Genomic DNA, 86,235 nt, shown 5'->3' with positions numbered 1-86,235 from the left:
GAACAAGCAAGTCACAACATTCAACGGCGGCAGCGCCATCGCAACACTCCACGGGGTTCAAGGGGTGGGTGTTGCATCCACCCCTTGAACCCAGGGCTCCTCCAAGCCGCCATTTGACTACCCTCGATCGCCAAAGAGTTTGGAGCGCAACCACAGCCAGTCCTCACGCTGGAAGTTGTGTGCCTGACTACGCGGGCTGCGGGAGAGAAAGTCGGGTACGGCACACGGCGCGCCCAGCGCTGCTTGGTAAACCAGTGGGCGGCACAGCCTCCTCGGACAGGCCGGCGCAGGGTGTCATTCAACCGCTCGGAATCGGCGCAACCGGGTCCTCGGAGTCGGTCCCGTCGGTCGAACTCTCCGGCCGCCGCACCAGCGACGAAAGCGTCCCACTCACGCCTGGCGAGCACCAGCGCCGGTCCGCCCGAGTTTCGGAATCACATACGCCGACCATGCCCACGCCGAAATGCGTCGCCTCCGGGCATGCGTCCGCGTTGGGGCTTTTGGTGCTTGGGCGAACGGCTGGCCGAGGGCGACGCGCAGCCAACGCGCTGAAAGACCGTCTACGCGCGGGTGCTGCGGGACCGGCGATGACGGCGCCGGCATGCTCACCAAAGCCCTGCTGCTCGTGCTCCTGACCGGTGCCGAGGCGACCGCACGGGACCGAGCTTTCTTCGCAGATCTGATGGACCTACCGAACCTGATCGAAACCGAATGCGGCAGCAGATCAGCTGCCACTGCCGCCGGTGAATGCGCCTGCTTTCGCGGTTCTTGCGGCGGACACCGCCGTGCGCACTCTTGTTCGCGAGTTGCAGCGCGGTCTGCGAGTTACTCGCGCCGCTGTTTCACGCTACGCGTCAGATCACCCATTCGAAGGCTTCGGCCTTCGAGCGAGCTCCCTCGACCGTACGGGAGCGGTTGGGTTCACCGAGGTCTGTCAGGAGATCTTCGGAGAGTTCGACCAGGGCGGCCAGAGTGGTGGGGGTGAACCAGGCGGGGCGGGTGGCGAAGAGGATGTCTTCGGTGGAGGTGTTGCCGCTGGCGCCGGGAGCGAAGGGGCAGCCGCCGAGGCCGCCGAGGGAGCCGTCGACCATGGTGGCGCCTGCGGCGAGCGCCGCGAGGGTATTGGCGACGCCCATGCCCCAGGTGTCGTGGCCGTGGAAGACGATGCGGCGGTGCGGGGTTCGGTCGCGGACCCCGGAGATGAGGGCGGTTACCCGAGCCGGGTCGGCTTGTCCGAGGGTGTCGGCGATGACGATGTCGGTGGACCCTTCGGTGCGCGGGTCGTTGGCGATGGCGAGGACCCGTTCGGGATCTACCGGGCCGTCGAAGGGGCAGGTGAAGCTGGTGGCCAGGCACAGTTGGATCTCGCCGCCCGCTTCGTGGGCGAGGCGAACCGCGTCGGGCATGGCCGCCACACTGTCCTCGGTACTGCGACCGATATTGGCCTTGTTGTGCGCATCCGACGCGGAGAAGCAGTATTGGAAGTTGCGCACGCCGGCGGCCGCCGCCTTTTCGACGTGCCGGGGTGTCGCCACCCAGACCCAGCAGCGGCGCAGCTCTTCGGGAGTCAGCACGGCGATGAGGTCCATGGTGTTGGCCATCGGTGGCACCAGATCCGGGCGGGCCATGGAGCCGATTTCCAGCGCGGGCACACCGAGTGCGAGCAGGCGCCGCACGATGTCGACCTTGCGCTCCACCGGCAGCATCTTGCCGGTGAGCTGAAGTCCGTCGCGCAACGTCACATCGCGCAACACCGACTCGGTCGGCACCGTCATTTCTTCTCGCGCACTTCCTGCGGCACGCACATCACACCACCGCACGGCTTCCCGTTCCCCACCGCCGGGTTGGGATGCACGGTGGGTCGGCGAGGTGTCGGGGCGCTCGGCTCATATGCCGAACGCCCTGGTGGCCGCCTTCGGCCGTACACCCGACGCGTCATGAGGCCTCCAGTACAAGCACTGCGCGATTGTCCCTCACGACACCTGCCGGTGTCGCGCGGGAGGTCCCGCGCCCGGCCGGCACCATCGACGTTGCGTGAGCATTTCTCATGAACACCGCACGTTCGCGCACGGCTCGCGGTCGGCCTATTCGGCGGGAGCGGGGGTGCGATGAGGGGTCCGCGTCGACGAGCGGGCGAGCAAGCCACCGGCCGACACCCGCTGAAAGCGATCGATCAGGCTCGGCGATCCTTGTCGCGTACACGCACCATCGGACGCGGCATCCGTATCCGGCGGCCGGTAGGCCGCATCCGCTCGGCGAGCACGCTTCCCTCGCGCATCCGGGACCCGGGGCGGTCATGATGCCTCCAGTGCATCAATATCGGCGTCGCTCATACCGAGCAGTTCCGAGAGCACCTCGCGGGTGTGCGCGCCGAGATCGGGGCCGACATTGCGGATGGGCAGCGACTGCTCACCGATCACCGGGACGATGCCGGTGAAACCGACCGTTTTCGGCTGCGACGCGCCGACATCTACCGGGAAGGACTGGATCATGTTGCGCGCTTTGTACTGCTCGTCGGCGACGATATCGGCGGCGGTGTAGATCGGGCCGCACGGAATGGCGGCCGCCTCGAGCAGCCTCAGCGCCTCTTCACGGGTATGCGTGACCGTCCACTCGGCGATAGCGGCGTCCAGCCGCTCACGGTTGCGCCAGCGACCCGCGTTGTCCTGCAGGTCGGGATCGGCGGCCAGGTCCGGGCGGCCGATCACGGCCATATAGCGCTGGAAGATGGCGTCGCCGTTGCCGCCGATGATGATGCTGACGCCGTCGCGGCACGGGTAGGCGTTGCTCGGTGCGATGCCTTCCATCCGGCCGCCGACGCGTTCCCGGTTGATGCCGTAGGCAAGATAGTCCGGCACCAGCGATTCCATCACCGACAGGATCGCCTCGTTGAGAGCGACATCGATGATGCGTTCCCCGAGTGGAATCGACTCGGCCTGCTGCGTGCGCTGGAACAGCGCCATCACCGTGCCGAACGCCGCGTAGATTCCCGCGATGGAATCACCGATGGAGACGCCGGTACGCACCGGCGGTCGATCGGGGTCGCCGACCAGTTCACGCAGGCCACCGACGGCCTCGGCGACGGCGGCGAAGCCCGGCCGCGACGCCATCGGCCCGGTCTGCCCGTATGCGGAGATGCGAGTGATCACCAGGTCGGGATTGACCTCGTTCAACACCTCGGGCCCGAGACCCCATTTCTCGAGCATGCCCGGCCGAAAGTTCTCCAGCAGCACATCGCACCGGCGGATCAGATCGAGCACGATGCCACGCCCCGCCTCGGTGCGTAGATCAAGGGTGATCGACTTTTTGTTGCGATTGACGGTGCGATACAGCATCGAGGTGTCGCCGCCATAGAGTCGCCAGTTCCGCAACTCGTCCCCGACCTTCGGCCGCTCCACCTTGATGACCTCGGCACCGAAGTCACCGAGGATGCGCCCCGCAGTCGGCGCGGCGATGTAATTGCCGAGTTCGAGGACGCGCACCCCGTCCAACGGCCCAGTACTCATGGCCACCAGTGTGGCCTATGCCCATCTCCACGACCCGCCCACCCGCCGCAGGAGGGCGTAATAGACGCACCGAACGTCGAGCGGCCCGCTCGACGATGTACCTCTCGACGATCGACGCGGGCTCTGCACCGGGCGAGCGGATGGGCGTGGCCCTGATCGCGCCTGTCAGGAGGCCAGGCGGACCGGCTCGTCGATCGTCGAGTAGTGCTCGGCGTTGCCCGCCAGGATGGTGCTCGTGGTGCAGTCGACGCCGACGGGGATATCACCGGCGAGGGTGATGCGGGTCAGCTTGCGGGCCTGGTCATCGTAGTCATCGATGGCGTAGTGCTGGGTGGCGCGGTTGTCCCAGATGGCGACGTCACCTGGGGCCCAGTTCCAGCGGGTGGTGTTTTCCAGTCGGGTCACCCGGTCCTGGAACAGGCGGAAGAGGGCCTGCGACTCGGCGCTGGACAGGCCGACGAAATGCTTCACGAAGTGGCCGACCAGCAAGGCGCGCTCGCCGGTCTCGGGGTGCACCCGCACCACCGGGTGCTCGGTCTCGTAGTAGCTCGACTGGAACTCCGCACGGTAGGCCTCGGTGTTGGGGGTCGACTTGTCGAGGTTGCGCGCGGCGTAGTCGTAGACGTTGGTGTGCACGGCGCGCAGATTCTCGGCGAGCCGCTTGAGCGGCTCGGGCAGCGAGTTGTATGCGGCGACGGTCGAGGCCCAGGTGGTCGAACCGCCGTAGGGGGGCAGGTGCACCGCGCGCAGGATCGAGGCCTTCGGGATCCGGTCGACGAAGGTGACGTCGGTGTGCCAGCTGTTGGCGCGGCCGTGCTCGGAGTCGATGTCCAGGCTCCTGACACCGTGCGAGGTGACCGTCGGGTGCGGCGTGGTCGGGCTGCCGAGCAGCTGCGCGAACGCGTACTGCCCATCCTCGTCCAGATGTTCCTGACCGCGGAAGAAGATCACCTTGTGCTCGAGCAGTGCACGCCGGATCACCTCGACCGTCGCCGAGTCCAGGTCGCCGCCGAGCCGGACATTGTCGACCTGAGCGCCGATGTGGGCACCGAGCTTGGTCACCGACGTGGTAGCGGGAGTGGCGTAGTCGACCGTCATGAGATCACCTTCGCTGTTCGAGACTGATTGATGTGCCGTCGAGCACATCACTCGAACTGCCGCGCCAACCAGGGTTTCCGTCGCTGTGATCACAAACGCCGTGCGCACGCAATAGGCTCCTCGGCTCATAGCGGGGCTCGCGGTCAATCGCCCACGTCGCCGGTCGGCCGTGGCGGCTCATAGCGACCGATGGGATCTTTCAGCAACTCTTCTTCTACCGCATTACGAGCCGTGATCGTCATTCCCGAGCTGACAGCACCATCTGTCCACATCGCAGTTCTGTATCCGACGAGCGTCTTGAATGTGTAGACCTTCGTATCTATTCCCGCCGCCCAGAGGGATTTCGTCAACCCTTCCGCCGCAGAGTCTCCGAAACAGATGACAGACACGGTCGAACCTCCGCTGCCCCCATTCACCGCCGCGAGATAATGCTCATTACTTGCGAGAATTCGACCAAAATTCGCGCCGTCGACTAATACGGTTTTGCCATGAGCCTCTACCGCAACATGCCCAAATTCGTCGCCGTGCGCAAAAACATATGTCGGTACCCGGCCATCACCCTCATCCCAGGGGGCAGCTCGTAGGTTGTCGAAACCCCAGCGCTGCCTTCCCGTAACGGGATCCACAGTCAAGGCGGGCTCCTCGGCCGAATAGCCACGGTCGCTGAACCTTGGCTCGGCGCGCGCCCAATGGACATGCTCGACAGGATTGTCGTCCAGCGATGGGAAGACCACCCCGATGGGGTTTCCGTGAGCATCCGATAGCGGGACGCTGCGGACATCACCGATCGTGAACGAGTGACGGTCGTTGGTGTCGAGAACGTTGCCTTCGTAGATCTCCCGACCCATACGCTGGTCACCGCTGGTGACGTGCACCACAAGCTTGCGGACCGATTCGCCAGAATGACGGTCAGCCGCAGTTCTCGCAGCAAGAGGCAGGTCGATCCTTAATTTGTCCGCAATGCCCCTCAACACTCGGCCCGGCCCAATCATACCGGCCACAGTGCTAGCGGATTTTCGGCGACGAGAACCATCCGATGAGGATCGCTGTTGGTACGCTAGATTTCAATATCTGATTACGGATAACAATAAGTAATCGATAATCTTCAGTTATGACAATCGATGGCAGACATTGGAGGTTCGGTGGAGGATTCGACTTTCGCGATGATCAGGCAGAGCAACTGGTATGTACTGGCCGATCCCACATGGGACACAAGTTCGATGACCTCGCCACCTTCCGAGATGATCGTAGGCGGCTGGATGCTGAACGACGACGGCTCCATCGGTCCGTTTCAGCCGAACCCACACTTCCGGCCCAGCGCTGAGACCGTTCCGACGGATCCCGTCGACGCCATCTTGCGACGCATCGCCGCAGGCGAAAATCAGCTCGGCGACGAGCTGGTCGCGACGATCCGCGACACTGTGGTCGAGATCGGCTGCGACGCACAGGGACGGCCCCTGACCGGCAAGAGCCCCGACGGAGTCGACTGCGCCGTCATCGCTACCGCTGAACTACAGAAGGGCCGAATCGACGTCGACCGCTGGGTACCTCTCCACGGGGCCGAATTGGTCGATGCCGTTCCGCCCGGAGTCGACATCCTGCTCAATCCCGCGGGTAGGGCTCCGTTCCGACTCGCAGCGAGCGCAGTCGCGAGCCCGCAATAGGCACCCGCGCGACCTCAGCCGACCTGTCCACGCATGTAGGCGAGATCGTCGGCGACGCCTTCGGCAGGCGTTTCGAGGATTACCGGGGCGTCGGCGGTGCGGCACACCTCGGCGAGTAGCTGCGGGTCGATGGTGCCGTCGGCGAAATTGGCGTGCCGGTCGGCGCCGGAGTCGAATTCATCGCGCGAAGAGTTCAAGTGCACCAGGTCGATTCGACCGGTGATCGCCTTGATCCGCTCGACGACGCCGACGAGCTCTTCGCCGCCCGCCCAAGCATGGCAGGTGTCGAGGCAGAAGCCCGCGCCGTAGTCGCCGACCGCGTCCCACAGCCGGGCGATCGAATCGAAATGCCTGGCCATGGCATGGTTTCCGCCTGCGGTGTTCTCGATCAGAATGGGCACCGCAAAGCCACCCTTGTCTTGTTGGCGTTCGAACAGCTTGCGCCAGTTATCGATTCCGGTGTCGATCTCGACGTCGGACCGGACGTGGCCGCCGTGCACGACCAGGCCGAAGGCACCGAGATCCGCCGCGGCCTTCGCCTGCTGCGCCACCGCGTTGCGCGAGGGCATCCGCAGCCGGTTGTTCAGACTCGCGACATTGATTTGATACGACGAGTGCACGACCACATCAATCGGACTCGCGCGGATCTCCTCGGTTCGCGGATGCGGGGTCGGCTTGTCCCAGCTCTGCGGATCGACAACGAACAGCTGGATGACATCGGCGCCGAGTTTCTCACCGAAACCGATCGGATCGCTGTCGAGCCGGACGTGTGCTCCAATGCGCATGGGGTCACTGTATCGACTGGCACCGACAAGCCGGGAGCGACCGACACCTGGGCCGAATCGATGGCCGAATGCCCGCGCAACGAGTCTGTTGCATCGAGGTGGCACACAGAGATACATCGGTAGGATCCAGGTGCTCGACCCGATGAGGGGGGTGAATCCACTGTGTTGCGCAAAGGCGACGTCTTCGCGGGCTATGCCATCCAGCGCGTGCTCGGCCAAGGCGGCATGGGCATCGTCTACCTGGCCAAGCATCCGCGGCTGCCGCGGCTGACCGCGTTGAAGCTGCTGAACCCGGAGCTCTACAGCGACACCGAAATCCGCGGCCGCTTCGAGCGCGAGGCCGACCTGGTCGCCCGGCTCGATCATCCCAATATCGTGACCGTCTACGACCGCGGCGCGGAAGACGAACAGCTGTGGATCTCCATGCAATTCGTTCCCGGTGCGGACGCGTCCTGCGCGGATGTGAACGTTCTCGCGCCGGGTCGAGCAGTACAGATCGTGAACGACACTGCCATGGCCTTGGATTTCGCGCACGCGAACGGCGTGCTGCACCGTGACGTGAAACCGGCCAATATCCTGCTGGCCAAGGCTCCGATCGGACAGCCCGAACGGGTGCTGCTCACCGATTTCGGCATCGCGGGCGTGCGCGACAGTGATACCACGCTGAGCTCGGCGGGCTCGATCACCGCGACCCTCGCCTACGCCGCACCCGAACAGTTGCTCGGGCTGCCACTGGATGATCGGGCCGATCAATACGCGCTCGCCTGCACCCTGTTCTGGATGCTGACCGGCGTCGGCCCGTATTCCGGTGGCAATCCGGCCGCGGTCATCAACGGCCATCTCTACCGACCGGTGCCGTCCGTGTGCCATACCAGGCCGGGCATTCCACCCGCGCTGGACGGGGTACTCGCGCGGGCGCTGGCCAAACGATCGGCAGACCGGTTCGGCAGCTGCTCGGAGTTCGCGGCAGCGGCCCGATGGGCACTCTCGTCCAGCGGACCGCAACACCCGCACCATCCGAACGGATCGGCGCACACCGCACACCCCGTACCTGGCCGGTCGCACGTCGGGACGACGCCGCCACATCATGGGCCGACCAACCAGCTGCCACCACCCCCCGCACCACAGCACGGCCCGCCATCACACCAGGCCGCACCGTATGGCCTACCGCCGCACCACGCCGCACCACACCACGTACCGCAACCGTCTGCATGGCCATCCACAGCACCACCGCAGGCCGCACCGACGCACACCGCATCTGCTGCCACGCAACAGCAATCCATGCCGCCACACCCCACGCCGCCGTATCCGGCGCACCCGCAGGTTCTACCGCCACACGCCGCGACTCCTACCGCGCAGCAATTCACACCGCCGCACAACACAACGGCATACGCCGCGCACCCACAGTCCGAGCCACCGCGCCCCGCGTCTCCTGCCGCGCGCCGGCCTGGGCGGATGCCACCCGAAACCCGGGCTCCACAAGATAATTCGGTGCCGGACAACCATTCGGCACCGCAGGGGACCGAGAATGCGCCGCAGGCCGCGGTGCGGACGACATCCCCGACACCTTCCACCTCACCCAGCACCGAGGTATCGCCGGAGCAACAGGGGCAGGCCGGGACCACCATGCCAGGCGGACCCGCCGGCACACCGCCGAGTTCGGCGGCACCGCGCATGCCGCTGCCACCGCGACGGACGCCGCGTCCGGGAACCATTGCCCTACCCGATATTCGAGCCCGACCAGCCAGGTCGACACCGCCCGATTCGGCGCGGCGCGGCGGGCGGCTCCCGCCCGAACCACCCCCTCCACCATAGCTTCTCGCTATAGAATGGGCGGGCTCGAGCTGCCCGAATACTGCTAAGGTTTCGATGTTTTTCGCGCACGGGTCGGGCCGATCGCGCGTTCTTATGCTGTACGTCCGCGCATCGGTGGGTCCCGGCGCGTGGCGGGAAGTGGAGCAGACATGCTGGCCAGCGGTGACGTTTTCGCCGGCTATGTCATCGATCGGCAACTGGGTCGCGGTGGCATGGGTTCGGTCTACCTGGCGAAGCATCCGCGGCTACCGCGGATGACGGCGCTGAAACTGTTGAACAGGGAGATGTTCTTCGACAAGGAGGTGCGGGCGCGGTTCGAACGGGAGGCGGATCTGGTCGCCCAGCTCGATCACCCCAATATCGTCACGGTGTACGACCGCGGTCTCGACGACGAGCAGCTGTGGATCTCGATGCAGTACATCGACGGCATCGATGCCGCGTCCGTGGATCCCAAGACACTGCCGCCGGAGCGGGCAGTGCAGATCATCAAAGAGACCGCGGACGCGCTCGACTACGCCCACGGCATGGGCGTGCTGCACCGGGACGTGAAGCCCGCCAACATCCTGCTGGCCCGCTCGGGCGCGGGACGTGGCGAACGGGTGTACCTGACCGACTTCGGCATCGCCCGGCTGCGCGACGACACCGGCCACCTCACCCAGACCGGCACCTTCACCGCGACGCTTGCCTATGCCTCACCCGAGCAGCTGACCGGCGCCACCCTGGATCACCGATCGGATCAGTATTCGCTGGCCTGCTCACTGTTCTGGCTGTTCACCGGCACCGGCCCATTCGCTGCTACCAACCCGGCCGCGGTGATCCAGGGACATCTGCAGGCCGCGCCGCCCGCGCTCAGCAGCGCCCGCCCCGGACTGCCCTACGCGCTGGACAGTGTCCTGGCCAGGGCCATGGCCAAGCGACCGGAGGACAGGTACGCCTCCTGTTCGGAGTTCGCGGCCGCCGCACGCCATGCCCTGACCAATCCGAGCGTGCCGTCGATGCCTGTCGTCGGCGGGCCACGCCCGGTCACCGGGCCCGCCGTTCCCCTGACCGGCGGACCTCGCCCGCAGACCGCGCCGCCGATTCCCGTGACAGCAACACCGTTTCCGGTCGCCAACGGGCCGGGGCCGCGCACGAGCGGGGCACACCCGCTGACCGGACCACCCGTCGCCACCCCGCACACGCAGGTGCCGCCGCCCATGCAGACCGGCCACGCCCAGCAGCCGAACCCGTACCAGCAGCCGACCAACCAGCAGCCCGCCTTTGGTTTCCACACACCGCCCGGACCGTCGAATAGTGGTGGCGTGCGACCGTTCCCACACGGTCAACCGCCGCGACAGAAGTCCAACACCGGACTCATCATCGGAATCAGCCTCGGCGTGGTGGTGCTGATCGTGGTGATTCTCGGCATTATCGGCGCCGTCACCGACGATTCGTCCTCGACCGCCAGCACCAGCACACCCACGTCGCCCTCGTCGAGAAACAACGGCACGGTGACGCCGAGTATCGAAGCGATCAGCACCGAATTCGGGCGCATGGTCCCCGCGTCCAAGTCTGGCGATACCGGCTACAACGGCGCTCACTGCATCGCGGCCGATTCGACCTCGCCGTCGCCGCCGACCACCGGCTCACCGGATTTCGGCAAGTGGCTCTACGAGTGGGATTGCTACGGCGGCGGTGAGACCACCGACCCCGACCCCTTCTACACGATCTTCGTCTACGAATCCGCCGCTGATGTGCAGGCTATGGTCAACGCCCTGCCGACGAATACCAAGTCGACCGATACCAACGGCGGCATGTCGTACACGAACTACAAGTACACGAACGACGGACCCAAGATCATCACCGTCTTCACCGGCGACAAGGATCGCGCCCAGTTCGCCATGTACACCGACGGTCTCGCGGGCAGCATCGACAAAGCCATGCGCTGGTGGCGCACGACACCACTGAACTGACGCGAAACCCTCGGATACTGCGGTGCTCGGGCTCGGCTCGCGGCGAAAGGCGAAATCGCTTCGCGCCGAAGCCGTGCAGCGCGGTCAGATCCGTCGCGGCCAGGTCGTCGTCGAGCCGGGCAGCACGGCGGTGCACACCCGGTTCACCGCCCGCGTGTACCTGCTCGGCACGGCCGAGGGTGGTCGGCGCACACACCGATCGCCTCCGGCTATAGGCCGCGGTTCTCCGGACGGACCGGCGATGTCGGCGGCGACGTGACCCTGCCTTAGGACATCGGGATGGCGATCCCCGGCGACACCGTCGAACTGACCGTGCGGCTGGGCCACCCGGGCCGAGTCGAGCCGGGACGCGGATTCGTCATCCGCGAGGGCGGGCGCACCGGCGGTGCGGGCCCGTGCTCAGCACCGACCAGCGGTGGCGATGCGGGGAGCCGCGATGTTCCAACGACTCCCCACATGACGGCCGATTTCTACTGTGTCGCATCGTCATCCGGGAGGTGCGATTCCGGATCCAGGGTCGGCACCCTAGTGGCTCGCATCGATAGGAACGTATCGAGCAGCGCGAGGCGGTCGACGGTCAGGCCGGTTGTCATGGACGACAGTTCGTCCAACAGGATCTCCGCTCCGGACGCCACCTCGATCCCGGGCGATCCCGGGTCGACCCGACGCCAGGGCAGGGCGATCGACCACGCGGGATCGCCGCAGGCCCACGCCCACAGGACGGAACGGACCACCGTGTGCATCGTGGTGTAGACCCGGAAATGCTCCGCCTCGGATCCCGCTCGGTGTTCGAGTTCGTACACCCACTCGTAGCGGCGCGCCCCGATGTAGTTGTCGTCGTCACGCGCTACGACCAGAAAGGGGTCGTCCGGATCGGTGCCCGCGACCACGAGGTCTTCCAGCAGCGCGGCGGTGAGGTACGGCAGCGTCCGCCCGTCACCGACGGTGACCATGACCTCGACGTGCCCGCGTGGGTCGTAGAGATGCCCGGTCTGCACGTCGAGGACCGCCAGGTCGCGATCCTTGGTCAGCTCGAGCACGGTATGCAGATGCCGGTTGCGGCCGGGCCCGGTGGCGCGCAGGACCGCTCCGCGGGAGTCCGCAATGGTGACGACCAGATCATCGGCATTGCTGCGGCCGTTGGCCTCGGCCACGAACTCATGCACGTCGGGCGAGACGGCACCGCTGTAGGGATGAGCCCACATCTGCCGGTAGCGCTCGAGTGCGTCGAGGGCGGTATCGACATCGGCGGCCGGGGCTACCCCGAAATCGCAACTCACCCAGTCGAGTTAACCCCATAACAATAGGGTTCCCCAGGATTGGGGACTAGTGCGCAGTCGCTATCAGGTGAATGCGTAGTGCACGAATTCACCGGCAGGCTCGAAACCGATGGCCCGATAGATCTTGTTCGAGGTGGGGTTGTCGATATCGGCGAACAGGCAGACGTCGATGCCCTCGGCGCGCAGCGTGTGCGCCACATGAGCGGTGAGAATGCCACCGTACCCGTGGCCACGGTCGGCGGGCGGCGTGTAGACGGGACCGATGCGGGACCAGCCGAACACGGGCGTCTGATGGGCCGCCAACGAGACCGGCCTGCCCTCGTTCTCCCACAGCCACCACCGCCCCGCCGCGATCCGTTTACCCACGAGCGTGGCGGTCCACCCCTGTGGGCTCATACCCGACTCGACCTGCATGGCCTGCGACCAATCGTGGCACAGTTCGATGTCGGATTCGACCGCGCGGCGCGGGGAACCGGCGGCCTCGGGGAACCGGAGTGTGCGGAGTCGATACAGGCGGGTGGTGTAAGCGTGCCGATACCCGACGTCGTGCATCGCACTCCAGCGGTCACCGAACCGAGTGGCGGTCTCGAAAGATCCCTCGACTCCGCCTGCGTCGGGCGCGATCTCGGCAAGCGCCTCTGCGACGACGTCCACGCAGCTGTCGGCGAGCTCACCGAGGTAGAGGTCGCGACCCGCGCTGCGCATCGCCACGCCGAGCACTGTGCCGTCCTCGGCGTGCGCCGAGAGGAAACGCGACGGCTCGTTCGAGCCGTCCAGGCCACTGGCGGCGTTCGCGGTACCGGTGGTGATCACTGTGTGCCGCAAGGGGGCACGGCGCAGGAACTTCTCCGTCCGTGATCGGAACTCCGCGGGGTCCGTGGTGATCTCGATCTTCATCGGATCAGGCTAGAGCTCCGAACGTGATGTGCGCTCGTAATTTTCGCGACCACACCGTACAGGTACCGAAGTCTCCACGTTTCAACCGGTTTCGCCCACCCGTGCGCCTTCGGCACGGAGCTTGAGCAGGACCAGGCCCGCCGTGCACGCCAGAATCAGTCCAGCAACCGTGATTTCGACATGTAAGCCGGCAATGCCGAGGGCAGCCCCGACAATTCCGCCGACGAAAATCAGCCAGCCCGATATCCGCAAAAGAATCGTGGACAGGGTGCGCACCGGCTGGTTCGACACCATATGCTGCGCCGTTGCCGGGGCCGCTGGTTCAGCGGCTGCGGACGAGGCATGCAGCGGAGTTGTCGAGTAAGCTCCCATCATCTACTCCTCGATGACGCCGATCAGAGTGTTGCTGTTGCGCAAATTGCACCGCGCGTCTCTCATCTGGATACAGGCGCCTCACGCGTAACTTTGATCACACGCTAGGCCACGGAACGTGGTTCATCCGCGACACGTGCCCGCGACACGCTAAGTAGATCAATTCGATATCTGAACCACAGATGTTTACGATGCGCCCGTCCCGCGCATCGCCAGCGAATTTCTCACCTGTGGCCGGACCGCCCGGCCTCGATTAAGGTGAGCCCGACTCGATATGCACGAGGAGTGTCACCGATGGAGAGCAGCAGGGCCAAGATCGCCGGTCCGGCGGTCGCCGCGGGCGCGGTTTCCCTCGGACTCGTCCTGATCGGCGCCTGCGGTGTCGGTAAACACGACACCTATGTCGCACCACCGCCGATCAAGTCCGCCGCCGACGCCGCACCGATAATGCGGGAAGGCTCCAGCGTGACGGTGCCGAAGGTCTTCATACCGCCCTCGCCCACCTGGAAGGTTGCCCCGAACGCACCGCGTAGGGATGTGGCCTTCACCGTGCCGCCGACGGCGGCACCGGGGGAATCGACCACCCGGCCGCCGCTGACAACGACATTGCACGCCGGCACGAGTCCACTGCCGCCACCACCATCGGTTGTCCCGACCGAGGCCCCCGAACCGGTCACCGCGCCGCCGCCCACGGTCGCACCGACTACGCCGCCGGCCGAACCTACGCCGCCGCTTGCCACAACGCCGGCCGCCGAACCCTACAGCGACGAGTAATCCGATACCCCGCGGCGGTGCGTGAGCTCACCGACCACGCACCGCCATCCGGGTTCTAGAGTTCGGCCAGGTCGTAGTCGCCGACCCCCGCGGTCAGCACCCGCAGGTGCTCGAAGCCGCCGCCCAGCGTGCGCTCGATGGCGGTGAGCCGGGCCACGTAGTGGCCGACAGGGTATTCTGCGGTGACTCCGATGCCACCGTGCATCTGGATCGCTTCCTGACCGACGTGCCGCGCGGCCCGACCGACCTGCAACCGGGCCCGCGACGCGACCACCGCGTCATCGCCGCCGTCGGCCAGCGATGCCGTCGCGTAGAGACTCATGCTGCGCGCGAGCTCGAGCGAGACGTACATGTTCGCCGCCCGCTGGGTCAGGGTCTGGAACTTCGACAGCGTGACACCGAACTGCTTACGGGTACGCAGATATTCGGCGCTCAGCCGCAGTGCCTCTTCCATCGCGCCGACGGACTCCGCACACAGCCCGGCCTGGGCGTGCACGATGGTCGACTCGATCGCCGACGCGGCGTCGAGGTTGTCACCGAGCAATTCTGCGGGCGCCTTGTCGAACTCGATCTGTGCGCCACGCTGGCCGTCCACTGTCCGGTAGGACTTGCGGACCACTCCGGTGGCGTCGAGACCGACCAGGAAAAGACCGACACCGCCACCGGGCAGCACCGCACTCACCACGAGCTCATCGGCGCAGTCGCCGTGCGGCACCGGGTTTTTGATGCCGGTCAGCACGTAGGAATCGCCCTGCGCCGTCGCAGTCGTGCTCAGTTCGATGGACGGCCAGCGCACCCCGGGCTCGGCATGCGCGAAGGCGAGCAGCTTGTTGCCTTCGACCACCTCGGGCAGGATCCGCTGACGTTGCTCGGCACTACCGACCCTGGCGATCAGGCCGCCGGGCACCAGCACCGCGTCCAGGATCGGTTCCGGTGCGAGCCTGCGACCGACCTCCTCCAGCACGAGGTTGGTCTCCACCGGTCCGGCGCCGACGCCGCCATCCTCCTCGGTGAAGCTCAGGCCGAGCACGCCGAGTTCGGCAAGCTGACGCCACACATCGCGGCTCCAGCCGAGCTCGGTGTCGGTGACCTTCAGCCGGGATTCGGGATCATAGTTGCGGGCCAGCAGATCGCGGACGGTGTCACGCAGCATGACCTGTTCATCGGTGAGTTCGAAATCCATGGTGTCGCCTCACAATCCGAGGATCGTGGAGGCGATGATGGTGCGCTGCACCTCGCTCGAACCTCCGTAGATGGTTGTCTTGCGGTAGTTCAGGTAGCCGGGGCCGGTGCGCTGCGCCCAGCCGGGCGAGGCGATGTCGTCGGCGTCTACCGGCACCGCGTCCTGGCCCGCGATATCGAGCAGCAATTCGGTGGCGGCCTGTTGCAGCTCGGAGCCGCGCAGCTTCAGCACCGACGAGGCCGGATTCGGCTTGCCCTCGACGGAGTTGGAGACCACGCGCAGCTGGGTGATCTCCAGCGCGAGCAGTTCGTTCTCCAGCTCGGCGATCCGCGCCGCGAAGACCGGGTCCTCCAGCAGCGTGCCCGAGCCCGACTTGGTCTGGCGTGCATAGTCTTTCGCCACACCAATCTTGACCTTGGTGCGGCCGACGCCGGTAATGCCGGTGCGCTCGTTGCCGAGCAGGAACTTGGCGTAGGTCCAGCCCATGTTCTCCTCGCCGACCAGCTGATCGGCGGGCACCCGGACGTTCTCGAAGAAGACCTCGTTCACCTCGTAGCCGCCGTCGATGAGTTTGATCGGGCGGATGGTGACGCCGGGGCTCTTCACGTCGAACAGCAGGAAGGAAATGCCCGCCTGCTTCTTCGGCGCGTTCGGATCGGTGCGCACCAGGCAGAAGATCCAGTCCGCGTACTGCGCGAGCGTGGTCCAGATCTTCTGGCCGTTGACGATGTAGGAATCGCCGTCGCGCACCGCGGTAGTGCGCAGCGAGGCCAGGTCCGAGCCCGCGTCGGGCTCGGAGAAGCCCTGGCACCACCAGATGTCCAGTGCCGCGGTCGCAGGCAGGAAGCGCTGCTTGACCTCCTGCGATCCGAACTGCGCGATCACCGGGCCGACCATCTGAGCGTTGAACGTCAGCGGCTCCGGCACCGAGGCCAGCTGCATCTCGTCCTGCCAGATGTGGCGCTGCATCGGCGTCCAGTCCTTGCCGCCCCACTCCACCGGCCAGTTCGGCACGGCCAGACCATGGTCGTTGAGGATTTTGTGCGCGGTGACGATGTCATCGCGGGACAGTTCGCGGCCGTATTTCACGCGCTCACGGATGTCTTCGGGAATCTCGGTCCGGTAGAACTTTCGCAGCTCATCGCGAAAGGCCACCTCGTCGGGGGACAGACTGATTTTCATACACATCTCCCGGTGTGTCTCGTACGTCCGAGTCAAACCTACCCCCCGGTAATCTCTCATTGCCGACTGGGTCACAGCGGGAGGACACGCACCCGCCCGACCTCCGTGACCGGTTAGCTCGCCGACGAAAACACCGAGCTGGTACGTTGCTGGGCGTGGGTAGGGGAACCCCGGGGATCGGTATCTAGGAGTAACGAGTGAACGGCAGACCCATCGCACGCGCGGCCGCGGCAATGACCTCCCTCGGCATCGGTGCGGTGCTGGCGCTCACCGGGACCGCGGCGGCCGGGCCGGTCGCGCCCTCGCCGGTCGACGTCGGCCTCGGCCGGCTCGCCGACACCGCGGGAACCGACACGGTCGCGCAGGCGGGCGTCGCCGCTCTGCAGCAGTACACCGAGCTCGTCGATGTAGCCGAACTGGTTCACGTCGCGGGCACATTCATTCCTTTCGCGTATGCGGCGCCGACCTTCGGCTGTGGCAGCAACGGGCCCATCACCACCATCATCGCCGCGGCCACCGCCAACGGGCCCACCCAGAACGAGGGCGCAAACCCCAGCCCGGGCACCCTCCGGTTCAGCGCAACGCCCGCGCACTCGGGTTCGCCACTGGCCTCTGGACTGACGGTCGCCTGGATCAACATCAATACCGGCGCCAGCGGTCTCGACGTGCTCGACGACAGGACCGAATACGGCCTGCCGAGCCTGTCGAAGAATGTGGCGAGTGGATCGGGCACTGTCCTGGCCTCGATGTGGGGCATCATCGACTACCCGTTCGCACACTGCGTGATGACCCCGACGGTCGGGATCTTCACCGTCCCCAATGCTCCCGCGCCCGCTCCGGCCGCGCCCGCCGTTCCCGACCGCACGCCGCCGAACCCAGGCGCCGCGCAACCCGCCCCCGCCGACTCCCAGGTCCCCGGCATCGCGCCGCCCGCACCGGCTTGATCGAGCCGGGCGACACGGTCGATCAGCGCATCGCCCGACTCCGATCTTGTTGCCCGCGTAGCAATTCGGGTGCGGTCGTGGTGACCGCACCCGATTCCATTGCCTTCAGCGCAGCGTCGCGAAGAAGGTCCTGATGTCGGCGGCATGCATGTCCGGAAGTTCCATCGGGACGAAATGGTTGCCGGTGTTGCCTTCCGGCCAGTGCGTGATGATGTTGTCGCGCTCGGCAAGTCGCCGCATGAGTGCCGAGCCGCCGCCGTAGACACCGGTGGGGACCAACTGCTGACCGGTGGGCCAGGTGAATGCGCCTTTGCCGTCGAGACCGTTGTACATCGGCCAGGACGACGTGCCCGCGGTGTTGGTGAACCAGTACAGGCTGATATTGGTCAGTAGGTGGTCGCGGTCCATCACGTCTTCGGCCCGGTCGGCCAGCGGCGTGAATTCGTCGAACTTCTGCATGAGCCAAGCCAGCAGGCCGACCGGTGAATCGGTCCAGGCGTGCGCGAAAGTCTGTGGAGCCGCCCGCAAGAGGACGTGGTGGTCGATACCGCCGGACATCCACTGCTGCATCTGATCCCATTCGGCCCGTTCATCGAGGGACATGGTCGGCACGTCGGCCTCGGTCGGCAGCCCGATGCCGCCGTCGACGTGTACCCCGACCACCCGAGCGGGCGCGTCGATCGCCATTTCCGGCGCGACGTAGGCGCCGAGGTCACCGCCCTGCGTGCCGTAGCGCGGGTAACCGAGGCGGTCCATGAGCGTCACCCACATCTCGGCGACCCGGCGCACCGTCATTCCAGTCTCGTGTGGCGCTTCGGAGAAGGCGAAACCAGGGACAGAGGGGATAACGACGTGGAACGCTTGCGCAGGATCGAGGTCGTGTGCGCGCGGATCGGTCAGCAGCCCAATGGTCTTGGTGAACTCCACGAACGAGTTCGGCCAGCCGTGGGTGAGGATGAGCGGGAGCGCCTCCGGTTCGGGTGAGCGCACGTGCAGGAAATGCACGTCGAGGCCGTCGATTTCGGTGACGAACTGAGGGAACTCGTTCAGCGCCGCTTCCTGTGCCCGCCAGTCGAATCCGGTGCGCCAGTATTCGGCGAGTTCCTTCAGGTAGTCGACAGGGATTCCGCGCTCTCGGCCCACGCCGGGCAGCTGGGCCGACCAGCGGGTGTGGGCAAGCCGTTCGATCAAATCGTCGACATCCGCCTGCGGGATGTCGATGCGGAAGGGGCGGATGGCGGTGCGGTCGATGTCCATCAGGCTGACTCCTTGCGGGTCGGTCGGTCGGTTCGTGATGAACGGTAGGGACCATCTAGGACAATCTGTGTCCTAGCTCTGTGGAATCCTGAAAATCGTGAACGACACCCCTGCTCGCCTACTGCGGCTGCTCTCGCTGCTCCAGACACCTCGCGAATGGCCGGGCAGCGAATTGGCCGACCGCCTCGGCGTCACCGATCGCACCGTGCGCCGCGATATCGAACGGTTGCGCGAACTCGGCTATCCGGTCGAAGCGACGATGGGCGCGCTCGGCGGCTACCGGCTGGTCGCAGGCACCGCGATGCCGCCACTACTGGTGGACGACGACGAGGCGGTCGCCATCGCGGTTGGACTGCGAGCCGCCGCCGGATACGCCGTCGCGGGCATCGAGGAGGCGTCGGTGCGCGCGCTGGCCAAGGTGGAGCAGGTGCTCCCCGCGACATTGCGCAGGCGAGTTCGGGTTCTCGGCGCCGCGATGACGCTGCCGAACGACGCAGGCCCGTCGGTCGACCCCGATGTGCTGACGACACTGGCCTCGGCCGTAGCCAACAGGGAGCGCGTGCGCTTCACCTACCGCAGCGGCTCGACCGCCGAAACCCGCCGCCACGTGGAACCGGCCGGGCTCGTCGCCGCCCGCCGCCGCTGGTACCTCGTCGCTCACGACATCGAACGTGATGACTGGCGCGTCTTCCGCCTCGATCGGATCGAACGCCCACAGGCCACCGGCGCGCGCTACACCCCGCGCGAACTCCCCGCGGCCGATCCCGCCGCATATGTGGCCGGGCGCCGAACCGATTGGGGCACGCCCACTTACCGCGTCAGCGTGACAATCCACGCGTCGGCCGAAAAGGTCACAGGCCGACTGGGCGATGCCCCGGGCGACGTGGTCGTCATCAATCACGACCGCTGCCGGCTCGCGGCCACCCGCGACGACTCCCCGGAGTGGTTGGCACACCGCCTGATCGGACTCGGCGTCGACTTCCAGGTACACGAGCCACCGGTATTGGTCGCATACCTGCGCACTATCCGCGCTCGCATCACCACGGCCATCACCGCGTGATCGTGGACCCGGCTACACGGTGGTTGCCATCCGACACCGGCTGCTGGTCTCGCCACCGATGGTCGGCCTCGTCGCTTCGTGGCCATGCGACGATCCGACTTGCGTCAATGGTGCGATCGGACAAGCCGATCACCCGACAGTGATGGTGCACCCGCGGCCACCTACAGTGCCGGCACGAATCTACGTCGACCGGACGGCGCGAACGAGTGCACGGTGGTCGAGCTGTCCAATATTCGGCCGCAGCACTGATGCCACTGCGGCGGAACCGCATTCGGCGCGCGAGGTCATGACGACGACACCGGCACCGGCGCGGACTCCTGAACTCGCGTCGGACGCAGCGCCAACGCGACGACGCCCGCGGCGAGACCGGCGAAGATGCCGAGCAGGAATGCTCGGTGCGAGGCGTTCAGTGCGGCTTGCAAGGTGGTCGGCGAGCCGATGATGGCGATCAGAATAGCGGTGCCGAGCACTGCGCCGAACTGACGGAAGGCGGCACCGACCGCGCTGGCGGAGCCGTAGCGGTCGGCCGGCACATTGGCTACCGCGGCGGCGCCGAGGGCCGGGAACGCCAGCCCGATGCCGATGCCGACCAGCGACTGGCCGGGGAGCCAGGTGCCGAGGAAGTCGGGCTCGGCGCCGCTACTACGGAGGACGAGTAGGCCGATGGCATAGACAACGGTGCCGGGGACGATCACCGCTCGGTGGCCGAAACGGTCGGCGATGCGGCCCGCGGGGATGGCGACGACGGTGGTCAGCAATGGGCCGGCCAGCACGGCCGAGCCCGCCTTCAGAATGCTGTATTGCCATACGCCGGTGAGGAAAAGGATGTTGCCGAGGATCATCGAGAAGAAGGCGACCGCGAACAGCAAGGTACCGACGTTCCCGACCGCAAAGCTCGGGATCCGCATCAACGCCGGATCGACCACCGGTTGCGGGTGAACCAGGCACCGGCGCACCAGCCAGCCGATCAGCACGGCCGCGGAGACGAAACAGGCCACCGTATCGAGGCTGCCCCAACCCCAGCTGTCACCCTGAATGATCGCCAGCGCGAGCAGACCGAGTCCGGCCGCGGACAGCGCCGCGCCGAGCAGGTCGGGCAGGCCGGTCACGTTCTCGTCCTTGCTTTCACGCAGCCCCGACCAACCCGCGGCGAGAATCAGCAGCCCGAACGGAATGTTGATCAGGAAGATCCAGCGCCAGTCCGCGATCTCGATGAGCAGACCACCCAGCGGCGGTCCGGCCCCGGCCGCGAGCGCCGCCGCCGCACCCCAGATCCCGACGGCCGCGGCCCGTCGCTCCGCAGGGAACTCGGGCAACAGCAGCGCCAACGAGACCGGCGCGATGACGGCCGCGGCCGCGCCCTGCAGCGAGCGGGCGCCGACGAGCAGTTGCCAGTTCGGCGCCAATGCGCAGGCGATCGAGGTGACCACGAAAAGGCCGATACCCCAGAGCAGCACGCGCTTGTGACCGAGCCGGTCGGCGAGTCCACCCGCGGGAACGAGCAACGCGGCCATCGCGATGAAGTACGCATCCAGCACCCAGCTCAACTGGGCCCGGCCGGCCTCGGGGAAGGACGCCGCTATGTCGGGGAAGCTCACGTTGACGATCGAGGTGTCGAGGAAGGCGAGAAACGCGCTCCCGCAGATGGCCGCTAGCGCCAGCGCGCGTCTTTGGAACATGCGTAGAAGCTAAGCGGCGTCGTTGCATTTTGCAACGGCTAGGCTGGAGGTGATGAAACACGACGATCTGCTGGCGAGTAATTGCGCGATCGAACGCTCCGGAGCCGTCCTCGGTGAGCGCTGGGTGATTGCGATCCTGCGCGCAGCCTATCTCCACGCCCGCACCTTCGAGGACTATCAGCGTAAAACCGGCATCGCACGCAACATCCTGACCGAACGGCTCAATCGCCTGGTCGCCTTCGGCATCATGGAACGCCGCCAGTACGCCTCCGGCCCGCATCGTGCCCTGCACGAATACCGCCTCACCACGGCCGGAATGGATCTCTATCCGGTCGTCGCCGCCATCCTCGCCTGGGGCGAGAAGCATACGGGCCTGATCAACGGCGCCCCCACCGAACTGGTGCACCACACCTGTGGCGCGGTCACGCACGCCAAAGTGGTGTGCGATTGCTGCGGTGACGAGCTGCACCCACACGACATCGAGCTTCGTCCCGGCCCCGGCGCGAGGGCTCCCGCGCCACCATGGACACCGATCGGCTGACCTTGCCGCGGGTGTTTTCGGTCTAGCGCGAGAGTCGGATGCGCAGGATCGCGCCGCCCTCGGTGCCGGCAAGCAGTTCGTCGGGGTGACCGGGCGCCGCCGCGACCGAGGTCATGGGCTGGTCGGTGAGCACCGTGCAGGCGGCGTTCGTGTCCGGGTCGATACGGACCAGCTGGCCGGAGATGGTGGTGACGTACAGAATGCCGTCCCGGTCGACCAGGTCGTCGCCGAAGTCGGGAATGCCGGGCAGCGTCGAGGACAGATCGGCGACGACCGATCGATCGGACGGATCGTCGATGGACATGCGCAGCACGCGACCGAGTGGATTGCCGTTCGAGGTCAGATAGAGCGAGCGATCACGAACGACGATGCCGTTGACAGTGGCCGCGGCCGCCCGCGCGGTCCACTCGGTGTCGAGGACGCCATCCCTGCGGATGCGGATCACACCGGAGGTCGCGGCCACGTAGAGATTGCCCGCCTGATCGAAGGCAGCACCGTTGGGCATGGTGAAACCGGAAGCGAACGTCTCGGGCTTCGGCTCGGCAGCGGTGGGATCGAAGCGGACGACGCCGCCCGGTCGCAACACGCTGGTGGGTGAATCGCCGTACACGACGTAGAGCAGTCCGTCGGGTCCCGGACGCACCGCACCCGGATATTCGACGGGAACTCGCGCGGTCAGCGCGCCCGAGCTGTCGTAACGCTGGACTTCATTGCGGTAGAGGCGCGATACCCACAGATTGCCCTGTGCGTCGTAGCCCACGTTCTCCGACCAGTCGAGGATCGGAACACCGGCGGGCACGGCGGTTGTGGCCTGCGCGGGAGCGCACGCGGCAATCGGCTCGGCGGCGGCCGTGGACGGGGTGAGCACCCCACCACAGGCGACGGCGACCAGTGCGGCGATCGGCCACCAACGATGAATCCTACGCACCCCGGGCACCTCGGCTCTCGATACGAACACTGATCGCCCAGCAGTCTAGACACCGTGCGAATTCGGCCATGAAGTCGACTGATTCGCACAAGATTTGGCACTATTTGTGGATGCCCTTTTTCGTCGGCGCTCGTGGCCGTATGCACTATCGACAGTGGCCGGTCGAAAACGACGGCGACAGAGCGGGTGTGATCGTATTACTGCCCGGTATCGGGCAGCACAGCGGGCACTATCACCGCTTCGCGCGCACGGCGCGCGCCGCCGGGATAGAAGCATGGGCGCTGGACACCTCGGGCTACGGGCTGAGCGAAGGCGACCCGAACAACCCGGGAACCCTGGCCGAACTGGTCGCGGACGCGACCATGCTGATCGAGCTGGTGCGGGCCGAGCTACCCGGCACGCCACTGATCCTGATGGGCCACTCACTCGGGGCCGTCACGGCGCTCGGCGCACTGGGCGCGGCGGTGCCCGATCCAGCATCGGCTGCCGATGATCTGAACGCGGTGGAGGCGGACTACCCGCGCACTCCGAGTCTGACGCCGAGCGCACTGGCCGGGCTGGTGTTGTCCGGGGTGCCCAAGCGCGCACTCGGCGGCGGCGCACCGGGTGCGCCGGGATCGCCATTGCCCGGTTCGCTTCCGGTATTGGCGGTGCACGGTGTCGAGGATCGACGCGCACCGATCGATGCGATGAGGGTCTGGACTCGACGCCACGAATCGGTAGATTTACGCGAGTACGCCGACGCCGGGCACGATTTGCTGCACGAGCCGGTGCACGCGCGGGTCGCTGCCGACATCACGGAGTGGGCGCAGGGTGTCGTCGTGGGGTTGGCACGACACCGATGAGCTGAACGCAGCACGATGAGGAAGGGGGACGGTGAGATGCAGTCGAAAGCGACAGCCCTCGACACCGCTGTCGAGGAGGGTGAACTGTGGATCGACGGGCTATTGGTCGCCGAGGGCGCGCCGGAACGGTGCGCCCTGCGCTACGAACAGCTCGCCGATCAGGTCGAAGCGCAGATCCGGGTGCTCACCGCAGCGACCTCACTACCCGGATTCGGCGGATTCGGCTCCGGTGACGCACTGCGCCGCGGCTTCGAAACCAAGGCCGACGGCGCGGTGACCAGGTTGCAGCGCTATGCCGACGCCGCAAGGGAACTCGCGCGCACCTTCCGCGCGGCCGGTGCGGCGTACACGCAAGCCGACGACGAGCTCGCGGTCGCGGTCGACCGGACCGAAGTGGCGGGGATCGCCCATGCGTAAGTTGCCGCGCACCGCCGAGCGCGGAGCCCACCGCACCGATCCCGACTACGCACCGAGCGTCGAGATCTTCGACAACCTGACGCATCAGGACATCCACGCAGGCGTCCAGCTGCTCGACCCCGCGGCGCTGTCCGCGGGCAAGCAGGCGTGGCAGGGTTCCGCGACCGGACTCGCCGAGGCAGTCGAGCAGGCGCACAACGAAATTCGCGCCACCATCGCCGACGGCTGGCGCGGGGGTGCCGCACAGCAGGCCGCCGATGCCGTGCACCAGTTCGAGCAGTCCGGACAGCAGCTCGCCGATGTGATGTCGACGGTGGCGCAGCGGCTCGGCCAAGCGGGCGACGCCGCCGAGGCCCTGCGGGCCGCGGTCGTCGAACCCTCCAGTGCCACACCAGATCTCGCGGCCGCACTGCTCGATCCGACGCAGGCCACCAGCAATACCGCCACCCAGAAGGCCACCGAGCACTCACGCCAAGATGTGGTGCAGGCGATGGACAGCATCTACGCGAACGCCTTCATCCCCAGTGGATCCGGAATACCGGCCTTCCCTGATGACGCGACAGGCGCCGCATCCGAGGAACCCGGCAACGCATCGACTCCGCAGCAGAGGGTGCCCGCGTCCGCTGCCGACCGCCTCATGGGAACGCTTGCCGGACAGCAGAGCTCAACGGCCGCTCCCCTTGCTGTGACTCCGGAGTCGAGGACGGCCGAAGAGACCGCACCGGCGGCAACCGCCGAGACGACCCCCGCCGCGGTTTCCCCGGCAGCCGGTTCGCTCGGCAGCGCCGCCGCCGCTGCCACCGGCGGCGTCGACACGACACCTGCCGCGCGGGGGGTCGTCGCCGCAGCAGCGAAGCAACCAGCGGCGATCACCCCGGACCGAGCTCCTCGAACGGCTTCCGGCATACCGGTTGTCGCCGCCGCGACCATGGCAGCACCGACCGTGCCCGGTTCCGGTGGCAACGCCACGGCCGCCGACGAGGAACGCAAGCGTGAGGAGCGCCGCAAGGACTCCAACAGCGATGCGGTCACCGGGATAGGCGCGGGCGCGATGGGCGGCATGATGGGCGGCGCGCTCGCGGCCGCCGAAACGCCCAGGCAATCCGCGGGCTCGCCGCAGCGGGCCGCGCAATCGGACTACGAGGACGACGATGATCTGCATTTCGTCGACGACGATCTCACCTTCCTCGAACCCGCCGACGAGGCAGGCGAATTGATCGGTGCGATGGATCCGACGACGCCGCCGGTGCTCGGCGAGTGGAGCGAGTACGAGTGAGCTGGACGCTCACGCCCGACCAGTTCGCGCTGGCTTGGTCGCGCACCGACGGCGATCGGATTCCCTATCCCCTCGCTATCCGGCTCTCGGCCCGCGACACCACTGAGCGGGCGGCGCAACTACCCGCACTGAATCGGTGGTGCGACCGCACGCTCGACGCCGACCTGGAGGCGGCGTTGCGACTGCTGGCCCGGCCGACGGTCCGCGTCGAAGTATTCGGGCAGCGCGACGATACGAGTTCCGAAGCCGCCGCGATCCGGCCCGTTCGGGTGCTCGGCGTGTCCACCGGTGAGATCGCTGTGGTCGCCGCGCAGCGCCCCGCCGCGACACCGGACCGCGGCGGTGACATCCGGCTGTTCGTCGGCGCCGCGAAAAACCTGTCCGCCAGGGTGGTTTCGATGTTGCCGGAGAACACCCCCGGCATGATTTCCCGGATGACCGCGCCACAGAACCGGGTCAAAGAGGACAGCCGCGACCTGGTGACCGTACCGGTCGCCGGGCCATCGACGCCGTCGCGCATGCGGCGGCTGCTCAACCGGCCGCGCGAGGGCATCGGCCAGATCGTGGTCTCGCTGCGCCGCGCCGACGACGAACTGCGCCCGTTCGGCGTGCTGTGCTGGATCGATGTGGTCGGTGACGGCCGATACGTCGTACGCACAGGCACAGATGTGGACATCGTGCCGGTGACCGCGGAAGTGTTCACCGCCCAATTGAGCCCGATGGTCACCGCGGCCGAACGCCGGATCGCCTACGCCGAACGCTGGTGAGCTTCGTTACGGTGGGCACGTGCCCCTCTACGAATTCGAAGGCAAACGACCTCAGGTCGATCCGACCGCATTCATCGCGCCCAACGCGACGCTGATCGGTGACGTACGGGTCGAGGCAGGTGCCTCCATCTGGTACGGCGCGGTGCTGCGCGCGGATCTGGCCCCGATCATCATCCGGGAACGCGCCAACGTCCAGGACAACGCGGTACTGCACGTACCACCGGACGTGCCGATGGAGATCGGCCCCGGCGCGACGATCGCGCACAGCGTGGTATTCCACGGTGCGTCGGTCGGTGCGGAAGCCATCGTCGGCAACAGCAGCACCGTCCTCGACATGGCCGAGATCGGTGCGGGAACGATGATCGCCGCACACTCCTTGGTGCCCGCGCACGCGAAGATCCCCGAGGGTGTCCTTGCCGCAGGCGCACCCGCCCAGGTCAAGAAGCCGATCACGGGCACCCCCGCTGAGGGCTGGGTCAAGCTCAACCCCGGCTTCTACGCAGACCTGGCCCAGCGTCATCGCAAGAGCATCACCGAGGTCTGACCGACGCACGGTCAGGACAGCAGGGCCGTGACTTCCTCGTCTTCGAGCTGGTGGAAGTCACGGTAGGCAGCGCCGACCCCGCCGAGCGTGCGCGGCACCAGCGGGCAGATCACCTCGTCGGCCTCCGCCTCGATGCGATGCAGCGCCTCCACCGAGGACACCGGCACGGCGACCACGATTCGCGCGGGCTGTTCTTGCCGCACGATGCGGCAGGCAACCACGACGGTGGCTCCGGTCGCCATACCGTCGTCCACGATCACCACCGTGCGCCCGCCCATCGCGATCGGCTCGGCGTCACCGCGCAGCACCAGGCGGCGACGTTCGAGTTCGGCGCGCTCGAAGTCCTCGATCTCGGCGAGCTGCCGCGGTGTGATCCCCGCGTGGTCCAAAACATCCGGGTTGAGCACCCGAACCCCGCCCGCACCGATCGCGCCCATCGCCAATTCCGGCTGCCACGGCACACCGAGCTTGCGGACCAGCAGAATATCGAGATCGCCGCCTATCACCTCTCGCACCGCGGCGGCCACCGGAACGCCGCCCCTCGGCAGCCCGAGCACCAGCGGGTCCGACGCACGCAGGTGCGCCAACTCAGCACCCAGCGCACGACCGGCCGACGCCCGATCGGTGTAGATCATCCAATAGAACGCTACTCCGGTACCCGCTCGGCGATGGTGAATCGACGCAATGCCAGGCTCGGGTTCGTGGTGCGCACTGTGGCCAGGTAGTCGAGGTCGATGCCGGCGCTCAGCACACCCGGCTCATCACCGAGTTCGGCAAGCACGCTGCCGGTCGGATCGATGATCATCGACGCGCCCGCGCCACGCGGCGCGCACTGATCGGCGGCCAGGACGTACACGGTGTTCTCGATCGCGCGGGCGCGCAGCAGCGTCGTCCATTGATCCACCTTCGACGGGCCGGGAATCCACTGTGCGGGCAGCACCAACACTTGGGCGCCCGCCGCCGCGACGCGACGGCTGCCCTCGGGGAACCGGAGATCGAAACAGGTCTGCATGCCGAACATCACATCGTCGACGACGAATGTGGCGGGCGTCTCGATCTCCCCCGGTTCGACGATGTCGGATTCGAGGTGTCCGAACGCGTCGTAGAGGTGCACCTTCCGATACCTCGCGACGAGACTCGCATCGGGCGCCAAGGCCACCAGGGTATTGCGGATCCGGTCCGCGCCTGCCGCCACTTGCTCCACCGTTCCGGCCACCAGATGCACACCGAATTCGCGGGCGATCGAGCCGAGGCCGGTGACGAACGGCCCGGTCAACGGTTCGGCGACGGCCACAACGCGCTCGTCGAGGCGAGACACGGCAAACATCGAGTATTCGGGTGCGATCACCACTCTTGCGCCGCGTTCCCGAGCCACGCGGACGTGCTCACGCAGCGCGGTGAGGTTCGCCGCGGGATCGGTTCCCGGCGCGAACTGAACGACCGCGACATCCAGCGCGGACGTCGCCAGGCTCTGATGCACGGACGCACTATCGGGTTGCATAGATCTCACGGTATTGGGCCGGTGGCCGGGACGACTACCGGGAGGCAGTAAACTCCTGGTCAATGAGTACCAATCAGGTCGACAGCGTTCCTGGCGACAACGACAGGGACAACGACGGCCCGACTTTCGCCGATCTCGGCATCGATGAGCGCGTTCTCGCGGCCATCGCCGATGTCGGTTACGAGTCGCCGTCGCCGATTCAGGCTGCGACGATTCCGCCACTGCTGTCCGGGGCCGATGTGGTCGGCCTCGCCCAAACCGGCACCGGTAAGACCGCGGCGTTCGCGATCCCGATCCTGATGGGTCTCGAAACCTCCGGCAAACTTCCACAAGCCCTTGTGCTGGCCCCGACCCGCGAGCTCGCGATCCAGGTCGCCGAGGCCTTCGGCCGCTATGCCACTCACATTCCCGGGCTGCACGTGCTGCCGATCTACGGCGGCCAGGCCTACGGCGTCCAGCTCTCGGGCCTGCGTCGCGGCGCACACGTGGTCGTCGGTACGCCCGGCCGGGTGATCGACCACCTGGAGAAGGGCACGCTCGACCTGTCGCAGCTGAAGTACCTGGTGCTCGACGAGGCCGACGAAATGCTGAAGATGGGCTTCCAGGAGGACGTCGAGCGCATCCTCGGGGAAACTCCGTCGACCAAGCAGGTCGCGCTGTTCTCCGCGACAATGCCCGCGGCGATCCGCAAGATCTCCAAGCAGTACCTGAACGATCCGGTCGAAATTACGGTGAAGTCGAAGACTTCGACCGCGACCAACATCACCCAACGCTGGGTGCAGGTCTCCCACCAGCGCAAGCTGGACGCGTTGACCAGGGTCCTCGAGGTCGAGACGTTCGAGGCGATGATCATCTTCGTGCGGACCAAGCAGGCCACCGAGGAGCTTGCCGAAAAGCTGCGCGCCCGTGGCTTCTCCGCGGCCGCTATCAACGGTGATATCGCACAGAACCAGCGCGAGCGCACCATCGGACAGCTGAAGTCCGGTGCGCTGGACATCCTGGTCGCCACCGACGTCGCCGCGCGTGGTCTGGATGTGGACCGCATCTCGCATGTCGTGAACTACGACATTCCGCACGACACCGAGTCCTACGTGCACCGCATCGGCCGCACCGGGCGCGCCGGGCGCAGCGGTGAGGCACTGCTTTTCGTCGCGCCGCGGGAACGGCACCTGCTCAAGTCGATCGAGCGTGCCACCCGGCATCCGCTGACCGAGATGCAGCTGCCGAGTGTGGATGACGTGAACGCCCAGCGCGTCGCCAAGTTCGGTGACGACATCACCGAGAGCCTGGCCTCGTCGAACCTACAGCTGTTCCGCAGGCTCATCGAGGATTACGAACGCGAGCACGACATTCCGCTCGTCGACATCGCGGCGGCGCTGGCCGTGCTCTCCCGCGACGGCGACAACTTCCTGATGCAGCCGGAACCGCCGGAGCCCGAACGCGTGCGCCGCGAACCGCGTGAACGCGCACCGCGTCGCTTCGACGACGAAGGACCGCGCGGTAGCGGGCCGTCGCATCAGCGGGCAACCGGCGCCGAATTGGTGACCTACCGAATCAGTGTCGGCAAGCGGCATCGCGTCGTGCCCGGTGCGATCGTCGGCGCGATCGCCAACGAGGGCGGACTGCGGCGCAGCGACTTCGGGCACATCAGCATCCGGCCTGACCACAGCCTGGTCGAATTGCCTGCGAACCTCCCTGCGGAAACGCTGGAAGCCTTGCGCCGCACCAGGATCAGCGGTCAGCTCATCCAGCTGACGCCGGACTACGGTCCGCCCGGACAGCGGCCGTTCAACCGCGCGCCGCGCCGCGAAGGCGCGAGCAGCAAGCGCCCGGAGCGGCGTCAGCCACGCTCCTGAACCGGGGAGGGTTCATCGAGGTCAGGCGCGCTAGCTACAGTGTTGCCGTCCAGCGTGTATTGCAGCGCTAGTCGGTAGCGGGAGTCCCGCGAAGACCCGGGGGCGGTGTCCCGCAAAGACACAGGAGGGCCGCGATTGTTCGTGTTCGGTGATCGTGTCGTTTGCTCCGCCGTCGATCTCGTGCGCGCGGCGCAGTGTGAGTTCGCGCTGTTACGCGCCCTCGATGCCGAACTGGGCAATCTCGTGCCCGTCGCGGACACCGCACCGGAACCGGTTGCGCGGCTGCGCGGCGGGTTCGACGATGCGAGGGCACACAGGCTCGCGGACTTCCGAGACCGGTTCGGTAGCTCGATGGTCGAAGTCGAATGCGGGGCGCGCGGGCCCGAAGGTGGGGGGCGCGAACTCGACGGATCGTCGGCTCGCATCGACGCATTGCGGGAAGCGCACGCCGGGACGGTCGCCGCGCTGCGGGCCGGCGTGCATGTGATCCACGGCGCGACCTTTTTCGACGGTCGGTTCGCCTGCTCCTGCGATTTCCTGGTGCGGGCGGGTCATCGGGTCCGCTACACCGTGCACGGTACCGCCGCGAGCCCGCCGGATCATGTGGGTGCCACGCTCGAACTAGCCGCGTGCGCCGAAGCTTTGGACGGCTCCGGCGCACTGACGGCACCACTGGTCCGGCTGTACATCGGCGAACACAGCACGACCCACACACTCGCCGACTTGGTGCCGGTGTACCTCGCGCGCCGCCGCCGGGTCGAACGCATCCTGGACGACAAGCTCAGCGAACTGCTTCCTGTCCAGTGGGGCGATCCCCGTTACCTGGCCTGTGGGCACTGCCCGACCTGCACCACGGCGCTCGCGGCCGCGCGCGATCTACTCCTGGTCGCCGGGATGCCGCGCACCGCGCGTGCGCGATTGCGCGAAGCGGGTGTCAGCACCATCGATCGGCTCGCCGTCACCGAAACCACCGTGGCGGGCCTACCACCACGAACCTTCGGCGGGCTGCGCAAACAAGCCGAAATCCAGCTGCGCCGCGAGGATTCCGGGAAGCCGACGCATCACCTCGTCGACGTGATCGCACTCGGCGCCCTGCCGCCTCCCTCGCCCGGGGACCTCTCGCTGACCATCGACGAAGGGCCTGGCGGGCAGCCGATCGGCGTCGAGGTGGGCGGACCGGGCACCGTCCATCTGGCCTTCCGGATGACAGCCGCCGACGATGTCGCCGAACAGCGTCGTGTGCTGGAGGAGGTGCTCGGCTATTTGGCGCAGCGCAAGCGGATGTACCCGGACATGCACGTCTACCACTACTCCTCCGGGGTCAGGTCCGCGCTGCTGCGCTGGACCGGCGCGCACGGCAGCGGCGAGGAGATCGTCGACGACCTGCTGCGCGCGGGCATTGTGGTGGATCTGTATCCGATCGTGCGCAACGCGTTGCTCATCGGCGAACGGTCCTACCGACTGAGCAGGCTCCGGCGGCTGCTTCCGGGCGAGGCGCATTCCTCGATCACCGAACGCGATTGTCTGACCGTGCTGCGCCTGCGGGACTGGCTGGTGGACCGGGCCGCCGAACAGCGGATCGACCCACAGGCGGTGACGCTCGAGCGCGCGAGTTCGTGGTGCCTGGTGACCGAACCCGACGAGGCGGATCTCGCGCCACCCTCGCGCCCCTCCTCGATCGAGGCGGCGCTCGCGGAATTCGCTGTGACACATCAGCAGCCCCACCATCCGGCCGCGCTGCTGGCCGCGGCGCTCGGCTATCACCGGCGCGAACGCCAACCGCTGTGGTGGGCACACGCCGATCGGCTCAGCCATCCGGTCGACGAATGGGCCGACGCCCCAGGTGTTCTCGTCGCGGACTGGGGCACGGTGGACACCAAATGGCATCGCAGCCCGCACCGCGCGACCATGCGCCGATACCTCACGCTGACCGGACGCATCGGCATCGGCTGGGGTGCGGCGTCGGGTTCGAGCGCTGCGGGTAGCGGTGCGGCGGGCGCTTCCGGGCCGGGACCACACACCGCGGGCGCGGTGGCGGCGCACACCGTGCTGGCACCGGGAACCATGGTGTACACCTTCTACGATCGCCCTGTCGCCGCCGGCATGGTCACCGCGGTCGGGCGGCGGGCTACCGCTGTCGCCACCGTCCTCGGCTGTTCGGTGGACGCGGACTTCGACGACACCGTGCGGCTGGAGGAACTGCTGTCGGAGGGGTGCGAGCCCTACGACGAGCTACCGACAGCCATCGCGCCGGGACTACCCGTCTGGGACGAAACCGTAGAGACCGCCGTCGAATTCGTCGCCCAACAGCTGTTGATGGCACTGCCCGAGATCCCGTCCGGCGCGATATTCGACATCCTGGCCCGCCGCCCGCCCCGCTCGCAGCGCGCAGGCGGCCTGCCCGATGTGCACGGTGACCACGCCGCGGCGATCACCACCGCCGTGCGCGACCTCGACAACTCCTATCTCGCGGTGCAGGGCCCGTCGGGCACCGGCAAGATCTCCACCGTCGCCCGCGCGATCGAACGCCTCGTCACCCGGCACAGGTGGCGGATCGGTATTGTCGCGCCCACGCATTCGACCGTCGAGAACATGCTCGACCTGATCGTCGAGATCGGGGTGCTGCCCGAACTCGTCGCGAAGAAGGACGTGCGGTCGGTGGCGCCGGAGTGGGCGGTGATCGAGGGCGCCCGGTACCCGCGATTCCTGGACAACGCCGTCAACGGGTGCGTACTCGGCGGCAGCCCGGCGGATTTCGCCGACGACGCGCTGGTGTCCCACGAGCGTCTCGACCTGCTCGTGATCGCCGACGCGGGCAGCTTTCCGCTGGCCGACACCGTCGCGGTCGCCGTCAGCGCGCGCAACCTGTTGCTGCTCGGCGACCCGGCGCCGTCGACAACGCGCAGTGCCCACCCGGAGCCGGTCGGTGAGTCGGTGCTCGGCTGGCTCACCGAGGGACGCAACACCCTGCCCGCCGAACGCGGCTACTTCTTGGACCGGACCTGGCGGATGCATCCGCGGGTCTGTGAACCGATTTCCCGCCTGTACTACGACAGCAGGCTGCGCTCCAACGAAACCGTCACGCTCGCACGACAGCTCGACGACGTGGCGCCCGGCGTCGACACCGTGCTCGTCGAACACACCGGCAACTCCATCGAGTCGGTGGCCGAGGCGCGCGAGGTGGTCCGCCGGGTGCGCGCCCTACTCGGGCTGCCGTGGACGACCGGCGCGATGACCAGGCGGCTGCATCCGCACGACATCTTCGTCGTCGCGCCCTACAGCGCCCAGGTCGGTTTGATCCGGACGCTGCTCGCGCGCGCCAAGATCGAGGATGTTCTGGTCGGCACGGCCGACCGCTTCCGGGGCAGGGAGGCCGCCGTCGTCCTGCTCTCGATGACCACCTCGAGCCCAGCGGACGCGCCATACGGCATGGGGTATCTGTTGTCACGCAGCCTGATCCAGGCCGCACTCTGCCGTGCCATGTGGAAGGCGACCATCATCCGCTCGCCACTGCTCACCGAGTACCTGCCCGCTGCCGCGGATGATCTGTCGGACCTGGCGAGCTTCCTGCACCTGAGCTGAATCGCGGCACGCGAGGTCATGGCACACGGCCATCGATGTACACGCTGCGCAATGCGGGTCTTGTCGTAATCCCGTGGCCGTCCGCACAGTTCGCACCGATCCGGTCGTCTCCAATACCTATTCGGAGTATGGGTATTAGCGAATCGAATTCATCGGATGAAACCAATTCCATAAACGCCGGCCAGTACTCAAGACGAATTTACAGCCAGACCGGTTGGTATTCAATGTGCAATTCGGAGGCTCGGAATTGCCGAAAGTCGGCAATCCTGTTGGCCATCCCGAAGAGCAACGGACGGCGACCTCAGCCGAAGCAGTTACCCTCACCGCGGTAAGTGGGCACCGCTGTCCTGGTGCCGTCGCTGTCGACCAGATGGATGCGCTCGAAGCGCTCGCACAGCTCGCCCGCCTTGGCGTGGCGGAACCAGACCCGGTCACCGATCCGCAGTTCAGCAGCGCCGGACAGCGGCGTCTGCACCTCGCCCGCGCCCTCGGTGCCGATCAGCCGCAACCCACTGGGCCACACCGGCTTCGGCACCCGCGACGCACCCGTCGGACCGGAGGCGATGTAGCCACCCGCGAAGACGGTGGCAATGGACGGCGTCGGCTTGCGCAGCACCGATGTGGCGAAGTACAGCGCGGGGCGTGGGGTGAACGAGCGGTAGTGGTCGAACAACGTCGGCACGTACAGACCTGAGCCCGCCGTCACCTCGGTGACCTCGGGGTCGGCAATGCTGACCTCGATCGATCCGGAACCGCCGCTGTTGACGATCTCCAGCGTGCCGACCACCGAACGGACCGCGTCGAGAACCCGCTTGCGGCGCTTGGTTATTTCGGCCGCAGAGGCCTTCTTCACCAGCCGTACCGCGATGTTGGAGTCGGGCAGCCCAGCGATCTGCGCTTCGTAGGTCATCACGCCGACCACCTCGAAGCCGCGCCCTATCGCGACCCGGGCGAGCTCCGCCGCCCGATCGGGGGTGCGAATGGGCGAGCGGCGAACGCCCAGGTGCAGCGGCCCGATCCGCAACGAGGCGTCCACATCGAGACAGATCCGTGGGCGAACACGCTCGCTGCCGACCGCCGCACGGATCAACTCCAGTTGCGCGACATCATCGATCATCAGAGTGATGGATTGTCGGAGGGTGTCGTCGGCGGCGAGTTCGGCAAGCGCGGCGCGGTCGACGACCGGATAGCCGAGCAGCACGTCACGGGCGCCGCGGCGAACCAACCAGATGGCTTCGGCCAGTGAGTACGACATGATGCCCGCGAACCCGCCATCGGCGGTCAACCCGTGCCCGAGCACCTGCTCGAGCACGGCCCGGCACCGCACCGACTTGCTGGCCACGCGCACCGGCACGCCACGCGCGCGGCGCACCAGGTCGGCGGCGTTGGCCCGCAGTGCGGTCAGGTCGAGGGCGGCCAGCGGCGGGTCGAGCTCGGCCGTGGCGGTATCCAGCGCGACAATCGGCGACGTCGGGGTCACCGGTACAACTCAACCACCAAACTGGTCACACGTCCAGTAATGGCCGATGGCCAGTCGCGGCCCCGCCGAGCGACCGACACGCGGTCGCCGACAGTCCTCACACTTCGGCGGCCCGGGTGGCCAAGCTGCTGACCAGGTCGTCGAGCACCACCAGCGTGGTCTCGTCATTGCAGTCAGCGAGCCAACGCAGCACGGTTCCCTGCAGTACCGACACCGCGTAGGCGGCGATGGCCTCCACCGGCTCCAACCACTGGGCGCCGGATTTCGCGGCACACAGGTCGAGGAAGACCGCGACCTCGGTGTCCATCTCGCGATACACCGCCGACGCGGTCGGATCAGGAATGCATTCGGTCTGCAACTCCCAGCGCTGCCGCAGCGTCTGCACGGTTACTTCATAGGCGCGGATCTGCCTGGTCGGGGTGGCCTTGACTACCGGCCAATACGCGCTCACTCCGGCATGCAGCAGGACCCGCAACGCCCGCACTCCGGTGATATCGAGCGAAGCGGCCGCCTTCTCGACAGCCTCGCAGATGGTCGGTCGCAACCGGCCCTCCGCTATTTCTCCACGAACGCTCAACGACGACTCCCTCGGCGAAAGAACTCGCGCACCAACGTCGGCGCGACTCGCTGAACATGGCGGGCCGCTCCCGAGAATCCCTCCACTAGGGAATTCCCTGGCTGCCCGGTCCAACATCCAGCAATAGTAAGGGCTTATCGGGGTTTAAGAATAGGTTCGGCGGGCATTACCAGACTGGAAGAATGTTTTGTTACCCAAACGGAATAGGTCCGCGACCGCCCGGTGTCCGCCGGAATCGCCTCCCGGGGCGCGACTCTCGACCACTACCGTCTCTGGACACACGATGTTCCACAGTACGGACAGCTCCACAGCGACCCACCGGCATGTGACGGAACACACAAATAATTCCTCACAAATCGACCACCAGGCCGTTCGGTGTTCGATCCGGGAACGACACCCTCGCCTCACCCGACGGGGCGATAGCCTGGATCGGTGACTCTCTCGCCCCCCGCCGACCAGTTCTTTCTCGCCGGCACCTTCAACTTCCGCGACGTCGGCGGCCTGCGCACCCGCGACGGCGCGAAGGTTCGTCCCGGCGTGCTGCTGCGCTCGGCCCAACTCAGCGGGCTGGACGCACCCGGCCACGCCATCCTGCGCGAACTCGGCGTCACCGAGGTGCACGACCTGCGCGGCGTCCGCGAGATCGACCACATCGGGCACGACAACCTGCCCGAAGGCGTACGGCTGAACATCACACCCTTCGATTCACGGATGGGCGAAGCACCGCCGCACGACGCACAGACCCATTCCGCGTTCGCGCACATGCTCGAGGTGTATCGGATGTTTCCCGCACTGCCCGAGGCGCACGTCGCGATCGTCGCCATCGCGGAATCGATTGTGCGCGGCGACGGCGCGGTCCTGGTGCACTGCGCCGCGGGCAAGGACCGCACCGGCTGGGCAATCGCCACGCTGCTGCGAGCGGTCGCGGTCACCGAGGAAGACGTGCTCGCCGACTTCCTGCTCAGCAATGCGGCGGTGCCGTCGCTGCGCGCCATGATGGCGACGAAACTGGCTGCGGGCGAGGAGCTTTCCGATGACCTGCTCGGCGTCCGCGCGGAATACCTCACGGTCGCACTGGAGTCGGTGCGCGATCGGCACGGCGAGTTCGAGGTGTACCTCGACGCCATCGGCTTCACCCACGAGCTGCGCACCGGGCTGCGCGAGCGACTGCTGGAATGAGCGCTGACTAAGCCGACAGCCCGCTGCGGACCAGGCCGTCGGCATCGATGGTCACCTGATCACCGGTGTGGAACCAGCTTCCGGTGAAGCGATCCGCGGTCGACTTCGGGTCGTTCCAGTAACGGCGGCTGACGTTCGGTCCGCGACAGAGCAATTCGCCGTGACCGACCTGAGCCTGCGGGCCCCACAGCGCCAATTCCGTACCGCCGAAGGGGAATCCGAGCACCGCGTCGGCGCCGGACGGTGCCTCGGTGTCGTCGTCGACGGCCAGACCGATGCCGCTGGTTTCGGTCGCGCCCCACACCGACCAGCGCCGTGCCGCGGGGAACATATCCCGCAGTGCGGCCGCCAAACTCGCGGGTTCCACAGCGGCGGCGGCCCGCTCGGCACGGTGTCCGGCATTGCTGACACGGGTGATGCCCTCGGTATCGAGGCCATCGGTGCGCAGCCTGGCCAGTTCCGGTAGTAGCCGGGTGAAGATGCGCGGTGTCGCCGACACCATGTCGATCCGTTCGGCCACCAGGGTTTCGGCGAGCCTGCGGGTATCCGGCGCGAGCACGACCGTGCCGCCGACCGCGAAGGTCGGCAGCAGTTGATCCACGCATCCGCTGGCATGGGCGAGCGGCAGCAGCAGCAGGTTGCGTAGGCCGTCGGTCGGCAGATCCAGCGCCGCGACCACCGAACGGATTGCCGACAACAAGTTTTCGTTGGTCAGCTCGACGCCCATCGGCGCGGCGGTGCCGCTGGTGTAGCAGAGCAACGCCAGATCGCCCAGTCCCGCACCGTCATCGATGAACGCGGCCCCATCGGGCAGCGGCGCGTCCGATCCGGCCGCACTGCCCGCGCCGAGCACGAAATCGGTACTGCTGTCCGCGATCACCCGCTCGGCCACCTCGGCGGGCAGGCCGTCGTGCACCAGCACCGGCACCGCGCCGCTGAGCAGCGCGCCGAGAAACGCCTGCACCCACCGAGCGCCCGCGGGCATGTGGACGGCGACCCGGTCGCCGTAGCCGATGCCGTGCTCCTGCAGGCCACCCGCGATCCGGGAGGCGGAATGCCACAACTCACGGTAGGTGAGCCGGGGACCACCGATTTCCACGACGGCCTCCCGGCTCGCGAAGGCGTGCACCTGCAGATCGAGCAGTTCGGTGAGCGCGGGCGTCAGATTCCCGTAGCGCAGCACTCCGTCGGCACCGCGAGCCAGCGGGTTGTCGCAAGCTTGGGAACGGGTCAGTGGGTACTCGACCAGGAGCTGTGACATGGGTCCTCCGCACGCCTGGATCCGGCAGGCATAGGCGAACTATATGACGCCGGTCACATATTTTCTGCGATTAGGCGGTGAACATGCCCCGCTTTTCGATATTCGTCATCCTCACGCGCCGGTGTAGGTCGCCTTGCCCGGTCCGGCCTCGAGGAAGCTGCGCACCGCGCCGCGCAGGTCAGCGGTGCCGAACAGGGCTCCGGAAACCTCCGGAGTCACCGAATCGGCATGCGCCACACCGCCGGAGCGCCAGGCCTCGATGATCTGTTTGGTCGCGGCGTGTGCCTTCGTCGGTCCCTGCGCCAGGCGGTGCACCAGTTCGCGGGCCGCGGTGTCGACGTCGTCGTGCACAGCGTTCACCACGCCCCATTCGGCCATGGTCACCGCGTCGTAGAGATCACCGGTCATCACGAACTCGCGGGCCCGGCCGGATCCGGCGCGCTCGGCAAGCCGCTGCGGGCCACCCATCGAGGGCGTCAGGCCGACCACCGTCTCGACGAGTCCGAACTTGGCCTTCGGCGCGGCCAGGATCAGATCACAGGCAAGCGCCATCTCGAAGGCCGCGGTCAGGGTGAGCCCGTGCGCGGCGAAAACCACTGGGCACGGCAGCGCCTCCAGCGGATGGATGATCTGGGCGAACAGGCTGCGCCACAGTTCGGCGCCCTGTTCGGTGGACAGACCGTCGAAGACGTGGACATCGACGCCGCCGGACACCAGCTTGCCTTCGGCGCGCAGCAGCAGCGCCCGCGGCGGGCGGGCCGACAACTCGGCGAGATCGGCGACCAGGGCATCGAGCATGGCCTGGTCGAAGAGGTTCAGCGGCGGATTGGCCAGCGTGAGGATGGCCACTTCCGCGCCGCCGTCGGTGGTGTCGCGTTCCAGACGGGTTGCCTTCGTTTCACTCATTCGGCCAGCCTAGAGCCGCAGTCGGACGCAGTCGGTCGATCGCCCGCGCCGGGCCGAGCGAACGCAAGGCAGCCGCCTGGCGACACCGCCCGGACGCCCATCCACCCACAGCCCGCGGCAGGCCGAGTGAAGACGAGGCAGCCGCTCGGAAGGGCACGGTCGTGTCACCCGCGTCTGCGAGACTGTCCGAGTGACCAAGTCGGTATCCGAAAACGGTTCCTACGTAGAGCCTGGCGAGTTCAAACGGGACACCAACTACATCCAGACCCGCATCACCGCGGACGGCCGCGATGGCTTCCCGGTCGAAGCAGGCCGCTATCGACTGGTTGCGGCGCGGGCCTGTCCGTGGGCCAATCGCACGCTGATCGTGCGTAGGCTGCTCGGGCTGGAGGGCGCGCTCTCGCTCGGACTGTGCGGACCAACACACAACAAACTGAGCTGGACCTTCGATCTCGATCCCGGCGGGGTCGATCCGGTGCTGGGTATTCCGCGGCTGCGCGACGCATATCTGGCCCGCTTCCCCGACTATCCGCGCGGCATCACCGTGCCCGCGATCGTCGATGTGCCGACCGGAGAGGTGGTGACCAACGACTACGCACAGCTGACCCTCGACTTCTCCACCGAGTGGACCGAATTCCACCGCCCCGGTGCCCCCGCGCTCTATCCGGAATCGCTGCGCGCCGAGATCGACGAGGTGAATCTCGCGGTCTTCCGCGATGTCAACAATGGGGTGTACCGCTGCGGGTTCGCCGGCAGCCAAGACGCGTACGACACGGCCTACGATCGACTCTTCGCCCGCCTCGACTGGCTCTCGGAGCGGCTGGCCGGACAGCGATACCTGGTGGGCGACACCATCACCGAGGCCGACGTGCGGTTGTTCACCACGCTGGTCCGGTTCGATCCGGTGTATCACGGCCACTTCAAATGCAACCGGAGCAAGTTGAGTGAGATGCCGGTCCTCTGGGCATACACACGCGACCTCTACCAGACGCCGGGGTTCGGTGACACCGTCGACTTCGGACAGATCAAGACGCACTACTACGTGGTGCACACCGACATCAACCCGACCATGATCGTCCCGAAGGGTCCCGACCTGACCGACTGGCTGACCCCGCACGGCCGGGAAGCGCTGGGCGGCAGACCTTTCGGCGACGGCACCCCACCGCCGCCTCCGGTGCTCGCCGAACGGGTGCCCGCGCTGAACCAACCGGCATGATCGAACACCCGGCCTGCCGGATCCTGATCGGAACCGATCCGGCCGGGTAGTTCGTTGTCATGACGAGCTGAGGGCAATCGGTGCCATACAGTTCACCCAACACAGGTGGAAGAGGAGGATGACGCCGTGTTCAAAGGCGCGTTCGAGAAGACGGTCGTCGAGCTGCTCGATTCCGGGTCGCGTCTGCAGGCGCCCGCCGTCGCCAAGTACGTGGACCGACTCCGGCGCTCCCACCCGGCCGAGAGCCCCGCGCAGATCATCGAGCGGCTGGAGAAGCAGTACCTGCTCGCTGTGACCGGCAGCGGCGGCGCGGTCGGCGCGACGGCCGCGGTGCCCGGTGTCGGCACCGTCGCGGCCATCGCCGCCGTCAGCGCCGAAACGACCTTCTTCATGGAAGCCTCCGCGGTGTTCACCCTTGCGGTGGCGGCCGTGCACGGCGTCTCCCCCAGCGACAAAGAACAGCGCAGGGCGCTGGTGCTCGCGGTCGTGCTCGGTGACAGCGGGATGGAGATCGTCGAGAAGACGGTCGGCCACTCCGCGAAGAATTGGGGCACCGTCTTCGCCAACCGCATCCCAGGGCTGTCGAGCATGAACGACTCGCTGCTCAAGCGGTTCATCATCCGCTTCATCACCAAGCGTGCGGCGCTGATGGCGGGCAAGATCGTCCCAGCGGGTATCGGCGCGGTGATCGGCGGCGTCGGCAACCGGGCCCTCGGCAAGACCACGATCAACAACGCGCGCAAGGCCTTCGGGCCCGCACCGAAGGTGTGGTCTGCCGATCGGCACCTCATCGTCGAAGCCGATCAGCTCACCGCCATCGACCCGGCGAAGCCGCAACCCCCGGCCACCCCGCGATGAGTGCGAGCAGAGGACCCGCGTTCGCCGTCCGCGGCATCGGCAAGCGGTACAACCTGGTGGCGGCCGTCGAGAACGTGAGCTTCACCGTCACCGCCGGCACCGCGGCCGCACTGGTCGGGCCCGCAGGTGCGGGCAAGACGACGATCCTACGGATCCTGCTCGGCCTGCTCGAACCGACCACAGGCTCGATCGCGATCGGCGGACAAGGTTTACCGGGCACCGCGCGAGCGGTCGGCGGCATGCTCGAACCGCGCGGACTGCATCCCGCCCGCACAGCGCGCGACCACCTGCTGGTGTACGCCGCGGCGGTCGGCGTCGCGGACGACCGGGTGGACGAGGTGATCGAACTCGTCGGCCTCGACGCCACAGCGAACACCAGAGCGGGTGCGTTGACCGCAGGACAGCAGACCAGGGTGGCCTTGGCGACCGCGCTGCTCGGCGATCCACCGCTGCTTGTTCTCGACGAGCCCGCCGTCGGCCTCGATAGCGCGGAACGCGTATGGCTACAAGAGTTTCTGCGCAGGCATACCCGGCGCGGCGGCACAGTGCTGTTGTCCAGTGAGAGTCTCGCCGCGGTAATCCCGATGGTGGACAACATCATTGTGCTGAGTGCCGGCTCGGTGGTGTACGAGGGCAGTCCGACCAAACTGCGCCGGGGCCACCCCGATCGTCTCGTTGTCGCATCGTCGACGCCGATCGCGCTGGCGACAACGCTTGCCGCACAGGGCTTCACCGACGCGGTGATCCGCCCCGACGGCCGGCTGGCCGTGGCCGACGCCACCGACAGACAGATCCACGAGGCGGCCGAGGTCGCCGGCGTACGCCTCGACAGCATCACCCCCGACCCGATCCATCCCGATCGGGTGCTGGCCGCGCTGACCAAAGTTCGTCCACAGCCGACTCCGTATCCCGGAGTCGCCGCCCCTCTTCCGACACCGACGCCCTACGGGATTCCACGATGATCGACATCCTGCCCGCAGACCTCGTCCCTGCGGTCAACTCCGAGGTCCGCAAGGTCATCACGCTGCGTGCGAGCCAGATCCTCGGCATCGGCGTGGCCGCGGTCGCGCTCGTCGCGAGTGCGGTCACCGCCATCCTCGCCGGGCCCGCCGACCCGAAGGGCGATCCCGCAACCGGCGCCGCGACAATCGGCCTGTACCTCGGCCTCGTGGCGGCAATCCTGGTATCCGGCGCATTCGGTGCGTCGGGCGCGGGTGCCGAATACCGGTACGCCACCATGTCGGTGACCCAATTGTTCACCGCGGACCGCGATCGGCTCGTCACCGCGAAACTCGTCGTCACCGCGGGATTCGCGCTGGCGATCACGTTCCTCGTCGAACTGATCGCCATGGCCTGCCTGATCGGGTTCGGGCATGGCAAGTTCGACTTCGGCCTGCGGCTGTTCACCGTGCTCGGCGGCGGCCTGCTCGCCGCGGCATGCTGGTCACTGATCGGCGCAGGCCTCGGACTACTGTTACGTACCCCGACCCGCGCGGTCGCCGCGCTGCTCGGTTGGCTCGTCGTCGTGGAACCGCTGAGCTGGCTCGTCGCCGAAGGCCTCGGTATCGCGGGCTTCGCCACCATGCTCCCCGGCGCCGCCACCGTCAGCACTGTGGTCGTGGGTTCCTTCCCCGACAGCGACTTCCTCGCCCCTGCTCCCGCGGCCGTCGTTGTCCTGCTGCTGTGGACCATCGGCGTCGCGGGCGCGGGCTGGTGGTCGGTGCGCCAACGCGAGTTGTGATCGGCGATCCGATAGCTGCCACTGGGAACAACGGTGTGCCGGTTCGCGTCGTTAACGTCGACTCGGGTGTCGACCGAGACGATCGAGATGGGTGAGCACCTGATGTGAGTGAGCAGCTGATGGGCGTGGGTCCGCGCGGTTGGATGCGCAGGCTGTGGGCCGAGAGCCGGTCGCACGGCGGGCTGCTCGCGGGGATCGCAGCCGCATTGGCGGTCGGTGCGGTAGTGGAGATCACGGCGCCGCTGCTCACCAAGCGGGCGCTGGATGCGGCGGGTGTCGGCGATACCGACGTCATCGGCGTGGTCGCAGGGCTACTGGCGGTGCTCGCGGTGGGACGGTTCGTGGCCGCGTTCGGGCGCAGAATGCTGGCGGGACGGCTGTCGTTGGATGTGCAGCACAGCCTGCGGCTGCAACTGCTCGGGTCGTTGCAGAGACTGGACGGGACCGGGCAGGACGCGATGCGCACCGGCCAGGTGGTGTCCCGATCTATCACCGATCTGCAATTGGTGCAGGGCCTCTTGGCCATGGCGCCGCTGTCGGGGCTTGCACTGCTGGAGTTCCTGCTCGCAGCCGCGGTGATGGTGTGGCTGTCGCCGCCGCTCGCGGCCGCCGCGCTGCTGGTTGTTCCGGTGATCGCGCTGGTCGTCTATCGGATGCGGCCCCGGCTGTACGCCGCGACCTGGTCCGCGCAGCAGCGCGCCGCCGAGGTCGCCCAGCACGTCGAGGAGACGGTCACCGGCGTTCGCGTGGTGAAGGGGTTCGGGCAGGAAGCCCGCATGGTCGAGGTGCTCGAGCGGCACGGCAGGACCCTGTATGCCGAGCGCATGCGCGCGGCGAAGATCAACGCGCGGTTCGCACCGACCGTATCGGCGGTCCCGCAGGCAGGTCTGGTCGCTGTGGTCGCCTTCGGCGGGTGGCTCGCACAGCACGACGCCATCGGCATCGGCACCTTCTTCGCCTTCGCCGCGTATGTGGCCACCATGACCACAACCACCCGCACCATGACCTCGGTGGTGATCATGGCCCAGCTGACCCGTGCGGCGGCCGAACGGGTCTACCAGGTGATCGACACCGCGCCGACTATCGCCGACCCCACCCACCCGGTCGCGCTGCCCGAAGGCCCGCTCGGCATCGAAATAGACTCCCTTACCTTCGGATTCGACAGCGACCGCCCGGTGCTGCGCGACCTCGACCTGATCGTGCACCCCGGCGAGACGGTGGCGATCATCGGTCCCGCCGGTTCCGGCAAGACCACACTGTCGCTGTTGTTGCCGCGCTTCTATACACCCAACGCCGGCGCCATCCGCCTGTTCGGCACCGAAACCGACACCACCGCTGCCCCATCATTGGCGTCGATTCCGGAACTCGATCACGCCGTCGAGACACGCAGCACCGAGCCGCGAATCGACCCATCGCACCGGCCGTCGGGTGTGTCGGCGACCAGCCGACCCACGGCAGACCACGCACATCCGAGTGCCATCGATATCGCGGACGTCCGAGCCGCCGACCTGCGCAGTGCGATCGGTGTGGTCTTCGACGACCCGTTCCTGTTCTCCGACAGCATCGCCGCCAATATCGCCCTCGGTAATCCGGACGCCACCGACGCCGAGATCCGCCGCGCCGCCGAGCTGGCCGCGGCCGACGACTTCATCACCGCATTGCCCGACGGCTATGACACTGTGGTCGGCGAGCGCGGGTTGACGCTGTCCGGTGGTCAGCGCCAGCGGATCGCGCTGGCACGCGCGCTGCTGGCACGGCCGCGGATCCTGGTGCTCGACGACGCCACCTCCGCGGTCGACGCCGTGACCGAGGCTGCGATCTTCGACACACTGCCGGATCAGGGCGGGCGCACGACGGTGATCCTGGCGCACCGCGAATCCACCCTGGCCCACGCCGACCGGGTGATCCGCCTGCCCGCTCCCACAGTGACGCATCACCTCGAGCATCTGGATGTCGCTGCCGTGCCGATCCGCAGCGGGCATCGGTCCGCTGGGATCGGCGGACCCGCGTCGGGTGCGGCGGCCGATCTCAGCGAAACACCCGAGTTGCGCCGCGATATCGAACGGCTGCCACCGGCCACCGAAGCACCCGGCCTGGACGAGCGGCGGCTGCGGGAGCCCGATCCCGGTTTCCGGCTGGCTCGGCTGCTGCGGCCGGTCCGCTGGCTGGTACTCCTCGTGATCGGTTTGCTGACGCTGGATGCACTGATCGGCGTCGCCTTCCCTCCGATCGTCCGCTATGCGATCGATTCCGGCGTCGGCCATGCGGATTCCGGCGCCCTGCTCACCGCGGCGGCACTCGGTGCGCTGCTGGTGTTTGCGGGCTCGGCGGTCGCCGCGGCAGCGACCGTGCTCACCGCACGCACCGGCGAACGGGTGCTCTACGGCCTGCGCGTGCGCAGCTACGCCCACCTGCAACGGCTCGGCCTCGACTTCTACGAACGAGAACTGTCCGGCCGCATCATGACCCGGATGACCACCGATATCGACGCTTTGTCGACCTTCCTACAGACCGGTCTGGCGACCACGCTGATCGGCGGTCTGACCCTGGTAGGCATCGCGGTCGCACTGCTGATCATCGATGCGTCACTGGCCGCGGCGGTGCTGGTCGCCTTGCCGCCGCTCGCGGTCGCGACCTGGCTGTTCCGTCGTGTCTCCTCGACCGCATACACAGTGTCACGCGAAGACGTTTCGGCGGTGAACGCCGATTTCCAGGAGAACGTCAGCGGTCTGCGCGCGGTGCAGGCCAGTCGCCACGAACCGTTCGCGGCGCACCGGTTCGCGGAATACTCTGCGCGCTACCGCAACAGCCGGATGCGGGCGCAGCGCGCGATTTCGATGTACTTCGCGTTCGTCACCGCGTGGGCCGATCTGGCGCTGGCGGTGGTGGTGTTCGTCGGCGCCCATGCGGTTGCGGGCAACACCACCAGTCCAGGGACGCTGATCGCTTTCGTGCTGTATCTGGAGCTGTTGTTCGGGCCGATTCTGCAGCTCTCGCAGGTATTCGACGGGTATCAGCAGGCCAAGGTGGGCCTGCGGCGGATCGGGGAGCTGTTGCGCACACCGTCCTCGATCGCCGCGGATCCTGCGCAGGCGGTCGCGATCGCGGACGGTCTGCGTGGCGAGGTCGCCGTCGACAACGTTCATTTCCGTTACCCGGGCACCGACGCACCCGCCCTCGACGGCGTATCGCTCCATATCCCGGCGGGCTCGACCCTCGCGCTGGTCGGCCCGACAGGCGCGGGAAAATCCACCATCGTCAAGCTGCTCGCTCGCCTCTACGATCTGCCCCACGACCACGACGTGAACTATGATTCCGAACACTGTGTCCGGAATCTCGACGACGACACCGCCGGCGACCCGACTGGAAGTCCGGTAACCGGCGCGATCCGCGTCGACGGTATCGACATTCGCCGCTACCGCCTCACCGATTACCGGTCCCGCCTCGGCATCGTCCCGCAGGAGGCGCACCTCTTCACCGGCGATGTGGCGAGCAACATCGCGTTCGGAAAGCCGTCCGCGACCGAGGCCGAGATCGCGACGGCCGCCGCGGCGGTCGGCGCCACGGACATGATCGCCGCGCTCCCGCTCGGCATGCGCCACCCGGTCGGCGAGCGCGGACGCGGACTCTCGGCGGGGCAACGCCAACTCGTCGCACTCGCCAGAGCCGAGCTGGTCGGCCCGAACCTGCTGCTGCTGGATGAGGCCACCGCGACACTCGACCCGGACACCGAGGCAGCGGTGATGTTTGCCAGCAGTTCGCTGACCCGCGGACGCACCACCGTCGTCGTCGCGCACCGACTCGGCACGGCAGCGCGCGCCGATCGGATCGCCGTCGTCGATCACGGAAAGATCGCGGAAGTCGGCACACACGAGGCCCTGGTGGCCGCTGCGGGCCCGTATTCCCGGCTATGGGCTGCGGCTCGGGAAACGGGGGGAATATTCTCGGTCACAGACGAGTCGTCACGTATGGGATCGGGACTGTCGGGTGGTCAGTAGATCCGCCGGTTTGCTGCTGGGCCTATCCTCAGATAGGGCGCATCGGCGCGCATCCGCTGATCCCCGTGCCGGGCACGTCACAAACGTCGCAGCGCGAAGAACGAAATGAGGCGAACACCTGCTGTGAGCAGCTCAACTTCCCAGTTCGGACAGAACCAGTGGCTAGTCGATGAGATGTATCAGAAGTACAAACAGGATCCATCTTCGGTAGACGAGAGTTGGCACGAGTTCCTCGCTGATTACACCCCCGAAGCCACTGGAGATTCCGGTAACAGCCAGACCGCGGCTCCCGCCGCACCCGCGCAAGCCGCGCCGTCCACGCAGACGGCTATGACTTCCGCCACACCCGCGCCCGCCGCAGCTGCACCTGCCCCGGCCGCTCCGGCACCTGCCGCGCCCGCCCCGGCACCGGCGAAGCCCGCAGCAGCAGCACCACCGGCGGCCAAGGCCACCGCGCGCACCCCGCAGACGACTCCGGCGCCCACCTCGAACGCGGCGCCCACCTCCGGCGGCCCCAAGCCCGCCGCGGCCGCCGACGAATCGAAGGTGCTGCGCGGCGCGGCCGCCGCGGTCGTCAAGAACATGTCCGCCTCGCTGAGCATCCCCACGGCGACGAGCGTGCGTGCCATTCCGGCCAAGCTGATGATCGACAACCGTCTGGTCATCAACAACCACTTGGCTCGCACGCGCGGCGGCAAGATCTCGTTCACCCACCTGCTCGGGTACGCGATCGTGCAGGGCGTCAAGGCTTTCCCGAATCTGAACCGGCATTTCGCCGAGATCGACGGCAAGCCGAACGCGATCACCCCCGCGCACACCAACCTGGGTCTCGCCATCGACCTGCCCGGCAAGGACGGCAGCCGCACCCTCGTCGTGGCCGCCATCAAGGGCTGCGAGGACATGACCTTCGGTCAATTCCACACCGCCTACGAGGACATCGTCCGTCGGGCCCGTGACGGCAAGCTGACCACCGAGGACTTCACCGGTGTCACCATCTCGCTGACCAACCCCGGCACCATCGGCACCGTGCACTCGGTGCCACGACTGATGCCGGGCCAGGGTGCGATCATCGGCGCGGGCGCCATGGAGTACCCGGCCGAGTTCCAGGGCATGAGCGAAGAGCGCATCGCCGATATCGGCATCGGCAAGCTGATGACGCTCACCTCCACCTACGACCACCGCATCATCCAGGGCGCGGAGTCCGGTGATTTCCTGCGCACCATCCACCAGCTGCTGATCAGCGACGAGTTCTACGACGAGATCTTCCACGGCCTCGGCGTGCCCTACGAGCCGGTGCGCTGGCGCAAGGACGTCCGTGAGCGCGGCGTCGACAAGAGCTCGCGGGTGCTGGAAATGATTGCGGCCTACCGCAACCGCGGCCACCTGATGGCGGACACCGATCCGCTGCGTCTGGTCAAGGACAAGTTCCGCAGCCACCCCGACCTCGACGTCACCCAGCACGGACTGACCCTGTGGGACCTCGACCGCACCTTCAATGTGGGCGGCTTCCACGGCCAGGAACAAATGAAGCTGCGCGAGGTGCTCTCGGTGCTGCGCGACGCCTACTGTCGCCACGTCGGTGTGGAGTACACCCACATCCTCGACACCGAGCAGCTGCAGTGGATTCAGGAGCGGGTCGAGCAGAAGCACGCGAAGCCGACTGTCGCGCAGCAGAAGTACGTCCTGAACCGACTGAATGCGGCGGAGGCCTTCGAGACCTTCCTGCAGACCAAGTACGTCGGCCAGAAGCGCTTCTCGCTGGAAGGCGCCGAGGCCGTCATCCCGATGATGGACGCGGTCATCGACCAGTGCGCCGAGCACTCGCTCGACGAGGTCATCATCGGCATGCCGCACCGCGGTCGCCTCAACGTGCTCGCCAACATCGTCGGCAAGCCGTACTCGAAGATCTTCACCGAGTTCGAGGGCAACATGAACCCGGCGGGGGCGCACGGCTCCGGCGACGTGAAGTACCACCTCGGCGCGCACGGTACCTACCTGCAAATGTTCGGCGACAACGAGATCGAGGTCTCGCTGACCGCCAACCCGTCGCACCTGGAAGCGGTCGACCCGGTGCTCGAGGGTCTGGTCCGCGCCAAGCAGGACATCCTCGACAAGGGCGACGGCCCGGAGGGCTACTCCGTTGTCCCGCTGATGCTGCACGGTGATGCCGCATTCGCCGGTCAGGGCGTGGTCGCCGAGACGCTGAACCTGTCGGGTCTGCGTGGCTACCGTGTCGGCGGCACCATCCACATCGTGGTGAACAACCAGATCGGTTTCACCACGGCGCCGGAGAACAGCCGCTCGACCGAATACTCCACGGACATCGCGAAGTTCATCGGCGCGCCGATCTTCCACGTGAACGGCGACGACCCGGAAGCCTGCGACTGGGTGGCACGTCTCGCGGTGGACTTCAAGCAGAAGTTCCGCAAGGACGTCGTGATCGACATGATCTGCTACCGGCGTCGCGGCCACAACGAGGGCGACGACCCGTCGATGACCCAGCCGTACATGTACGACGTCATCGACACCAAGCGCTCGGTCCGCAAGGCCTACACCGAGAGCCTGATCGGCCGTGGCGACATCTCCCTCAAAGAGGCCGAGGACGCCCTGCGCGACTACCAGGGTCAGCTGGAGCGAGTCTTCAACGAAGTCCGCGAGCTGGAGAAGTACGTCCCGGAGCCGAGCGAATCGGTCGAGGACGACCAGCAGGTGCCGACCACCGTCGTGACGGCCGTGGACAAGACGGTGCTGCAGCGCATCGGCGACGCCTTCCTCAATGTGCCGGACGGCTTCAACGTGCACCCGCGCGTCAAGCCGGTGCTGGAGAAGCGGCGCGAGATGGCCTACGAAGGCAAGGTCGACTGGGCCTTCGCCGAGCTGATGGCCTTCGGCACCCTGATCGACGAAGGCCGCGCTGTGCGGTTGACCGGTCAGGACTCGCGTCGTGGCACGTTCACCCAGCGGCACTCGGTGATCATCGACCGCAAGACGGCCGAGGAGTACACCCCGCTGCACAACATCGGCAGCACCAACCCCGGTTGGTTCGCGGTACACGATTCGGCGCTGAGCGAGTACGCGGCGGTCGGCTTCGAGTACGGCTACTCGCTGGGCAACCCCAACGCACTGGTGTTGTGGGAGGCGCAGTTCGGTGACTTCGTCAACGGCGCGCAGTCCATCATCGACGAGTTCATCTCCTCCGGTGAGGCCAAGTGGGGTCAGCTGTCGGACGTCGTGCTGCTGCTGCCGCACGGCCACGAGGGCCAGGGTCCCGACCACACCTCCGGTCGGATCGAGCGCTTCTTGCAGCTGTGCGCCGAGGGCTCGATGACGGTCGCCGTGCCGTCCACCCCGGCGAACTACTTCCACCTGCTGCGTCGCCACGCGCTCGACGGCATCCGTCGCCCGCTGATCGTCTTCACCCCGAAGTCGATGCTGCGCAACAAGGCTGTGGTCTCGGACCTGAAGGACTTCACCGAGTCGAAGTTCCACTCGGTGTTCAACGAGCCCACCTACGAGCAGGGCATCGGTGACGGCAACAAGGTCAAGCGGGTCCTGATGACCAGCGGCAAGCTCTACTATGAGCTGGTCGCGGCGAAGACCAAGGGCAACCGCGAGGACATCGCCATCGTGCGGATCGAGCAGCTCTACCCGCTGCCCAAGTTCCGCCTCAACGAGGCACTCGCGACCTACCCCAACGCGACCGACATCGCGTGGGTCCAGGAGGAACCGGCCAACCAGGGCGCGTGGCCATTCTTCGGCCTCAACCTCCCCGAGCTCCTCCCCGAGCGCTTCACCAAGCTCCGCCGCATCTCGCGCCGCGCCATGTCGGCCCCGTCCTCGGGTTCGAGCAAGGTGCACGCGGTGGAACAGCAGGAGATCATCGACGAGGCCTTCGAGCCGACCAGCTAGTTCGCCGGTACGTCCATGACCTCACGCCGGGTCGAATCCGCCTCTCTCGCAGAGCGATTCGACCCGGCGTTGTTGTTCGACAGTGGCCTCCAGCCTCCCCGTTGAGCCGAGCAGGAGTGCTGAGGTGAGCACGAGATTCGACGAGCCGGTGCGGTACAGGCCAACGACCTTCGCCATCAACGACGGCAAAGGTGAGGGGCCGGTAGTCGGGGGCGCTAGTTGCCGGTGGTGATGCCGGTGGCGAACTTGACTACGACCTTCTCGTCGGTGATTTCCTGCACGGTGACATTGACCCCGTCGGCGGGCTGGGTTTGCCCGGCTGGGATTGTGACCTCCTGACCGGCCACCTTCAGGGTGATCAGATTGCCGTTCACGGCGACGAGTTCGGCATCGACACCGAGGACGGTGGCCTTGGCGTGCACGCCGCGGGTAAAGGTGACGATGCAGCCGCTGACATTGCAGTCGGACTTGGTGCCCGGCCCTTCGACGGTGCAGGCAGCCGCGCCGAACGAGGCGAGCAGCGCGAAAACGCAGAGGGCGATCAGCCGTCGGAGAAACATGTCGCCGAGTGTAGGGGTGCTGAGCAGTCGATGCCTGCTGCCCGCGACATCACCGTGGTTGGGGTGGACGGCCTGCGGCGTCGGGTTCCGGTGTATGGCTGGTGGAGATGTCGGGGCGCGCTGCCTCGGTGACACCGGGCGCCCGATCTTGCACAACGAAACTGGCGCGAGTGTGGATGGGCGCGCCGGGGCGGCGAATATACGGCACGACGCGGAAGTCGTTGCGCCACAATTCTTGATCGAGTTCGACGCGGACATAGCCGCGTTGTGCGTTGAAGAATTTCATGTCGGGATTGGCGGCGAGCAGGTTGCGGCCGGTGGCGTTGATGTCGGCACCGTCGCCACCGCTTGTGATCGATGTTCCGGTGAATTCCGATGCGACGACGGGTGATTCGGGATCGGCATAGTCGCGGCGCAGATCGGCGGCGTAGTTGTGGTGCCGGTCGCCGGTGATCACGACGAGGTTGCGCACGCCACGGTCGGCGGCGGCGCCGAGCACGGTGTTGCGGTCGGCGACGTACCCGTCCCAGGCATCGGCGCCGAGGTCGGTGGCGGGGCCGGGATCGTAGTCCGAACGGCTCATCGCCACCTGATTGCCGATGATCTGCCAACGGGCCGCGGAGTCGGAGAACCCGTTGAGCAGCCAATCACGTTGCTGTGCACCGAGTATCGTGCGATCGATGGCCAGCCGGTCGGCGCAGTCGGCGACATTGTTGCCATCGCATGCCTGCCTGCTGCGGTATTGCCGAGTGTCGAGCATGGTGATCTCGGCGAGGTCGCCGAAACCATAGCGCCGATGCAAACGCATGTTCGGCCCGGCAGGCAGCTGTTCGATCCGCAGCGGCTGGTGCTCGTACATCGCTTGGAAGGCGGCGGCGCGGCGGCGGCGGAACAGCGCAGGAATGCGATAGATGTCGAGCCCCAGCCCCGGCGCGTCGGCGGCCCAGTTGTTGTCGACCTCGTGGTCGTCCATGGTGACCAGCCAGGGGAACGCGGCGTGCGCGGCACGCAGCGGCAGCTCAGCTTTGGCCTGTGCGTAGCGCAGCCGGTAGCCGGCCAGATCGACCGCTTCGGCACGGAACTGCGGCTCGACTGTCATACCCTCGCGGCCACGGTTCCAGCCGCGTTCGTAGATGTAGTCACCGAGATGCACGACCAGATCGAGGTCTTCGGCGCTCATGTGCTCGTAAGCGGTATAGAAGCCGGAAGTCCATGATTGACAGGAGGCGAAGGCGAAACGCATGCGTGCGGTGGGTCGGCCCGGCGGCGGTGCGGTGTGGGTCCGGCCGATCGGCGAGATCGCCGATCCCGCGCGAAAGCGGTAGAAGTACCAGCGGTCCGGGGCCAATCCACGAACCTCGGGATGCACGGTGTGGGCGAGCGCACGTGTCGCCACCGCGCTACCCCGGGCCACTACCCGTTGAAAGCGCTCGTCATGAGCGACTTCGTATTCCACAGTCACCGGAGCGAGTGGCATTCCGCCGAGCCCGTCCGGGGCGAACGGGTCGGGAGCCAGCCGGGTCCACAGCACCACCCCATCGGAGGTGGGATCTCCCGATGCCACTCCCAGACTGAACGGGTCCCCCGGCCACCGCGGCGTCCGAAACTGCCCGCTACCGGCCGCCGACGCGCCGACCAGCACCGCAACCGATCCGGCGGTGCCGAATCTCAACAGCTCCCGGCGAGACAGACCCATACGTCAGGGTATATCCGTCACCCACGAAGCGCGGCGGCAAGCGCGGGACTGAGCGAAAGCGCAAGGGCCGCAAGGGATTCGACCAATAGATCTACCAGCTGGTCGCGGGAGATGGGTTCGTCGCGAAGCCAACTGAGGGTGGTTTCCTCGACGAAGGCGATCCAGCCGCGCAGAGCCAGGAGCAGGCGGGGGCGGTCGGCATCATCGACCGGGACCGGAGCCTCGATGAGGATGATGCCGACGATGGCATTGCGTGTTTCCTCGACCAGGGTGACCAACAGTGGACTGGCGCTGGCGGGACCGCGCAGCAGCGCGAGGTAGGACGTGCGGTTGTCGCTGACGTAGGCGATGTAGCGATCGATCGAGTCGCGCAGCATATCGAAAGTACCGAGTGAGCGGTCGGGAGCGACGCGTTCCAGCAGTTCGGCGTTTGCGTGGTGCACGATCGCCAGCTGGAAATCCTGCTTGGTCGGGAAGTAGTGGAACAGCAGGCCGCGGGAGATGCCTGCCCGTTCGGCGATCTCGGTGATGGAGATGTCTTCGATAGCCCGTTCGCCAAGCATCTTGGCACCCAAGGTAATCAACTGCGTGCGGCGCTCGTCCGGGCTGAGCCGGGTGCGCTTCACGGTCTCTCCGGCGCCTTTGGTACTCACGCGACCATCCTACTGAACGATAGTCAATACCGTTGACTCATGCTCAATAAGACCGTACTGTCGCCTATATGAGTCGCAAGGTTACAGACAAAGCTGTCGCCAACCGCCCCGCCCGTCACGTCAAGACGATCATCATCGGCAGCGGGTTCGCCGGCCTCGGCCTGGCCATTCGCTTGAGCCAGCAGGGCAGCACCGATTACCTGGTACTGGAACGCGGCAGCGATGTCGGTGGCACCTGGCGCGACAACACCTACCCGGGCGCCGCCTGCGACGTGCCTTCACACCTGTACTCGTACTCTTTCGCGCTCAACCCGAACTGGTCGCGCTCGTTCTCCAAGCAGGGTGAGATCCAGCAGTACATCCAGGGCGTCGCCCAGAAATACAACGTGCTCGACAAGCACCTCTTCGACTGCGATGTGACCTCCGCGCGCTGGAACACCGACACCAACCGGTGGGAGGTCGAGTCCGCGAAGGGCAGCTTCACCGCAGACACCGTGGTCTCGGCGGTCGGCGCGCTGTGCGAGCCCGCGCTGCCGGATATCAAAGGCATCAACAACTTCAAGGGCGAGATCTTCCACTCCGCCCGCTGGAACCACGACGCGGAACTGACCGGCAAGCGTGTCGCGATCATCGGCACCGGCGCCTCGTCCATCCAGATCGTGCCGTCCATCGCGCCCCATGTCGCCCACCTCGATGTCTACCAGCGCACCGCACCGTGGCTGCTGCCCCGCATGGACCGGCCCTACACGCTGCCCGAACGCCTGGCCTTCACACACATCCCCGGCTTCCAGCGCCTCTCCCGCGCCGCCATCTACGCCGCCCGCGAGACCCAGGTCGTCGGCCTGGCCAAGATTCCCGCGTTGATGGAGGCGTTCGAGCTGATCGCGCGGGCCAAACTGAGGCTCGAGATCCGCGATCGCGAGTTGCGCGCCAAGGTGACACCGAACTTCCGGATCGGCTGCAAGCGCATGCTGATCTCCAACGAGTACTACCCCGCGCTCGGCCGCGACAACGTGGACGTGATCACCGACGGCATCGCCGAGGTCCGCGAGAATTCGATCGTCACCAAGGACGGCACCGAGCGCGAGATCGACGCCCTCATCGTGGCGACCGGCTTCCACGTCACCGATTCCCCTGCCTACAACACCATCGCGGGCAAGGACGGGCGCACGCTTTCGGAAGTGTTCGACGAGATCGGCCAGCAGGGCTACAAGGGTTCCTCGATCGCCAACTTCCCGAATATGTTCTTCCTGCTCGGGCCGAACGTCGGCCTCGGCCACACCTCGATGGTGTTCATGATCGAATCTCAGATCAACTACATCGCCGACGCGCTGGCCACGGTGGACCGACTCGGCCTGCGCACCGTCGAGGTGCGCCGCGACGCGCAGGACGCATACAACGCGGAACTGAAGAGCAAGTTGGAAGGCAGCGTGTGGAATACCGGCGGCTGCTCGAGCTGGTATCTGGACAAGCACGGCAACAACACCACGCTGTGGCCCGACTTCACTTTCGAATTCCGCAGGCTGACAAGAACATTCGATGTCGCCGCATACGAAACGACAAGCAATGATTCCCGAAACGATCTGAAAGTGGTGGCTTCACAGTGAATACAGCATCGCGCAGCGATTCGATGAGGGGTGGCGACCGGGAGAAGGGTGGGCGCAATGACGCTTACTTCAAGGGCAAGGTCTGTGTAATCACCGGTGCGGGCTCCGGCATCGGCCGCGCGCTCGCGGAGAACCTCGCCACGCGCGGTGCCAAGCTCGCGCTGTCCGATATCGACACCGAGGGCCTCGCCGAAACGGTCCGCCGCTGCCAAGCGCTCGGCGCCGAAGTGAAGTCGGACCGGATCAATGTGGCCGAGCGCGAGGCCGTGCTGCTCTACGCCGACGCCGTCAAAGCGCACTTCGGCACGGTCAATCAGGTCTACAACAACGCGGGCATCGCCTACCACGGCGAGGTGATCCGTTCGGAGTTCAAGGACATCGAACGCATCATGGACGTCGACTTCTGGGGTGTCGTCAACGGCACCAAGGCGTTCCTGCCGATGCTGATCGAGTCCGGCGCCGGCCATGTCGTCAATGTGTCCAGCCTGTTCGGCCTGATCGCGGTGCCAGGCCAGAGTGCGTACAACGCAGCCAAATTCGCAGTGCGTGGGTTCACCGAGTCGCTGCGCCAGGAGATGCTGGTCGGCAGGCACCCGGTCCAGGTGACCTGCGTGCATCCCGGCGGCATCAAGACCGCGGTGGCCCGCAACGCCACCTACGCTGAGGGCATCGACGGCAAGAATGCCGCATCGATGTTCGACAAGAAGCTGGCGATGCACACCCCTGAGATGGCCGCGCAGACCATCACCGAGGGCGTGCGCAAGGGGCACGGCCGGGTGCTGATCGGCTGGGAGGCGAAGGCCCTCGACCTGTTCGTCCGTGTCACCGCTTCCGGTTACCAGCGCATCGCCGCCGTGGTGAATCGCCGGTTCCAGCTCTGATCACGAGAAGGCACAGTCGAGGAAACACCATGCGCGACATCAACCTTCCGCTACCCGTCGCACGGGCGGTGCTGCGTCCGATCTTCCGAGTGACGCTGAACGAGCGGATGCCGTGGCGATGGCAACGGCTGTTGCTCGACATCGGTTCCCGCGCGCAGTCACTGCCCGCGGGAACTGCCGTGCGCAAGCTGCGCCTCGGTGGCAGGCCCGCCGAGCAGATCTCGGCGGGTTCGCAATCTCCGCGCGGCGCGACCGCGCGAGGCGCGATCCTCTACCTGCACGGGGGCGGCTACGCAATCGGTTCGCTCGCGACGCACCGTTCGCTTGCCGCCCGACTTGCCCACGAAACCGGCTGCACGGTCTACGTTCTCGACTACCGGCTGGCGCCGGAGCACCCGTTCCCCGCCGGGCTCGACGACGCCGAGTTGGCTTTCCTCGAGCTGGTCGAGGGCGTGGGCTATCCTCCCGGCAACATCGCCCTCGCCGGCGATTCGGCGGGCGGCGGGCTGTCACTTGCCACGGCGCAGCGACTGATCGCCCAGCACGGGCACACGCCCGCGGCGCTCGGACTGATCGCGCCTTGGGCCGATCCGAACCAGATCCCCGAGCGCCACCGCGACCTGGTGATCAACAGGCCGTGGTCGCGGGCATGCGCTGCCGCCTATCTCGGCGGCGGCGATTCGACAGACCCCGGTTACGCCCCGTTGACCGGCGAGCTGCGCGGCCTGCCGCCGACCTACGTGCAAGTCGACACGAGCGAGCTGCTGCACAGCCAATGCACCGAGTTGGTCGTCGCACTGCGGGCCGCGGGCGTGCAGGTGCAGTTCACCCAGACGCGAGGACTGTGGCACGTCGCGCAGTTGCAGGCCGCGCTCGTCGCACCTGCCGCGGCGGCACTGACCGAACTGGCCGCATTTCTGCGCGACGCGATCCAACCGGCGTCCGCTCGCGACCTAGGATAAGCAGCCGCCTCGTCGTCCCGGCCCACGCAAAGCCGAGGACGGGCCGGGTCCGGCTGCGTACGATTAAGACCTCGATCGGCCGCCATTTTCGCACCGGATCACTTTTCGGTGGTCGAGGGAATGGCCCGGTCTCAGGTGTCGTAGATTACTGGCGAGTAAAACCACGTGGAAGGGCACTGATGCGAGAGTTCGAAGTCCCGGCTTCCTACACCATTCCGGAAGACGCGAACAATTCCGATAACGTCTTCCGGCACGCCGAGCAGTCGCCGGGCGCGGTGCTCTTCAACGTTCCGAACGGCAATGGCGGATTCGCCGATGTGACCGCCGCGGAATTCGCGAAGGCCGTCACCGACGTCGCCAAGGGCTTGATCGCCTCGGGTATCGAACTCGGCGACCGCGTCGCCATCATGGCCCCGACCCGCTACGAGTGGGCCGTGCTGGACTTCGCCATCTGGGCTGCCGGTGGCTGCACCGTCGCCATCTACGACAGCTCCGCGGCCGAGCAGGCCAAGTGGATCCTGCAGGACTCCGCCACCAAGCTGCTCGTGGTCGACAGCGACAAACACCGCGCGGTCATCGACGAGATCGACGCGGGCGCGCTGACCGATCTGAAGGAAACCCTGCAGATCGACAAGGGCGCGATCGAGGAGCTCACCACCCGTGGCGCCGACCTGGACGACGAGGCCGTGCACGCCCGCCGCGCACAGGTCAACGCGGCCTCGCCCGCGACCTTGATCTACACCTCCGGCACCACCGGTCGCCCCAAGGGCGTCATGCTCTCGCACTCGAATCTCTACGCCGAGTCGAAGTCCGACCGTATCGCGCTGAACAAGTACGTCACCGCGGGCAAGAAGACGCTGATGTTCCTGCCGCTCGCGCACGTCTTCGCGCGCGGCGTCACGCTGGCTGCCTTCGACGCCAAGGTCATCGTCGCCTTCACCTCCGACTGGTCCACCCTGGTCGACCAGTTCGGCAGCTACCGCCCGCACTTCATCCTCGCGGTGCCGCGCGTGTTCGAGAAGGTGTTCAACAGCGCGAAGCAGAAGGCGCACGACGGTGGCAAGGGCAAGATCTTCGACGCGGCCGCCGAGACCGCCATCGCCTGGAGCGAGTCACTCGACAGCGGTGGCCCCGGCCTGGTGCTGAAGCTGAAGCACACGCTGTTCGACAAGCTCGTCTACAGCAAGCTGCGCGTCGCGCTCGGCGGACAGTGTGAGGCCGCGGTATCCGGCGGTGGACCGCTCGGCGCACGTCTTGGCCACTTCTTCCGTGGCGTCGGCGTCACCATCTACGAGGGCTACGGGCTCACCGAGACCACCGCGGCCATCACCGTCAATACTCCGGAGAACCTCCGGGTCGGCACCGTCGGCAAGCCGATCGAGGGCCACGCCGTCAAGATCGCCGAGGACGGCGAGTTGCTGCTGCGCGGTTCTGTGGTGTTCAACGGCTACTGGGGCAACCCGACGGCCACCGAGGAAGCGTTCGCCGACGGCTGGTTCAAGACCGGTGACCTCGGCGCCATCGATGCCGACGGGTACGTCACCATCACCGGCCGCAAGAAGGAAATCATCGTCACCGCGGGCGGCAAGAACGTCTCCCCCGGACTGATGGAGGATTCGCTGCGGTCGCATCCGCTGATCAGTCAGGTGATGGTCGTCGGTGACGGTCAGCCGTTCATCGGCGCGCTGATCACCCTGGATCCGGAGGCGCTTCCGGGCTGGAAGGAACGCCACAACCTGCCCGCGGACACCCCGATCGAGAAGCTGATCGAGCACCCCGAACTGGTCGCGGAGGTCGATGCCGCGATCGCCGACACCAACAAGAAGGTGTCGCACGCCGAGGCGATCAAGAAGATCCGCATCCTGCCCGTCGACTGGACCCAGGAAACCGGCGAGCTGACCCCGAAGATGTCGCTCAAGCGCGCGGTGGTCATGAAGCAGTACGCCTCCGAGGTGGAGAAGATCTACAGCTGAGGTAGTTCCGGACGACGTGTGGCCCGCGACAGGTACCTGTCGCGGGCCACACTTATTTGTCCGCCGTCGGAGGCGTGGCGGCCGGCTGGGTCCAACGCCTCGGCGAGCTTGTCGAACGACACCCAGACGACTGCGCCGAGATGCCGATCGCGACGGTGACCACGCCCGGGCGAGAGCAGTTCGTGGAGTACCCGACACGACCGCACGCCTGGGCTGGGCGTCAGCGTCTTTCGCCTAGGCGGCGAGCTTGTCGAGGAAGCTCGCGATCAGCGGTGCGATGTCGACCAGGTGCGTTTCCAACGCGAAGTGACCGGTGTCGAAAAGGTGCAACTCGGCATCCGAGAGATCGGCGAGGTAGGCGTGCGCCCCGGGAGCGGGGAAGAAGGGGTCGTTCGCGCCCCAGACAATCAGGGCCGGCGGGGTGTACTTGCGCAGCCAGGCCTGCCATTCCGGATAGGCGGCGACGTTGGACTTGTAGTCGAAGGCCAGTGCTACCTGTGCTTCCTTGCGGCCGGGCAGGTCGAGGAAGTGCTGATCGAGAGTCCAGGATTCCGGCGAGATCACGGAGGGATCGGCGACGCCGTGCTCGTACTGGCCGCGGGTACCCTCCAACGTGAGCAAGCCGCGGATGGTGTCCTCGGCGCCCGCCTGCTGCGGGGTCAATGCGGTGAATTCCTTTGCGCCATCGGACAGACCTGCCTCGTAGGCATTGCCGTTCTGCACCACAAGGCCCGCGATCCACTCGGGGTGGCGGGTGGCGATGCGGAAGCCGACGGGAGCGCCGAAGTCGAAGACATACATCGCGAAGCGGCGCAGGCCGAGGCGTTCGACGAAGCCCTCCACCACGTCGGCGAGCCGATCGAAGGTGTACTCGAAATCATCCGGGGCGATGGTGTTGCCGAAGCCTGGGTAGTCGGGGGCAATCAGCCGGTATCGGCTGCCGAGGACATCGATCAGCCTGCGGAATTGGTGCGAGGCGGAGGGAAAACCGTGCAATAGCAACAGCACTGGCGCGTCGGCGCGGTCCGGGATCGACTCCCGGTAGAAAACCCGGACTCCGGCGACGTCGGTGCTGCGGTACTCGACTCGAGGCAAGGCGTTCATCTGTTCACATGCTTTCTTGATGAGATGTTGCATTAGTTTTAGCCCATGGCACCCTAATGCGTCAACCCACTGGAGTAGCATTAGAGTCATGAGTGATTCCACCCTGCTGATCGGCGAGCCGTTGGCGCTGGACTTGGTCAACACCGCACCGGACGGGCCGGACCTGCTCGGCACGGCGGAGCAGCTGGCGCACTGGCTTGCGCGGCAAGCGGATCGGCTGCACGGCGTCGGCATCGAGCAGCCGACCGCGACCGATCTGATCGCCGTCCGCGCGGTACGCGAAGACACCGCCGCCGCGCTCGAGGCCCTCCTGACCGGGCAGCAGCCGCCCACAACCGCCCTGCGTGGATTGGAAAGAGCCCAGGCCGCGGCACCGCTCATCCGAGAGCTGACCTGGAACGGCGACGCCGTGGTCGCGACCGCTCACCGCGACGGCACACTCGGCGCCGCCGCCGCAGCGGCGCTGGCCGAGTCCGCCATCGACCTGCTCACCGACCCATCAATCGATAAAATCAAGCGCTGCGAAGCCGACGACTGCGTGCTGTTGTTCCTGCCCACTCACCCCCGACGGCGCTGGTGTTCGGCACAGCGCTGCGGCAACAGGGTGCGCGTTGCCCGCTATTACCAGCGGCACAAGCCCGAGGGTTCGGCGAACTGAATCCCACTCGCGCCTGGCCGAAACATCCGGTGTACAGCGGACGCGGAAGTAAGGCACCGAGAGGTCGTCCTGTGTCGGCAAATCCGGCAGTAGGCTCGCCTTATGGCCGACCTGCGTGGACAGCGTGTAACGGCGGGGATCGTTTCGGCCGGGCTCGCACTCGGCGTCGCCGAACTGCTCGCCGCCTTCATGGGGCCCGAACGCGCGCCACTGGCCGCCCTCGGTTCCACCGTCGTCGACCACACCCCCGATGGCCTGCGCGAATGGGTGATCTCCACCTTCGGAACCAACGACAAGACCGTGCTGTACCTCTGCATGGCCGTGGTCGCGATCCTGGTCGCCGCGGGCGCGGGTGCGATCGAGCGCGGCACCCGCGCCGCAGGCTCCATCCTGCTTGCCCTCTTCGGTCTCGTTGCCGCCGCGATCGCCGCCGATCGCACCGGCCTCGCGGGCGCTGTCCCCACCGTAATCGGCGTCGCCGCAGGCATTTACGCCTTGCGAGTGCTGACCCGTCGCATCGACGAGGCCGCCGAATCGATGGCCCCCGCATCTTCCTCGGCCGCCATCGGCGCCTCCGGTCCCACCCCGAGCACCACCAGCCCCGCGAGTTCCGCAGATCCCGCCGCGACCGAACACAATGCCCATGCCGCAACACAATCCACAGATATCTCCGTCGAAGGAACTCCGCCCGGATCCACGGTACGGTCGGTGAATACGCGCACAGACGATGCCGGACGCACCAGGCTGGGTGCGGCGGGGACGCCGCAGCGGCGGCAGGTACTGCGCGGGCTTCTCGTGACCGGCGGTAGTGCCGTGCTCGCCGGAGTGGGTGGGCGGTTGCTCGGTGCTCGACGGCACGATGTTTCGGGCGAGCGGGCAGCGGTGCAGTTGCCGGAGCCGATCGAGCCGCAGGCACCACTCGCGCCGGGTGTGGATCTGCGGTTGCCGGGACTGACACCGTATGTGACGTCGAATACCGACTTCTACCGAATCGACACCGCGCTGATCGTTCCACAGGTGTCCATCGATGATTGGTCGCTGCGCATCCATGGCATGGTGGATCGCGAAATCCACCTCACCTGGGCTGATCTCGCGAATCGGACGGCCGTCGAAAGCCTGGTGACCTTGGCTTGCGTTTCGAATCCGGTCGGTGGCGATCTGATCGGCAATGCCCGCTGGCGTGGCTATCGCCTCGACGCGCTGCTCGCCGAGGCGGGCCCGCAGCCCGACGCCGACATGGTGCTCTCGCGCAGCGTCGACGGCTTCACCGCAGGCAGCCCGCTTGCGGTCCTCACCGACGGCCGCGACGCCCTGCTCGCGGTCGGTATGAACGGCGAACCACTGCCGGTCGCGCACGGCTATCCGGCCCGGCTCGTGGTGCCGGGCCTCTACGGCTACGTCTCCGCCACCAAATGGGTGACCGACCTCGAGGTCACCCGATTCGACCGCGCCACCGCCTACTGGACCCGCCGCGGCTGGTCGGCCTACGGTCCGATCAAAACCGAGTCTCGCATCGACACCCCGCGATCCCGAGCCCGCATCAAGGCGGGCCCCACCCCGATTGCCGGTGTCGCCTGGGCCCAGCACCGCGGTGTCAGAGCCGTGGAGATCCAAATCGACAACGGCGACTGGCAACCCGCCCGTCTGTCCACCGAACAGTCCATCGACACCTGGCGCCAGTGGGTCTACGACTGGAACGCCACCCCCGGCACCCACACCGTCCGCGCCCGCGCCACCGACGGCACCGGTGAAACCCAAACCGCCGACCGCCGCGACGTTGTTCCCGACGGCGCCACCGGCTACCCCACCATCACCGTCCAGGTGAGCTGATCGCACCGGTTCGAGTGACAATCGACTGGGAGAACTCGCGCGCGGACAGGTGTGCCCCGTGAGCGAATTGCTCACGGGGCACAGGTAACTCAGGCCGCGACGCTGTCGGCTTCGGCGGGTGCGGACTTCGGGCCCGCGGTGGCACCGTCGCCGTGGCGGATGAACAGCGCCGAGGCGATGACGCCGATCAGCAGGATGCCCGCGGGCAGCAGGATGGATTGGCCGAGGGCGGTGCTGAAGGCGTCCTTGACCACCTCGGGGACCGGGCCGCCCGCGCCCTCGGTGACCTTGCCGCCGTGCAGACCGTTGGCGGTCATTCGCGCGGCGACCAGAGCGCTGATTGCGGCGCTGCCGAGCACCGAGCCCACCTGGCGGGTGGTGTTGTAGACGCCCGCGCCCGCGCCGGCCAACTGCACCGGCAAATTGTGGGTCGCGGTCGAGGCCAATGGCGCCCAGATGCAGGCGTTGGCGACACCGGCGAGTGCGGCCGACAACAGGAACCACACGATCGACGAGTGCGGTGTCATGACTGCCGCGAACCAGAAGACCGAGGCCGCGAAACCGATGAAGCCGATGGTCGGCACGATGCGTGGATGGAACCTGTCGGAGTACTTGCCGATCACCGGCGCGAGGATGCCGGTCACGATGGCCATCGGCGCGAACACCAAGGCGGACCTGGTCGGTGACAGCTCGCGCACCGCCTGCAGGTAGAAGTACGACGGCACCATCATCGAGGTGACCGCCGCGCCCATCGAGGCGATGGCCAGGTTGGACAGCCCGAAGTTGCGGTCGCGGAACAGGCGCAACGGCAACAGCGGCTCACCGGTATTGCGCGCCTGGTTCACCACGAAGGCCACCAGTATCAGCGCGCCGGCGCCGATCATCAGCCAGATGCGCAACGACCAGTCGTAGGTATTGCCCTCCTGGATGCCGAACACCAGCAGGAACAGACCAACTCCACTGAGCAGCACGCCGGGAATGTCGAACTTGTGCTCGTTCGTCGGCAGCGCGGGCACCAACCAGACCGCCAGCGCGAAGGCGACGATGCCGACCGGGACGTTGACGATGAAGATCCACTCCCAGCCGAGGCCGTCGACCAGCACGCCACCGAGGATCGGACCGACGAGAGTGGCGAGTCCGGCGACGCCGCCCCACAGGCCCATGGCCGCGCCGCGCTTGTCCGGCGGGAAGGTCCTGGTGATCACCGCCATGGTCTGCGGCGTCATCAACGCGGCGCCGAGGCCCTGCACGGCGCGCGCGGCGATCAACATGGTGATGGTTCCGGACAGGCCGCACCACAGCGACGCGGCGGTGAAGACCGCGAGTCCGATGAGGTAGATGTTCTTGGGGCCGTATCGATCGCCGAGACGGCCGGTGACCAGCAGCGGCACCGCATAGGTGAGCAGGTAGGCACTGGTGACCCAGATGACCTGGGAGATATCGGCGCCGAGGTCGACCATGATGGCCGGGTTGGCGACCGCGACGATCGTCATGTCCAGCAGGATCATGAAAAAGCCGACGACCAGCGCGAAGAGCGCCAGCCACGGATTACGTTGGTTGGACATGGATTTCGTTCCTATCTCGGAGGTCTCCGGATGACCAAGTTTCGATGAATGACCGGTTCACGGCGTCGGGCTCGTCCGCGCCGGGGGCCGAGGCACCGGCGGCAGGGCGGCTTCCGCCGTTTCAGCGCCTCCGGACCAGGCGTGCTGATGGTCGGAGATCCGGGCACCGGTCGTCGGATCGAATTCCTCCCATTCCAGCTCACCGCTGTCGAGCTCGGCGGTGAGGTCGTCGACCCAGGCGATCTCGGCGGCGATGGTGGCACGCAGGTACGGAAGCACGATCCAATAGCGGCGCGGCACCGCGTTCATGCCTGCCCATCGGCCGATCATCTCGATGTCGGCCAAGTCTTGTTCCAGGTGCTCCACGCGCTCCCGCAGCAGCGCGAGCACGTCCGCTTTCGGCAGGTTGTGCGCCTCCGCGAGCGCGACGGGGAACATCGGATACTCCGGTGCGGGATTGCGTAGAATCTCGGCGATCCTGGTGCGCAACGCCGTTCGTCCGCTATCGCTGATTCGATAGGTGGTTCGCTCGGGCCGATTTCCCGCTCGTTCGACGCCTTCCGCTGACACCAGCTCCTGATCGGCCAGCCGCGCGACCGTGTGATAGAGCGAGCCCGGCCGCACCTTCACCAGCCGGTCTTCGCGGCGGGCGATCAGTAATTGGTACATCTCGTAGGGATGCATGGGCCGCTCTTCGAGCAGTGCGAGCACGGCGATCGCCAAGGGCGTTACCGCTGAGCGCGCCTGCTGACCCATCCGGCTACCTCCTACTGATTCTCGAGACCACGCACGATAGTCGCAGCTACCGACATGCTCCCCGCTGCAATATTCCACGTGGAATATACGGTGAGGAATAGTGTCACCGCAAGTGGCACTATCTGTGTCAGTTGTTTACGCGGCTGGGCCGTCGGCACGGCTTCGGATGCATCGGAAGAGTTCGACACGGAAATGCCAGAAGCCGGGTTGAAGTATGGGACGACCGCCAGGACAGCAAGGCCGCAGCGCCACCGAGTAGCAGCACTTCGGGACTAGTGAGCGTGGCCGCGATTCCGGCGGGGGGCAAGCCGACCGGCGCGAGCAGCGAGCAGCGAGCAGCGAGCAGCGAGCAGCGAGCAGCGAGCCTACTGGGCGCCGAATACGTTCGCTACGCCGACCGGAAATTCACAGAGCGTGGGCATCGAGCCAATCGCGCGCCACCTCGGCGGGGACCGCACCATCGCGGATCCGGCCGATCATGTCGACGAGGTCTTCGGTGGTCAGCTCGCCTGCGACGTAGTTCAGCTTCCGGATCTGCCGGTCGCCGAGGTCGCCCTTGCGGTACACGGCCAGCACATTCTCCGCACGGAATGCGTAGTCGTCGTCGGAAAGAACAGTCAGTCCGTTGGTCGCTCCAGGAGCGAGTGCGAGCGGACCACCCAGGATTCCGGCTTGGACCTCACCGTCCAGCAAGGCTTTTCGCAGGGCGGCGGCATCGGGGAACAGCTTGGTCCCGGCGAAGCCGCAGCCCGAAACCCGCAGCGTAGCGGTGGGCGCGCGCAATACCTCCGGCACCGGAGCCACGCCGACCTCGAGTTCGGCGCAGCGGGCCGTGAGATCGCCGATCGACCGGACTCGATCGCGGGTGGCCGCCGCCTCGGTCAGCAGCATTCGCGGTCGCATGTCCGTGCCGTCCGCGGGATCCGACACCGCGAGCCCCTCGGGCAGCGACCGGTTCACCGCGTCAGGCACCGATGGTTCCGGCACCTGCCGATTTACTCCGTCGGCCGCTACCTCGGTGGCAGCCACCGGCTTGCGTGCCTTCGAATTGGCATCGAGAAATGTGAGCAACTCGCCGGTGTGTTCGCCGAGCACCGCGACGGTGCCCGCGTCCAATGCCGCGAAATAGTCGGTGCGATTGCCGAGATGCGGTGCGACGGAGGTGGACACGCCGGTACGGGAGAGCGCTCCGGAATAGATTTGCGCAAGCAGATTTGATTCCATCGAATTGCCCGCGCCGACCACTATTGTGGGGCCCTGGTCATCGTTTCCACAGGAAACGGCCAGCGTGAGGGCCGCGACGACCAAACCCCGAGCCAGCACTCGCCTCCACGCGGCCAGCAACATCCGGCGACACCAACTCTCCGTAGCCAACAGGAACACCACGAACCGGGCAGTATGAACTAACAGAATGTACCGGTGGCCGTTGAGGCACGGCCCGTCGCACCCGCTCGCCCTTGCCGGAAGGACCCCAGTGAAAACCACGATCTCCCCCGATGCCGCGCGGCACGGGCGGTCGGCGCTGCGCATGACGCTGCGCGCGACCCGGTTCCTCGTCGCCGCAGCAGCGCTGGCCGCCGCCATGATCCTGTCCGCATGTGGCAATTCCGATCCGCTCGCGGCAACCGGCAGCTGCGAGGGTGATGGGCTGACCGTCGGCTCCGCCAACTTCCCCGAGTCCGAGACGGTCGCCAATATCTATGCGGAAGTGCTGCGGGCCAACGGATTCAAGGTGGACACCCGGCTCAATATCGGCAGCCGCGAAGCTTACATCCCGGCGCTTCGCCAGTGCGCCATCTCGGTGATCCCGGAGTACAACGGCAACCTGCTGCAATACCTGAACAAGGGCGCGACCGCGACCAGCTCCGCCGACATCGACACCGCGCTCACCAAGGCGCTCGGCTCCGATCTGGCCATCGGCACCCCGGCGCCCGGCCAGGATTCCGACGCCGTCGTCGTCACCAAGGCGACCGCCGAGCGCTGGAACCTGCGCACTATCGCCGATCTGGCCGCGCATTCGGCCGAGGTGAAGTTCGGTGCGCCCGCCGAGTTCCAGGAGCGGGCAGGCGGCCTGCCCGGACTGAAGAAGAACTACAACCTCGACATCGCCGCCGACAACTTCGTGCCGATCGCCGACGGCGGCGGGCCCGCTACGGTGCGCGCGCTGGTAGACGGCCAGGTGACCGCGGCCAATATTTTCACCACCTCGCCCGCGATCGCACAGAACAACCTTGTGGTGCTGGAGGATCCGAAGCACAACTTCCCGGCCCAGAACGTGGTCCCGCTGTTCAATGCGGCCAAGAAGTCGGACAGGTCGCTCGCCGCGCTCAACGCCGTTTCCGCGAAGTTGACCACCGACGCACTGATCGAACTCAACGAAGCGGTCTCCGGTAGCAGCAAGACCGAGCCCAAGGCCGCCGCCGCGGCATGGGTCGCCGCCCAAGGACTGGATAAGCCGACCGGATAAGCGGTGGCAGCGCCTGCGCTCGTCCGTGTGCGGGCAGGCCCCGCCGCGCCGAACACAGGAGTACGCGTTGTCCGATATCGAATTCAGCGGTATCAGCAAGACCTATCCGGATGGCACCCATGCCGTCACCAACCTCGACCTGCGCATCGAATCGGGCTCGTTCACCGTGTTCGTCGGTCCGTCCGGCTGCGGGAAGACGACTTCGATGCGGATGATCAACCGGATGATCCGCCCGACCGGCGGCAGGATCACCATTGCCGGGCAGGATATTTCGACAATCGATCCGGTCGAACTCCGGCTCGGTATCGGGTATGTGATCCAGAGCGGCGGGCTGCTGCCGCACCGGACCGTTGTCGACAATGTCGCGACGGTGCCGGTGCTGCGTGGCGATTCGCGCCGCGCCGCGCGTGCGGCGGCGCTCGACGTGCTGGACCGGGTGGGTCTGGACCGCTCGCTGGCCGGGCGGTATCCCGCCCAACTCTCCGGTGGGCAACAGCAGCGCGTCGGGGTGGCACGGGCTTTGGCCGCCGATCCGCCGGTCCTGCTGATGGACGAGCCGTTCAGCGCCGTCGACCCGGTGGTGCGTGCCGAACTACAGGTCGAAATGCAAAGGCTACAAGCCGAATTGCACAAGACCATCGTGTTCGTCACCCACGACATCGACGAGGCGATCACCCTCGGCGATCGGGTCGCGGTATTCGGGCGCGGGGGTGTGCTACAGCAATACGATCCGCCCCAACACGTCCTCGCCCAGCCCGCGACCGACTTCGTCGCCGACTTCGTCGGTCGCGATCGCGGCTATCGCGGCCTGTCCTTCCGCACCGCGACCAACGTTCCGCTGCACGAGATCCGGACCGCGACCGCCGACGAGGTGGCCAAACTGCGGTTGGAACGCGGTGACTGGGTGCTGGTAGTCGACGCGGACAAACGGCCGGTCGGCTGGGTCGATGTGACCGGGGTCGAGGCCGTACGCGCCGGACGGGACCCGCACAACAGCATGTCGGCGGGCGGCTCGCTGTTCACGCCGTCGGGCGACCTGCGCCAAGCTCTCGACGCGGCCATCTCCTCACCGGCCGGAGTCGGTGTCGCCGTGGATGATTCGGGCGCCGTCCGTGGCGGCGTGCTCGCCACCGAAGTCCTCGAGCAGCTGGCGGGGCAACGGGCCGCCGAAGACGCCGAACGCAACCGGCACTACTTCGAACAAGAAGCCGCACAATGAGTGCCGCACCGAATGTCGCGTCGGTCGCGACCCGCTTACGGCGGGAGGCAGTCTCGTGCAGTATTTGATCGACAACTTCTCGGAGATCATGGGGTTCACCAAGACTCACCTGTACTTGGCACTGGTACCGCTGGCGCTGGGTTTGGTGATCGCGATTCCGGTGGGGGCGCTGGTTCGTCGGGTGTCCTGGCTGCGGCGTGTCACAGTGACGGTGTCGAGCCTGGCCTACACGGTGCCGTCGCTGGCGTTGTTCGTGATCATTCCGCCGCTGGCCGGGATCTCCACCATCGACCCGATGAATGTGATCATCGCACTCACCCTGTATTCGACTGCGCTGCTGGTGATCGCGGTGCCGACAGCGCTGGATTCGGTGCCCGCCAACGTGATCGATGCCGCGGATGCCGTCGGATTCGGCCCGTTGCGACGGACCTTGACCGTCGATATGCCGCTTGCCGTACCGGTTTTCATATCCAGCCTCCGGGTGGTGGTGGTCTCCAATATCGCCATGGTTTCGGTCGGCGCCCTCATCGGTGTCGGCGGCCTCGGCAAGCTGTTCACCCAGGGCTACCAGCGTGACTATCCGGACGAGATCATCGCGGGCGTCATCGTGACCCTCGCGCTGGCCTTGATCTTCGACCGGCTGGTGTACGCGCTGGGCCGCTGGTCGACGCCATGGGCGCGCGCCGACGCCAGGGCTTCGAAAGCGAAAGGCACTGCCGCATGAACCTTTTCCTCGACGCCTGGCACTACCTCACCGACGGCGCGAACTGGAGCGGGCCGACCGGCATCCAACACCGCATCGCCGAACACCTCTGGTACAGCTTCCTCGCGGTCGCCGCGTCCGCCGTCGTCGCCGTGCCACTCGGTTTGATCATCGGCCACACCAAGCGCGGTGCGGCCGTGCTCGTCGGCTTCGCCAACGCCATGCGAGCCCTGCCGACGCTCGGCCTGCTCACCTTTCTGGTGCTGCTGATGGGCCTCGGCCTTGTCCCGCCGCTGCTGGCCCTCGTCACCGTCGGCATCCCGCCGCTGCTGGCAGGCGCGTACGCCGGAATCGCCAATGTGCCCGCGGATGTCGTCGACGCGTCCCGCGCTATGGGTATGACCGAAACCCAGATCCTGTTCCGGGTCGAAGTCCCCAACGCACTGCCGATCCTGCTCACCGGTCTGCGCGGCGCGACCCTCCAGGTGGTCGCCACCGCGACCATCGCCGCCTACGTCAACCTCGGCGGTCTCGGTCGCTACATCTTCGACGGCATCGGCCTCTACCGCTACGATCGCGTCCTGGTCGGCGCCCTGCTGGTGGCCGTGCTCGCGATGTTCCTCGACGGCCTGCTCGCCTTCACGGTTTGGGCGAGCGCACCGGGAACCGGCCGTCTGCGCCGCTCGAATCACCTTCCGGTCACCCCGGCCGGCATCCTGCAACCTGCTGGTCAGCCCCTGGGCGTCGATAATCTGTAGGGACAGCCATGCCCGCCACCTATATGCTGATCCGCTGCATCGTCGGTCTCAGATCGAACAAGTCCACCGGAGCGATATCTCTGCCCGACTGTTCGAGCTTTTTCCGCCACTGTTCGTCGCGATCGCTTCGATCCCTGACCTCCTCGGCCCCCTGCATGGAGGCAGACGAAAATACACCGATGTCTACTCCTCGGACGCGAGGCGCAGTTGCCTGTGCAGCTCGCCGTATTTAGCGACGTCGTGTTTCTCTCCCGATGCGAATGGGGAAGGCTCGCCCCCCATTTGTGGATATAGCTGCTGCATCGGTCCCAGATCGAACAGGTCCACTGGTTCGATGTCCCCGCCCGATCGTTCGATTTTGTCCTGCCAATGCCCATAGCGGTTGCTTCCGGCCTCGACCGCGTCCGCCCACTGTGATGGAGAAGTGAGCATATCGTTGTCGAACTCGGCGACTGCGGCAGGTGGCTTGCCCGCCCGCTCCAATAAATGATTCATCAGGATCCGCGAATGCCTGCCGTGGTAATCGCCGATCCATGCGTGCGCAGAAATGAATTGCCTCTGAAACTCCGCCGCAGACTGATACGGGCTGAACCCGGGTCGTCCCGTCGCATCGTTGTACCGGCCGCACAGCGACCCATGAAATGCATTCGCATTATCTACGCTGCCGAAGTTCGGGTACAGGATAATGCCTTGATTATTCGAACGGATCCAACCCGGCCGCACGTAAGACAGCAACGGGTCGTCTCTGATCGCAGCCAGTTCCACGTCGCTGGGCGGTTCGGTCAGCCAACGAGCCGCACGCCCGGGCTGACCCTCGACCTTGGGATACAGCACGACGCCATAGGGTTCGCTACGGAAGGGACCTGGAACATGGGTGAGCAGCGGGTTTTCCTCGATGGCAGCCCGCTCGCTCCGGGATAACGGCTGACTTAATACAGCCATTCCTTTTCCGCCGGGCCCGAGTTCCCCTGCCCTCGCCGCATTTTTTCGGATTATCAGTCTGTAGTGTATTTCCTGTATGAGGTCCACCGATATCTCGCGATCGAGGTTCCGGCGCGCGAACAGTCGGGCATCGAGCCAGCTCGCCCACCCCTCGGGCCCATCGAACACCGTTTCTGGTCGCGCCTGACCGGAAATGTAGGCGATGTCGCGGAACTTGTCCTCCATGAACAGGCTGATTTCGAGTGCCCGCTCAGCGTCGGTGCGGATGCCGTGCGCCTCCTCGAGTCGGCGTATCTGATCCTCGATGGGCAAGTCCAGAAACCCGTCCTCAGCGGTCGGGTCCGGCCCGCGAACCGGTCCCCGCGTATTTGCGCCCGATTCTGGATGTTCGGTGACGGTATCGCGGTCCGTGCGTGCGGCCGGGCCGTTCCTGATCCTGTCGATCTCGCGTGCGAGGTGCTCGTCTTTGTGCTGGAACCGTTCGAGGCTGTTTGGTATCTCGTGCGAGAATTCGCGGTGCACTTTGCTGATCTGCAGGGCCGCTTTGTAAACAAGCGCCTCAGCGACGCGATTGGCTGCCTGTACCATTTCCGCGGTGATTGCACCGTGGCCCGACCCGCCCATCGAGGGTTTTCTGTCGCCGTGACCGGGCGCTCAGACAGCGAGGCCGAGACTGGTGAAGTCGACCTCGGTGAGCGTCGGGTCGAACGGGTCGGGTTGGTGGGTGGGTTCGTCGGTGGTGTAGGCGCCCAAGCGCTTCACGCAGTTGGCGAGCAGGGTGTTGAACTTGATGAGCTTCTCCTGCTCTTCGGGGTCGTTGTCGGCCAATACGCCGTTGTTGTCGAAGGACAACCATTCGGCGAGGCCGTGGCAGGACTCGACCTTGTTGGTGGCGGCGGTGACGCGGGAGCGTAGAGCTGGGTCGGCTGGGTACCGCAACAGGGCGACGGTGACGCTGCGGCCGACCTCGCGTAACACCCGAATCCTCCCACCACACCGAGCCAACAGCACGGATCCACGCGCCCACGCACTTTCACGACAGGCGATAGGCCCACACCCCGGCAGCCCACCGAACCGCAACCGAATCAACGCCAACGGACCGTTGCCCCTTTCCTGCCTGTATCTCGGCGGCCCCCGTAGTGCCTCAACGGGTTCGGACACCGCGCTGAGTCGACCATCCACGAAGATGGCGCCCCGCTCGAAGAGCGGGGCGCCATCGCGTGCACTGCTGCTACACCTGAATCAGGCGACACCCTCAGCGCGCGCGGCGGCGGCGACGGCCTCGGCCACTGCCGGTGCGACACGCGGGTCGAGCGGGCTCGGGACGATCTTCTCCGGGCCGAGTTCGTCGGCGACGACGCTGAGGATGGCGTCCGCGGCGGCAATCTTCATGCCCTCGGTGATGCGGCGCGCACCCGCGTCCAGAGCGCCCTTGAAGACACCGGGGAAAGCGAGCACGTTATTGATCTGGTTCGGGAAATCGCTGCGGCCGGTGGCCACGATCGAGGCGTACTTGCGAGCCACCTCGGGGTGGATCTCCGGGTCCGGGTTGGACATGGCGAACACGATCGACTCCGGCGCCATCGAGGCGATGAGCTCCTCGGCGATCAGCCCGGCCGACAGGCCGAGGAACACGTCGGCGCCTGCCAGCGCCTCAGCGGCGCCACCGGTCAGCCCGCGCGGGTTGGTGCGCTGGGCCAGTTCGGACTTCACCTCGTTGAGGTCGCCGCGGTCCCGGCTCACGATGCCCTTGGAGTCGAGCACAGTCACGTCCTGCACACCCGCGGCGAGCAGGATGTTCGTGCACGCGACACCCGCGGCGCCCGCGCCCGACACCACGACCTTGAGGCCCTCGATGCCGCGACCCTGCACCCTGGCAGCGCCGTTGAGGGCAGCGAGCACCACGATGGCCGTGCCGTGCTGGTCGTCGTGCATAACCGGGCAGTCGAGCGCCTCGATGAGCCGCTTCTCGATCTCGAAGCAGCGCGGGGCGGAGATATCCTCCAGGTTCACCGCACCGAAGCTCGGGCGCAGGCGGATGATCGTCTCGACGATCTCGTCGGAATCCTTGGTGTCCAGCACGATCGGGATCGAGTCGAGCCCGGCGAACTTCTTGAACAGCGCCGCCTTGCCCTCCATCACCGGCAGCGAGGCACGCGGACCGATGTCACCGAGACCGAGCACCGCGGTGCCGTCGCTGACCACGACCACTAGCCGGTCGGTCCAGGTGTAGCGCTTGGCCAGCGCCTCGTCGTTTGCGATGGCGCGGCTGACCTGAGCCACGCCGGGGGTGTAGGCGATCGAAAGGTCGCGCTGAGTCTCCAGCGGCGCGGCGAGTTCGACCGAGAGCTTACCGCCGAGGTGACCCGCGAAGATCTCTTCGTGAGTGATCTCAGAAAGGCTGGCAGTGGCATTCGGTGCGTCAGTCACAGGTGACACGATTTCACTCCTGCTCGGGTCGGGCACAACCGGGAAACGGTTACCGCCGGGTATTTAGGTAATAGGTGACTCATACCGCTCATCGAGTGCGCTGACCGGTCCGTATCGCGGTGACTTGCACGCGTGCAAGGGATGCCGATATCTCGATCACGTGGCGCGGCACTGATCCGCAGAGCGGGAGCCGGACGGGTAGGTCCGGACGGAACATGCGGAGAGATCTTCGGGTCGCGACGGTGCGTTGCGAGGCGGAGATCCCCATTATTCCCGAACCCGGCGGTGGCATAGGCGGGGAATCCGACACATTCTGCCAGCCGGGTCGACGACTTGCCAAACCGGTGTGTCGGAATCCGGTCGAGCGCCATATAGCCAGGATAGGTCCGCGGAATTACCCCGACGTAAGGGGAAACTCGCACGTCCCCGCGTCGCGGCGGTGAGCTGTCACAAGGGCAGTGGGTCGCCTGCGGTGAGGGTGGGGTCGGCGGCCGGGGCGGGCCGTACGACGGGGGGCGACTCCCGCGTGGCAGGTGCGGCCGCGCGCATCTCCGCCGTCACCTCATCGACTATCAGTGCTTCGTCCAGTGTGCTGGCCAGCTCCCGCCGTGCCGGTGCCGCCGACACGATCGGCGCCGATTCGTCGGCCGATGATCGACGGGCGTCCGCGCGCACCCACACCGTGTCGAAGCCGCCTGACGAGAGCCGCACACGCCAATCGGCGGCGGCGTCGGGATGGTCGGTGCGCCGATGCATGCCCCGGCTCTCGGTGCGCGCCAGCGCGCTGTATTTGGTCCAGCGCGCCACCGCCAGCAGTGCGGCCGCCTGTCTGGCCCGCAGTCGATCCACACCGGCGCCGCCGAGGCCGAATTCCGCGCCGGGCCACATGCCGTCGAGTTCGCCGATGCTGTCGCGCAGGCTGCCCGCGCTGCGCCAGTAGCTGCGTCGCAGCGGCAGCGTGTGCTCCTGCACCAGTCCGACGACCGCGCGCGGGTCGATCCGCGCCTCCGGGTTGAGCCCGGCCCCCGGTACCGCGCGTGCCTGACCAACTCTGCCTCTGGCGCGGGCGAAGCCGGCCGCGCCCCTGCCCGCCCATACACCCGAGGCGATGGCCCATGCGCCGCCCTGCCCGCCGAATCCGCTCACCGCTCCGGTGATCGGCTCCCGCGTTGTCACGTCACCCGCGCCGTACAGTCCGGCCACCGTGGTCGCGCAGTCGGCGGCGATGCGGAGCCCGCCAGTCCCCCGCACGGTGCCCTCGAGCACCGCGCGCAACGGGACCCGTTCGGTGTTGTCCACCACGCCTTGCTGCGACAGCCTGCGCCGCGCGGCGTAGGGCACGTCGTCGAGTGCGGCGTACACGCGGTGGCCGTCGGCGATCGCCATGAAGGCCGCGGCGCGCTGACCGGTGATGGCCGCGCCGGATTCGTCGTAGAGCGTCGCGAAGTGCAGCACGAAGCCGGAGGGGAACGCCGAGTTCAGCACTGGCTCCAGCCCGTAGGCGCTGGAGAACTCCATACCGGACAGGTGCGCGCCCACCTCGGCGGCCAACAGCAGTCCGTCGCCGGTGTCGACATCGGTGCCCGCGCCGCCGGACAGGAAGGCGCAGCCGCCGGTGGCCACCACCACCGCGCCTGCGCGGACCGTCCAACTGCGAAACCTATTGTGTAATTGGACGCCGGTGGCTCCGGACACCACTCCGTCCCGATCGACGAGCAGTTGCAGCGCGGGATGGTGATCGAGAATGCGGACCCCGGCGTCGAGCACGCTGCGGCGCATTCGGCGCAGGTAGCTCGCGCCATCCAGGCACACCCGCAGTGAGGTTCGCCTTTCCGCCGGCGCGTTTCCGCGCGGCTCGCCGAGCGTCGGTCCATGCTCACCGACATGGCGTCCTTCGCCGGGAAACCTATACCCCCAGCGCACCAGCTGCTCGACGCGCAGATGGGTCTCTTCGAGCACCCGATGCATCCAGTCCGGGTCGCTGAGGCAACCACCATGCGCGTAGGCGTGCCGCACCGCTTCCTCCCGGGCCGGTCCCGGCGGGATATTCCACAGCGAGGTGGTCCCGAAGGCGGTGGGCCCGCTGGTGCCGCAGCGTCCCTTGTCGACGAGCACGACCCGGGCTCCCGCTGCGGCGGCCGAGACGGCGGCCCAGGCACCGGCGGGGCCGCCGCCCAGAACCAGTACCTCCGTCTCGATTTCACTCACAAAGAGAAATGTTCGACCACAATTCACCCGGCCGCAACCATTCCCGGATATTCAGCTCCACCACTGTGTCCACAGCAATATTCCGGCAGCCAGAAAAACAACCATCGATCCGGAAAAAGCGGCGAAACCCCGATGTCTATCCGAAAAAATCTGTGCCGCAACGGCAGTCACGGACGCGGCCAGATGACAGGTCACCGATACACCACCCGGACCGGGAAACTCCCGCCTGGCAGCAATGATCGCAGTGCCGACAACAACGAGCGTGAGTACAAACGTCCCGGCGGCCACCACACCGCTCAGCCCGCGCACCGGTCTCACGAGGCGATCACCGGCACCCCCGTGGCTTTGCCCGCAAGTTCCTCGAATTGGGCTGGGTCGGTGGTGAATTCACCGAGCCGAATAGTTTTGTTCGCGCCGTGGTAATCCGACGAGCCGGTGGTGAGCAGACCTAGTTCGTCGGCAAGCTCACCGAGCAGCGCGCGGTCGGCCGCGGAATGGTCGGGATGGCCGATTTCCAGCCCACCGAGACCGAGTGTGGCGAGTTCTCGAATATCGTCCAGCGCCAATAACCGTCCGCGCTTGCGCGCCCTGGTATGCGCGAGCACGCTCACGCCACCGGCGGTGGCGATCATTTCGACTGCGCGACGCAATGGCGTGTCTGCCTTTTCCGCGTAATACGGCCCATGTGGCGCCAGCAATTCGGTGAAGGCCGCGTCGACGCTCGGCACCACACCCGCCTCTACCAATGCCCGTGCCAGATGCGGCCGTCCGGCCGACGTTCCGGCCGAGGCCAGCACCGCGTCGGGATCAATGGGGAGGCCGTCGGCCCGCATGCGCTCGGCCATCATGCGCAGCCGATCGACGCGTTCGGCACGCAACCGCTCCCGCTCGTCGGCGAAGCACCGATCGGTCGGGTCGAAGAGGTACGCGAGCAGATGCACAGGAACGGGCCAGCCGTCCTCGCCCAGACCGATGCACGACATCTCCATGCCACGCACCAGCGTCATACCCGTCGGTAGCGCGTCCACCGCTTCGGACCAACCCGCCGTGGTGTCGTGGTCGGTGATCGCGACGACATCCAGGCCTGCGGCAGCGGCGTTGCGAACAAGTTCGGCAGGGCTGTCGGTGCCGTCGGACACGGTCGAGTGGGTATGCAGGTCGATGCGCACGCCCTCCAGTCTTACAGTGCGCTCGTCGCGGCCCCACACGCGACGTAGCATCGACCGGTGCCATCCATTCCGCCGCTGCCGTCCTTCCGCGGCCAGGGTCGTGCGCAGACACCACTGCCCCGTATTCCCGTTCCCACCGCACGTGCGGTGGTCGACTGCGCGATCTACCTCGACGGCAGGCGGCTGCCCGGCCGGTTCAGCCATACCGATGCGATGGCCGAGGTCCGTAATCGCGGCAACGGGTTCGTGTGGGTGGGGCTGCACGAGCCCGACGAGCACCAGATGGCGGATATCGCCGCCACCTTCGACCTGCACGCCCTCGCGGTCGAGGACGCGGTCAAAGCGCATCAACGACCGAAATTGGAACGCTACGACGACACTCTCTTCTTGGTGCTGCGCACTGTCAGCTACGTCGACCACGAAATGCACAGCGTTAGTGAGATCGTCGAAACCGGCGACATCATGGTCTTCACCGGACCCAATTTCGCGGTGACCGTACGGCACGGCGAGCACACCGGACTCGCCGGCGTCCGGAAGGAACTGGAGAACCACCCCGAGCAGCTCATGTTCGGTCCGAGTTCGGTGCTGCACGCGGTCGCCGACCATGTGGTGGATTCCTACATCGAGGTGGCCCTTTTGGTCGAGAACGATATCGAGGAGATGGAGGAGGCGGTCTTCACTCCGCGCAATGCCATCACCATCGAATCGATCTACCAGCTCAAACGCGAGGTCGTCGAACTGCGGCGCGCGGTCAATCCGTTGCAGATCCCGCTCCAGTTACTCGGCCACAAGCCGGATCTGCCGCTGCCCAAGGAGATTCGGCGTTATCTGCGCGATGTGGCCGACCACCACACCACCGTCTCCGAACGTATCACCGACTTCGACGAGTCCCTGAGCGAACTGGTCAGCGCCGCCCTCGCCAAGATCGGTGTGCAACAGAACACCGATATGCGCAAGATTTCGGCCTGGGTCGCCATCGCGGCGGTGCCGACGATGGTCGCGGGCATCTATGGCATGAACTTCACCCATATGCCCGCGCTGGAAGCGATCTGGGGCTTCTGGGTGGTGCTGCTGGTCACCCTCGGCATCTGCGCCGGTCTGTACGTCACCTTTCACCGCAACAACTGGCTGTGACCAGAGCTACAGCGAGGCAGCGCCTCGCGCGGGATCGTGCACATCGATTCCGGCCTCGGCCCACGCGTCGCGCAACGCCTGCGCACCACGTACCCGCACCCACGCCGCCTCGGTCGCGGTCACCGGCACGACCGTCAGATACCTGACCGGCTCGGCGGGCTCGGGCAATACCACCGCGGGAATGTCGCTCTCGCCCAACAGCACCGCGGTGAACGGCGCATCCCGCCACATCGGCTCACCCAGGTCGAGCAGCGCATCTGCCTGCAGCACAACACCTTCCACGACAGGGGTCGCGGCGAGCACGCCGAGTGTCCTGGCCAGGCCCGCGCTCGTCCCCGACCCGGCCCGCAAGGCGAGCACCAGCTCGACCCGTGGCCCACGCACCGGATCCGCGTGCAGGTCGGTCGGATCACCCATCGGATGGCGCGATCCGCCCAACGTCACGTAATGCACCAGATCTTCGCCGGGAATCCGCAGTATTTCGATGGGCTCCAAGCCGAGGAACGTCACCGACGCCGAATCCACACCCGCGGTGTCCACACCGAAATGGTCCAGCACCTCGGTGCGGACCTTATCGACTACCTCCATGCGATCAGATCGCCAGCCGCGCCAGCATGTCGCGCGCCTGCTCGGCCGATTTGGGGTCGCACAGCACGTCGTAGCGACCGGCCACCAGCTGCATGGTGGAGGCGAAATCGCGCTGGCCCCTGGTCGCCGCATACGGGATCGAGGTCGAGATGACACCGAAGATGATGCCACCGACCAGACCGACGATCAGCGGGCCGAGCGCGCCGCTGGTGGTGAACAGGCTCAGCAGCAAACCCAGGAACAGGCCGAGCCACGCGCCGGACACGACGCCGCCACCGATGACCTTGCCCCAGGTCAGTCGGTATAGGACCCGCTCGACCTGCATGAGGTCGACGCCGACGATGGTCACGTCCTGTACCGGGAACTGCCCGTCGGCCAGAAAATCGACCGCCTTCTGCGCCTCGGCATAGGTCGGGTACGAGCCCACCGGCCAGCCGGTCGGCGGCGTCGGCAGACCCTGCCGGGCGCGATTCGCGTTCCCCATGGGATTCGTCATACCTCCTATTGTGCTATTCCGACTGATCGTTCGGTGGTGTGAAACGCCCCGCTGCCGGTCATTGAGACGAGCGCTGCATTCCCGCGGCCCGGCCCTTGTCGGCGATCACCTGCGCCATTTTCGCGCTCGCTTCATCGATCATCTCGTCACCGAGCATGACCGCCCCGCGCGCTCCACCTGCCGAGGAGGTGTGGAAGGCGTAGGCATCCAAAATCTGCTCGGCGCGGTCGTAATCGGTCTGACGCGGACTGAAAATCTCGTTGGCGGCATCGATTTGGCCGGGATGCAGCACCCACTTGCCGTCGAAGCCGAGCGCCGCGGTGCGTGCCGCCGCCCTGCGGAAGCCATCGACGTCGCGGATCTGGAGGTACGGGCCATCGATGGCCTGCAGGCCGTGCGCACGGGCCGCGAGCAGGATGGTCATCAGGATGTGGTGGTAGGCGTCACCGGTGTCGTAGCCCTCCGGCTGTTCGCCGACCACGAGGGTGCGCATGTTGATGCTCGCCATGAAATCGGCGGGGCCGAAGACCAACGTCTGTACCCGCGGGCTCGCGGTCGCGATCTCGTCGATATTGCGCAGCCCCAGCGCGTTTTCGATCTGCGGTTCGATGCCGATGCGACCGACCTCGAGTCCGCAGGCCTTTTCCAGTTGGGTGAGCAGCAGATCGAGGGCCCTGACCTGACCGGCGTCGGTGACCTTCGGCAGCAGAATCGCATCCAGCGCTGCGCCCGCTCCCTCGACGACGGTGATGACGTCAGCGTAGGTCCATTCGGTGGTCCAGTCATTGACCCGCACCACCCGCAGCTGCGTGCCCCAGCCCGGTTCGTTCAGCGCCGCCACGATATTCGCGCGGGCGGCGGCCTTGGCCACCGGCGCGACCGCATCCTCGAGATCGAGAAACACTTCGTCTACGGGCAAGCCCTTGGCCTTCTCGATCATTTTCGGGTTGCTGCCCGGACAGGCGAGCACCGAACGGCGCGGCTTCATGATCACTCCCGTCGATCGTGGCGTGGCGGGTGCACCCGCTCGCGAACATCTAGCCTGGCAGCCATGGCAGCAACCAGGGTGTACGTCGCCAGGCTGGCCGGCCTCGTGGTGCTCGGCCCGGACGGCGAGTCTATCGGCCGCATCCGCGACGTCGTCGTGGCCATCCGCTACGACGGCCAACAGCCGCGTATCCATGGCCTGGTCGTCGAATTGCCGACCCGAAGGCGGATCTTCGTACCGATGCTGCGGGTCACCGCGATCGAGCCGGGTGTGGTGACGCTCAATACCGGCACGGTCAGCCTGCGCCGATTCGCGCAGCGGCCCGGCGAACTGCTCGCGATCGCCCAGATCGTGGATTCCACGGTGCGCGTGCACGATCCGGGTCTGCCCGACCTCGCCGAGGTCGATGTCTTTGTCGCCGATCTCGGGATCGAGCAGACCAGGACACGGGACTGGGTGGTGACCAGGGTCGCGGTGCGCGGGCACCGGCGCATCGGCCGCCGCCGCACCGTGCACGTGGTGGATTGGACGCGGGTCAGCGGCCTGACCCCGTACGAGGTCGGCAGGCCGGGCCAGGATGTCACCCAACTACTCTCCCAGTTCGAGGGCATGCGAGCCGCCGACGTCGCGCACCTGCTTCGGGAGCTTCCGGAGAAGCGGCGTATCGAGGTCGCCGAGGCGCTCGACGACGAACGGCTCGCCGATGTCGTGCAGGAAATGCCCGACGACGACCAGGTCGAACTGCTCGGACACCTGGAGGTGCGCAGGGCCGCCGACGTGCTGGAGGCCATGGATCCCGACGACGCCGCCGACCTGCTCGGCGAGCTGTCCACCGGGGAGCGCGAATCGCTGCTCGCGCTGATGGACCCGGAGGAGTCCGAGCCGGTGCGCAGGTTGCTGGAGCATTCCCCCGACACCGCGGGCGGTCTGATGACTCCGAAGCCGATCATCTTGACCCCGGCGACCACGGTCGCCGAAGCGCTTGCCCGGGTCCGCAATCCGGACCTGACGCCCGCACTCGCCTCGATGGTGTTCGTGGTCCGACCACCGACGGCCACCCCGACCGGCCGTTACCTGGGTTGCGTGCACATCCAGCAAATGCTGCGCGAACCGCCCGCGCATCTGATCGGCGGCATTCTGGACACCGACCTCGCCCCACTGCGGCCCGATGTCCCACTCGGCGCAGTGACCCGCTACTTCGCCACCTACAACCTGGTCTGCGGGCCGGTGGTGGACGCGCAGAATCACCTGCTCGGCGCGGTGAGTGTCGACGATGTCCTCGACCACCTCCTGCCGGAAGATTGGCGCGACCAAGAAGAATCGCACATGGGAGTACCCGGGCATGAGTGACAAATCCACGAGCGGCCGGGCCGGGCCGAGCTCGGCGCGCCAACGCCTGGAAACGCCGGTCGAATCCCGGTTCCGTATCGATTGGGACGCGGAGGCACTGGCGCGCAGCAGCGAGCGGGTCGCCCGATTCCTCGGCACCGGACGCTACCTGGCGATGCAGACCATCGTCGTGATTTTCTGGATTGCGTTGAACGTGTTCGTGATCGCGCTGCGCTGGGATCCGTATCCGTTCATCCTGCTCAATTTGGCATTCTCCACTCAGGCCGCCTACGCGGCGCCGCTGATCCTGCTTGCACAGAACCGGCAGGACAACCGCGACCGAGTGTCGTTGGAGGAGGACAGAACTCGCGCCGCACAGACCAAAGCGGACACCGAATTCCTCGCCCGCGAACTCGCGGCATTGCGCATCGCGGTCGGCGAAGTGGCCACCCGCGATTATCTACGTCGGGAGTTGGATGAAATGCGGGAAGTGCTCGATCGCATCGAAGCCGCTGCGGGGTCTTCGGATCGAGTCACGCAGACCGAAAAACCCGCCAAGGCGAATCGTAAGAAAAGCTCCGGCCGAAAGCCGTCGCAAGGCCCGGAATGGCCGCCACTAGCTCATGATTGACCGGAAATGCTCAACAACTCACCTGACTGGTGGGTAACCTGGAGCACGTTGTCCCGAGCGGACGGGCAGGGGATGCGCGAGTTGGGCTTTCGCCCAGCCACGCCCCACCGGACCAGCATGCTCTCACGACGTAGAGGATTGGTGTGGCCGAATGCGAATATCTGCTCCGATAACCGTGTCGGCCCTCGTCGTAGTCGGGCTTGTCTCCGCCGGATCGGCGACACACACCACCCAATCGACCACGCCACCCAACGCGCCGGAGGCGTTGCTCGCGGCGTCCGGCGGTCCGGGGGCGGGCAGTGATGCAGCGAGCCGAACCGCGGACGCACCGTTGTCCCGGACCGTCGGTCTTCTTCCGGTCACGCCGGACGCGCCCCGCAAACTTCGGGCAATGACTCCGTCCGCCGACGGGCTACCCATGTTCGCGGGCTCGGTGCCATTGCACGACGTCGTGCTGCCCAGGACCGGTGGCGCACTCGGAATTCCGGAGGTGGTGCTGGCCGCCTATCGCAATGCCGAGCTGGCGCTGGAATCCTCGATGCCGGGCTGTGGAGTGTCCTGGAGTCTGCTCGCAGGCATCGGGCGGATCGAATCCGCGCATGCGGGCAGTGGGCGCACCGATGCCGCGGGTACCACCATCACCCCTATCTTCGGGCCTGCCCTCGACGGCACGCTGCCCGGCAACGAGGTGATCAAGGCCCCCGACGGCAGTGCGGTGCGCGCCATCGGGCCGATGCAATTCCTGCCGGGCACCTGGAGGTTGTACGCCGCCGACGGTAACGGTGACGGCGTCGCCGACCCGCACAACGTTTTCGACGCCTCGCTCGCCGCGGGCAAGTATCTCTGCTCCGGCGGCTTGAACCTGCGCGACCCGGCCCAGGAACTTCGCTCGGTGCTGCGCTACAACAACTCGATGGCCTACGCGGCCAATGTGCTGAGCTGGTCGGCGGCCTACCGCACCGGCGGCACACCGAGTCAGGTGAGCATCCCCCCGGGTCTGATACCGCCGGGTACCGCACCGACCCAGCCTGCCCCGGACATGCTTGCCGCCAACTCTGTCGCGCCGAGCACGCCCGCCGCGCCGCCGCCGACCCCGAGGACTGTCTACCCAGCGGTACCGCCGCAGGTGATGATCAATATCCCCGGCCTGCCACCGATCCCGTGCGGCATCTTCTGCCCAGCACCGCCCATGCCGGTGAATCCGTGTGAGCCGCCGGTGGTCGCGGCGCCGATGGTGCTGATCCCCGGCCTACCCAGGCCCGCGCCGGCCGGTCCGAGGCAGACCTACGGCACAGCGGGCGAACCGAACACCACAGGCGAACCGAACACCGCGAGCGAACCGAACACCGGGAGCGAACCGGTCGTCCCCGAGCCCCCGCGGCAGCCGCAGCTGCCCGCCGCGTGCATCACTCCGGACGAGCCGGTGACCGTGCAAACGCCTGGCGCAGCACCATCGACCCGGCCGACCGAGCAGCCGGAGGTCGCCGAGACACCGGAGCCGAGCCCTGCCGAACCCGACCGGGCCGCCGCGCCTACGCCGACTCAGCAGCCCGGCATCACCTTGCCGTTCGGCATCGTGATTCCGCTGCCGCCACAGCGCTGAGCCAAACATCAAAGCAGGTCACGAAGTAGTAACAAAAAGATCTCGAATGCGGTACCCTCGACTTCGTCCATCACGAAGGGCTCGTCATCGAGTCAATGGGAGGGTCACCGCACAGTGGGGCGTCACCGAAAACCACCGACTGCCAACGTAAGACGCAGATCCGTTATCGCATTGACCGGATTGGTTCCCGCTGGGCTCGCGGCAGTGACTGCCGCGCCCGATGCGGGCACCGCCGAGCAGACCGCAGCATCGCTCCTGCAGCACCTGTCGGGGGGCGAACAAGATGACCACGTTCCCATACCCGCGGCCGTCGCCGAACCGCCAGCGACGGCCGAACTCGTCGCTCACGCCATGGCCAGGCAGGCGCACGCCACGCCTCCCATCGTGAAAACCGTTGCGCTGCCGGAGGGTAGACAACCCGCCGCGATGCCACCCGGTCCGCTGGGTGTCCCTGGCATCGCGATCGCCGCATATCAATCCGCCGAACGCACCCTCGCCGCCGAGAACCCCGTCTGCGGGATGCCCTGGGATCTGCTCGCCGGAATCGGCCGCGTCGAATCCACCCACGCCTTCGGCGGCAAGGCCGATGCGGAGGGCAATCCGCTGACACCCGTCTACGGACCGGTGCTCGACGGCAGCCTGTCGGGCAACAACGTGATTCACGATTCCGACAGCGGCGCCCTGGACGGTCTGGCCGGTTACGACCGCGCCATCGGGCCCATGCAATTTCTGCCGGAAACATGGAAGCACTACGGCGCCGACGGCAATGGTGACGGCATCGCCGACCCACAGAACCTCTTCGATGCGGCACTGACCACCGGCAAGTACCTCTGCGACGGCGGATTGGACATGCACGATCTGGCTCAGCAGTCCCGGGCAATCCTGCGCTACAACAACTCGATGGCCTACGTCGCCAACGTCATGGCCTGGGCGACTTCCTACCGCAACGGTGTCGCACCACAGCCCGGACAGCTGCCGCGGATCTGACGCAACGTAAAATTACTGCCATGTCAGTGGTAACGGAAGCGGATGTGCGGGGAGCCCTCGCAAAGGTCGACGACCCGGAGATCCGCAAACCGATCACCGAACTCGGCATGGTGAAGAGCATTGCGATCGGCGCGGACAGCACTGTCCACATCGAGATCTTCTTGACGACCGCGGGTTGCCCGCTGCGCACCGAGATCACGCAACGGGTCACCAAGGCGGTGGCCGACGTCGCCGGCGTCGGCGCCATCACGGTCGAGCTCGATGTGATGAACGACGAGCAGCGCACCAACCTGCGCAAGCAGCTGCGTGGCGACTCGGCAGATCCGGTGATCCCGTTCGCCCAGCCCGGCTCGCTCACCCGCGTCTACGCGGTCGCCTCCGGTAAGGGCGGCGTCGGAAAGTCCAGTGTCACGGTCAATCTCGCGGCCGCCCTGGCCGCGCGCGGCCTCTCGGTCGGCGTGCTGGATGCGGACATCTACGGCCACTCCATACCGCGCATGCTGGGCACCGACGCCCGCCCGACCCAGGTCGAGCGAATGATCATGCCGCCGCAGGCGCACGGCGTGAAGATGATCTCGATCGCCCAATTCACCCAGGGCAACACGCCTGTGGTGTGGCGCGGCCCGATGCTGCACCGCGCGCTGCAACAGTTCCTCGCCGATGTGTTCTGGGGTGACCTGGACGTGCTGCTGCTCGACCTGCCGCCCGGCACCGGCGATATCGCCATCTCCATCGCCCAGCTCATTCCCGGCGCCGAGATCTTGGTCGTCACCACCCCGCAGATCGCCGCCGCGGAGGTCGCCGAGCGCGCGGGTGCCATCGCACTGCAGACTCGGCAGCGCATCGCGGGCGTCATCGAGAACATGTCCTGGCTCGACCTGCCCGACGGCAGCCGGATGGAGCTCTACGGCTCCGGCGGCGGCCAAGTCGTCTCCGAACGCCTCACCCGCGCTGTCGGCGCCGAGGTGCCACTCCTCGGTCAGATCCCGATCGAACAGGCGGTGCGCGAGGCGGGCGACGAAGGTGTCCCCATCGTGCTCAGCGCCCCGGACAGCGCGGCAGGCAAAGCACTCCTCGACGTCGCCGACAAGCTCGCCGTCCGCCGCCGCGGCCTTGCGGGCATGTCCCTCGGCATCGACACCACCCGGCGCCTGTAGGCGACGATCGGCGCGGGCCAACGCTCCGAGCACCGCACGACCCGCGGCGCTCAGTTGTACCCACCACCCCCGACCACGCACACACAGTCACTCCAATTGGCGCAGCCCGGCACCGGCCGTAGTCGAATGGTGGTTCGTACCCCCAGGTCCAACCACCATCTGACTACGCTCGCTCGAGTAAAAGGTTCTCGAGAACGGCACCACAGCCAGATGACCACGCCGGAACTCGACACCACGCACCTCGCTGCGGGAGGTAAGTCGGGGACGGCACCCGACGCGCCCAGCACTGCCCGGTAGTTCACTGGTGAGCGAACCGTTGTGGGCGGGATCGTGGTGGGTTGTTCCTGGAAC

At 66.8% G+C, this 86,235-nt stretch carries 71 protein-coding genes; 37 read left to right on the top strand and 34 right to left on the bottom strand.

Annotated elements, in window-relative coordinates; genetic code table 11:
• Positions 1 to 854: 854 nt before the first annotated feature.
• The 4 genes from AB0M74_RS30625 to AB0M74_RS30610 all read right to left on the bottom strand — a co-directional run bounded on the left by AB0M74_RS30625 (position 855) and on the right by AB0M74_RS30610 (position 5,605).
• Positions 855 to 1,775, bottom strand: a complete 921-nt coding sequence (locus AB0M74_RS30625; protein WP_366529776.1) for a hydroxymethylglutaryl-CoA lyase — start codon at positions 1,773 to 1,775, stop codon at positions 855 to 857.
• A gap of 519 nt (positions 1,776 to 2,294) precedes the next feature.
• A complete protein-coding gene (locus AB0M74_RS30620) occupies positions 2,295 to 3,506 on the bottom strand; it encodes a CaiB/BaiF CoA-transferase family protein (protein ID WP_366529775.1) in 1,212 nt (403 codons plus the stop codon).
• A 165-nt stretch (positions 3,507 to 3,671) separates the two neighbouring features.
• A complete protein-coding gene (locus AB0M74_RS30615; protein WP_366529774.1) occupies positions 3,672 to 4,604 on the bottom strand; it encodes a TauD/TfdA family dioxygenase in 933 nt (310 codons plus the stop codon).
• Positions 4,605 to 4,747: 143 nt separating this feature from the next.
• On the bottom strand, positions 4,748 to 5,605 hold the full coding sequence (locus AB0M74_RS30610) for a hypothetical protein (RefSeq protein WP_366529773.1): 858 nt from the start codon (positions 5,603 to 5,605) through the stop codon (positions 4,748 to 4,750).
• A 120-nt stretch (positions 5,606 to 5,725) separates the two neighbouring features.
• Here AB0M74_RS30610 and AB0M74_RS30605 point away from each other — a divergent pair, with 120 nt between their 5' ends.
• Positions 5,726 to 6,268 (top strand): type VII secretion system-associated protein, encoded by a 543-nt coding sequence (locus tag AB0M74_RS30605; RefSeq protein ID WP_366529772.1) that lies wholly within the window; start codon positions 5,726 to 5,728, stop codon positions 6,266 to 6,268.
• 14 nt (positions 6,269 to 6,282) lie between these two features.
• On the opposite strand, the gene AB0M74_RS30600 is transcribed toward AB0M74_RS30605, so the two are convergent.
• Positions 6,283 to 7,053, bottom strand: a complete 771-nt coding sequence (locus tag AB0M74_RS30600) for a deoxyribonuclease IV (protein ID WP_366529771.1) — start codon at positions 7,051 to 7,053, stop codon at positions 6,283 to 6,285.
• 162 nt (positions 7,054 to 7,215) lie between these two features.
• Here AB0M74_RS30600 and AB0M74_RS30595 point away from each other — a divergent pair, with 162 nt between their 5' ends.
• Together AB0M74_RS30595 and AB0M74_RS30590 are read left to right on the top strand one after the other, a co-directional pair.
• Positions 7,216 to 8,868, top strand: coding sequence for a protein kinase (locus AB0M74_RS30595; protein ID WP_366529770.1), 1,653 nt, complete (start codon positions 7,216 to 7,218; stop codon positions 8,866 to 8,868).
• A gap of 149 nt (positions 8,869 to 9,017) precedes the next feature.
• A complete protein-coding gene (locus tag AB0M74_RS30590) occupies positions 9,018 to 10,820 on the top strand; it encodes a protein kinase (protein WP_366529769.1) in 1,803 nt (600 codons plus the stop codon).
• A gap of 470 nt (positions 10,821 to 11,290) precedes the next feature.
• On the opposite strand, the gene AB0M74_RS30585 is transcribed toward AB0M74_RS30590, so the two are convergent.
• The 3 genes from AB0M74_RS30585 to AB0M74_RS30575 form a co-directional block, all read right to left on the bottom strand.
• A complete protein-coding gene (locus tag AB0M74_RS30585; RefSeq protein ID WP_366529768.1) occupies positions 11,291 to 12,100 on the bottom strand; it encodes a hypothetical protein in 810 nt (269 codons plus the stop codon).
• A gap of 63 nt (positions 12,101 to 12,163) precedes the next feature.
• A complete protein-coding gene (locus tag AB0M74_RS30580) occupies positions 12,164 to 12,997 on the bottom strand; it encodes a GNAT family N-acetyltransferase (protein WP_366529767.1) in 834 nt (277 codons plus the stop codon).
• A gap of 81 nt (positions 12,998 to 13,078) precedes the next feature.
• The gene (locus AB0M74_RS30575; protein ID WP_366529766.1) at positions 13,079 to 13,291 is read right to left on the bottom strand and encodes a hypothetical protein; all 213 of its coding nucleotides are present in this window, start codon (positions 13,289 to 13,291) and stop codon (positions 13,079 to 13,081) included.
• A 372-nt stretch (positions 13,292 to 13,663) separates the two neighbouring features.
• Between AB0M74_RS30575 and AB0M74_RS30570 the strand changes: the two genes are divergently transcribed.
• Complete coding sequence (locus AB0M74_RS30570) at positions 13,664 to 14,143, top strand: hypothetical protein (protein ID WP_366529765.1); 480 nt, start codon at positions 13,664 to 13,666, stop codon at positions 14,141 to 14,143.
• Between the two features lie 55 nt (positions 14,144 to 14,198).
• Here AB0M74_RS30570 and AB0M74_RS30565 read toward each other — a convergent pair whose 3' ends face one another.
• Entirely contained in the window at positions 14,199 to 15,326 is a 1,128-nt protein-coding gene (locus AB0M74_RS30565; protein ID WP_366529764.1) for an acyl-CoA dehydrogenase family protein, read from the bottom strand.
• 9 nt (positions 15,327 to 15,335) lie between these two features.
• Positions 15,336 to 16,508, bottom strand: a complete 1,173-nt coding sequence (locus AB0M74_RS30560; RefSeq protein WP_366529763.1) for an acyl-CoA dehydrogenase family protein — start codon at positions 16,506 to 16,508, stop codon at positions 15,336 to 15,338.
• Positions 16,509 to 16,705: 197 nt separating this feature from the next.
• On the opposite strand from AB0M74_RS30560, the gene AB0M74_RS30555 reads away from it, so the two are divergent.
• Positions 16,706 to 17,452, top strand: coding sequence for a hypothetical protein (locus tag AB0M74_RS30555; RefSeq protein ID WP_366529762.1), 747 nt, complete (start codon positions 16,706 to 16,708; stop codon positions 17,450 to 17,452).
• Between the two features lie 105 nt (positions 17,453 to 17,557).
• Here AB0M74_RS30555 and AB0M74_RS30550 read toward each other — a convergent pair whose 3' ends face one another.
• Positions 17,558 to 18,709 carry an epoxide hydrolase gene (locus tag AB0M74_RS30550; RefSeq protein ID WP_366529761.1) on the bottom strand — a complete coding sequence of 384 codons (1,152 nt, stop codon included), beginning with the start codon at positions 18,707 to 18,709 and terminating at the stop codon, positions 17,558 to 17,560.
• A gap of 97 nt (positions 18,710 to 18,806) precedes the next feature.
• On the opposite strand from AB0M74_RS30550, the gene AB0M74_RS30545 reads away from it, so the two are divergent.
• On the top strand, positions 18,807 to 19,769 hold the full coding sequence (locus AB0M74_RS30545; RefSeq protein ID WP_366529760.1) for a YafY family protein: 963 nt from the start codon (positions 18,807 to 18,809) through the stop codon (positions 19,767 to 19,769).
• Between the two features lie 284 nt (positions 19,770 to 20,053).
• On the opposite strand, the gene AB0M74_RS30540 is transcribed toward AB0M74_RS30545, so the two are convergent.
• The gene (locus AB0M74_RS30540) at positions 20,054 to 21,448 is read right to left on the bottom strand and encodes an MFS transporter (RefSeq protein ID WP_366529759.1); all 1,395 of its coding nucleotides are present in this window, start codon (positions 21,446 to 21,448) and stop codon (positions 20,054 to 20,056) included.
• Between the two features lie 52 nt (positions 21,449 to 21,500).
• On the opposite strand from AB0M74_RS30540, the gene AB0M74_RS30535 reads away from it, so the two are divergent.
• A complete protein-coding gene (locus AB0M74_RS30535) occupies positions 21,501 to 21,989 on the top strand; it encodes a helix-turn-helix domain-containing protein (RefSeq protein ID WP_366529758.1) in 489 nt (162 codons plus the stop codon).
• Positions 21,990 to 22,011: 22 nt separating this feature from the next.
• Here AB0M74_RS30535 and AB0M74_RS30530 read toward each other — a convergent pair whose 3' ends face one another.
• On the bottom strand, positions 22,012 to 22,917 hold the full coding sequence (locus AB0M74_RS30530; RefSeq protein ID WP_366529757.1) for a hypothetical protein: 906 nt from the start codon (positions 22,915 to 22,917) through the stop codon (positions 22,012 to 22,014).
• A gap of 110 nt (positions 22,918 to 23,027) precedes the next feature.
• Between AB0M74_RS30530 and AB0M74_RS30525 the strand changes: the two genes are divergently transcribed.
• From AB0M74_RS30525 to AB0M74_RS30505, 5 genes are read left to right on the top strand one after another with little or no spacing between them, the layout of a single operon-like run.
• Complete coding sequence (locus tag AB0M74_RS30525; protein WP_366529756.1) at positions 23,028 to 23,762, top strand: alpha/beta hydrolase; 735 nt, start codon at positions 23,028 to 23,030, stop codon at positions 23,760 to 23,762.
• Between the two features lie 15 nt (positions 23,763 to 23,777).
• Complete coding sequence (locus AB0M74_RS30520; RefSeq protein ID WP_366529755.1) at positions 23,778 to 24,179, top strand: hypothetical protein; 402 nt, start codon at positions 23,778 to 23,780, stop codon at positions 24,177 to 24,179.
• Positions 24,172 to 25,455 (top strand): hypothetical protein, encoded by a 1,284-nt coding sequence (locus tag AB0M74_RS30515; protein WP_366529754.1) that lies wholly within the window; start codon positions 24,172 to 24,174, stop codon positions 25,453 to 25,455. The genes AB0M74_RS30520 and AB0M74_RS30515 overlap by 8 nt, the downstream gene beginning before the upstream one ends.
• A complete protein-coding gene (locus tag AB0M74_RS30510; RefSeq protein WP_366529753.1) occupies positions 25,452 to 26,222 on the top strand; it encodes an ESX secretion-associated protein EspG in 771 nt (256 codons plus the stop codon). The genes AB0M74_RS30515 and AB0M74_RS30510 overlap by 4 nt, the downstream gene beginning before the upstream one ends.
• 19 nt (positions 26,223 to 26,241) lie before the next feature.
• The gene (locus tag AB0M74_RS30505; RefSeq protein ID WP_366529752.1) at positions 26,242 to 26,766 is read left to right on the top strand and encodes a gamma carbonic anhydrase family protein; all 525 of its coding nucleotides are present in this window, start codon (positions 26,242 to 26,244) and stop codon (positions 26,764 to 26,766) included.
• 11 nt (positions 26,767 to 26,777) lie between these two features.
• Here the strand turns inward: AB0M74_RS30505 and AB0M74_RS30500 are convergent, their stop codons facing one another.
• Positions 26,778 to 27,401 carry a phosphoribosyltransferase family protein gene (locus AB0M74_RS30500; protein ID WP_366529751.1) on the bottom strand — a complete coding sequence of 208 codons (624 nt, stop codon included), beginning with the start codon at positions 27,399 to 27,401 and terminating at the stop codon, positions 26,778 to 26,780.
• 11 nt (positions 27,402 to 27,412) lie between these two features.
• On the bottom strand, positions 27,413 to 28,267 hold the full coding sequence (locus tag AB0M74_RS30495; RefSeq protein WP_366529750.1) for a carbon-nitrogen hydrolase family protein: 855 nt from the start codon (positions 28,265 to 28,267) through the stop codon (positions 27,413 to 27,415).
• A 62-nt stretch (positions 28,268 to 28,329) separates the two neighbouring features.
• Here AB0M74_RS30495 and AB0M74_RS30490 point away from each other — a divergent pair, with 62 nt between their 5' ends.
• Positions 28,330 to 30,123: a DEAD/DEAH box helicase gene (locus AB0M74_RS30490; RefSeq protein WP_366529749.1), complete on the top strand. Its 1,794-nt coding sequence runs from the start codon at positions 28,330 to 28,332 to the stop codon at positions 30,121 to 30,123.
• Between the two features lie 141 nt (positions 30,124 to 30,264).
• The gene (locus tag AB0M74_RS30485; protein ID WP_366529748.1) at positions 30,265 to 33,705 is read left to right on the top strand and encodes an AAA domain-containing protein; all 3,441 of its coding nucleotides are present in this window, start codon (positions 30,265 to 30,267) and stop codon (positions 33,703 to 33,705) included.
• Between the two features lie 301 nt (positions 33,706 to 34,006).
• On the opposite strand, the gene AB0M74_RS30480 is transcribed toward AB0M74_RS30485, so the two are convergent.
• Together AB0M74_RS30480 and AB0M74_RS30475 are read right to left on the bottom strand one after the other, a co-directional pair.
• On the bottom strand, positions 34,007 to 35,185 hold the full coding sequence (locus tag AB0M74_RS30480) for an amino acid deaminase/aldolase (protein WP_366529747.1): 1,179 nt from the start codon (positions 35,183 to 35,185) through the stop codon (positions 34,007 to 34,009).
• A 97-nt stretch (positions 35,186 to 35,282) separates the two neighbouring features.
• Entirely contained in the window at positions 35,283 to 35,762 is a 480-nt protein-coding gene (locus AB0M74_RS30475) for a TetR family transcriptional regulator (RefSeq protein WP_366529746.1), read from the bottom strand.
• Positions 35,763 to 36,194: 432 nt separating this feature from the next.
• Between AB0M74_RS30475 and AB0M74_RS30470 the strand changes: the two genes are divergently transcribed.
• A complete protein-coding gene (locus AB0M74_RS30470; RefSeq protein ID WP_366529745.1) occupies positions 36,195 to 36,941 on the top strand; it encodes a tyrosine-protein phosphatase in 747 nt (248 codons plus the stop codon).
• 7 nt (positions 36,942 to 36,948) lie between these two features.
• Here AB0M74_RS30470 and AB0M74_RS30465 read toward each other — a convergent pair whose 3' ends face one another.
• Positions 36,949 to 38,202 (bottom strand): AMP-binding protein, encoded by a 1,254-nt coding sequence (locus tag AB0M74_RS30465; RefSeq protein ID WP_366529744.1) that lies wholly within the window; start codon positions 38,200 to 38,202, stop codon positions 36,949 to 36,951.
• 111 nt (positions 38,203 to 38,313) lie between these two features.
• The gene (locus AB0M74_RS30460) at positions 38,314 to 39,108 is read right to left on the bottom strand and encodes an enoyl-CoA hydratase/isomerase family protein (RefSeq protein ID WP_366529743.1); all 795 of its coding nucleotides are present in this window, start codon (positions 39,106 to 39,108) and stop codon (positions 38,314 to 38,316) included.
• Positions 39,109 to 39,298: 190 nt separating this feature from the next.
• On the opposite strand from AB0M74_RS30460, the gene AB0M74_RS30455 reads away from it, so the two are divergent.
• From AB0M74_RS30455 to AB0M74_RS30430, 6 genes are all read left to right on the top strand, one after another.
• Positions 39,299 to 40,324, top strand: a complete 1,026-nt coding sequence (locus AB0M74_RS30455) for a glutathione S-transferase C-terminal domain-containing protein (protein ID WP_366529742.1) — start codon at positions 39,299 to 39,301, stop codon at positions 40,322 to 40,324.
• Between the two features lie 126 nt (positions 40,325 to 40,450).
• Complete coding sequence (locus AB0M74_RS30450) at positions 40,451 to 41,182, top strand: hypothetical protein (protein WP_366529783.1); 732 nt, start codon at positions 40,451 to 40,453, stop codon at positions 41,180 to 41,182.
• Entirely contained in the window at positions 41,179 to 42,144 is a 966-nt protein-coding gene (locus AB0M74_RS30445; protein WP_366529741.1) for an ABC transporter ATP-binding protein, read from the top strand. Before AB0M74_RS30450 ends, AB0M74_RS30445 begins: the two co-directional genes overlap by 4 nt.
• A complete protein-coding gene (locus AB0M74_RS30440) occupies positions 42,141 to 42,923 on the top strand; it encodes an ABC transporter permease (protein WP_366529740.1) in 783 nt (260 codons plus the stop codon). Before AB0M74_RS30445 ends, AB0M74_RS30440 begins: the two co-directional genes overlap by 4 nt.
• A 119-nt stretch (positions 42,924 to 43,042) precedes the next feature.
• Positions 43,043 to 46,921 carry an ABC transporter ATP-binding protein gene (locus AB0M74_RS30435; RefSeq protein ID WP_366529782.1) on the top strand — a complete coding sequence of 1,293 codons (3,879 nt, stop codon included), beginning with the start codon at positions 43,043 to 43,045 and terminating at the stop codon, positions 46,919 to 46,921.
• Positions 46,922 to 47,026: 105 nt separating this feature from the next.
• Positions 47,027 to 50,830, top strand: coding sequence for a multifunctional oxoglutarate decarboxylase/oxoglutarate dehydrogenase thiamine pyrophosphate-binding subunit/dihydrolipoyllysine-residue succinyltransferase subunit (locus tag AB0M74_RS30430; RefSeq protein WP_366529739.1), 3,804 nt, complete (start codon positions 47,027 to 47,029; stop codon positions 50,828 to 50,830).
• A gap of 215 nt (positions 50,831 to 51,045) precedes the next feature.
• Here the strand turns inward: AB0M74_RS30430 and AB0M74_RS30425 are convergent, their stop codons facing one another.
• From AB0M74_RS30425 to AB0M74_RS30415, 3 genes are read right to left on the bottom strand one after another with little or no spacing between them, the layout of a single operon-like run.
• Positions 51,046 to 51,390, bottom strand: a complete 345-nt coding sequence (locus AB0M74_RS30425; RefSeq protein WP_366529738.1) for a hypothetical protein — start codon at positions 51,388 to 51,390, stop codon at positions 51,046 to 51,048.
• 49 nt (positions 51,391 to 51,439) lie between these two features.
• A complete protein-coding gene (locus tag AB0M74_RS30420; RefSeq protein WP_366529737.1) occupies positions 51,440 to 53,086 on the bottom strand; it encodes an alkaline phosphatase D family protein in 1,647 nt (548 codons plus the stop codon).
• 17 nt (positions 53,087 to 53,103) lie between these two features.
• The gene (locus AB0M74_RS30415) at positions 53,104 to 53,739 is read right to left on the bottom strand and encodes a TetR/AcrR family transcriptional regulator (RefSeq protein WP_366529736.1); all 636 of its coding nucleotides are present in this window, start codon (positions 53,737 to 53,739) and stop codon (positions 53,104 to 53,106) included.
• A 68-nt stretch (positions 53,740 to 53,807) separates the two neighbouring features.
• Between AB0M74_RS30415 and AB0M74_RS30410 the strand changes: the two genes are divergently transcribed.
• From AB0M74_RS30410 to AB0M74_RS30395, 4 genes are all read left to right on the top strand, one after another.
• Positions 53,808 to 55,346: an NAD(P)/FAD-dependent oxidoreductase gene (locus AB0M74_RS30410; RefSeq protein ID WP_366529735.1), complete on the top strand. Its 1,539-nt coding sequence runs from the start codon at positions 53,808 to 53,810 to the stop codon at positions 55,344 to 55,346.
• Positions 55,347 to 55,369: 23 nt separating this feature from the next.
• Positions 55,370 to 56,227, top strand: a complete 858-nt coding sequence (locus tag AB0M74_RS30405) for an SDR family NAD(P)-dependent oxidoreductase (protein WP_366529781.1) — start codon at positions 55,370 to 55,372, stop codon at positions 56,225 to 56,227.
• A gap of 29 nt (positions 56,228 to 56,256) precedes the next feature.
• Positions 56,257 to 57,189 (top strand): alpha/beta hydrolase, encoded by a 933-nt coding sequence (locus AB0M74_RS30400; RefSeq protein WP_366529734.1) that lies wholly within the window; start codon positions 56,257 to 56,259, stop codon positions 57,187 to 57,189.
• A gap of 179 nt (positions 57,190 to 57,368) precedes the next feature.
• A complete protein-coding gene (locus AB0M74_RS30395; protein WP_366529733.1) occupies positions 57,369 to 59,162 on the top strand; it encodes a long-chain fatty acid--CoA ligase in 1,794 nt (597 codons plus the stop codon).
• Positions 59,163 to 59,396: 234 nt separating this feature from the next.
• Here AB0M74_RS30395 and AB0M74_RS30390 read toward each other — a convergent pair whose 3' ends face one another.
• A complete protein-coding gene (locus AB0M74_RS30390) occupies positions 59,397 to 60,266 on the bottom strand; it encodes an alpha/beta hydrolase (RefSeq protein ID WP_366529732.1) in 870 nt (289 codons plus the stop codon).
• Between the two features lie 88 nt (positions 60,267 to 60,354).
• Here AB0M74_RS30390 and AB0M74_RS30385 point away from each other — a divergent pair, with 88 nt between their 5' ends.
• Positions 60,355 to 60,924 (top strand): ABATE domain-containing protein, encoded by a 570-nt coding sequence (locus AB0M74_RS30385; protein WP_366529731.1) that lies wholly within the window; start codon positions 60,355 to 60,357, stop codon positions 60,922 to 60,924.
• Between the two features lie 102 nt (positions 60,925 to 61,026).
• Positions 61,027 to 62,754: a molybdopterin-dependent oxidoreductase gene (locus AB0M74_RS30380; protein ID WP_366529730.1), complete on the top strand. Its 1,728-nt coding sequence runs from the start codon at positions 61,027 to 61,029 to the stop codon at positions 62,752 to 62,754.
• 89 nt (positions 62,755 to 62,843) lie between these two features.
• Here the strand turns inward: AB0M74_RS30380 and AB0M74_RS30375 are convergent, their stop codons facing one another.
• From AB0M74_RS30375 to AB0M74_RS30365, 3 genes are all read right to left on the bottom strand, one after another.
• Positions 62,844 to 64,319: a DHA2 family efflux MFS transporter permease subunit gene (locus AB0M74_RS30375; protein ID WP_366529729.1), complete on the bottom strand. Its 1,476-nt coding sequence runs from the start codon at positions 64,317 to 64,319 to the stop codon at positions 62,844 to 62,846.
• 57 nt (positions 64,320 to 64,376) lie between these two features.
• Positions 64,377 to 65,075, bottom strand: coding sequence for a PadR family transcriptional regulator (locus tag AB0M74_RS30370; RefSeq protein WP_366529728.1), 699 nt, complete (start codon positions 65,073 to 65,075; stop codon positions 64,377 to 64,379).
• A gap of 405 nt (positions 65,076 to 65,480) precedes the next feature.
• A complete protein-coding gene (locus AB0M74_RS30365; protein WP_366529780.1) occupies positions 65,481 to 66,422 on the bottom strand; it encodes a glycine betaine ABC transporter substrate-binding protein in 942 nt (313 codons plus the stop codon).
• A 181-nt stretch (positions 66,423 to 66,603) separates the two neighbouring features.
• Here AB0M74_RS30365 and AB0M74_RS30360 point away from each other — a divergent pair, with 181 nt between their 5' ends.
• From AB0M74_RS30360 to AB0M74_RS30345, 4 genes are all read left to right on the top strand, one after another.
• Entirely contained in the window at positions 66,604 to 67,542 is a 939-nt protein-coding gene (locus AB0M74_RS30360) for an ABC transporter substrate-binding protein (protein ID WP_366529779.1), read from the top strand.
• A 67-nt stretch (positions 67,543 to 67,609) separates the two neighbouring features.
• The gene (locus AB0M74_RS30355) at positions 67,610 to 68,761 is read left to right on the top strand and encodes an ABC transporter ATP-binding protein (protein WP_366529727.1); all 1,152 of its coding nucleotides are present in this window, start codon (positions 67,610 to 67,612) and stop codon (positions 68,759 to 68,761) included.
• A 55-nt stretch (positions 68,762 to 68,816) separates the two neighbouring features.
• A complete protein-coding gene (locus AB0M74_RS30350; RefSeq protein WP_366529726.1) occupies positions 68,817 to 69,485 on the top strand; it encodes an ABC transporter permease in 669 nt (222 codons plus the stop codon).
• On the top strand, positions 69,482 to 70,222 hold the full coding sequence (locus AB0M74_RS30345; protein ID WP_366529725.1) for an ABC transporter permease: 741 nt from the start codon (positions 69,482 to 69,484) through the stop codon (positions 70,220 to 70,222). Before AB0M74_RS30350 ends, AB0M74_RS30345 begins: the two co-directional genes overlap by 4 nt.
• Positions 70,223 to 70,405: 183 nt before the next feature.
• Here AB0M74_RS30345 and AB0M74_RS30340 read toward each other — a convergent pair whose 3' ends face one another.
• The 5 genes from AB0M74_RS30340 to AB0M74_RS30320 form a co-directional block, all read right to left on the bottom strand.
• Entirely contained in the window at positions 70,406 to 71,788 is a 1,383-nt protein-coding gene (locus AB0M74_RS30340) for a hypothetical protein (RefSeq protein ID WP_366529724.1), read from the bottom strand.
• 30 nt (positions 71,789 to 71,818) lie between these two features.
• Positions 71,819 to 72,142, bottom strand: coding sequence for a Tn3 family transposase (locus tag AB0M74_RS30335; RefSeq protein WP_366529723.1), 324 nt, complete (start codon positions 72,140 to 72,142; stop codon positions 71,819 to 71,821).
• Between the two features lie 264 nt (positions 72,143 to 72,406).
• Positions 72,407 to 73,594 carry an NADP-dependent malic enzyme gene (locus AB0M74_RS30330; protein ID WP_366529778.1) on the bottom strand — a complete coding sequence of 396 codons (1,188 nt, stop codon included), beginning with the start codon at positions 73,592 to 73,594 and terminating at the stop codon, positions 72,407 to 72,409.
• A gap of 447 nt (positions 73,595 to 74,041) precedes the next feature.
• The gene (locus AB0M74_RS30325; protein WP_366529722.1) at positions 74,042 to 75,802 is read right to left on the bottom strand and encodes an FAD-binding protein; all 1,761 of its coding nucleotides are present in this window, start codon (positions 75,800 to 75,802) and stop codon (positions 74,042 to 74,044) included.
• A 314-nt stretch (positions 75,803 to 76,116) separates the two neighbouring features.
• Positions 76,117 to 76,971, bottom strand: coding sequence for a PHP domain-containing protein (locus AB0M74_RS30320; RefSeq protein WP_366529777.1), 855 nt, complete (start codon positions 76,969 to 76,971; stop codon positions 76,117 to 76,119).
• A 57-nt stretch (positions 76,972 to 77,028) separates the two neighbouring features.
• Here AB0M74_RS30320 and AB0M74_RS30315 point away from each other — a divergent pair, with 57 nt between their 5' ends.
• The gene (locus AB0M74_RS30315) at positions 77,029 to 78,105 is read left to right on the top strand and encodes a magnesium and cobalt transport protein CorA (protein ID WP_366529721.1); all 1,077 of its coding nucleotides are present in this window, start codon (positions 77,029 to 77,031) and stop codon (positions 78,103 to 78,105) included.
• Between the two features lie 6 nt (positions 78,106 to 78,111).
• Here the strand turns inward: AB0M74_RS30315 and AB0M74_RS30310 are convergent, their stop codons facing one another.
• Genes AB0M74_RS30310 through AB0M74_RS30300 form a run of 3 tightly spaced genes read right to left on the bottom strand, consistent with a single transcriptional unit; the run spans position 78,112 to position 80,177 of the window.
• Entirely contained in the window at positions 78,112 to 78,693 is a 582-nt protein-coding gene (locus AB0M74_RS30310; protein WP_366529720.1) for a suppressor of fused domain protein, read from the bottom strand.
• Positions 78,694 to 78,697: 4 nt separating this feature from the next.
• The gene (locus tag AB0M74_RS30305) at positions 78,698 to 79,189 is read right to left on the bottom strand and encodes a general stress protein (RefSeq protein WP_328405643.1); all 492 of its coding nucleotides are present in this window, start codon (positions 79,187 to 79,189) and stop codon (positions 78,698 to 78,700) included.
• A 58-nt stretch (positions 79,190 to 79,247) separates the two neighbouring features.
• Positions 79,248 to 80,177 (bottom strand): CoA ester lyase, encoded by a 930-nt coding sequence (locus AB0M74_RS30300; protein ID WP_366529719.1) that lies wholly within the window; start codon positions 80,175 to 80,177, stop codon positions 79,248 to 79,250.
• Between the two features lie 63 nt (positions 80,178 to 80,240).
• Here AB0M74_RS30300 and AB0M74_RS30295 point away from each other — a divergent pair, with 63 nt between their 5' ends.
• From AB0M74_RS30295 to AB0M74_RS30275, 5 genes are all read left to right on the top strand, one after another.
• Positions 80,241 to 81,527: a CBS domain-containing protein gene (locus AB0M74_RS30295; protein ID WP_366529718.1), complete on the top strand. Its 1,287-nt coding sequence runs from the start codon at positions 80,241 to 80,243 to the stop codon at positions 81,525 to 81,527.
• Entirely contained in the window at positions 81,520 to 82,137 is a 618-nt protein-coding gene (locus AB0M74_RS30290) for a DUF1003 domain-containing protein (RefSeq protein WP_366529717.1), read from the top strand. Before AB0M74_RS30295 ends, AB0M74_RS30290 begins: the two co-directional genes overlap by 8 nt.
• Before the next feature lie 151 nt (positions 82,138 to 82,288).
• Positions 82,289 to 83,740 carry a lytic murein transglycosylase gene (locus AB0M74_RS30285; protein ID WP_366529716.1) on the top strand — a complete coding sequence of 484 codons (1,452 nt, stop codon included), beginning with the start codon at positions 82,289 to 82,291 and terminating at the stop codon, positions 83,738 to 83,740.
• Positions 83,741 to 83,854: 114 nt separating this feature from the next.
• Positions 83,855 to 84,727: a lytic murein transglycosylase gene (locus AB0M74_RS30280; RefSeq protein ID WP_366529715.1), complete on the top strand. Its 873-nt coding sequence runs from the start codon at positions 83,855 to 83,857 to the stop codon at positions 84,725 to 84,727.
• Positions 84,728 to 84,747: 20 nt separating this feature from the next.
• Positions 84,748 to 85,884, top strand: coding sequence for an Mrp/NBP35 family ATP-binding protein (locus AB0M74_RS30275; protein WP_366529714.1), 1,137 nt, complete (start codon positions 84,748 to 84,750; stop codon positions 85,882 to 85,884).
• Positions 85,885 to 86,235: the final 351 nt, after the last annotated feature.

The sequence above is a fragment of the Nocardia sp. NPDC051463 genome, from assembly GCF_040681975.1.
Classification (GTDB): domain Bacteria; phylum Actinomycetota; class Actinomycetes; order Mycobacteriales; family Mycobacteriaceae; genus Nocardia.
Note: the sequence above shows the minus strand (reverse complement) of the source record. Positions and strands in the feature narration are given on the sequence as shown.

Excerpts from the sequence above, each read along its gene's own strand:
- AB0M74_RS30375 (WP_366529729.1), bottom strand. The coding sequence starts at position 64,319 with ATGTCCAACCAACGTAATCCGTGGCTGGCGCTCTTCGCGCTGGTCGTC.
- AB0M74_RS30525 (WP_366529756.1), top strand. The coding sequence starts at position 23,028 with ATGCCCTTTTTCGTCGGCGCTCGTGGCCGTATGCACTATCGACAGTGG.
- AB0M74_RS30405 (WP_366529781.1), top strand. The coding sequence starts at position 55,370 with ATGAGGGGTGGCGACCGGGAGAAGGGTGGGCGCAATGACGCTTACTTC.
- AB0M74_RS30540 (WP_366529759.1), bottom strand. The coding sequence starts at position 21,448 with ATGTTCCAAAGACGCGCGCTGGCGCTAGCGGCCATCTGCGGGAGCGCG.
- AB0M74_RS30575 (WP_366529766.1), bottom strand. The coding sequence starts at position 13,291 with ATGGTGTCGAACCAGCCGGTGCGCACCCTGTCCACGATTCTTTTGCGG.
- AB0M74_RS30495 (WP_366529750.1), bottom strand. The coding sequence starts at position 28,267 with ATGCAACCCGATAGTGCGTCCGTGCATCAGAGCCTGGCGACGTCCGCG.
- AB0M74_RS30500 (WP_366529751.1), bottom strand. The coding sequence starts at position 27,401 with ATGATCTACACCGATCGGGCGTCGGCCGGTCGTGCGCTGGGTGCTGAG.
- AB0M74_RS30295 (WP_366529718.1), top strand. The coding sequence starts at position 80,241 with ATGGCAGCAACCAGGGTGTACGTCGCCAGGCTGGCCGGCCTCGTGGTG.
- AB0M74_RS30520 (WP_366529755.1), top strand. The coding sequence starts at position 23,778 with ATGAGGAAGGGGGACGGTGAGATGCAGTCGAAAGCGACAGCCCTCGAC.
- AB0M74_RS30360 (WP_366529779.1), top strand. The coding sequence starts at position 66,604 with ATGACGCTGCGCGCGACCCGGTTCCTCGTCGCCGCAGCAGCGCTGGCC.
- AB0M74_RS30385 (WP_366529731.1), top strand. The coding sequence starts at position 60,355 with ATGAGTGATTCCACCCTGCTGATCGGCGAGCCGTTGGCGCTGGACTTG.
- AB0M74_RS30560 (WP_366529763.1), bottom strand. The coding sequence starts at position 16,508 with ATGAAAATCAGTCTGTCCCCCGACGAGGTGGCCTTTCGCGATGAGCTG.
- AB0M74_RS30425 (WP_366529738.1), bottom strand. The coding sequence starts at position 51,390 with ATGTTTCTCCGACGGCTGATCGCCCTCTGCGTTTTCGCGCTGCTCGCC.
- AB0M74_RS30275 (WP_366529714.1), top strand. The coding sequence starts at position 84,748 with ATGTCAGTGGTAACGGAAGCGGATGTGCGGGGAGCCCTCGCAAAGGTC.
- AB0M74_RS30430 (WP_366529739.1), top strand. The coding sequence starts at position 47,027 with ATGAGGCGAACACCTGCTGTGAGCAGCTCAACTTCCCAGTTCGGACAG.
- AB0M74_RS30380 (WP_366529730.1), top strand. The coding sequence starts at position 61,027 with ATGGCCGACCTGCGTGGACAGCGTGTAACGGCGGGGATCGTTTCGGCC.
- AB0M74_RS30535 (WP_366529758.1), top strand. The coding sequence starts at position 21,501 with ATGAAACACGACGATCTGCTGGCGAGTAATTGCGCGATCGAACGCTCC.
- AB0M74_RS30285 (WP_366529716.1), top strand. The coding sequence starts at position 82,289 with ATGCGAATATCTGCTCCGATAACCGTGTCGGCCCTCGTCGTAGTCGGG.
- AB0M74_RS30305 (WP_328405643.1), bottom strand. The coding sequence starts at position 79,189 with ATGACGAATCCCATGGGGAACGCGAATCGCGCCCGGCAGGGTCTGCCG.
- AB0M74_RS30605 (WP_366529772.1), top strand. The coding sequence starts at position 5,726 with ATGGCAGACATTGGAGGTTCGGTGGAGGATTCGACTTTCGCGATGATC.
- AB0M74_RS30370 (WP_366529728.1), bottom strand. The coding sequence starts at position 65,075 with ATGGGTCAGCAGGCGCGCTCAGCGGTAACGCCCTTGGCGATCGCCGTG.
- AB0M74_RS30625 (WP_366529776.1), bottom strand. The coding sequence starts at position 1,775 with ATGACGGTGCCGACCGAGTCGGTGTTGCGCGATGTGACGTTGCGCGAC.
- AB0M74_RS30490 (WP_366529749.1), top strand. The coding sequence starts at position 28,330 with ATGAGTACCAATCAGGTCGACAGCGTTCCTGGCGACAACGACAGGGAC.
- AB0M74_RS30615 (WP_366529774.1), bottom strand. The coding sequence starts at position 4,604 with ATGACGGTCGACTACGCCACTCCCGCTACCACGTCGGTGACCAAGCTC.
- AB0M74_RS30590 (WP_366529769.1), top strand. The coding sequence starts at position 9,018 with ATGCTGGCCAGCGGTGACGTTTTCGCCGGCTATGTCATCGATCGGCAA.
- AB0M74_RS30465 (WP_366529744.1), bottom strand. The coding sequence starts at position 38,202 with ATGTCACAGCTCCTGGTCGAGTACCCACTGACCCGTTCCCAAGCTTGC.
- AB0M74_RS30310 (WP_366529720.1), bottom strand. The coding sequence starts at position 78,693 with ATGGAGGTAGTCGATAAGGTCCGCACCGAGGTGCTGGACCATTTCGGT.
- AB0M74_RS30365 (WP_366529780.1), bottom strand. The coding sequence starts at position 66,422 with ATGTTGCTGGCCGCGTGGAGGCGAGTGCTGGCTCGGGGTTTGGTCGTC.
- AB0M74_RS30445 (WP_366529741.1), top strand. The coding sequence starts at position 41,179 with ATGAGTGCGAGCAGAGGACCCGCGTTCGCCGTCCGCGGCATCGGCAAG.
- AB0M74_RS30345 (WP_366529725.1), top strand. The coding sequence starts at position 69,482 with ATGAACCTTTTCCTCGACGCCTGGCACTACCTCACCGACGGCGCGAAC.
- AB0M74_RS30400 (WP_366529734.1), top strand. The coding sequence starts at position 56,257 with ATGCGCGACATCAACCTTCCGCTACCCGTCGCACGGGCGGTGCTGCGT.
- AB0M74_RS30390 (WP_366529732.1), bottom strand. The coding sequence starts at position 60,266 with ATGAACGCCTTGCCTCGAGTCGAGTACCGCAGCACCGACGTCGCCGGA.
- AB0M74_RS30420 (WP_366529737.1), bottom strand. The coding sequence starts at position 53,086 with ATGGGTCTGTCTCGCCGGGAGCTGTTGAGATTCGGCACCGCCGGATCG.
- AB0M74_RS30515 (WP_366529754.1), top strand. The coding sequence starts at position 24,172 with ATGCGTAAGTTGCCGCGCACCGCCGAGCGCGGAGCCCACCGCACCGAT.
- AB0M74_RS30290 (WP_366529717.1), top strand. The coding sequence starts at position 81,520 with ATGAGTGACAAATCCACGAGCGGCCGGGCCGGGCCGAGCTCGGCGCGC.
- AB0M74_RS30410 (WP_366529735.1), top strand. The coding sequence starts at position 53,808 with ATGAGTCGCAAGGTTACAGACAAAGCTGTCGCCAACCGCCCCGCCCGT.
- AB0M74_RS30395 (WP_366529733.1), top strand. The coding sequence starts at position 57,369 with ATGCGAGAGTTCGAAGTCCCGGCTTCCTACACCATTCCGGAAGACGCG.
- AB0M74_RS30340 (WP_366529724.1), bottom strand. The coding sequence starts at position 71,788 with ATGGGCGGGTCGGGCCACGGTGCAATCACCGCGGAAATGGTACAGGCA.
- AB0M74_RS30580 (WP_366529767.1), bottom strand. The coding sequence starts at position 12,997 with ATGAAGATCGAGATCACCACGGACCCCGCGGAGTTCCGATCACGGACG.
- AB0M74_RS30435 (WP_366529782.1), top strand. The coding sequence starts at position 43,043 with ATGGGCGTGGGTCCGCGCGGTTGGATGCGCAGGCTGTGGGCCGAGAGC.
- AB0M74_RS30440 (WP_366529740.1), top strand. The coding sequence starts at position 42,141 with ATGATCGACATCCTGCCCGCAGACCTCGTCCCTGCGGTCAACTCCGAG.
- AB0M74_RS30300 (WP_366529719.1), bottom strand. The coding sequence starts at position 80,177 with ATGAAGCCGCGCCGTTCGGTGCTCGCCTGTCCGGGCAGCAACCCGAAA.
- AB0M74_RS30550 (WP_366529761.1), bottom strand. The coding sequence starts at position 18,709 with ATGGACATCGACCGCACCGCCATCCGCCCCTTCCGCATCGACATCCCG.
- AB0M74_RS30565 (WP_366529764.1), bottom strand. The coding sequence starts at position 15,326 with ATGGATTTCGAACTCACCGATGAACAGGTCATGCTGCGTGACACCGTC.
- AB0M74_RS30460 (WP_366529743.1), bottom strand. The coding sequence starts at position 39,108 with ATGAGTGAAACGAAGGCAACCCGTCTGGAACGCGACACCACCGACGGC.
- AB0M74_RS30620 (WP_366529775.1), bottom strand. The coding sequence starts at position 3,506 with ATGAGTACTGGGCCGTTGGACGGGGTGCGCGTCCTCGAACTCGGCAAT.
- AB0M74_RS30570 (WP_366529765.1), top strand. The coding sequence starts at position 13,664 with ATGGAGAGCAGCAGGGCCAAGATCGCCGGTCCGGCGGTCGCCGCGGGC.
- AB0M74_RS30600 (WP_366529771.1), bottom strand. The coding sequence starts at position 7,053 with ATGCGCATTGGAGCACACGTCCGGCTCGACAGCGATCCGATCGGTTTC.